112 protein-coding genes, 1 other RNA gene and 1 pseudogene (2 of these 114 running past the window's edge) are annotated in these 115343 nt (G+C 41.6%); 43 read left to right on the top strand and 71 right to left on the bottom strand.

Annotated features, from left to right (window positions below; genetic code table 11):
• Positions 1-91: the 3' portion of a TlpA family protein disulfide reductase gene (locus POV27_RS08675; protein WP_272862358.1), read on the top strand. Its footprint begins 914 nt before the window's first position; the window shows 91 of its 1005 coding nt (coding positions 915-1005); its start codon lies beyond the left edge, outside the window; the stop codon is at positions 89-91.
• A gap of 80 nt (positions 92-171) precedes the next feature.
• Here the strand turns inward: POV27_RS08675 and POV27_RS08670 are convergent, their stop codons facing one another.
• On the bottom strand, positions 172-1716 hold the full coding sequence (locus tag POV27_RS08670; protein WP_272862357.1) for an NAD(P)H-hydrate dehydratase: 1545 nt from the start codon (positions 1714-1716) through the stop codon (positions 172-174).
• 108 nt (positions 1717-1824) lie between these two features.
• Between POV27_RS08670 and gcvT the strand changes: the two genes are divergently transcribed.
• Genes gcvT through POV27_RS08650 form a run of 4 tightly spaced genes read left to right on the top strand, consistent with a single transcriptional unit; the run spans position 1825 to position 4979 of the window.
• On the top strand, positions 1825-2907 hold the full coding sequence (gene gcvT, locus POV27_RS08665; RefSeq protein ID WP_272862356.1) for a glycine cleavage system aminomethyltransferase GcvT: 1083 nt from the start codon (positions 1825-1827) through the stop codon (positions 2905-2907).
• 1 nt (position 2908) lies between these two features.
• Positions 2909-3823, top strand: coding sequence for a glutaminase (locus tag POV27_RS08660; RefSeq protein WP_272862355.1), 915 nt, complete (start codon positions 2909-2911; stop codon positions 3821-3823).
• Positions 3824-3831: 8 nt separating this feature from the next.
• Complete coding sequence (locus POV27_RS08655; RefSeq protein ID WP_272862354.1) at positions 3832-4701, top strand: sugar nucleotide-binding protein; 870 nt, start codon at positions 3832-3834, stop codon at positions 4699-4701.
• Positions 4698-4979 carry a 4a-hydroxytetrahydrobiopterin dehydratase gene (locus POV27_RS08650; RefSeq protein ID WP_272862353.1) on the top strand — a complete coding sequence of 94 codons (282 nt, stop codon included), beginning with the start codon at positions 4698-4700 and terminating at the stop codon, positions 4977-4979. The genes POV27_RS08655 and POV27_RS08650 overlap by 4 nt, the downstream gene beginning before the upstream one ends.
• 2 nt (positions 4980-4981) lie before the next feature.
• Here POV27_RS08650 and POV27_RS08645 read toward each other — a convergent pair whose 3' ends face one another.
• On the bottom strand, positions 4982-8815 hold the full coding sequence (locus tag POV27_RS08645) for a M48 family metallopeptidase (RefSeq protein WP_272862352.1): 3834 nt from the start codon (positions 8813-8815) through the stop codon (positions 4982-4984).
• A gap of 205 nt (positions 8816-9020) precedes the next feature.
• Between POV27_RS08645 and POV27_RS08640 the strand changes: the two genes are divergently transcribed.
• Positions 9021-9746, top strand: a complete 726-nt coding sequence (locus POV27_RS08640) for a YebC/PmpR family DNA-binding transcriptional regulator (RefSeq protein ID WP_272862351.1) — start codon at positions 9021-9023, stop codon at positions 9744-9746.
• Positions 9747-9820: 74 nt separating this feature from the next.
• Here the strand turns inward: POV27_RS08640 and POV27_RS08635 are convergent, their stop codons facing one another.
• The 5 genes and pseudogenes from POV27_RS08635 to POV27_RS08615 form a co-directional block, all read right to left on the bottom strand.
• Complete coding sequence (locus POV27_RS08635; RefSeq protein WP_272862350.1) at positions 9821-11239, bottom strand: choice-of-anchor B family protein; 1419 nt, start codon at positions 11237-11239, stop codon at positions 9821-9823.
• 39 nt (positions 11240-11278) lie between these two features.
• Complete coding sequence (locus tag POV27_RS08630; protein ID WP_272862349.1) at positions 11279-11815, bottom strand: 1-acyl-sn-glycerol-3-phosphate acyltransferase; 537 nt, start codon at positions 11813-11815, stop codon at positions 11279-11281.
• Positions 11816-11832: 17 nt separating this feature from the next.
• Positions 11833-12891, bottom strand: coding sequence for an iron-containing alcohol dehydrogenase family protein (locus POV27_RS08625; RefSeq protein WP_272862657.1), 1059 nt, complete (start codon positions 12889-12891; stop codon positions 11833-11835).
• A gap of 45 nt (positions 12892-12936) precedes the next feature.
• A pseudogene (gene kdsB / locus POV27_RS08620) lies at positions 12937-13647 on the bottom strand (3-deoxy-manno-octulosonate cytidylyltransferase); the annotation flags it as partial.
• A gap of 113 nt (positions 13648-13760) precedes the next feature.
• Positions 13761-15191 (bottom strand): ATP-dependent DNA helicase, encoded by a 1431-nt coding sequence (locus POV27_RS08615; protein ID WP_272862348.1) that lies wholly within the window; start codon positions 15189-15191, stop codon positions 13761-13763.
• 121 nt (positions 15192-15312) lie between these two features.
• Here POV27_RS08615 and POV27_RS08610 point away from each other — a divergent pair, with 121 nt between their 5' ends.
• Genes POV27_RS08610 through POV27_RS08590 form a run of 5 tightly spaced genes read left to right on the top strand, consistent with a single transcriptional unit; the run spans position 15313 to position 18192 of the window.
• Positions 15313-16059 carry a hypothetical protein gene (locus POV27_RS08610; protein WP_272862347.1) on the top strand — a complete coding sequence of 249 codons (747 nt, stop codon included), beginning with the start codon at positions 15313-15315 and terminating at the stop codon, positions 16057-16059.
• A complete protein-coding gene (locus tag POV27_RS08605; protein WP_272862346.1) occupies positions 16034-16870 on the top strand; it encodes a DUF3822 family protein in 837 nt (278 codons plus the stop codon). The genes POV27_RS08610 and POV27_RS08605 overlap by 26 nt, the downstream gene beginning before the upstream one ends.
• Positions 16845-17387 (top strand): RsmD family RNA methyltransferase, encoded by a 543-nt coding sequence (locus POV27_RS08600; RefSeq protein ID WP_272862345.1) that lies wholly within the window; start codon positions 16845-16847, stop codon positions 17385-17387. The genes POV27_RS08605 and POV27_RS08600 overlap by 26 nt, the downstream gene beginning before the upstream one ends.
• 4 nt (positions 17388-17391) lie before the next feature.
• On the top strand, positions 17392-17793 hold the full coding sequence (locus POV27_RS08595; protein WP_272862344.1) for a hypothetical protein: 402 nt from the start codon (positions 17392-17394) through the stop codon (positions 17791-17793).
• A gap of 9 nt (positions 17794-17802) precedes the next feature.
• The gene (locus tag POV27_RS08590; RefSeq protein WP_272862343.1) at positions 17803-18192 is read left to right on the top strand and encodes a hypothetical protein; all 390 of its coding nucleotides are present in this window, start codon (positions 17803-17805) and stop codon (positions 18190-18192) included.
• A gap of 449 nt (positions 18193-18641) precedes the next feature.
• On the opposite strand, the gene rnpB is transcribed toward POV27_RS08590, so the two are convergent.
• Positions 18642-18978, bottom strand: an RNA gene (rnpB, locus tag POV27_RS08585) — RNase P RNA component class A.
• Between the two features lie 93 nt (positions 18979-19071).
• Here rnpB and POV27_RS08580 point away from each other — a divergent pair.
• From POV27_RS08580 to POV27_RS08565, 4 genes are all read left to right on the top strand, one after another.
• A complete protein-coding gene (locus POV27_RS08580) occupies positions 19072-20874 on the top strand; it encodes a DNA polymerase III subunit gamma/tau (RefSeq protein ID WP_272862342.1) in 1803 nt (600 codons plus the stop codon).
• Positions 20875-20913: 39 nt separating this feature from the next.
• On the top strand, positions 20914-21495 hold the full coding sequence (locus POV27_RS08575) for a MiaE family protein (protein WP_272862656.1): 582 nt from the start codon (positions 20914-20916) through the stop codon (positions 21493-21495).
• Between the two features lie 16 nt (positions 21496-21511).
• Positions 21512-21847 (top strand): hypothetical protein, encoded by a 336-nt coding sequence (locus POV27_RS08570; protein WP_272862341.1) that lies wholly within the window; start codon positions 21512-21514, stop codon positions 21845-21847.
• A gap of 62 nt (positions 21848-21909) precedes the next feature.
• The gene (locus tag POV27_RS08565; RefSeq protein WP_272862340.1) at positions 21910-22425 is read left to right on the top strand and encodes a 5' nucleotidase, NT5C type; all 516 of its coding nucleotides are present in this window, start codon (positions 21910-21912) and stop codon (positions 22423-22425) included.
• Here POV27_RS08565 and POV27_RS08560 read toward each other — a convergent pair.
• The 27 genes from POV27_RS08560 to POV27_RS08430 form a co-directional block, all read right to left on the bottom strand.
• The gene (locus POV27_RS08560; protein WP_272862339.1) at positions 22422-23336 is read right to left on the bottom strand and encodes a Ppx/GppA phosphatase family protein; all 915 of its coding nucleotides are present in this window, start codon (positions 23334-23336) and stop codon (positions 22422-22424) included. The two genes, POV27_RS08565 and POV27_RS08560, sit on opposite strands and share 4 nt — an antisense overlap.
• Positions 23323-25434, bottom strand: coding sequence for a polyphosphate kinase 1 (ppk1, locus tag POV27_RS08555; RefSeq protein ID WP_272862338.1), 2112 nt, complete (start codon positions 25432-25434; stop codon positions 23323-23325). Before ppk1 ends, POV27_RS08560 begins: the two co-directional genes overlap by 14 nt.
• Positions 25431-25919, bottom strand: coding sequence for a SixA phosphatase family protein (locus POV27_RS08550; RefSeq protein WP_272862337.1), 489 nt, complete (start codon positions 25917-25919; stop codon positions 25431-25433). Before POV27_RS08550 ends, ppk1 begins: the two co-directional genes overlap by 4 nt.
• 235 nt (positions 25920-26154) lie before the next feature.
• A complete protein-coding gene (gene pdxH, locus POV27_RS08545) occupies positions 26155-26799 on the bottom strand; it encodes a pyridoxamine 5'-phosphate oxidase (protein WP_272862336.1) in 645 nt (214 codons plus the stop codon).
• A 170-nt stretch (positions 26800-26969) separates the two neighbouring features.
• Positions 26970-27452, bottom strand: coding sequence for a hypothetical protein (locus tag POV27_RS08540; protein ID WP_272862335.1), 483 nt, complete (start codon positions 27450-27452; stop codon positions 26970-26972).
• A 97-nt stretch (positions 27453-27549) separates the two neighbouring features.
• Positions 27550-28779 (bottom strand): hypothetical protein, encoded by a 1230-nt coding sequence (locus POV27_RS08535; RefSeq protein ID WP_272862334.1) that lies wholly within the window; start codon positions 28777-28779, stop codon positions 27550-27552.
• Between the two features lie 52 nt (positions 28780-28831).
• Complete coding sequence (locus POV27_RS08530; protein WP_272862333.1) at positions 28832-29365, bottom strand: hypothetical protein; 534 nt, start codon at positions 29363-29365, stop codon at positions 28832-28834.
• Between the two features lie 113 nt (positions 29366-29478).
• Complete coding sequence (locus POV27_RS08525; protein ID WP_272862332.1) at positions 29479-30342, bottom strand: hypothetical protein; 864 nt, start codon at positions 30340-30342, stop codon at positions 29479-29481.
• A 43-nt stretch (positions 30343-30385) separates the two neighbouring features.
• On the bottom strand, positions 30386-30904 hold the full coding sequence (locus POV27_RS08520) for a hypothetical protein (protein ID WP_272862331.1): 519 nt from the start codon (positions 30902-30904) through the stop codon (positions 30386-30388).
• 53 nt (positions 30905-30957) lie between these two features.
• Complete coding sequence (locus POV27_RS08515) at positions 30958-31725, bottom strand: YwqG family protein (protein ID WP_272862330.1); 768 nt, start codon at positions 31723-31725, stop codon at positions 30958-30960.
• Positions 31725-32036 carry a hypothetical protein gene (locus POV27_RS08510; RefSeq protein WP_272862329.1) on the bottom strand — a complete coding sequence of 104 codons (312 nt, stop codon included), beginning with the start codon at positions 32034-32036 and terminating at the stop codon, positions 31725-31727. The genes POV27_RS08515 and POV27_RS08510 overlap by 1 nt, the downstream gene beginning before the upstream one ends.
• 3 nt (positions 32037-32039) lie before the next feature.
• The gene (locus tag POV27_RS08505; protein WP_272862328.1) at positions 32040-32861 is read right to left on the bottom strand and encodes a hypothetical protein; all 822 of its coding nucleotides are present in this window, start codon (positions 32859-32861) and stop codon (positions 32040-32042) included.
• 48 nt (positions 32862-32909) lie between these two features.
• Complete coding sequence (locus POV27_RS08500; protein ID WP_272862327.1) at positions 32910-33722, bottom strand: hypothetical protein; 813 nt, start codon at positions 33720-33722, stop codon at positions 32910-32912.
• Positions 33723-33866: 144 nt separating this feature from the next.
• Positions 33867-34466, bottom strand: a complete 600-nt coding sequence (locus POV27_RS08495) for a hypothetical protein (RefSeq protein WP_272862326.1) — start codon at positions 34464-34466, stop codon at positions 33867-33869.
• 49 nt (positions 34467-34515) lie between these two features.
• Positions 34516-35061, bottom strand: coding sequence for a hypothetical protein (locus POV27_RS08490; RefSeq protein ID WP_272862325.1), 546 nt, complete (start codon positions 35059-35061; stop codon positions 34516-34518).
• A gap of 96 nt (positions 35062-35157) precedes the next feature.
• Positions 35158-35640 (bottom strand): hypothetical protein, encoded by a 483-nt coding sequence (locus tag POV27_RS08485; RefSeq protein ID WP_272862324.1) that lies wholly within the window; start codon positions 35638-35640, stop codon positions 35158-35160.
• An 84-nt stretch (positions 35641-35724) separates the two neighbouring features.
• On the bottom strand, positions 35725-36606 hold the full coding sequence (locus POV27_RS08480; protein ID WP_272862323.1) for a hypothetical protein: 882 nt from the start codon (positions 36604-36606) through the stop codon (positions 35725-35727).
• A 42-nt stretch (positions 36607-36648) separates the two neighbouring features.
• Positions 36649-37818 carry a ferritin-like domain-containing protein gene (locus POV27_RS08475; RefSeq protein ID WP_272862322.1) on the bottom strand — a complete coding sequence of 390 codons (1170 nt, stop codon included), beginning with the start codon at positions 37816-37818 and terminating at the stop codon, positions 36649-36651.
• Positions 37819-37831: 13 nt separating this feature from the next.
• Positions 37832-39691, bottom strand: coding sequence for a GMC family oxidoreductase (locus tag POV27_RS08470; protein ID WP_272862321.1), 1860 nt, complete (start codon positions 39689-39691; stop codon positions 37832-37834).
• A 9-nt stretch (positions 39692-39700) separates the two neighbouring features.
• The gene (locus POV27_RS08465) at positions 39701-40165 is read right to left on the bottom strand and encodes a hypothetical protein (RefSeq protein WP_272862320.1); all 465 of its coding nucleotides are present in this window, start codon (positions 40163-40165) and stop codon (positions 39701-39703) included.
• A 328-nt stretch (positions 40166-40493) separates the two neighbouring features.
• The gene (locus POV27_RS08460; RefSeq protein WP_272862319.1) at positions 40494-42716 is read right to left on the bottom strand and encodes an ATP-binding protein; all 2223 of its coding nucleotides are present in this window, start codon (positions 42714-42716) and stop codon (positions 40494-40496) included.
• 278 nt (positions 42717-42994) lie between these two features.
• The gene (locus tag POV27_RS08455; RefSeq protein WP_272862318.1) at positions 42995-44200 is read right to left on the bottom strand and encodes an alpha/beta hydrolase-fold protein; all 1206 of its coding nucleotides are present in this window, start codon (positions 44198-44200) and stop codon (positions 42995-42997) included.
• 170 nt (positions 44201-44370) lie between these two features.
• A complete protein-coding gene (locus POV27_RS08450) occupies positions 44371-45513 on the bottom strand; it encodes an acyltransferase family protein (protein WP_272862317.1) in 1143 nt (380 codons plus the stop codon).
• A 99-nt stretch (positions 45514-45612) separates the two neighbouring features.
• Complete coding sequence (locus POV27_RS08445) at positions 45613-46290, bottom strand: DUF2490 domain-containing protein (RefSeq protein ID WP_272862316.1); 678 nt, start codon at positions 46288-46290, stop codon at positions 45613-45615.
• A 1-nt stretch (position 46291) separates the two neighbouring features.
• Positions 46292-46864: a hypothetical protein gene (locus POV27_RS08440; protein ID WP_272862315.1), complete on the bottom strand. Its 573-nt coding sequence runs from the start codon at positions 46862-46864 to the stop codon at positions 46292-46294.
• A 74-nt stretch (positions 46865-46938) separates the two neighbouring features.
• A complete protein-coding gene (locus POV27_RS08435; protein WP_272862314.1) occupies positions 46939-48063 on the bottom strand; it encodes a serine hydrolase domain-containing protein in 1125 nt (374 codons plus the stop codon).
• A 10-nt stretch (positions 48064-48073) separates the two neighbouring features.
• Positions 48074-49039, bottom strand: a complete 966-nt coding sequence (locus POV27_RS08430; protein WP_272862313.1) for an ankyrin repeat domain-containing protein — start codon at positions 49037-49039, stop codon at positions 48074-48076.
• A 233-nt stretch (positions 49040-49272) separates the two neighbouring features.
• On the opposite strand from POV27_RS08430, the gene POV27_RS08425 reads away from it, so the two are divergent.
• Complete coding sequence (locus POV27_RS08425; protein WP_272862312.1) at positions 49273-50337, top strand: sensor histidine kinase; 1065 nt, start codon at positions 49273-49275, stop codon at positions 50335-50337.
• A 1-nt stretch (position 50338) separates the two neighbouring features.
• A complete protein-coding gene (locus POV27_RS08420) occupies positions 50339-51046 on the top strand; it encodes a LytR/AlgR family response regulator transcription factor (RefSeq protein WP_272862311.1) in 708 nt (235 codons plus the stop codon).
• Between the two features lie 83 nt (positions 51047-51129).
• Here the strand turns inward: POV27_RS08420 and POV27_RS08415 are convergent, their stop codons facing one another.
• The 7 genes from POV27_RS08415 to rpsA form a co-directional block, all read right to left on the bottom strand.
• On the bottom strand, positions 51130-52035 hold the full coding sequence (locus POV27_RS08415) for a ribonuclease Z (protein ID WP_272862310.1): 906 nt from the start codon (positions 52033-52035) through the stop codon (positions 51130-51132).
• 156 nt (positions 52036-52191) lie between these two features.
• Positions 52192-52527 carry a ribonuclease Z gene (locus POV27_RS08410; RefSeq protein ID WP_272862309.1) on the bottom strand — a complete coding sequence of 112 codons (336 nt, stop codon included), beginning with the start codon at positions 52525-52527 and terminating at the stop codon, positions 52192-52194.
• On the bottom strand, positions 52517-53455 hold the full coding sequence (locus POV27_RS08405) for an aspartate carbamoyltransferase catalytic subunit (RefSeq protein WP_272862308.1): 939 nt from the start codon (positions 53453-53455) through the stop codon (positions 52517-52519). The genes POV27_RS08410 and POV27_RS08405 overlap by 11 nt, the downstream gene beginning before the upstream one ends.
• An 8-nt stretch (positions 53456-53463) precedes the next feature.
• Complete coding sequence (pyrR, locus tag POV27_RS08400) at positions 53464-54003, bottom strand: bifunctional pyr operon transcriptional regulator/uracil phosphoribosyltransferase PyrR (protein WP_272862307.1); 540 nt, start codon at positions 54001-54003, stop codon at positions 53464-53466.
• 223 nt (positions 54004-54226) lie between these two features.
• Positions 54227-55843, bottom strand: a complete 1617-nt coding sequence (locus POV27_RS08395; RefSeq protein WP_272862306.1) for a S8 family peptidase — start codon at positions 55841-55843, stop codon at positions 54227-54229.
• A gap of 4 nt (positions 55844-55847) precedes the next feature.
• Positions 55848-56171 (bottom strand): hypothetical protein, encoded by a 324-nt coding sequence (locus tag POV27_RS08390; RefSeq protein WP_272862305.1) that lies wholly within the window; start codon positions 56169-56171, stop codon positions 55848-55850.
• A 118-nt stretch (positions 56172-56289) separates the two neighbouring features.
• Positions 56290-58128 (bottom strand): 30S ribosomal protein S1, encoded by a 1839-nt coding sequence (gene rpsA / locus POV27_RS08385; RefSeq protein WP_272862304.1) that lies wholly within the window; start codon positions 58126-58128, stop codon positions 56290-56292.
• 891 nt (positions 58129-59019) lie between these two features.
• Between rpsA and POV27_RS08380 the strand changes: the two genes are divergently transcribed.
• On the top strand, positions 59020-59154 hold the full coding sequence (locus POV27_RS08380) for a hypothetical protein (protein ID WP_272862303.1): 135 nt from the start codon (positions 59020-59022) through the stop codon (positions 59152-59154).
• Positions 59155-59213: 59 nt separating this feature from the next.
• Here the strand turns inward: POV27_RS08380 and POV27_RS08375 are convergent, their stop codons facing one another.
• Together POV27_RS08375 and POV27_RS08370 are read right to left on the bottom strand one after the other, a co-directional pair.
• Positions 59214-59828, bottom strand: coding sequence for an NADPH-dependent F420 reductase (locus POV27_RS08375; protein WP_272862302.1), 615 nt, complete (start codon positions 59826-59828; stop codon positions 59214-59216).
• Positions 59829-59831: 3 nt separating this feature from the next.
• Positions 59832-60539: a type 1 glutamine amidotransferase domain-containing protein gene (locus tag POV27_RS08370; RefSeq protein ID WP_272862301.1), complete on the bottom strand. Its 708-nt coding sequence runs from the start codon at positions 60537-60539 to the stop codon at positions 59832-59834.
• 125 nt (positions 60540-60664) lie between these two features.
• Between POV27_RS08370 and POV27_RS08365 the strand changes: the two genes are divergently transcribed.
• Entirely contained in the window at positions 60665-61036 is a 372-nt protein-coding gene (locus tag POV27_RS08365; RefSeq protein ID WP_272862300.1) for a winged helix-turn-helix transcriptional regulator, read from the top strand.
• Here the strand turns inward: POV27_RS08365 and cmk are convergent.
• The 3 genes from cmk to lon all read right to left on the bottom strand — a co-directional run bounded on the left by cmk (position 61033) and on the right by lon (position 65333).
• Positions 61033-61728 (bottom strand): (d)CMP kinase, encoded by a 696-nt coding sequence (cmk, locus tag POV27_RS08360; protein ID WP_272862299.1) that lies wholly within the window; start codon positions 61726-61728, stop codon positions 61033-61035. The genes POV27_RS08365 and cmk overlap by 4 nt on opposite strands.
• On the bottom strand, positions 61728-62747 hold the full coding sequence (gene porQ, locus POV27_RS08355; protein ID WP_272862298.1) for a type IX secretion system protein PorQ: 1020 nt from the start codon (positions 62745-62747) through the stop codon (positions 61728-61730). Before porQ ends, cmk begins: the two co-directional genes overlap by 1 nt.
• A gap of 135 nt (positions 62748-62882) precedes the next feature.
• Complete coding sequence (lon, locus tag POV27_RS08350) at positions 62883-65333, bottom strand: endopeptidase La (RefSeq protein ID WP_272862297.1); 2451 nt, start codon at positions 65331-65333, stop codon at positions 62883-62885.
• A 249-nt stretch (positions 65334-65582) separates the two neighbouring features.
• On the opposite strand from lon, the gene POV27_RS08345 reads away from it, so the two are divergent.
• From POV27_RS08345 to POV27_RS08330, 4 genes are read left to right on the top strand one after another with little or no spacing between them, the layout of a single operon-like run.
• Positions 65583-66131, top strand: a complete 549-nt coding sequence (locus POV27_RS08345) for an RNA polymerase sigma factor (protein ID WP_272862296.1) — start codon at positions 65583-65585, stop codon at positions 66129-66131.
• Positions 66128-66706 carry a hypothetical protein gene (locus POV27_RS08340; RefSeq protein ID WP_272862295.1) on the top strand — a complete coding sequence of 193 codons (579 nt, stop codon included), beginning with the start codon at positions 66128-66130 and terminating at the stop codon, positions 66704-66706. Before POV27_RS08345 ends, POV27_RS08340 begins: the two co-directional genes overlap by 4 nt.
• Entirely contained in the window at positions 66690-67778 is a 1089-nt protein-coding gene (locus tag POV27_RS08335) for a DUF4097 family beta strand repeat-containing protein (RefSeq protein WP_272862294.1), read from the top strand. The genes POV27_RS08340 and POV27_RS08335 overlap by 17 nt, the downstream gene beginning before the upstream one ends.
• An 11-nt stretch (positions 67779-67789) precedes the next feature.
• Positions 67790-68518, top strand: coding sequence for a head GIN domain-containing protein (locus tag POV27_RS08330; RefSeq protein WP_272862293.1), 729 nt, complete (start codon positions 67790-67792; stop codon positions 68516-68518).
• 124 nt (positions 68519-68642) lie between these two features.
• On the opposite strand, the gene POV27_RS08325 is transcribed toward POV27_RS08330, so the two are convergent.
• The 3 genes from POV27_RS08325 to POV27_RS08315 are packed head-to-tail and all read right to left on the bottom strand — an operon-like array spanning position 68643 to position 72324.
• Positions 68643-70094, bottom strand: a complete 1452-nt coding sequence (locus tag POV27_RS08325) for a DUF6252 domain-containing protein (RefSeq protein ID WP_272862292.1) — start codon at positions 70092-70094, stop codon at positions 68643-68645.
• A gap of 49 nt (positions 70095-70143) precedes the next feature.
• Positions 70144-71448, bottom strand: coding sequence for an MFS transporter (locus POV27_RS08320; RefSeq protein WP_272862291.1), 1305 nt, complete (start codon positions 71446-71448; stop codon positions 70144-70146).
• A gap of 51 nt (positions 71449-71499) precedes the next feature.
• Positions 71500-72324 (bottom strand): M48 family metallopeptidase, encoded by an 825-nt coding sequence (locus tag POV27_RS08315; protein WP_272862290.1) that lies wholly within the window; start codon positions 72322-72324, stop codon positions 71500-71502.
• Between the two features lie 135 nt (positions 72325-72459).
• Between POV27_RS08315 and POV27_RS08310 the strand changes: the two genes are divergently transcribed.
• From POV27_RS08310 to lpdA, 5 genes are all read left to right on the top strand, one after another.
• On the top strand, positions 72460-72972 hold the full coding sequence (locus POV27_RS08310; protein ID WP_272862289.1) for a hypothetical protein: 513 nt from the start codon (positions 72460-72462) through the stop codon (positions 72970-72972).
• 5 nt (positions 72973-72977) lie between these two features.
• Entirely contained in the window at positions 72978-73460 is a 483-nt protein-coding gene (msrB, locus tag POV27_RS08305) for a peptide-methionine (R)-S-oxide reductase MsrB (RefSeq protein WP_272862288.1), read from the top strand.
• Between the two features lies 1 nt (position 73461).
• Positions 73462-73857 carry a peptide-methionine (R)-S-oxide reductase MsrB gene (gene msrB / locus POV27_RS08300; protein ID WP_272862287.1) on the top strand — a complete coding sequence of 132 codons (396 nt, stop codon included), beginning with the start codon at positions 73462-73464 and terminating at the stop codon, positions 73855-73857.
• A 57-nt stretch (positions 73858-73914) separates the two neighbouring features.
• On the top strand, positions 73915-74130 hold the full coding sequence (locus POV27_RS08295) for a hypothetical protein (RefSeq protein WP_272862286.1): 216 nt from the start codon (positions 73915-73917) through the stop codon (positions 74128-74130).
• 148 nt (positions 74131-74278) lie between these two features.
• On the top strand, positions 74279-75655 hold the full coding sequence (lpdA, locus tag POV27_RS08290) for a dihydrolipoyl dehydrogenase (protein ID WP_272862285.1): 1377 nt from the start codon (positions 74279-74281) through the stop codon (positions 75653-75655).
• Positions 75656-75705: 50 nt separating this feature from the next.
• Here lpdA and POV27_RS08285 read toward each other — a convergent pair whose 3' ends face one another.
• From POV27_RS08285 to POV27_RS08220, 14 genes are all read right to left on the bottom strand, one after another.
• Positions 75706-77883, bottom strand: coding sequence for a T9SS type A sorting domain-containing protein (locus tag POV27_RS08285; protein WP_272862284.1), 2178 nt, complete (start codon positions 77881-77883; stop codon positions 75706-75708).
• Positions 77884-78066: 183 nt separating this feature from the next.
• Entirely contained in the window at positions 78067-78543 is a 477-nt protein-coding gene (locus POV27_RS08280) for a porin family protein (RefSeq protein ID WP_272862283.1), read from the bottom strand.
• Positions 78544-78557: 14 nt separating this feature from the next.
• The gene (gene aroQ, locus POV27_RS08275) at positions 78558-78977 is read right to left on the bottom strand and encodes a type II 3-dehydroquinate dehydratase (RefSeq protein WP_272862282.1); all 420 of its coding nucleotides are present in this window, start codon (positions 78975-78977) and stop codon (positions 78558-78560) included.
• Between the two features lie 64 nt (positions 78978-79041).
• Entirely contained in the window at positions 79042-79857 is an 816-nt protein-coding gene (locus POV27_RS08270) for a prohibitin family protein (protein WP_272862281.1), read from the bottom strand.
• 21 nt (positions 79858-79878) lie between these two features.
• Positions 79879-81912: a vWA domain-containing protein gene (locus POV27_RS08265; protein ID WP_272862280.1), complete on the bottom strand. Its 2034-nt coding sequence runs from the start codon at positions 81910-81912 to the stop codon at positions 79879-79881.
• A gap of 43 nt (positions 81913-81955) precedes the next feature.
• Complete coding sequence (gene fabG, locus POV27_RS08260; RefSeq protein WP_272862279.1) at positions 81956-82702, bottom strand: 3-oxoacyl-[acyl-carrier-protein] reductase; 747 nt, start codon at positions 82700-82702, stop codon at positions 81956-81958.
• 102 nt (positions 82703-82804) lie between these two features.
• Positions 82805-83677 carry a succinate--CoA ligase subunit alpha gene (gene sucD, locus POV27_RS08255; protein ID WP_272862278.1) on the bottom strand — a complete coding sequence of 291 codons (873 nt, stop codon included), beginning with the start codon at positions 83675-83677 and terminating at the stop codon, positions 82805-82807.
• 69 nt (positions 83678-83746) lie between these two features.
• Positions 83747-84160: a nuclear transport factor 2 family protein gene (locus tag POV27_RS08250; RefSeq protein ID WP_272862277.1), complete on the bottom strand. Its 414-nt coding sequence runs from the start codon at positions 84158-84160 to the stop codon at positions 83747-83749.
• The gene (locus tag POV27_RS08245; RefSeq protein WP_272862276.1) at positions 84157-85095 is read right to left on the bottom strand and encodes a UDP-3-O-(3-hydroxymyristoyl)glucosamine N-acyltransferase; all 939 of its coding nucleotides are present in this window, start codon (positions 85093-85095) and stop codon (positions 84157-84159) included. Before POV27_RS08245 ends, POV27_RS08250 begins: the two co-directional genes overlap by 4 nt.
• Positions 85096-85166: 71 nt before the next feature.
• On the bottom strand, positions 85167-85733 hold the full coding sequence (gene efp, locus POV27_RS08240) for an elongation factor P (protein WP_272862275.1): 567 nt from the start codon (positions 85731-85733) through the stop codon (positions 85167-85169).
• 32 nt (positions 85734-85765) lie between these two features.
• Positions 85766-86548 carry an acyl-ACP--UDP-N-acetylglucosamine O-acyltransferase gene (gene lpxA, locus POV27_RS08235; RefSeq protein WP_272862274.1) on the bottom strand — a complete coding sequence of 261 codons (783 nt, stop codon included), beginning with the start codon at positions 86546-86548 and terminating at the stop codon, positions 85766-85768.
• A complete protein-coding gene (locus POV27_RS08230; protein ID WP_419179936.1) occupies positions 86549-87955 on the bottom strand; it encodes a bifunctional UDP-3-O-[3-hydroxymyristoyl] N-acetylglucosamine deacetylase/3-hydroxyacyl-ACP dehydratase in 1407 nt (468 codons plus the stop codon). It abuts the gene before it with no gap.
• Positions 87948-88973, bottom strand: a complete 1026-nt coding sequence (gene lpxD, locus POV27_RS08225) for a UDP-3-O-(3-hydroxymyristoyl)glucosamine N-acyltransferase (protein ID WP_272862272.1) — start codon at positions 88971-88973, stop codon at positions 87948-87950. The genes POV27_RS08230 and lpxD overlap by 8 nt, the downstream gene beginning before the upstream one ends.
• 38 nt (positions 88974-89011) lie before the next feature.
• Positions 89012-90238, bottom strand: a complete 1227-nt coding sequence (locus POV27_RS08220) for an HD domain-containing protein (protein ID WP_272862271.1) — start codon at positions 90236-90238, stop codon at positions 89012-89014.
• A gap of 122 nt (positions 90239-90360) precedes the next feature.
• Between POV27_RS08220 and porX the strand changes: the two genes are divergently transcribed.
• The 10 genes from porX (at position 90361) to POV27_RS08170 (ending at position 103214) form a co-directional block, all read left to right on the top strand.
• Complete coding sequence (gene porX, locus POV27_RS08215; RefSeq protein ID WP_272862270.1) at positions 90361-91908, top strand: T9SS response regulator signal transducer PorX; 1548 nt, start codon at positions 90361-90363, stop codon at positions 91906-91908.
• Positions 91909-92002: 94 nt separating this feature from the next.
• Positions 92003-92416 carry a tRNA (adenosine(37)-N6)-threonylcarbamoyltransferase complex ATPase subunit type 1 TsaE gene (tsaE, locus tag POV27_RS08210; RefSeq protein ID WP_272862269.1) on the top strand — a complete coding sequence of 138 codons (414 nt, stop codon included), beginning with the start codon at positions 92003-92005 and terminating at the stop codon, positions 92414-92416.
• Positions 92417-92595: 179 nt separating this feature from the next.
• Positions 92596-92727, top strand: coding sequence for a hypothetical protein (locus POV27_RS08205; RefSeq protein ID WP_272862268.1), 132 nt, complete (start codon positions 92596-92598; stop codon positions 92725-92727).
• Between the two features lie 28 nt (positions 92728-92755).
• Positions 92756-93202 (top strand): hypothetical protein, encoded by a 447-nt coding sequence (locus tag POV27_RS08200; RefSeq protein WP_272862267.1) that lies wholly within the window; start codon positions 92756-92758, stop codon positions 93200-93202.
• 481 nt (positions 93203-93683) lie between these two features.
• Positions 93684-94883, top strand: coding sequence for an alanine dehydrogenase (locus POV27_RS08195; RefSeq protein WP_272862266.1), 1200 nt, complete (start codon positions 93684-93686; stop codon positions 94881-94883).
• 27 nt (positions 94884-94910) lie between these two features.
• Positions 94911-95297: a hypothetical protein gene (locus tag POV27_RS08190; protein WP_272862265.1), complete on the top strand. Its 387-nt coding sequence runs from the start codon at positions 94911-94913 to the stop codon at positions 95295-95297.
• Positions 95298-95371: 74 nt separating this feature from the next.
• On the top strand, positions 95372-97492 hold the full coding sequence (locus POV27_RS08185) for a TonB-dependent receptor plug domain-containing protein (protein ID WP_272862264.1): 2121 nt from the start codon (positions 95372-95374) through the stop codon (positions 97490-97492).
• Positions 97493-97667: 175 nt separating this feature from the next.
• Positions 97668-99833: a TonB-dependent receptor plug domain-containing protein gene (locus POV27_RS08180; protein WP_272862263.1), complete on the top strand. Its 2166-nt coding sequence runs from the start codon at positions 97668-97670 to the stop codon at positions 99831-99833.
• Positions 99834-99932: 99 nt separating this feature from the next.
• Positions 99933-100946, top strand: a complete 1014-nt coding sequence (locus tag POV27_RS08175; protein ID WP_272862262.1) for a carboxypeptidase-like regulatory domain-containing protein — start codon at positions 99933-99935, stop codon at positions 100944-100946.
• Positions 100947-101048: 102 nt separating this feature from the next.
• On the top strand, positions 101049-103214 hold the full coding sequence (locus POV27_RS08170; RefSeq protein WP_272862261.1) for a TonB-dependent receptor plug domain-containing protein: 2166 nt from the start codon (positions 101049-101051) through the stop codon (positions 103212-103214).
• Positions 103215-103218: 4 nt separating this feature from the next.
• Here the strand turns inward: POV27_RS08170 and POV27_RS08165 are convergent, their stop codons facing one another.
• Positions 103219-104391 (bottom strand): proline dehydrogenase family protein, encoded by a 1173-nt coding sequence (locus POV27_RS08165; protein ID WP_272862260.1) that lies wholly within the window; start codon positions 104389-104391, stop codon positions 103219-103221.
• A 64-nt stretch (positions 104392-104455) separates the two neighbouring features.
• Between POV27_RS08165 and aroB the strand changes: the two genes are divergently transcribed.
• Positions 104456-105538, top strand: a complete 1083-nt coding sequence (gene aroB / locus POV27_RS08160) for a 3-dehydroquinate synthase (protein WP_272862259.1) — start codon at positions 104456-104458, stop codon at positions 105536-105538.
• Positions 105539-105585: 47 nt separating this feature from the next.
• On the top strand, positions 105586-105879 hold the full coding sequence (locus POV27_RS08155) for a hypothetical protein (protein ID WP_272862258.1): 294 nt from the start codon (positions 105586-105588) through the stop codon (positions 105877-105879).
• A gap of 4 nt (positions 105880-105883) precedes the next feature.
• Here the strand turns inward: POV27_RS08155 and POV27_RS08150 are convergent, their stop codons facing one another.
• From POV27_RS08150 to POV27_RS08140, 3 genes are all read right to left on the bottom strand, one after another.
• On the bottom strand, positions 105884-106387 hold the full coding sequence (locus tag POV27_RS08150; protein WP_272862257.1) for a DinB family protein: 504 nt from the start codon (positions 106385-106387) through the stop codon (positions 105884-105886).
• A gap of 79 nt (positions 106388-106466) precedes the next feature.
• Positions 106467-106949 carry an Lrp/AsnC family transcriptional regulator gene (locus POV27_RS08145; RefSeq protein WP_272862256.1) on the bottom strand — a complete coding sequence of 161 codons (483 nt, stop codon included), beginning with the start codon at positions 106947-106949 and terminating at the stop codon, positions 106467-106469.
• 38 nt (positions 106950-106987) lie between these two features.
• On the bottom strand, positions 106988-108145 hold the full coding sequence (locus POV27_RS08140) for a M14 family metallopeptidase (RefSeq protein ID WP_272862255.1): 1158 nt from the start codon (positions 108143-108145) through the stop codon (positions 106988-106990).
• A 293-nt stretch (positions 108146-108438) separates the two neighbouring features.
• Between POV27_RS08140 and POV27_RS08135 the strand changes: the two genes are divergently transcribed.
• Genes POV27_RS08135 through POV27_RS08125 form a run of 3 tightly spaced genes read left to right on the top strand, consistent with a single transcriptional unit; the run spans position 108439 to position 110690 of the window.
• Positions 108439-108879, top strand: coding sequence for a helix-turn-helix domain-containing protein (locus tag POV27_RS08135; protein WP_272862254.1), 441 nt, complete (start codon positions 108439-108441; stop codon positions 108877-108879).
• A gap of 34 nt (positions 108880-108913) precedes the next feature.
• Positions 108914-109288, top strand: a complete 375-nt coding sequence (locus tag POV27_RS08130; protein WP_272862253.1) for a DNA topoisomerase IV — start codon at positions 108914-108916, stop codon at positions 109286-109288.
• A 13-nt stretch (positions 109289-109301) separates the two neighbouring features.
• Entirely contained in the window at positions 109302-110690 is a 1389-nt protein-coding gene (locus POV27_RS08125; protein WP_272862252.1) for a pyridoxal phosphate-dependent decarboxylase family protein, read from the top strand.
• A 3-nt stretch (positions 110691-110693) separates the two neighbouring features.
• Here POV27_RS08125 and mscL read toward each other — a convergent pair whose 3' ends face one another.
• From mscL to POV27_RS08110, 3 genes are all read right to left on the bottom strand, one after another.
• Positions 110694-111122, bottom strand: coding sequence for a large-conductance mechanosensitive channel protein MscL (gene mscL, locus POV27_RS08120; protein ID WP_272862251.1), 429 nt, complete (start codon positions 111120-111122; stop codon positions 110694-110696).
• Positions 111123-111165: 43 nt separating this feature from the next.
• Complete coding sequence (locus POV27_RS08115; protein ID WP_419179944.1) at positions 111166-113805, bottom strand: DNA gyrase/topoisomerase IV subunit A; 2640 nt, start codon at positions 113803-113805, stop codon at positions 111166-111168.
• Positions 113806-113925: 120 nt separating this feature from the next.
• Positions 113926-115343, bottom strand: partial view of a DNA topoisomerase IV subunit B gene (locus tag POV27_RS08110; RefSeq protein ID WP_272862249.1) — the 3' portion only. The gene runs 433 nt beyond the window's last position; only the last 1418 of its 1851 coding nucleotides appear in the window; its start codon lies beyond the right edge, outside the window; it ends in the stop codon at positions 113926-113928.

Below are 115343 nucleotides of genomic sequence, written 5' to 3'. Positions count from 1 at the left end.
TCTTATCGATCCTGATGGAAATATCATTAGCCCTAATGCTCCTAGACCTTCTAATCCAGAGCTTAGAACAATGCTTGATGAGATGATCTAAAAGCAACAATATAGCATAGAAAAACCGCCAGTCATCCTGAACTTGTCGAAGGAAATATGGCGGTTTTTTTATGCTTTTTATTACGCCTCTTCGGGTGGGGCTTCCGGTGCTGGTTCCTGACGGAACAACTCTAGGAAAGCCGCTCCAATGGTGTCAACAATATCACCTGCCAAAAGGGCTTCAAAACCTAGTTCTTGCGTAGCCAAATTTCCAGCACTACCATGCAAATACACCCCAAACATAGCGGCAACCAAAGGCTCATATCCTTGGGCCAATAGCCCTGTAATGATCCCTGTTAATACATCTCCACTACCTGCGGTAGCCATTCCAGGGTTTCCAGTACTATTTATGTAGAGGTCATCTCCAAATACCGTTACGGTATTAGCTCCTTTTACCACAATGATAACTTCGTGGGCTTTTGAAAACTCTTTGGCCTTTTCCAGCTTCCCGATATCGTGATCCCATTCACCAACAAGACGCTTCAATTCTCCAGGATGTGGTGTAAAAATGGAGCCCTTGGGCACTTCCTCAATCAATTTGGGATTTGCGGCCAATAAGTTAATGGCGTCTGCATCGATCACCATAGGTGTTTCTGCATTAGAAAGTAACGCCTCAAAAGCTTTGAGTGTCTCTTTTTCTTGGCCCATTCCAGGTCCGACTCCTATCGTATAATTAGATGTATCCCATTCGGTTTGGGTGATGGTAGTTTCATTCTCATCGCATACAACCATGGCTTCAGGAACAAGGCCAATTAAAATATCATGTCCGCAGGCAGGCACAAAAGTCGTGGCCAAACCACTCCCCGATCGCAAAGAAGCCTTTGTCGCCAATGCCATTGCTCCTATTTTTCCACGTGAACCTCCTACCAAAAAAGAATGTCCAAAGTCACCCTTATGGGCATACTTAGGACGTTGTTTGTAAAAGGTCTGTGCTATGGGTTTTACCACGACACGGGCCAATGGCCGGGTCATCATCTGGTATTCTTGATCCAAACCAATATCCAAAGCTTCAAAATAAGGCACATACTTCCCGGTATCCGGTAAAAAGAAAGCCAACTTAGGGGTTTGAAAAGTAAGGGTATGATTGGCGTTAAGGACAGCATCAGGATCCAATACAGGTCCATTGGCACTTAATCCGCTTGGGATATCTATGGCCAGTTTAAACGCTTTTTCAGCATTTAGATATTGTATGAGGGATTTCACCCAACCTTCGGGAGCACGGTTCAATCCGATTCCGAAAAGGGCATCTACGATGATATCATCGGGATGTATTTCCGGGAAATCTTCTTCTCCTTTCATAAGTATGGGCCATTTCTTAGTTACATCTTTAATCCTTCCGTAGTTGATTAAAAAGCACTTGGATCGCTTATCGGTAAAATTGGCGATGTATACGTTGACATTGTATCCGCTTTGAATAAGCAATCGTCCCAAGGCAAGTCCATCCCCTCCATTGTTTCCAATTCCACAAAATATATGAATGGGTACCTGAGCCCCTTGCATACGGGTGTGTAGCCAATTAAAAATCTGTGTAGCAGCACGTTCCATTAAGTCGGTAGAAGTAATACCTTGTCGTTCGGTAGTGACTTTATCGGCTTCGTACAATTGCTCTGCGGAAAAAACGTTCATGAAAAAGGATTTTGCGCAAGTTACCAACTTGTTGAAAACAATCAAACAAATCCTACGGTAGCTTTGTGAGAATCTCTAAATTTGCAATCCAATTACAACTACAGACCTATGAAAAATACTGCTTTATCTGCCGTTCATGAGGCTTTGGGTGCCAAGATGGTCCCTTTTGCCGGTTATAACATGCCCGTTTCTTATGAAGGGGTAAACGTAGAACACGAAACCGTTCGTAAAGGCGTGGGTGTCTTCGATGTATCCCATATGGGTGAATTCCTAATTACGGGACCTAATGCCTTGGCTCTTATTCAGAAAGTGACTAGCAATGATGCTTCGAAGTTGGTTGACGGGCAAGCACAGTACAGTTGCCTTCCCAATGAAAACAACGGAATTGTAGACGATCTTATCGTGTATCGTTTGGAGGAAGAAAAGTGGTTATTGGTTGTAAATGCTTCCAATATTGATAAAGATTGGAATTGGATTAGTTCCCATAACACTATGGGTGCAGAAATGCGTAACCTATCCGAAGATTATTCGCTTTTGGCCATCCAAGGTCCGAAGGCAGCTGAAGCCATGCAATCCCTTACCAGTGTGGATTTGAGCGCCATTAAGTTTTACACTTTCAAGGTAGCCGATTTCGCTGGAATTGAACATGTTATCATCAGTGCTACGGGATATACTGGAAGCGGTGGTTTCGAAATCTACTGTAAGAACAGTGAAGTAGAGCAGATCTGGAATAAAGTGTTGGAAGCAGGAGCCGATTGGGGTATTAAGCCTATTGGATTGGCAGCGAGGGACACATTGCGATTGGAAATGGGGTACTGCCTCTACGGAAATGACATAGACGACACCACTTCTCCAATTGAAGCTGGATTGGGATGGATTACCAAATTCACTAAGGAATTTGTCAATTCAGAAAACCTTCAAAAAGAAAAAGAACGCGGCCCCGAAAGACGATTGATCGCCTTTGAACTGAACGATCGCGGAATCCCTAGACAAGGGTATGATATTGTGGACGGACAAGGAAAAGTAATTGGTAACGTAACCAGTGGAACCATGGCACCTTCTTTAGGAAAAGGTATTGGTTTGGGTTATGTGCCAACGATTATGAAGGATGTAGGAACGCAAATCCACATTCAGATTCGTAAAAATGCCGTCCCTGCAACGATTGTAAAACTCCCATTTTATAAGGGATAGCATGCCCGATTTCAACTCCATCATAAGTACAATCCATTCTCAATTGGATGCAAGCGCCGACCGAGGAAGCGTTGCGACTTACATACCAGAACTGGCAGGAGTTGATGAAAAGAATTTTGGGATTTACTTGAATTGCATTTCCGGTGAATCGCACAAGATTGGAGCTTGGAATAAACCTTTTTCCATACAGAGTATTTCTAAAGTACTATCACTTGCGCAAGCCTTTTCCCTTGTGGGTGATTCTATATGGAAACGTGTTGATGTGGAGCCTTCTGGCAATCCTTTCAATCATTTATCCCTGTTGGAACTAGAAAACGGAATTCCAAGAAATCCATTGATCAATGCAGGGGCGTTGGTCATAGCAGATATCTTGGTTTCACAATTAGATAACCCCAAGGAAGACTTTTTAGACTACGTGAGAAATCTCACTAACGATTTCTCTATTCAGTTCAACACGAAAGTAGCACTGTCTGAAAAGAGTACGGGTTTTAGAAATTATGCAGCCGCCAATTTGCTGAAATCCTTTGGCAATCTCAACAATGATGTAGAAACGGTTTTAGACTTTTATTTTCATCAGTGTTCTTTGGAAATGAATTGTGAACAGCTTTCTAATGCCTTTTACTTTTTGGCGAATCGCGGGAAGTGTATGCGTGATCATGCTTTTTTAAACGAAAGTCAGGTAAAGCGTATAAATGCACTCATGTTAACCTGTGGCTTTTATGATGAAGCTGGTGAGTTTGCTTTCGAGGTGGGTCTACCCGGAAAAAGTGGTGTTGGCGGTGGAATCATTGCTTTGCTACCTAATCAATTTACCATTGCTACCTGGTCTCCCGGACTGAATGAAAAAGGCAATTCCCACTTGGGCATGCAGGCATTGGAAAAGTTTACAACAGCAACCCAATTATCTATTTTTTAAACCTACCTATGAGCATAAACCCTACACAAAAAAGCAATAGAATATTACTGTTGGGAGCAAGCGGTTTTATTGGGAACGTCCTTTACAAAGAACTCCTCTCCTACTATGACGTTTATGGTACGTATGCCAGTCAGGAGGGTAATTTTAAGGACAATCAGGTATTCTATCACTATTCGGTAGAAGATGGCGGATTGGACGCCATTCTCGCTACCCTGCAGCCCAATATCATTATTTCTGCACTACGTGGGGATTTTGAAGCACAATTGGAGGCTCATCGTCTATTGGTCTCCTATTGCTTTGGGACACATGCCAAATTATTGTTGCTCTCTTCGGTAAATGTGTTCGATGGTTTGGGGAAATTCCCTTCCTACGAAAATGACAAGCCAAGAGCCGAAAGTAAGTACGGGCTCTTTAAAATTGCTTTAGAAAAAATTGTGCAAGAATTACCCGAAGAACAATACAGCATCTTGCGACTGCCCATTGTACTGGGTGTAAATGCACCGAGGATTTTTCAATTGAAGCAAGCCATAAAGCATTCGGCCAGTTTTGAAGTATACCCCAACCTCATTGTAAGCGCAATCACAGCGGACAAGGTAGCCCAACAGGTGCATTATATCATCAATAAAGGTTTATACGGAATTTTTCATTTAACCAGCAACGATGTTATTCACCATGATGACCTCTTCCAAGAGATTGCTGAAAAGATAAGCGATAAAAAACCTATCTTTAAGAGTGTTTTTCAGAGCAATGACGAACGCTACCTGGCTTTACTTCCGAAGAAAAATAAGCTTCCGAAGAACTATCAGATTCAGATAAGTGAAGTCATTGAAGATAGCACACTACGTGACGAAATAGACACCTTTAAAGCTAGCTTATGAAACTTTTGACAGAATTACAGATCCGTTCCAAGCTTCAGGAAATAGAGGGATGGTTATACGAAGACAATGCCCTACATACTACTTTCGAATTCGATAATTTTAAAGAGGCATTCTCTGCCATGACCCGCATCGCTTTTGAAGCTGAGCGATTGAATCATCATCCCGATTGGTCGAATGTGTACAACAAACTTCAAATATCCTTATCTACCCATGATGCTGGAGGTGTTACGGATAATGATTTTGAATTGGCCCAGATCATCAACGATTTAGTGGGGTAACCCTATTCAGCAAAATAAGGGGACTCACCTCCTAGCAACATTGTATTTGCCATAGTTCTCCAAGAGCCCGGTGCCTTATCCTTCAACACGATACATGCTGCCGCATACATATAGCCTTTGAAATAGATTTCTTGGGCTCTGATCAAATTTTCGATTCCAACGACATTCTTCTCTTTCAACACCCTTTCAAAAGCCGAAATAGCATCTTCCTCTAATCCCATCAATCCAAAGGTAGTAAGCAAATCCTCATTGGTTCTATTCTCCTGAATGTTTAAGGCCAAGGTATACCAAATGGTTGCGGTATCAATTCCCGCCATAGGATCCAAGGCCAGAGCTGCTTCTCTCATTTCATTCGTAGCTCCGTCGGAAACGGCCAAAACGCGATATATATAGGGTTTATAATTTTCATATTGCTCTACAAAACTATATGCTTCTTCCAGTTTCCCTTGCTTTAAAAGGATATAGGTATTATCTGGATTGTACGAAGGGCTATCTATATTTCCCCTATCAATACTTAGCTTGTATTGCAGATCATCGCTTACAATGTTTCTAAATGTAGCTTTTTCCGCGTCGTCGGTAGTTTTTTCTAGCATTCTTCTCACTCGTTCGGCATCAACCGCAAAAACTTCCATAAGTCCCTCATTTCCGTTGGCAGCATTGGTAAATGCATCATACGACTTTTCCCATTCTTCATCCTGTGCATAAATATATCCTGAGGCATACGCCAACCAAGGGTGGTCCTCCCACTTCTCATAACCGGAAACAAATAATGTGTTTTTCTCTGGATCCGATTCCAAACATCGTGCACTCAAGTAATAATAATTCGGATTGTTGGGTGCTGCTTCGGATTTTTGTTTCATGTCTTTACAGAAGTCAATCCGCTGAATGGAATCCGATTCGTTCATGATGGCCCGTAACGTAGCCACATCCTGATCGTAATGCTCCAATCGCTTGGACAGGGATTCTAAAGGTGCTTCAGATCGGGAAACAATATTAAGCCAGTTCATGATATTCTCGCTAGAAGGATCGTCCCATTCTACATGGGTTTTAATGATATTGGAGATATCGCCATCATCATCTAAAATAGTGACTAGGTCGTACGGATCTATACCGCTATAGGCGGCGACCACCTTCTTACTCGTACCACTACTACTCGAAGATAATCGTATGGTCGTTGGAGGCTCCTCCAAAATATAGTCTGCCTTTACCTCTAACCAGCTTTTGGTTCCTAACTTTCGGTCATTGGACGTTCCGTCATATCCATAAAAAACCTTATACTCCAAAAATGCACCTGCTTGTGCTACATTGTAAATGTATTTGTATTTGGGATTGGAAACGTCTCCCTCGAACTCCTCAATGACCGTCCCATCTTCTGTGGTAGCCACAAATCGGTAGGTTTCACCATTGTCGACTGCTATTTTCGTATGATCATTGGGTGGTAATTCCAGTTCCTTATCACCATCGATAGTTACTATCACGGGAATGGAAAGTCCGTTGTAGAGATACATCTCCGTCCCGGTGGTAAAACTTCCCAGTCCTAAAGCACCGAATACAAGCAAGGCCGAAACGCCGAACTTCGCGGCCGATCCAAACAATCCTTCTCCAATAATAAACCGATCCCATAATTTTAATTTCCGCTGTATCTTCCGCTCGGTTCCAGGGGTTCTTAAATTATATTCAGGAACAATAGATATGCTACCTGGGGCAGATGTTGCCATGGACTTATTGGTAAGATAACTTTCTTTTACCTGTGCTTCTATTTCTAAAAGCTTTTCTAATGCGATATTTCGTACCGCCATTAAGGAACTACGTGCAACCCCTGCCCAACCATCTATAACATTTACCCAACGATCTATGTTGTCTTTCTCGGGCCATCCCAAGGTAAACTCTTCAAACGTATCCGCGTATGTGGGCTTTCCAAGCTTTTTCAGTAATTCGGCATCCAAATGAATCTTCTTACTTTGCACATAAGGCGCCTTCACTGTTTTGTAGTAATCATTGCTTACCATGAGGATTTCGTTCATCTCTGAAGAAGACACATTACCATCTGCCAAGGCAACAGCCAGCACATTATGGAATTTTCTTCCACAATCCGCTATATCGGCAATGGCGTGTTCCGCATAATGGATAAGATGGTTAAGGCTCTTTAGATAATTACCCCATCCGGGATTCATGATACTGGCGGCTTTCCAATGAAGCGTACGCGCCCTACTGTCATGGTTTTTTAGACGATCTCGAATTTCCTTTTCTTCTATTTGCAATCCCTTCACCAGTTCGGGAATATCCTTTCTTTTAATTCTGTCACCACGATGCCAAATAGTCCTCTTCTCCATAGTAACCACTTCGTTTCTGGCTACCTCCAAGGCTTCGATTTCTTCTTTTATCTCTTTCATTTCCTCCAGCTTTTGAGCCATGAGTTCCCCATACAATCGGTCAAACTCTGGAGCAAAGTCCGAAGTATTGGCTATTTCATGATTCAATACTTCTTCGACTGTATCGAAGTTCGTATAGGCAAAGCGATTCAAGAAGGCCGAGTTGTATTTAGGATCCAAGAACGACCAATTAAAGTATTCCTTATTCTGATATGTAATGGCTTCCTCTGTCGGCATTATCTCCGTTTCTACTTTGGCCGTTTTAATTAATGCGGCCGTCATGGATTCTTCGAAAGCTTCTGGATCGGATAATAGAGAATCTGCCGGGCGTTCATCAATCTCGGCAGCAATGTATTGCCGTTTGGCATTCTCCTCACGATCCTTGTCGGCAGGGTGTGTAGCCCACATTTGCGGTGGATTGTAGGCTCGGGATGAGAATATTCGGTGGGATTCTGGGTTTTCTTCATGAATCTTAGGAGATTGCCCGAAATCGGGTTGATTCAACACCCAAGCCATTTTCTCAATGTAATTGGATTGTAGTTTATATAAATTTTTCACTGCCTTCTTATCTCCCAACTTCATATTTACAACATCTACCGCATTGGCATAGGCTTCGTCTGCTACTTGTAATCTGTGCAAGGCATGGATAAGGGCATCGCTCCCTGTAAGTGAAACGGCCACAAGATCTGCCTGAAACTCCATTTCCCTAGACAAGGCCCTTTCGGCCACACGCACCACACTAAAACAGGTTTCAATAAGTGCTCGTACCGCCCAAACCAAAATGGATAATATCCAGCCAATCCAGGAAATACGGATATCGATACTGGAGATAAGGTTTAGAAAGCTATCGAAGATATCCCGTTTTCCTATGATTCGTGCCGCGATTTGTTGCGCAACGTATACGTACCTTCCCAATAACATGGAACGTTGAGCGAAGTGCCCAAATTCATGAGCCAATACTGCTTTAAACTCTCCAAGACTGAGCACATTGACAAGACCGAGCCCAATCTCCAAGTTCTTTTTTGAAGGGAAAATGAGGTTTAACAGCGAAAGGTCATAAGAAACACTGGCATTTACCCGATCGGTTAGAAATACCTTATGAGGTCTGGGTGCTCCGGCCTCATCTGCCAGTTTATACAAAAAATCGAAAAGTACAGGTTCTTCCTTTTGGGTCACATAATGGCGCATAGGGTTTTCTTCCCTTTTGGAAAGAAAGAACAGCGACTTTAGCATAAAAAGACACAAAAAGGAATACCCTCCTGCGAGTATATAATTCCATAAACTCCCGCCGGACATCCAAGTATAATAGGCAAGGCGCCCGAACCATACCATGAGTACGATGTAGAGTACGGCAAATAAAAGAAGTCCCGTAACAGATAGCCATACATGTTTTGTAAAAGAAGCGGTAGGCTTGGTAAGTTGCGGTGGCACATTGGTTGGGCCACTGGAATAAAGGCTTTGCATGATCGTTGGTTGTAGTTTAGAATTAAATATAGAACTATTTTCTATAGGCAAAACTGAGTGCTATATATCTAACTGTTTATCAGTTATTTGTATAAGTCTTAATTCATGAATTTCGTGTGGAGGTATTATTTGAGTTCCCTATAGCCTCCAATTCCCTTTGAAAAGGGCTGCATTTTTTTAAATTTGTACGAAATATAAAATCTTTATGGGAAGAGCGTTCGAATTTAGAAAAGCGAGAAAAATGAAACGTTGGGCGGCCATGTCCAAAGCCTTTACACGTATTGGAAAGGATATCGTTATGGCTGTAAAGGAAGGTGGCCCCGATCCCGATTCCAATGCCCGATTGCGTGCGGTGATTCAAAACGCAAAGGCGGTAAATATGCCGAAGGACAATATTGAACGCGCTATAAAGAGAGCTTCCGATAAGAATCAGGGTGATTTTAAAGAAGTATTATTTGAAGGGTATGCACCTCATGGAGTCGCTATTCTTGTAGAAACTGCCACCGATAACAATACACGTACCGTTGCCAATGTTCGATCTTACTTCAACAAGTGCAATGGAAACTTAGGAACTTCCGGATCTGTATCCTTTATGTTCGATCACGTTTGTAATTTCCGCGTGAATGTGGGTGATATGGATATGGAGGAACTGGAGCTAGAATTGATCGATTTTGGTGTAGAAGAGATTTTTGAAGATGAAGATGGGGTATTGATCTACGCTCCTTTTGAAAGTTATGGAGCCATTCAATCGTATCTGGAAGAAAACAATATTGAAATCCTATCGTCCGGTTTTGAGCGCATCCCACAAGTGACCAAGAAATTGGATGCTGAACAAGCCGCTGACGTAGAAAAACTATTGGAAAAGATTGAAGAAGATGATGACGTACAGAACGTTTATCACACCATGGATGAAAGCTCCTCTGAAGAGTAAACCAACACACATAAATTAAGAAACCCTCCTTCGCCAAGGCCTCGGAGGGTTTTTTATGTGCAATTGTTATTTCTCTATTGCTTAATAATCTTCTTCGTCACTTGATCATTCAATGTAATGAAATAGATACCTGCACTTAGCCTTGAAAGATCAAGCGTATGCGTTCCTTGCGCAATTTCACCACTTACGTAGACTTGTTTTCCAGAAAGGTCGGTCACTTTGATACTTTCTATAGCAAATTGAGGGGAAGCGACGGCAACCTCATTAATTACTGGGTTTGGATAAATGGCAATGGATGCTTCTAGTTCAGCATCTTCGGTTCCCAATACATCAGAAGGACGTACCAAAAGGAATCCTTGTGCGCGGTCGCTAATCACGATATGGCCACTTTCAAAAAACGGATATACATTCCAAGAACCATTAAACCCAGAGTTGTCGTTGGTAGGATAGCTATCAAAATATCCTTCCTGCGTGGCATTCGCATTAGCAATATCGCTAATGTCTACCACACGCAACCCTGCTGCATTGTTGGCCAGATAGAATTTATCTCCTTTCACATATCCATTATGATCGGTCGCTCCTGTCGGGCCTTCGTATTCGAAATGGAACTGAGGATTATCTAAATCTTCAAAGTCGAAGAAAATGGTTCTGGAGTTGATTCCGGTATTCAGTTCATCGGTTTCGTCTCCCAAAATGAAGTATCTGTGATCTTCAGTAAGCCAACCTTGATGGGTATAATTCACATTGTTATAGGCAATGGTGCCAATGGTAACTGGGTTGGCTTTGTCGGTTACATCTACAATATCTACCTCTGTTTCATTGCTGGCAATCATGATTTCCTGCCCCGTATAGTCGCTATCGGGACCATTATAGGTAACTATATGCGCATCATGTGTGTATCCATCTGCATTGTGGCCGCCATCAGCTACAGGATTCGCTGGATCGGAAAGATCTATAAAATGGGCTCCTCCGCTAAAAGTAGAGGTGCCTAGCGCGTAGGCATACCCCGTGTCTTCATTAATGGCAATATTATGTGCGCTACCAAAATCAGTGTATACATTATCTGGCGTAAAAATTTCTGGTGGACTTGCCACATTGCGCAAACGTGTTAAATCGAACACCTGCATACCATGTCCGGAGTCTTCACTCACCACATACACGTGATTTTCGTAGGTTTTGGCATCCCTCCATGTCGTATGCTGGGTACTTTCTCCAGGCATCTGGCCTAAATAAATAGGATTTAAAGGATCTGAAATATCAATAAAGGCAGTGGCCTCGTTCAAACAAATAATAGCGTATTCTTTTCCATCCATAGGATCGGTCCATCCCCAGGAATCATTCGCCTTTACCGAGTTCATGGTCGATAATGGAATTTGGGAAACCAGATCATAATTTTCACAAGGGAAGATATCGGCCATTCCGCTTTCGCAAGGGGTTTGGGCACATAAAGAAATTGAAATAAATAAAGCTGAGGTATAAAGGAGGGATTTCATAGTTTTTTATTTGTTCTAAAGCTACAAATAAAAACGGAACTATGTGTATTCAGGACGCTTACCCACTACGCCATCGTAGTATGCCCTAAGAAGTGGGGTGTCTTTTTCAATATCGCCACTGGGTTGAAAAGGCTCATTTATGGTAACAGTTTTGGTTTTATAATCGAAAGAAACAGGAATAATGGGCACTTCAGATTCTAAAGCAATGTAGTAATATCCCGTCTTCCAAGTATCCACCTTCTTCCGAGTGCCTTCCGGAGCTAAGGTGAGTCTAAATTCGTCCTTTTCCTTAAAAAGTTGGGCAATAGCCTGTACTTTGTTCTGTCCAGAAGTCCTATCTAATGGAGAACCACCCATCCATCGAAAATAGGCACCCATGGGCCATTTAAAAAGCTCCTTCTTTCCTACCCAATGGATTTCGGTTTTAGATATTCTCCGTGTCAGTGCACCAACATAGAAGTCATGCCAGCTCGTATGGGGAACCACGATGATGACCGCTTTTTTCACTTCAGGAAGAAAGGATCCTTTGATCTTCCATCCTAAAAGTTTGTGAAATATAAATTTGGTGAAACCCATAGCGCGAAAATACGCCTTTACATCTTAAGGTATAATTCCTTCAGCTTGTCACGAGTCATTTTCTGCTCCCAATCTTCGCCAAGCGCATTTTCCCAAAGGGGAACAAGACTCAGTGCAATATCGATCATCGTTTCCATCTGATAATCGGTAAGATTGCCACAAATACCTTGTGGAATATCAATATTGTGATATTCCTTCATTTCCTTGAAAAGACGTACTCCTTCTGGATAGTATTCCTCCAAATGATCGAATACAATACAGTTTCCGACTCCATGTTTAGTTCCCAATACGTAGGAAAGTCCATAACTCATAGCGTGAGCAACTCCTACCTGGGAATAAGCAATGCTCATTCCGCCATGCCAAGAAGCCATCATTAATTTGCCTCGGGATTCTACCTCGGTAAGATTTCCGTTCATGAAGATCTCCTTACAAAGATCATAAGCCTTCTCTCCATAACTCTTACTGAATTCATTTAGGAACGTACCATTTAAAGACTCCACACAGTGAATAAAACAGTCCATTCCCGTATAAAACCACTGATTCTTCGGAACTCCAACGGTAAGGTCCGGATCCAGCACCACTTGATCAAAAGGTGTAAAGTCACTATTAATCCCCAACTTCTTCTCAGGCCCTGTAAGCACAGTGGTTCTGGAAACTTCGGCTCCGGTTCCAGATATGGTAGGTACACCAACATGATAAACCGCTTTGTTCTTCACCAAATCCCAACCTTGATAGTCGGAAGCACTTCCTTTATTGGTAAGCATAATGGACACCGCTTTGGAAAGGTCTAGAATACTTCCACCTCCTACTCCAATAATTCCGGAAGGACGGTAGGTAAATTCAGATTTTATGTTCTTTACTATGGTATCTACCTGTTCGGTCTTCGGTTCTTCTTCAGCTGAAACAAAGATGAGTTTATCATTAAACCGAAGATTCATTCGGTTTATCAATTCTTCATTCTCTTTAAATACGTCGTCTACCAAATAAATGAAAGGAGCCTTGTCCTTTCGTTGAGGCGCTAAGATGGAGGGTAACTGATCGAAACATCCCCTTCCGAATACCACCTTGGGCACCATGGGGAAGTTGCGGTACTTGTTGTTTACACGAATCCCTTTGTCTTCCTTCAGCACTTTATTGGCTCGCACGAGGTCTTCGGGGGTATCGATCTCGATCCCTTGTGTATTGGATATAGCCATTTTTATATTCTTTCCGTATTCCAAAAAACGAATACATTCTATTTTTTCTGCCGCTTCTAAGGTTCGCATGGGCAAACGATAGAAATCTAACAATGCTTCTTTTCGAAATGCATATATCCCTTTATGCTTGTAATATTGTACGGCTGCGTTCTTGTCCCTTGGGTATGGAATGGGTGAACGTGAAAAGTAAAGCGCAAAATTGTCCCTGTCTACAATAACTTTCACCGCATTGGGGTCACTGATTTCCTTCCAGTCATAAATTTCGGTCATGAGGGAAGCCAGATCGATCTTATCGGCATCGGGACCATTAAATACTCCCAACACTTGTTGAAGGCCCGATTTACTGGTAAAAGGTTCGTCCCCTTGTACATTTACTACAATATCCACATCCATGTCCTCGACGGCTTCTGCAATTCGATCAGTACCACAGTCATGTTCCTTCTTGCTCATAATAGCCTTACCACCGTGCAGTTCGATCTCTTTAAAGATCACCTCACTGTCGGTTACAACATATACTTCATCGAATAGCTCTGTTTCTTGGGTAGCTTCATAAGTACGGACGATTACAGGTTTCCCCCCAAGGTCCTGCATTAATTTTCCGGGAAAACGCGACGCACCATAGCGTGCGGGGATCATAGCAATTATCTTCAAATGATAGGGTTTTTATCAATTTTCAAAAATAGCATCTTTGTTAATTCTGAAAAGAAATTAACCAGATTATTTTATAGATGTTCAAAAATGGAAAAGGTTTACTGAGAATCTTCGAAAAATTCCCTCTTGAACCCCAGTAGATACAATCGTTCTTTTGCTCGGGTCATGGCAGTGTACAACCAACGTAAATAATCTTTGTCCACTCCGTTGGGCAAATAAGGCTGCTCAATAAAAACCGTATTCCATTGACCCCCTTGGGACTTATGGCAGGTTATGGCATAGGAAAACTTTACTTGCAGGGAATTAAAGTACTTGTTGTTTTTAATGGAAAGGAAGCGTTTGTAATTCGATTTTACATCGGCGTAATCTTTTTTTACCTCTTCGTATAATTTATTGGAATCTTCATAAGAAAGTGACGGGGTTTCCGAAGTTAGGGTTTCTAATAAGAGCACGGTTTCCAAAGGTTTCATATTGGGGTAATCGACCATGCGTACTTTCACTTCGGCAAAACGAAATCCGTACAATTCCTTAATGCCGAATATCTCTAATACTTCGATAATGTCTCCATTGGCCACAAAACCAGCTTCCGAATGGGGTTTTACCCAGAAGTAATTATTCTTTACCACCATGAGGTAGTCCCCTGCCGAAAGTTCTTCTTCCCGAAACAGGATGCGTTGCCTTATATTCTGATTGTATAGGTTCGCCCTTTTATTGGATCTTACAATAATTACTGTGTCCTCATTGCCATGCTGATCGTAGCTATCCTGTATGGCATCCATAACCTCTTGCCCATCCTGAGGGCGCACCACTTCGGGAAAGGGAGCTTCGGTTATTTTAAAACTCTCGTAGAAGCCCGAGTCTAATGCATCCCTAATTTGGGTGGCATTATATAGTATCCCACTTTCTTGTTGCTGGCGTACTACTTCATTCAACTCTAATGAAACGACTTCCTTATTGTAATAGTTCTCTAAGGTTTTCTCCTCCAAAGCAGGGCTCATATCCAGTTTTACGGGAGGTAACTGCGCCGTATCCCCAATGAGCAATAGCTTACAACCATGCCCACTATATACGTATTGCATGAGGTCGTCTAGCAAAGAGCCGTTTTCGAAAAGACGGGAATCTTGATTGATGTCTGGAATCATGGAGGCTTCGTCCACAATGAAGATCACATTCCGTGCTTTATTCTTCTGAAGACTAAACACTACTTTACCAACACCCTCGCTTTTAGGCATATAGATCTTCTTGTGAATGGTAAGGGCTTGTTTTCCACTATAATTGGAAATGACTTTAGCGGCGCGGCCCGTGGGTGCTAGCAGCACGAATGACTTTTGGGCTTTCCAAAGATTTTTTACCAAGGTCCCTATAAGCGTCGTTTTTCCCGTACCAGCGTATCCTTTTAACAAAAAAGTTTCATTCTTGGTTTCCGATAAGATGAATTGGGCCAATAACTTAAGGGCAATATCTTGCTTATTTGTGACCCTATGTGGGAAATCACTCTTAAGTAAACCATAGAAATGCGAAACATCCATAAAGCCAGAAAAACTAAGGGCTAAAGATAGGTAGGTTTTTTTCGTAATATCCTTTTACGAATAAAAAAAAATTGTAGATTTGCGATAGACCTTAAAATAAAATAATCTTCAAATATTCATTATGATTCTATACATTGTACTTGGAATAGTGGCAATCATTATAATAGCCAGAGTTGTCACAAAATATGTACCTGTTAAATTCGCGCCGATCATTTCCATTGTATTGTTACTGATCTCAGTTTATCTAGGTTGGCAATTGTACAATTCGATTACAAGTACAACTCGATTCAATAAGTTGAAGGAACAAAAATATGAGATGGTGATTGCCAAGTTGAAAGACATTCAGGCATCACAGTTGGCGCACCAGGAAATTACCGGAAACTTTACGGGAAGCTTTGATAGCTTGGTTCGATTTATCGATACAGCACAATACGCTATTACGCAGAGACGTGACAGTAGTAAGGCAGATACAGAAAAGAATATCGCTTATGGTCTAGATCCTGAAGAAGGAGGTTACTTTATCGACCTTATTATTATAGACACCCTTGGATTTAAGCCTGTAAGAGATTCTTTATTCCAAGGTACAGACCGCTACAAGACTATGATGGATGTTCCTGAATCGGATTCAAAATTTGAAATGAAGGCTGGAAAGCTTGAGAAAGGCGGAACTATGTATTCTGTATTCGAAGCCAAGGTTGCTAAGGAAGTAGTGTTAGCGGGTCAAGACAGGAACCTAATTGCTCAGGAAAAGCAAACCAATGCGGTAGACGGAGTAAATGGGGAATTTATCAAGGTAGGATCTATGGACGATGTCGACACCAGTGGAAACTGGCCAAAATTATATGACAAAGCCACTGATAGACAATAATAAAACCAACCAAACTTGTAGATTGTCCGTTCAAATTTCTTTGACCGGACTTTCTTTTTTGGTGTCATCCCAACAAGGGGATATCGTCTTTTATCACGAAAAAGAACTGGAAAGGTCGTACACTCCAGAAGAGTTGCTTTTAGAAATGGATACCACGCTAAGAGGTACACCCGAATTGGCCGGAGCATTTGAGGTTGTTCAGCTTATTTATAGCACACCCACCTACTGTACCGTTCCCCAGACGCTTTTCGATGAAAATAAGGCCAGTGAGTACTTAAAATTCAATACCAAGATATTGAGCAACGATTACATTGCCCATGATACCCTTAAAAGCCAGGGCATTGTCGTTGTATATGTTCCCTTTATGAACATTAACAACTACATTTTTGAACGTTACGGAGGTTTTGAATACTACCACTCCATATCAGTGCTTCTTAGCGACTTTTTAAATACAGAGAAGCACAATAGCGAAGAAAAGGTATATCTGCACGTAAAAAGCAATGAATTCGATTGCATCGTCATCCGACAGGGAGAGTTACAACTTTGCAATACCTATTCATACCAAACTCCCGAAGATTTCATCTACTATGTACTGTTCTGTTTGGAGCAATTAAAGCTAAATCCAGACAATGTAAACACCTCATTGTGTGGCAGTATCGTTAAATCGGATGAAAAATTTGAGTTCTTATATACTTATATTAGAAATATTTCGTTTGTTACGCGTGAATTTCCTCCATTCGGGGAGGAGGAAGGTCATGAGAAGTATGTTTTAAAAACCAACTCAAATGCGTATAATTTCAGGGACGCATAAAGGAAAAAAAATTGTGGCCCCCAAGAATCTTCCCGTTCGCCCTACAACGGATTTTGCGAAGGAAGGTCTCTTTAATATTCTAAGGAACCGTTTGGATTTTAACGAAATCCGAGTACTCGACCTGTTTTCAGGAACGGGGAACATGAGCTATGAATTTGCTTCTCGAGGAGTGTCGCAAATTACGGCAGTAGATAGCCATTATGCTTGTGTAAAATTCATTGATAAAACGGCTACCGAACTTTCCCTTCCCATATCCCCTTTTAAATCCGATGTATTTAAGTTTCTGGAAAAGTCACAACAGTCCTTCGACCTGATCTTTGCAGACCCACCTTATGCCATTGAAATAGAGAAAATCGATGATATGGTAAGAAAAATCTTTCAGAATAATTTGTTGGAACCAGAGGGAATTTTTATCATTGAGCACCCAAAACAGACCGACTTAACAGAGCTTTCTGGTTTTCAAGAGTTTAGAAAATACGGTGGATCCGTATTTAGTTTTTTTAATAAAGAAATCTAGTACTTTGAAGTTCCCCAAGACCATATCGCTCGATTTTGCTAAGGTTACATTGTATCCAAATTTAATGATTGCCTCTGTCAATGAAGGGGTAGTTTTTGATCAAGCAGAATTGAAAGAGTTCTACAACATATTCAACACCTATTACCCCAATAAACTATTTGGATATATTTCAGATAGAAGGAACGATTATACCGTAAACCCCACCTCCTATCTAACATCTTCATCCCATCCTAATCTTGCTGCAATCGCTATTGTTTGTCAATCGGAAGAGTCATACCAAATGGCCCAGTTCGAAAAGCAATTCTATAAGCGGCCTTTCAAGGTGTTTTACGATATGCAAGAGGGTGAAGAATGGATTGAAAAAGAACTAAAAAAAATAACCAAACAACAAGAAAAACAAATCTAACAAGACTACATGACTCCTCTCCCCCCTACTACCATCGACCTGGACTTTGTTCAGGTAGAAATATATGATCAATACGCATTGCTCACCATACAAGAAGGAATTGTTTTCGACCTTCCGAAACTCGGATCACTCTTCGAAGTATTTGAACAATATTATCCAGATAAGCCTTTTGGATATATTTCGGACCGAAAATTTGATTTTTCCGTAAATCCCACATGCTATTTGGAAGTCTCCAATCACCCGAGATTAATGAGCATTGCTGTCCTTTGCCATACCGAATCTTCCTATAATACGGCACAGTTTGAAAAGGCCTTTTACAAACGTCCTTTTGGTGTTTTTTATTCCATGGAAGAATGCGAGGCTTGGACCCTTAAAAATATTCAAGAATCTGGACAATAACTTTGTCTATTACATCTAAAATTCAGTACTTTGCAGCTTCAATTTTCAGAATCACGTACCATGCCGTCCCCAAATGAGAAGAAAGTAATTGAGCTGGATTTTGCCACTTTTGAATTGCACAGGGAATATGTCATTTCTACCATACACGAAGGCGTAGCTTTCGATTATCCCCACCTTGAAAAAATGACTCAGATTTTCCATGAGCATTACCCCGATACACCTTTCATATCTATTGCCAATAGGAAATACGACTATACCATAAATCCGACCTGTTTAATGCGATCGGACCTATTCTCTAACCTTTTGGGAATTGGAGTGGTTTGCTATACCGAGTCTGCCATGCAGACAGCAAGCTTCGAAAAGAACTTTTATAAAGGGACGTTAGAGCTCTTCTCTTCTATGGATGATTGTAAAGCATGGGCGCAACATCTATTGGAAGTGCACAAAAGTAAAAATGCAGGCCTATAAGCCGGATTCTGTACCCTGCAGCAAAACTACAAGGCCCTTATCATTTATCTAGATATTTTGTTGCCAAAATACTCAATCTGCCTACCCTCCTAGATCGGGCGGGTACCCTCAAGCCTAGGTTTACATGGCATTTCACCGCATAGAGTTTACCTGATTTCACTACAGCATTACCTGTACATCCTTTCTGCTGCACTTGTCCTACCCCGTAGCGGGTGCTACAGGGCGACGGCTGTTAGCCGCTATGCTTCCCTATGGTGTCCGGACTTTCCTCCGTGAAGGGAGCTTGCACTCCTTCACAGCGATAAGGCGGCCTGCGGGTGCAAAAGTACACTAAAATGTTAATAACTCATACAAAATACAAAGGCCTTAAGTTTCATTACTTCCACTACCTTACTATATTTGTTTTAGTCTATGGAACACTTCATTGTATCGGCCCGAAAGTATCGCCCCACTACCTTTAAGGATGTTGTAGGGCAACAGGCCATTACCAATACGCTGGAGAATGCCATAGAGAACAATCACTTAGCACAAGCCCTTCTATTTACAGGGCCCAGAGGAGTAGGAAAAACAACTTGTGCGCGTATTCTAGCTAAGAAAATAAATGACGATGGTAGCCATCATGAAGATGAAGATTTTGCTTTCAACATCTTTGAATTGGATGCCGCCTCCAATAACTCTGTGGATGATATCCGAAACCTCATCGATCAGGTCAGGATCCCTCCGCAAGTTGGAAAATACAAAGTGTATATCATAGACGAGGTGCACATGCTGTCTTCTGCCGCATTCAATGCTTTTTTGAAAACGTTGGAAGAACCTCCCAAACACGCCATTTTCATTTTGGCTACGACGGAGAAGCACAAAATCATCCCTACCATCCTTTCCCGCTGTCAGATATTCGATTTTAGGAGAATTACCGTTCAGGATATAAAAATGCAATTGGCCGAAGTTGCCAAAGCCGAACAGATTGATGCGGAAGACGACGCTTTGCATATCATTGCCCAGAAGGCAGATGGCGCCATGCGCGATGCCTTATCCATTTTTGATCGGGTGGTAAGTTTTTCGGGTAAGAATTTAACGCGTCAGGCCGTTACCGAGAACCTGAACGTATTGGATTATACCTACTATTTCGAACTCACCGATTTGTTACTGGAAAATAAAATCCCAGAGGCACTTATTAAATACAACGAGATCCTTTCCAAAGGATTCGATGGTCATCACTTTATAGCTGGATTGGCATCGCATTTTAGGGATTTACTGGTGTGTAAAAACCCATCCACCATTGCCTTGTTGGAAGTAGGAGAACAAGTAAAGCAAATGTACTTGGAACAATCTGGAAAAACATCCCAAGGATTCCTGCTTGACGCCATCGACTTGGCAAATACCTGCGACCTCAAGTACAAAAGCAGCCGTAACCAACGGTTATTGGTAGAGCTTTGCTTATTGCAATTGGCCTCTCTCACTTTCGAGGGAGAAAAAAAAAATACTAATGGGAAGCATTTCGTAATCCCTCCCTCCTACTTTAAAACACAAAGAAACCCTGTTACTGAAAAACAACCTGCTAAGGAAGAGGTGGTTACAGAATCAATGCCTACAGAGGTAATTGAAACGACCGTTCAAGAGCCTTCGGCTGTCGAACCCGTAGTTAAGGAACCCGTACCCGTACAAGAAACCGTGGCCGCTGAAGAAAAGACCGAGGTTGCTCCCAAGCAAGAACGCGTCATCGACCGACCACAAATCTTGGCAGAACGGAATGCCAAAAAGGTGTCGGCCCTTTCATTGAAAAGCATTCGGAAGAAGCAGGAACTTCAGAAAGAATTAGTGGCCAATCAGCCAGACGAAAAGAATCTTCCCAAGGAATCCTTTACCGAAGAGGAAATGCAATCCGTTTGGACTTCCTACACCAAAAAGGTAGAGAAGGATGGAAAATTTAACCTGCTCTCCCACTTAACCATGGGCACTCCTAAATTGGAGGGTAACCTAATTCATTTGGTTTTTCCCAATAGCACCATTAAGGTGGAGGTAGAACGCGCTAAATACGAATTACTGGGCTATTTACGGGAACAACTGAGAAACTACGACATAGACCTTTCTATAGAGGTAAATGAAGAAGAAGTAAAGCGATATGCGTATACGCCACGGGAGAAGTTCGAAAAATTAAAGGAAAAGAATCCGCTGATCGATACCCTCCGAAAGGAATTCGATCTCGATATATAATGCACGAAGATGAGCGAGTTAGAAAACGATGAGATAAAAATGCTGGGGCTTAAGCTGCCCACCGATCCCCGATGGGTGAATATTGTTGAGAAGAACATCGAAGAAATCCTTATAGATCATGCCTATTGCGAGCAAAAAGCCGCATCAACGGCTATTTCCCTTATCATTGGCTATCCCGAATACTCCGATTTAGTGGATGAAATGACGCTTTTAGCGCAGGAAGAAATGAGTCATTTTAAAATGGTGCACGACCTCATTTTAGAACGAGGATTGACCTTAGGTCGTGAACGCAAGGATGAGTACGTAAACATCATCATGAAATTCTTCCCCAAAGGAGGTGATCGCAATACCCAGCTCATCCATAGATTGCTGTACGCAGCGCTTATCGAAGCCCGCAGTTGTGAGCGCTTCCGATTGTTAAGTGAGCAATTGGAGGATAAGAAATTGGCTCAATTTTACCGTAAACTCATGATTAGTGAAGCTGGGCATTACACTATGTTCCTTGGATTTGCCCGTAAGTTTGGAAATCGTGAAGAAGTGGATAAAAAATGGCAGGATCTGCTGGATTTTGAAGCGGGTGTTATGAAGGATTTAAGTACTTCTGAACGGATTCATGGATAGCCACATAATAGAATACATGATTATTTGGAAGGGCATCGAAATTGGTGTTTTTCATAATTCTTCCATGGACATGGGATATCTAGACGGAACTTTCCTTCCTAACAACACCACAGAGGCCCAAAGATTTATTACAGTTGCTTCTTCGCTCAATCCAAAAGAAACAATGATAGACCCTAGAAAGAGTTTCTATGCATTTTGCAAAGAGAAAGACAAAGAGAACGAAGCATTTAAAGTTATTGTTATTGGCCTAATCAACAATCTTGAGTTATGTGTAAAATGGGTAGTCGGTAAGCAAGAGGTTCATGATTGGGTTGAGCAAAACGTTCCAGAGGACTTATACCCCGAAAATTAATACTCACCACGCAACCCAATCCCAAAAGGCAATCTAATTAGAAATCCAAAAAAGGAAAATCTATGAAACAACGGTTGCTCATCGATATGGATGGTGTCATGGCAGACATCTATCAACAAGCCATTAATTTTGAATTTGCAGAAAGCGGACGCCTTATTCAACTGGAGGAGGTCAACGGGAAGGATGAAATCGTCGCTTTTCCCAATGCCAAGCGGCATGTTCGAGAGAAAGGCTTTTTTAGGGAAGCACCCGTCATACCCGATGCGCAGGAAGTTGTAAAAGCACTCTACGATTCATACGATATTTTCATTGTCTCTGCCGCTATGGAGTTCCCGAATAGTTTGGAAGAAAAATACTATTGGTTGGAAGAGCATTTTCCTTTCATTTCCTGGCGTAATATTATCCTTTGTGGTTCGAAGGTTCCTGTCCAGGGAGATATTTTAATCGATGATCATTATAAAAACTTGGATCCTTTTAAAAATAGAAGTTTACTATTTACCCAACCACATAACATAAATGATGATCGCGGTCATGAACGGGTAAACAATTGGAAGGAAATTGCCGAGCTACTGCTCTAAATCTCTACCTCCATTTCCTTGGCGCGTTTCTCGTTGTAAAGACTTTTAATGATTCCGTCCGAAAGTCCAATCTTAGGCACATAGATATTCTTGGCCTTGCTCCATTTCATGGCAGAAAGGTAAATACGCGTAGCGGGGACAATTACGTCCGCTCGATCCGGATTCATTTGCAATTCGAAAATACGGTCGTGATAGGTATAGGATTTTAAGCGCTCGTAATAGTTGGCCAGGTAAAAGTAACTCAAGGGTTTGCCCAGTTTCCGGCCGCTGGATTTGTAGATGCTGTTTATATTCCCCCCCGAACCGATCAAGCTTATTTTGTCGTATTTCTTGGTGCTTTTCTTAATCCATTTTTTCACCTCTTCCCAAACAGATTCGCGGACCATATCATTTAAGACACGAACCGTTCCTAATTTAAAGGATTTTGAAGCTACGGTTCTTCCGTTAGCAAATACAGTGAACTCGGTACTTCCCCCTCCTACGTCAACATAGAGGAAGGTCTTATCGGTATCTATAAGGTCTTGTAAATCGGTAGAAGCGATGATGGCAGCTTCGTCCTGTCCATCGATGATCTGGATATTGATCCCTGTTTCTTCCCGAATCTTATCGGCTATTTCATTTCCATTGGCAGCTTCCCGCATTGCCGAAGTGGCACACGCACGGTACTTAACGACACCATGAGTTTTCATAAGCAGACTATAGGCATTCATGGCATCTACCATGCGCTTATAGTTTTCATCAGAAACTTTGCCTTCTAAAAATACATCGGCTCCCAAACGAATAGGCACACGAACTAGCGAGGTTTTTTTGAATTGGGGCTGTTGGTTGTCCTTTTCAATAATTGTGGCTATAAGTAGGCGTATGGCATTGGAACCAATATCTATGGCTCCGTATTTCTCAATGTTCAACAAAATTTTTCAACTTTTCTTTGTAATACTCGTACAATTTAAACTGCGAACGTGTGGATTCCAAATCATTTCTCCTATAGACATTGTCCTGCTTTTCTGAAATGACTCGGGCCTTCACATTATCGTTCCAGCTAATCGCAAAGGTATCTAATAATTCTTGTTGTATCTCTTCATTGTAAATAGGACAGGAAATTTCTACCCGGTTATCCAAATTCCTTCCCATAAGATCGGCAGAAGAGATATAGTATTTTGGAGTGCCTGCATTTTCAAAAATGTACAAACGTGGATGCTCCAAAAATTTATCAACCACACTGATCACCTCAATATTTTCGCTCATGCCTTCCACGCCAGGAATAAGGCAGCAGATTCCGCGCACGATTAATTGCACCTTCACACCTGCTCTACTAGCATCGTACAATTTATCTATCATTTTAAAGTCGGATAGACTATTCATTTTGAATTTGATACCACTAGGAAGTCCTTGTTTGTGGTTTTCTATTTCGGCATCAATAAGTTGATAGAGCGCATTTCGAGTATAATGCGGAGACACCAAAAGATGGTTGTATTTTTTTATGCGGTAGTTTACTTCGAAAAAATCGAACACTTTAGTGATTTCTTTTCCAATCTTATTATTGGAGGTAAATAATGTATAGTCCGTGTATATTCGAGCAGTAGATTCGTTGAAGTTCCCTGTGCTCACAAAGGAGTAGCGACGAATTTTTTGCCCTTCCAATCGTTCCACTACACAGGCCTTACAATGCACCTTAAGACCGGTGACACCAAAGATAAGCTTCACTCCTTCCTCCTGCATAAGTTCAGCATAGCGTATGTTGGCAGCTTCATCGAAACGGGCTTGTAACTCAATCTGCACGGTTACTTCTTTACCATTTTTCGCTGCATTGATCAGAGAACTCGCTATGTGGGATACTTCGGCAAGACGGTAAATAGTAATCTTAATGGATTGCACCTTTGGATCTAAAGCAACTTCCCTTAAGAACTTCACTACATAGGCGAAGGTTTGGTAAGGAGCATACAACAAATAGTCACGCTGGGCAATTTTCCTAAGCAAACGTCCTTGCAACGACAATCCGGGTACAGGGAGTGGTTCAACGGAACTGTACATAAGGTCTTTACGGCCAAGACTAGGGAATTTCATATAATCCCTACGGTTGTGGTAACGACCGCCAGGAATAACACTATCTGTGGTTTCGATCCCCATCTTATCCATGATAAACTGTAAGGTCTCTTGATCTATGCTTTTATCGTATACAAAACGAACGGGGTCCCCATGACTTCGCATGGCCACACTTTTCGAGATTTTTTCGAGAAAACTTCGGGAAAGATCACTATCGATATCCAATTCGGCATCTCGGGTAATCTTGATCATATGGGCCGAAATGGACTCATAATCAAAAATATTGAAGATGTTCCCCATCTGCGAACGGATAAGGTCATCCAGTAGAATGATGTACTGTTTTCCATCTTCCTCGGGCAATACCACGAAACGTTCAATAATTCGAGGAATTTCGATCAGGGCATAGTTTACCCCATTTCCATTGCCGTTTCCATTATCGCCATTTTCCCTCATTTTCATCCGAACGGCCAAATAGGCAGCACTGTCCTTTAATTCGGGGAATTCTTCCAGTTCGGAAATCATAATGGTCATAAGCGCTGGACTTACCTTACGAATGAAATAGTCCGAAATAAACGTGCATTGTGTATCTGAAATCTGGGTCTCATCGATGATGAAAATATTCTCTTTTTCCAATTCTTTCTGAATATCGCCCAGAATGCGCAGACTATGCGCCTGTTGTTTAATTACAGTTTGTGTAATTTCTTCTAATAATTCCGTAGCAGAAATCCCTCCAAGCTCACTTCTACCGCCTTTTCCGGCCTCGACAATGCGCTTAATAGTGGCATAACGTACTTTGAAGAATTCGTCCAAGTTATTGGAGAAAATCCCAAGGAACCGAAGACGTTCAATGAGAGGAACGGTGGGGTCTTCGCCTTCCTGTAATACCCGTGCGTTGAACTGCAGCCAACTGAGTTCACGATTTAGGTACCTATTCTCTACTTTCTTTGCTACGGTGCTTACTGTCATTCTTTTAAGTCTCTTGGGAATACGGTTTGTACTGTTTTTCCAGTGGTGATTTCACTCCATTTGTTAGTGTCGAACTGTAATTCTACGAACCCACAGGTTGGAACATTATCAATATAGCTGTTTCCAAGCATATTCGCAATGGACGTAAAGGCATGGTTATGGCCCACAATCATAATACGATCATAGGAATTGTCCAGTCCTTTGATAATATCCATCACCTTGTGGCCACTGAAATCATAGAGGTCGTTGTTTACTTCAAAATCCGAATCAGGGGTTTGGAATGCCTCTTTCATGTATTGAGCAGTAGACAATGCTCTCGTCGCGCCACTGGAGATAATACGCTGGGGCGGAGTTATTTTCTCGCTCAGATATTCTGAAACCAATACGCCGTCTCTTCTTCCCCTACCCTTTAGGGGTCGCTTATGATCGATAACGTCGTGTTTCCAGGACGATTTTGCGTGACGGACCATGTAAAGTGTTTTCATTTTGTTGTTTAACTGTTTAGCTGTCTTATTCGTTGATGTGTTTATTTAGTCTATGGTCTATGGTCTTTAGTCTATGGTCTTTAGTCTATAGTCGATAGTATATAATCTCTCTACTCTCTTTTCCAAACCGACTCCTCGATACAACCCTTCTTTCAGTCGGCCCACTCGGAGTCCCTCTTCTTTTTCACTTCTCACTTCTCACCTTTCACATTTCACTTTTCACCTCTCACTTCTATTACGGCGCTAGCCGCTCAATCACCCAATCGAGTTGGTCCAATCGATATCGTATTCGGTCGTGCAAACGGTTCGGGCGTCCTTGCCAAAATTCAAATTCTACCGGCTGAACTACAAATCCTCCCCAATCATCGGGTTTGGGTACTTCCTTTCCGTCGTAGGTTTCTTCCAAGGCTTTCAATTCTTCTTCCAAAGCTTCCCTACTCTCTACAACACTGCTCTGATTAGATACCATGGCTCCCAACTGACTTCCTTTCGGCCGGGAGGCAAAATAATTGGAGGAATCTACTTCACTGGTTTTTTGAGCTATTCCCTTAATAAGTACTTGTCGCTCTAAATTGGGCCAGAAAAAGGACAAGGAAACATTGGGATTGGCTAAAATGGCTTCCCCCTTTTCACTCGTATAGTTGGTATAAAAATAGAACCCGTTTTCATCGTATTTCTTCAACAACACCACACGTCCTTTAGGAAATCCGTCCAATCCAATCGTGGTAAGGGTCATGGCATTGGCCTCATCTACCCCACCGGCATCTTGTACCTGATAGAACCAAGTACGAAATTGCTGCAACGGATTGCTATCTACCGTGGAGGTGTCCAATACTCCCTTTTCGTAGCTTTTTCGGTAATCGTGCAGGTTATCGCGCATGCCAATGGTTTAATGAGTTAATGACATAATGAATTAATGATTGAATGAGTAAATGATTGAATGAACTAATGAATGTTCCTATAAACCCATACTTTAACAATCAATCTTCCTACGAAGATACGCCATTACCCGTATTTACGGAAAAACGCTGGTTTTAAATTTGGGTTAAATTACTTTTCTATAGCACGGAATCCCAATTGGCGCATTACAAAACGATATAATAGTACCACAACTGTAAACAGGGCAATCTTAAATAGAATCCCGCCGATGATCTCAAATACACCCAATCCGACATTCCAACTAGGGCTCTTCCAACTAAGGTCACCCAAACTACTAGGCAAATAGTCCCTATGCAGGGAAGTTACGATGATCACGAATCGTTCGAAGGTGATTATAAACGATATGAAAATTAGGAATCGGAAAATGAAATACTTTCGGATGACTTCAAACCGGAGTAATTGGGTTACAATGAGCCATAGGATAGGCTGTAAAAAGACGCCAAACCAATAAGGTCCAACCGCACGATCCCATTGATATACCAAAATAAGTCCCAAAGAAATGATAAAGAAAATCACTCCTAAGTACACGGTAAGCTTACAGGCATCGTAATCGAATGCTACGATTTTTTCATAGCGCTTGAATATGCGAACCACAAAATAAAGGATGGAATAAAGCCCGAACCCTATAAAAAGGTCCAGATGAATAAACTTTGTTATAACATCTAGTATTTCTCCCACCTTAATGTATCAGCTAATATCGAGCTCGAAAAGAATAATAAAAATCTTTTAGACGTTTTTTAGACAGCGCTTCCTTGGTTGTTTCAGTTCCTCCATACAAACAGCCTAAGCAGATTCGTAACTTTACCTCTGAATCTTTCAATTGTTTCATTCGTTCCAATTCCTTGGTTTGTATGGTGTTACCTTCTTTCTTCATAATATACAGGCCAATATATCCATAGGCAGCTAATTCGGGATTTATGGAATGTAGCCATTTCGCCAACTCAGTATAATTTCCTTCATTCGCCCAATTGTACATTCTGCTGCACCCAGCTGGAGCTGTTCCCGCAAATCCACAAGCACTACCAAAGATGAATACACTATACTCCTTATACCTACCTTTCAGCTCCTCGAAATTTGCAGTCCTATCCCTTTCAAAGATCACTTCTGCATCTCTTCCTCGACGCTCCAATCTAAGATAGATCAGGGAACTTCCTTTCTTCAGAATGTTTAGACCATAGGTTTTGGACCAAGGGTCGAGTTCAAATTTCTGTTGGGTTATGCCACTTTCCAATTGTCGTTCGAAAACTAAACGGGACTCCAAGGAATAAAGCTTACTGTTCTTTCCCTTTTCCTCATTTTCCTTTTTCAAAAAGGTATCCAGCTCATTAAAGTTGATAGTGTCTTTTTCCAGTATGGAAATCAATTCATCCATTTTGCGATCGAACGGGTCATCATCAAATTCATAATTCACCCTTGATGGTATGCCAAATTCCCCTTTGTTATGGATTTCGAACTTGAATATTTTGTTCTTAGCGTTGTACCCACGTTGTTTGGGCTTTTTATGTATGTAAAAAGTGATCCCTTCTTCGGGACGCCGAGCTTCTTTGGCACTTGTAAAACATCCTTTATTGTTATACGCTAACCAAACATCTTCCATGGTACTCTCATTAAGTCGAATGCCATTTTCAAGTTCCGCTTCAAAGGGAGATTCTAAATAGATGGAACGGACGATCTGATTCTTGTCATAGGTTTCAAATTGAAAAGTAATGCCCAGGTCCTTGTAGAAGTAGCGTGTATACGTTGGATTTTCATTAATCCTGAAATCTTCCCCATATATCCCTATAACCTCACTAATGCTAGTAGTATCAATTTTCACAGGCATTCCTTCTATACCTTTTTGGGGAAGTACCTTATTGATCTGACCTTGGGCCAATGCTACCCAAAATACCGCAAACAGTACGATTAAAAGTTTTCGATTCATACCTCTATGATTGTATTATGCTAATTTTGTTGCAATCAAGCGATTCTATTCTCTAATCTCTGACACCTTTTAATAAAAGTTCCTCTTCCTTATCATCAGTTACATCCAACACCTCAACTTCTTTTTCGCTTTCCGTTCGGATATCCTGGCAATTCATAAAAAGTGTTCTTTTTTGAAACTCAGAAATGATTTTACTTTTCCAAACTGCAAAATCCAACGTGTCGATGGTAGCATATGTGAAAGAAGCTTTATTCAGTTCAATTTCGCCATTGATGCGACTTCGTAAGATCACTTGGTTTTTGGAATAACTATATACCCATAAGGTATCGGGATTACCGATCAAAGCCACCTCAGTCAATTTTGTATGATCCGAAATGATCATTCCCTTCTCTATATCTTGTTTTTTGAAGAAACCAATATTGTCCGATTTACTGAGCAACATGACGAAATATTCGTTCGTAATAATATATTCAACATAACTTCCATCCCGATTGCATCTATTCCAGGTGCCTTCCAAACTCTTTTTCTGGCAGGAACTGACACCCGTTAGAAGAAATAATGACAACAAGGTGGTAAAAAAGTTCATGCGTTGTGAAGCTTAGTTAGTGAAAAGACAACAATTCCCTTAGGAAGTTACATTAAAATCCTTATTCCAGTAGTAAAACGATGAGAATGAGGGATAGCAAACCATAGAATACTTCAATTGATAACGAAGTATCCTTTTTCATCATCCCAAGTAAGTGCGTTCTTGTTTTTGTTCCAAAACTCCTTCCAATATTCACTGTCCTTGGTTTTGTCCAAGGGTTCGTCTCCTACCAACATTGCTAAATAGGCAAAACTGTAACTATCCGGGTTACAATATGCTTCAGATCCTGGATTGTCAGGCATCTCATCTAATCCGTAAATGTTTTTCAAACACTGGGCTGTTATCCTGTCCTTTTCATCTCTCGGCTGAACGGAAATTATTATGGCCTCGAAGGCTTCCAAGCTACTTATCTCCTCAATTTTAGAATTTTTGTGTTCAGTTTTTTTGTATTCTGTTATTTCTTTTCCTGTTAGATAATCTAACCATTTTTTCTTAAGGCTTTCAAGTTCTGAAGAAGTAGAGTTAATATTTACATTGCCAAAATTTTTGCCTGTCAAATTTTGAAGAAGTTGATTTGCTCTTCCACAAACCTTGTATAAATCATTATCAATCACTATCCCTTTTCCCTCGAAAATAATATCTCCACTGATGATTCTATCCCAGATAATTAGTCTACTTGTTCCTTCTAATTTTGTTTCTTTCTGATTAGTTATTTGTTTCGCAAGTTGTTTTTGATACTCGGTATTATTTGCATAGTTATTGACTGAAGCATTTAGCGTAAGAAAAACTTCACTCCAGTATATATCATTTAGATTTTTTTCCAATAATTCATCTGTGGTTAGCTTTTGAGCCTTATCATACATTTCTTTTGTATAATTCTCAATATTTGATTGACTCCAAGAAACAAGTCTGCTTTGAGAAATCGCCGAATTACTTAAAAAGACTAGTGCGATTATTATGTGCTTTATATATTTCATATTCAATAATGAATTTAAAAAAGTTTAATTCGTTCAAATTGAGTTATTCATGTAAGAGTCTAGCCAGTTTTCCATAGTCCCCAGACTGTCCAAAATACGATGTATTGACTTCTGTTCCGTGAATTTGACTTTGATTGCAATCGAAACATACTTTCGAAGTTCCGATTATCTTGCCCTGTTTCCTAAAAATTAAAATATCCCGGTACACGGCAATACACGCTGCCGCCAGTACATCTTCATGCGGTTTTTCTCTAAAGATTTCTCGTAGAGTATTTATTTTTTGGGAATCATTGATGGTCGTCTTTGTAAATCCGACAGTCTCTAACTTCGCTATGAACGTTGTATCCGTTACTGAATTGGGGATATCATTAATCAACAAATCTAACTTTAGCCTCTCATTCTCCAATGTGTTAAGCTGATCCTCCAAAGCAAAGACATCCCCTTCGTCTATATCAATTGTATACCAATCTACTGTATCGAACTCAAAATAGTAATTGCCTAATTCTTCTTCGCAACTGCCCAGAAGAAATACAATTCCAAAAAGACATAATACTTTTTTCATAATGATTCCGACCTGCTTCATTGGTGCTTTTTCAATGATTCGTCTAAAAATAGCTAACAGCAATCCCAGTAAAAATAGGCTTTGGAGAAGTCTTTATTCATAAGGTCTTCCTTGCTTATAAATATATGCCCTAATCCACTATCTCCAAACATGATATGCTCGTCCACATCTATTTGTAACACCTGAATATCATCCATTTGTTCCTTACTGTTGCCTCTAGGATCCGATTGTGTGAATTCGGCATAACCTCCGATCTTATGTCCCATGGCACGGAAATAAGCATTAAACTCCTTTTCCTGCTCTTCTGTCAATCGTTCTGTGTATTCCCAATAATCGATGCCATCAAAAAGAAAGTCGAATTGTGAATCCTCTGAACCTCCTCTATCGATAGCTTTTTCAAAACTCAATTGATGGATTTTATATACGGGCATTTCTTCATAGGCAGCTTCGGTTAGGAATGAAAAATCATTCATGGGTTCCTTCTCTAATTGCTCTTTGGAGTGATACACGATCGCGGAATCTTTCATATACCAGTCGGTTGGAGATAAAAAGAGTTGAAGAATCCCATCCATCGGAAAGAATTCAAGTTCTGGAATTTGTTCAAAATTTAATTGAGCCACCATCACCATTGGGTTGCCCTTTTCATCCTTAGGATACTCCTTATCTTTTGGAAAGAAGGGCTTTCCCAAAAACTTGTTGTCTATTATATCCAGATTATCCTCTAGAGGGCTTTCCTTTCTAGGTTTTGCGTTGATACGAATAAAGGCTCTTTCGTATTTCTTTAACTCCGATTCAAATTTCTTTAAAAAGTCTGGAATCATTAATGCTTTTCTTTTAGTTCATTATAACAGGCCACGCACATGACCTTTCTATTTACCTGATCATATTTTCCATGAACAAAGTCACCAATACGATCAGCCTCTTCATCATCCAACTCAAGAAGGTCTTCTATTGTTATATCTGGTACTGCCTGAAAACGAAATTGATCATAACAACTCGTACAAACTCTTAAATTAAGAATTGGAATTTTAAGTAAATCTAACTTTTGTCTGGAATGAAGCGCTTCGTATGCATGTTCGCAAACTTCTATAATCAATTGTCTACCATGTTTTTTGCAGTTAATTGCCCCCATTTCTCAATTTCTGTTCTTCATTTTTTCAAGGATTACATCCATATCCTTAAAGACATATGTATTCGATACTCCTATTTCATCTAAGTGCCTTAATAGCAGTTCATTCTCCGAAACCAGCCAATACACCGCTTCCATTCTACCCATCAGTTCTTGAAAGCATTCATGGAAAGTGGTCCCCATTCCATCCAAATTACGCAGGTCTAGAATAAGCACTTTGTTCGATTCTAAAGAGTTGAACAATTCTATGATCCCTTCCTTTTCATATATGCTTAAACTCCCAAACAATCGCATGGTTAGCGGATCTTCATTTGTGATTCTCCATTGTTGGCCCATACCAAAATAGCCTTGAACCAATTCCAAATAATTCACCACGGGTTCCGATGTAAAACTCTGATTCAGCATCACAAACAAGCTTTTAATGATCTCAATTTCCCTTGTCCCATCTTCTGGGGAGTGAAACTCGATTAATTGAGGAGGCATCTCGGGTTCATGTAATACACATTCTACCTGAATACCATCGAGAATAATTCTGTCGTCCTTAATGGGCTTGTCGATGATGTTTTTGATCAATTCATTGATTCTAGCCTTCTGTTCGGAAACCTCTTTGGGAATTTCGCTCTTCTCTAACCAATGTTCTTTTTTAGCTTTTTGATTGAACTCCTTCAGCTCCTTCAATTTCAAATCTTGAGAAGCCGTAAGAACCTCTTTTTTCTCAAACTCAGTTAGGTCTTGAAACCTTTGGCGAATTTCACATACGATCTCGTTATCACGTAGTACTATCGTTGAGAACTTATGAAATGAAGGTTTAAGGTGAATCGTTATCATTAAGGAATTTCGAGTTTAGGAAAAGTAAGGTAGGCGAAAAATTCTTTTTTAATCCCAACTTGCATGTCTTTTGTTTTTCCAGCTATCGAGACGCATGGTTACCCCAATTTCCCCTTCAAGATATTGTGATGCAAAATCGTCAAGCACTTCTCCCAGTTCATCGAAAATCGATTCGTCGGTATATTGAAAAAACACGGAAGGATGATCTACCCCATGCCCCGAAGAACTCTCGGGATAAGGAATCCTCCCCTCACCATTAAAGGTGATTTCTGTCAATGCGGCATTGCTGAGTAAAATATTCTTGAAATCATCATACAATTGGGTATTATCTATATTAGTACCACACACGTAGGCGAATGAATTCTCGGGAAGGCGAAAGGTGTTTTCAAAAAGCAGGTTGGTAAAATTCCTTTCTATGAGGCGTATCTCAACCTTATCCATATTTGTTTCTATGGTATACTTATCTATGCTTTCCCCATTTATGAGCGTAATGCGCTCTATATCTTCGGGTAGATCGAGATAGACGCCTGCGGGACCTATTGCCGTTAAACAAAAAACGGGCTCTATCACCTCATCGAACCGAACAATCAACTCGGTGTCCCTAACAAAAGTGGTTGTGGCTAGCGTATAATTCACACAGGGGTAAATTTCTGTAGTAACCAGTTTCAATTTTAGGGACGGAACTTGTGGAGTCCCATCAAACACCTCGTATGTTTCCTCGGGCATGAAATCGATATCGGTTTCTATGGAGGTGTCAGATAAAAAAGAAGCGTAGTTGTCTTCAGAATCGTTAGCCCCGTCATCGGATGTACAACTTAATATCGTAACAGATAGAAGTAAACCATAAACAATTTTTCTCATAGCGTATATTTTGCTTCTTAAGATAGCAATTAATCCCTCTTTTAGTAAGATGAAGCGAATCAAGTTTATTAAAAGAAGTCTTGTTTCATGAATTAAATGATATAATGAACGTCACCCATTGGGAATATAGCAGAGCGAATCATTTTAATTGATACGATACATCATTTCATAGTCGTGTGCTGTGACAAACATAGGAATAGAGCTCCATTTCAATCCCTTCCTTTCGGCCTTTTTATAAGTTTTCCGAAATAATTCCTGAAGCCTCAAAATGATAATCAATTCGGCAATGTCGTAAGCTTGCTCAATTTCTGGGATATCGAACTTCTGGTATTTATGAACGTCTTCATAGACTTTTTGAAAGCTCTCAAACCCTTTAATAGTCATATCCCGTTTCGACAAGAAGTCATAATCTGCCAGCCAATCATAGTCGTTCTCATCTATATCACTATATGCGAAGATATCTACAAACCATCTGTCATAGTTTATTGTGAATCCATTCATTTCACAGTACAATGCTTTTAGTTTTTTTGAAAACTTAATTGCATATCTAAGTTTAACCGCGGAGTAAAAGTTTGAAATGAACGTGCTTAATTCGGGCGCTAGATGGAGTAAATCCTTGCCAATTAGTGCATGAAAGTCTGTCTTTGAAACTTTTTTTAATTCAGATTCTGCTATTTCAATGGCGGTATCCAAGTCGCCTTTCTTTACATATTCTGATAGTTTGTCTTCTAAATCAAAGTTCACCTTATTTCACTATTTCATTGATAATACCATTCAATACTAGGCCCTTGCCTTATGATTCTCTTTTGCTAGTAATGGTCTTCTTAAATTGCTGAATAAAACTATCGGTTTTCAATCTATCAAAATCGTCTTTCAGTTTTTTCCATACTTGAAAATCTTCGTTCACCTCTTCGTATTTTTTCCCGTGGGTTTCTGAATGATTTGTAACATGGTTTAATAGTTCCAAATGCGCAAGTCTCTTGGTAAGATCACGGTCAATACTCTTATGATTTTTGAAGAGCTCCTGAAGTTTATCCTTAAGCTCTTTGGGATATCCATTGAGTAGTTCGGCCGCTCCCAGTACATTCTCCTTTATCTTAGACTTAGTCAATAACGTCCATAGCTGTTCGAAATTAGGCTCGGGTAATTTTATAAATCCATATTCATTTCCCCATCCAGAATCCCATAGATATTCGTTCTGCCATAAATTCCCTTCCGTGTCGATATAATGTTCTTTCCCCTTCACTTTTGTTAATCCAAAATCTTCGGGTTGACTTTTATTATACCTAACGGAAGCGATGAAATGCTTTGCATTTATGTCGATGTCTTCGGACTCCATTTACATTACCCATAGTTTTGTTTATATAAAAGTAGTGAAAAGGAGGTCACCCGACGGAGTCCTGCCTTAGCGGGGGAATGGAAGACGTCACGTTTTTCAATTGGATATTAATTTATCCGTCCGATTATTGAATATCTTAATAAAATCTTCCATATCGCTATTAACGATACAACCGCCTTGGCACAAGCTTATAATCGTAACGTTCACTTCGTTCCTGATTTCAGTATGTAATAGTTCTTCCGGACAACCTGAATACCCTCCAACACTCTGGAGAATGATAGGTTTTCCTTCCAAAAAAAACGAAACGGCCATTTGATTAATTTCCTTTTCCAGCCAATTAATTTCATGATCGTTTAATCTATCTTTCAATTCATAAGCTGTCTTCAATTTCCATATGGAATTAAGATCAGCCTCAAGAAGTTGGCTTAAAGGTTTATTCTCTCGATCTATTTTAAAGCTCTTTGGAGTATGGCTTAGTAGCTCCAAATAGACGTTTTTTGCTCTAGATTCAGAATCACTCTCTTGGGCCATACTAACCAAGCCCATAAACAGAATTCCAATGACTATGACTTTTTTCAAGCTCTGATTGAAAGATTTTGTTTATAAAAGTAGAAAAAAGAGAGTTACGATATAAAGTTAGTCTCTGGTAGCCAATTGGATATTCTAAATAATATTTACACCGAACTTTTTCAGTTTTCGAGGCAACACGTCGTCAATCGCCTCAATGTCCTTGTCATTCATTTCGATCAAATTGAAGTTATTATCAGCGTAGATTTCAAGCTTCCTCTTTTTTCGTTCTTTATACTTTTCATTGTCTTCCATTCCCCAGAACTCAATAAAAACTTTACCCGCTGGAATATAAAAATCTGATATTACTTCTTCATCTATTCCCGGAAGTCGTCTTTCATAAGCATGAGCCACACCATTGCTATACAAGTAGTCATCAATCATTGCTTCAGCACGACTTCTAACTCTATGGCCATCCTGTGTTCTATATTTTGCCTCATGCTTTTTCCTAAATTCATCGGTTTCATAGACAGGTTTTGCACTATTCATTGCTGAATCATCATAACTTTTCCCTGTTGCGGCGTCAATAGAATTTAACACGCTTTTATTCTGCAAAATTCGTTTATCCCAAATTACGTAAGGGGACCCGTTTTGAGCTTCCATCTCAAATCCACCATTTCTCTTTCCATATTTTGTCAGTTCCCAACCTCCAATGTTTGACTTTTCAATCCAGCCAAGTTCAGCCAATATTACGTTTGTTCTTTGGGCGGATATTCCAAATTCCTGTCCAATTTTTGTAGAGCTGAGTGTTTCGTTGGAACGAATTTCTTTATTTAAGTCCATGTTGTTGGGCCATACCACATATTCACCATATTTAGGATTGTACTTCATTTCTCCTCCAGCCATTTTTCCTTCTTTAGTCAAATTCCACTGATCATCTTTTTTGTATATCCATCCGCGAGATTTTAAATCCTGAAACAATTGCTTAGAATCAATTCCTCTTTCTTTCGCTAATGCTGATGTCGATATTAATTTCATTTATTTTTTTATTTAAATTGACTTCTAACCAGCCTATGAACTTCATTTTTCAACAAACTCAAACGTAGGCCCCGCATTTATTCGTTTTCCAGGGATGGGATTACGCATAAGGGCAACGGCTTTATAGCGAAGCTTGTACATAACACCTACGGCTTCTAGAAAATCTTCCTGTTGGCCCTGAAAGGCACTCTGCAATAGATCCAACAGCTTACGGTACTCGAGATTGAACTCATGCGATAAGGCCTTTAGCTCGTCCGTAACGAAGTCTTCGGTTTTAGGATCGATCCCCATATTGTAGACCTTGTCATACCGAATGTCCATCTTGGTGCCTTCTGGTGGATCCTTGGGATCGGTCTGACAATGCGCATAGCGCTGTGCTTCATAAATCTCATTAAACTTAAAATAATGCGCCAATTCACGGATCTGCCCAAACTCATCGTCATTGTCGTAAATCGTGGTTTCCGAACCTTCTCCCTGCTCCAAAATCTCTTCAATGGCATCTAAAGCGGTGGTTAGGTTTCGCACTTCCAATATCTTACCACCACCGCCGTAGTAATAGGTATCATCGATCTGTAACTTACGGTCACCTGTAAAAATGGTCTTCTTTTTCTTCTTGGCTTCCTTTTCCAACTTCTTCATCAACTCCTCTATCGCATGATAAAACTGTCCAATGGTGGTATAGCCTTCTAATTTGGGCTTCGTTTCGGGAGGGGTGGGCTGTTCAATCCGTAAAAATGTACGAATGGCCGCTTTATCGAACTTACTAAGGTGTACTTGAAACTTCCCAGCACTATCGGGCAGTACCGTAGGATACTCGGGTACGTACTCCTTGTGATTGATCTTCATCTCTCCTCCTACGGCATTTAAAATATTGCCCGCCAAAGTGAAATGTAGCATCTCTTCCATCATGACGGAACGGATTAAGGCAGCGGCTTCCGCATTGTCGCCGTATTCTTCTTTGTAGTTAGGATCGGTCATGTCACCCTTCATAATGGAATACAAAGCACATAGATAGGGAGGAATGGTGGAAAGCTCCAACATCATCGCTACCCGAAGGTGTTCGTGTAAATCGGCCAGGGTATCCTGTTGCAAGGAAACCGACATAAGGGAGCGAAGCATTTTGTTCTTCTCCAAAGTGGCCTCTACTTTTTGTTCCTTGGCCGTGGGCTGAACAAAACGTTCGTGGTATGGAAGGTTTTTTTGATCTAACATAATTGGGTGTGATTTAAGAGGTAAATTCCTTTACAATTTCATCGGCCGTGCGATACGCCAAGGCCGCCATGGTCAAGGTTGGATTCGAAGTCGCTAAGGTCGGAAAGCTTCCACAACCCGCGACAAATAAGTTCTTGTGATCGTGCGCCCTTTGGTTGCTATCCACCACAGAAGTGTTGGGATCATCGCCCATTCGGTGGCAACCTACCACATGACCTGCTCCATTTACGACCGATTTAAAGGTCTTTTTCTTTCCGTCTTCTTCGTATTCGTATTCAAAATAACCGGGAGCCGTGTCCTGCCAATCGGTGGCCGGGGTTACCTTCAGCTTTTCGAATACTTTTTCAGATAACTTGGAAGCTACTAAAGCACCACGTTTTTCATAATCGTTCATGGTATAATGAATCACGGGACGGTAGTTCCCCAACTCATCCTTGTATTTTTCATCAATGGTGACGTAATTTTTATCGGAAGGTACCTGCTCCATTTCCCAACCGATTCGGAACTGTCGGCTGGTTTCTTTTTTAATTCTATCGATCAGGTCCTTTCCGTAAAGTCCATCGGCCACAGCATCCTGCAAGGTACTTTCAGGCGTATTGGCAGGCCAGTTCCAGCCCCAATTTCCAATTTCGACCCGGAAGGCAGATCTGTTCTTTCTAAAGCTTCCATCGCGCATCAATGGCATTCCGGAAGTAGAACCAGGTCCGCGATAGGCCCCTATATCATCCGGCATATACCCCCAAGTCAACATCACTAAATGGTCCATGAGGTTCTTCCCTACTTGATTACTTCGTGTGCACGCATCAGAAGCCAGTAATATCTTGGCATTTTCAACCGCATTGGCGGCCAATACCACGATCTTTCCGCGAACGGTATGGTTATTAATCACGGTACGAACGCCGTTCTTGGACGTTTTAAAGGTCTTATAATGCAACTTGCTTACCTTCTTGGTCTTTGGGTCTATTTCTATGGTAGACACAGGCGACTGATTGATCAAGGTCACCTTGGACTTGGTGTTTTGCAAGGCATCGTGCAAGGTCTTCAAGGCATTGTACTTAGCTTGTACCGGACAGATAGGCACGCAGTTGGAGTTTCCTTCACAGCGTTGTCCTAAATCGGGATTGCCTACGGCTCCAACGGGCATAAAGCCCTTCTCTCTAGTATCAAAGTTTTTGTATTTGGGATTGGGCATACCGTTTCTTCCCTGGGGTGTACTAATCACCTTTACGGGATAGGTAACGCCATCATCCTTAAAAGTGAGTCCTTTCATGTTTTTAGTCATGTACATATCCAAATAACTCTGCGGGATTTTATGCATGGGGAATACATATCCTTTATCGAAGGTAATCCCCAAAATTTCCTGCTCATTTACCTCCGCGGAAACGCCAATTTCATATTCGGCCCGGCGGTAATAGGGCTTTAGGTCATCATAACCAATGGGCCAATCAACCCCATGCCCGTAAAGGGTTTTCATTTTAAAGTCATTCGGGCACATACGTAAAGTGGTTCCCAACCAGTGCAAAGTCGTTCCCCCTACATTCCGATTATAATTACTTAAAAACGGAAAGGGACCGTATTGCACAAAGTATCCGTTGGTATCGGGCTCATTGTCCTTTATTTGGGTGATGTCTAATACACTGGGGGAGGGTGCGTAGGGTGAATCTGTATAGGGTGAGTTAGGCGTTTTGGCCAGTGCATTGTAATATTGATCGTTGTATTTTTCGTAATCATCGAAATCGGAACTTTTTCCCGTTCCTGCTTCCAGAATGAGGATATCCAGACCTTTACACCGGGCACTCAATTCCTTGGCGATGATGGCACCTGTAATACCGGCACCTACGATGACTACATCGAATTCTTTTCCTTCTTTCATGATTGTAATTTAATTGGGTGGAACGGCCCAGGTATGGTAACCGGGTTGTTTTGCAGATTTTGGATGTTGGCCCATGGCCTTCCATACCAATCCTTCTATATAGCTACTGGCGGAAACCACATGGGTGGTGTCTTCGGTGCTGCTTACATAATTCTCCTGCCATTCGGTGGGCATTTCGTACCAATTGCCCATATACCACAACTGAATGATATTTCGGCATACAGGGCCCCATTTGGCGTCCTTCAACATTTCCTTTTTAAGAAGGGTATGAAGTTTCTTGGAATTTCCTTTGGACTGTTCTAGGATCACCTGAAACTCAGAAAGCAATTGGGTCATAAGTTGTTTGCCCAATATGCGGCGTACGGTTTTAAAATAGGTCTCCCCTTGCCCACTAGCGTAAAGGACGACTTCATCATAACCAGTAAGGAGTACAGATAACCCGTAGAAATAGTCAATTTCTTGGGAGTCGTTCATGAAATCTAAAGTATTAGTTAGTTTCTACTAATTTACCTATTACGGTTTAACTTGAGTTACGGTTTTCCCGCAATTTGGAGTGTTTGACTTTTGGATAGTTGGACTATTGTAGATTGATGATTGTAGATTGATGATTGTAGATTGATGATTGTAGATTGATGATTGTAGATTGATGATTGTAGATTGATGATTGTAGATTGATGATAGGCTATCGACCATCGACTAACGACTAACGACTAACGACTAAAGTCCATAGACTAATACAATGACAAAAATATTACCAAATGGAGGGTTTTGTAAAAATAATTGACATGGAAAGAAGGAGCGACTATGAAAGCACCTCTGGTTTTATGCGTTGTGCATAGACCAAAGCTTCGAATAGGCGATCTATTTCAATGGGTTTCAGTAAAACACCACTAAAATAACCCGAACCGGTTTCTTCATTCAAAACGGTGCTGTCTGCAGTAAGAGCGAAAATGGGCGTGGTCCGATTGGGATTGTCTGTGTTTCTAATCATTTGGGTGGCGTCATAGCCATTCATCACGGGCATGTGGATATCCATCAGGATAAAGTCCACCTTTTCTTCCTTGGCCATATCAACGGCTTGTTTACCGTTATTAACGCGTTTTAGGGTTACGCCCCACTTCTTCAGTAATTCGCGCATTACCATGGCATTGATCTCATTGTCTTCAGCCACAATAGCTACACGGCCTTTTAATTGCTTAAACAGGGTTTTGTCAGTCTGTAATGGCGGCTTACTACGTTTTAAATTGAGGGAGAAATTGAAACGGGAACCTATACCAGGGGTACTTTCACAGCCAATACAGCTGTCATGCAATTGTACTAACTTTTTAACGATGGCCAAACCTAATCCGGTTCCACCTTCCTTACGCGTAGTGACGGATGGAGGCATATAAAAGCTTTCGAACAGTCGTTCTTTTTCCTTAGAAGGAATACCTATACCGGTATCGGTTACCGAAAAGTGAATTACATCGGTTTTTCCTTGGGCTTCTACCAAATCTATGGACATTTCGACACTGCCCTTCTCAGTATACTTAATGGCATTGCTCACTAAATTACCTAAGATCTGAAACATTTTGGTTTCGTCGATCTCATAGTACTTGGAAACTTCCGGGGCTATATTTACCCGAAAAAGCAGTCCTTTCTCCATGGCCAATCCATGATAGGTACTGTGAATGTTGTGTATGAAGTCTTTAAATCGAACAGAGCGGGTTTCCAACTTCATCTTGTTGGAATCCAATTTGGAAAAATCCAGTATGTCATTGATGATTCGCAGCAAGTTTTTGGACGAAAACCGAAGGGACGTAAGTAGCTTCTTGTCTTTTTCACCAGAGCGTTCCTCGAGCAATGAAATAATACTGGTCACGGCATTAAGCGGGGTCCTAATTTCATGACTAATACTGGAAAGGAACTCTTGTTTCATCTTCGTGGCCTCTTCCATCTGTTCTTGCTTTCGTTTAAACAGTGCTTTTTCACGGGCCAGACTGGCTTCTTTTTCCAAAGAACGCATGCGGGAAATACGTTCGTAATTGTGGATTACTTTCAGAATTTGAGAATTCACCGTCGCGTCCTTCTCATCCAAATACTTCTCCAAGTACTTTAGGGCTTTTCTTTTCTTTCCTTCGCCCTTGTAAATTTCGTACAAGAAGTGATTGCTCTTGTATTTAAGCAAGGACTGATTTCGCTCTTCGCTCTGTTTTACTACTATTTTAAGATACTTCTTGGCCTTCTTTATTTTGCCAGTGGCAACATACAAATGGCCCATTTTGGTATAGGCCATGCCTATACCAAAACTATCCCCAACTGATTTATGAATTCCTACTGCTTCGAGAAAATCGCGTTCGGCTTCTTCGTAACGCTGCATTTTCAGATATACCTTCCCCCTTCCGTATACCGCAAAGGCATAACCACGGGTATCTCCGGTTTCTTGCTTCATCGCCACAGAACGCTGAATGAGATCCATCGCTTCCTGGGTTTTACCATACCGCAGCAAGATACCTGATAAGGGGTTATAGGCGTTCGATTCCAAATTCTTATCCCCCACGGCCTGAGCAGCTTCTATCGCACCTTCATACACCGATTTTGCGCTGGCGTAATCCCCTAAGACCTCGTATACCGTACCCAACGATTTAAGGGTTCTGGATTCGTTATGATGATCTCCGTGTTTTCTATAAATGGATAGACAATCAATGAGGTGAAACATGCCCAAATGATAGTTGTTGGACTTGTAATACACCCCGGCAATACTGTAGTTGGCGTCTGCTGCGCCCAACTCATCATCTACCGACTTAAAACAATTGATTGCTTCTGTGGAAAGTTTAATCGATTTCTCATGCTCCCCCTTTACCATGGCATACAACGCCAGCTTCGTTAAACTCTTACCAATGAGGCTAGAATCCTGAAGCTTTCTGCTAGCTTCTAGTGCCTTTTTAGTGAGTTTAATACTGGTATTCAATTCCTCTCCGCGCTTCTTGTAAGCGTCATTGAGTAATTGAAGTATTTCCGCTTTCGACATAGTGTCCTGAACCATAGAAAAATTGCTTTGACTATTCTTGAGGGAAAAAACTTACATGGGGATGTTTAAATATACATTTTTTTAACTAAAAAAAGGAAAAATATAAATTTATAATTAACTGACTATCAGTCATTTAATTTTTCAAAGGATTCAAAACTAGCTATTTAGCGTTAAAACACTATGGTTTTACCGTAGCGATTTGATTATCTGTTGGTTGGGTGTTTAGATATTTGGATGGTTGGACCATTAGAATATTAGATTCTTGGATTGTTGGATTATTAGATGGCTGGAGATCATTGTTTTAAGGCGTCCATTCTTTGGGAATACATTTCCAGATCACCACTATGGTACATGCCTGCCATCTCCATGGCCTTCTCCCCAGTTTTCAGGGCCAAATCGATGTTTCCATTGGCTTTATAGGCTTCTGCCAAGGTCATTCTAAGCTGGGCCGAATTAGGATAATACGTCAGTGCCAATTCCGCAAGGTCGATCACCTGCTGGTTCGTACCCCATTGCTTTGCGTTCTGTATGCGCCCAGTAAGATGGTAGGCGTAAGCATGTCCATCTTCTACCGGAAAGATATCGAAACCATAGCGTTCGGATAGATCTTCATAATAGCCCTTATAGTATTCTTCTGCATAATTCGTACTCTTATCCCATCCTTTCCAACTGGGGCTTTTCCATAAATAATTGGGGTAAATGGTGGCCAAACCGTTTTTCACTCCCTGCAAACACATTAAATAGTGTTCATCGTTCTGAAGCACGTCAATCTTACAAGTGACATTTCTTCGTTTACCAAGCGCCAGCTTTTGCGAGGCCGCATCGAACGCACGAGCCGCATCGATATCACCTTTCATATCCCCATCGGCCCGGCCTAAGTAAAGGGTGGTTTTCGGGAAGGTTAGATCCTCATATTTTTCCATGAGCTCTCCCATGAGGTCTACTCCCTCTACCCGCTCCCATTCCAATTGGGCTGCCAAGGCAATGTAACCATTGAATACTTCGGGCTGATTCAAAAATGTATGGTATAGCAATCCATTAGTCGGAGATAAACCGATGATCGTGCGGTGCGAATTAGCCCTGTAGTTCTCTTCAACAAAGGGAATTAATTCCTTACTGAAAAACTCTAAGTACAGATCCGGTTTGCCTCCCCAGCGTTCATAGTTCATTTCATAACGCTTTTGGTAGTCCACGTTTGCTAGTCCTACAACTATGGATTGAGGCATTTTACTACGAGCCGCCATAACCTTGGCCACAGTGTGCACGGGCTCGAACAGGAATTCGGCCTCCAAAGCATAAATCACAGGATAGCTATGAACGCGCTCTTCATATTTATGCGGAAGGGATATATAGAGTTCTTTCTCCTCTCCAAGGATGGAGGAATAGAACTTGATCTTTTTCCCAATGGTAATAGCTTCGTCGCCTTCCTTTGTTTGGGCATGAGAACCGGGGATATACAATAAAGTCGTGATTGCAAGCAGCAGGTGGATGGTCTTCATAATTAAAAATGTAGGTTTGTTCTTACATCTAAAAATACGTTTTCTGAAGGTTGCCTACTGTTAGGGATTCGCTAAATAAAATATAAAACTGAAAATGGGGTGTTTTCACGCATGTATAGATGAGGAAAATACGTATGCAAAACCCTGTAAATGATTCAGAAAACAGACTTTTAGGTCTTGCTGGATGATCTCTCTACCAAATCTCCACTTAAGATGGAGGAGAATTTTATCTTCTTTCTTAGAATGGGTTTCTCAAAGTAAAAGTAGGAAAGATGACTAATGGCTACGGTAATGATCAATACAGAACCAATAACGATTGGGTATTCGGCAACACTACTCAACTTCTTTAATCCTAATGCAGGGGCTATAAATTTTACGACTAGGGTAACCGCAAACAAATGATAGACATATAAGCCGTATGATATCTTGCCAAGATAATTGAACACCGCGTTTTCCAATTTCAATACAGTTTTTTTGTTGGTGGCTATATTCACAATAAGTAAACATACTACCAAAGAAAAAACCTCATTTCCCACTAGATCGAAATACTCATTTCGGATCATTCTTCCCATAAGAATCACAAAAGCACCTATTGTGATGAGTTGAAAACTCCAATGGTACACCCAGCGCAATACCGAACTCTTACGAAACACCATATATGCTCCTATGGCTCCAATAATCATTGAAGAAAATCTTGTCCGAAAAATTACAGCGTTTAACTTATGATTTGAATCCCAAAAGTATACGCTCAATTTTATAACCAGATACACCAAGATTAGGATTAAAAAAACATGCAAAAGTTGTTTTGTTCGCTTTATTACATGAGGCCAAAAGAGGTAAAATTGTTCTTCTACTGCTACTGACCATAGAATGTTAGCAAAGGCTACAACAGGATAATACACAAAGGCCACATTAGCCAATAGGGCCGAAAACAAAAATAAACGTTCTCCAAATTGATCGGTTCCGGTGACATACCCAGGAACCTCAAAAAAACCCAAATGCGGAACTACAAAAAAACATAGCGCAACGATAAAATAATATAGTGGCCAAATCCTTAATATCCTGCGTATATAGAAATGTTTGATATTAATGGGCTGTGCCTCTTTCTCAGTCAAAAGTAAATATGTGATAAGAAAGCCACTAAGCACAAAAAAGATGGTCACCCCAGATGCTCCTAGAAAAGAACTATACGAATTGGCCCAAAGCGTGGTATGTCCGAATCTATACTTAAAAAGCTCTGTATGATCTACCATTACCAAAAAAGCCGCAATAAAGCGGACACCGTTTAAACCGGGAAAATAGATTTTCTTCATAGAAGCAATGGAATCTCAATAGATGAGAAGGCCGGGTAAATGTACACATTAGATTCCATACCTATAGCGAAAAACAAAACGAATGAATTATCGACATCCTTAGATAGACATGTACCAATTAATGGCTGTCCAAAACCGATGTCTAGGGCTCGAGTCTATAAAAGAATCCAATCGGTAATCTAATCCCAACTCCAATTTACTCGATTCTGAAATGTTATAACCAATGTGGGGAACCAAACGAACTTCCAAATCATGATCCTTCCCTTCCCAAGCATTCAGGTATTCATGATTTACCTTCACATAAAATTCCTTGGGGTCTACCGATTGTCCGCTCAACGGAATTAAAGAGGAAAGCCGATAACGCAATCGGACTTCAGTATCCCCGTCTTTCTGAAAGGTCTCATCGGTCGCAAATCTATGTGCCAATCGTAGACCGTGATACCCCTTTACGATAATAAATTGTTGAATGAACCTGTGCAACACCTCCTTTTCACGAAGTCGGATAAGATACCCTCCTGCTAACGATTTATCTACCGCTATTTTCTTAGCCGCGATACCTGAAATATCTGTCTGTAAATACTCATATTGAAAGTCATTGGATTCACCAAAGAACCCACTTTTCAATTCTTGCCGAGATTCTACCTTGGCATTCAGTTTCCAGTCGTTCGGAAGTTTTTTATTGATGTTTACCGAAGGCAATAGGCCAAATTGATAACGGCTCTGCGCCACAACGTAGCTAGTAATGAGAATTGATATGCAAACGAGGAATGCTTTCATATCAATATTCAATGTTATCGGTATTCTTCAGGACAATCTCCGCAGATTTTAAGTAGTCCCCCTTCTCTGAAAATAAAAACTCAAATTTCTTGTAGGCCCTATTAACCCTAGCACTTACAACAATTTCATAATTGGTGTTAATCTCTGTAGAAACCTTCTCCCTTTTTAAAAATGGCAATAGTACCGTTGGATCGCCACTGTATTGTATTTGAATCTTATTGATTCGATATTTCCCAAACTTTGAAGTGAAATACTCTGTAATACGAAGTCGAGCATTCTCTGGAATTTCCTCTTTCTTAATCTGTATTTCTACATCTTCCAAAGTCCCATCCATACTGAATTCAACGCTATACCGTTTTCCCAAATGTTTGGTCTTGGCTTCGACAGAAGAAGTATTGATCCCGATTTCCTTGTACCATTTAATCTTTTTTGAAAAAGAAAGCGACTGCACAAAATCCAGTGCTACTTGGGGAACTAGGGTTTCCTTCAATCGGATTTCCTTTTCATACTTGGCCTGGGCTAAGGAGGTAAAGGATACGAGCATGATACAAAGCGCGATCAATTTTTTAGCCATAGCGAACATTTATAAATGAAATTCCTTTTAGCTAAAATACGGGATTCTTTCGGGCATAGGAGACCGCTATGTCCCTAATCGTCTATTTTTCCTAGATAGTGGTCTACAATTTCCTTGCTAATGGTTTCGAATGCCTGTCCTATGCTTTGTCCTTCGCCCCAATTGGTAAGAATAACAAAACCCAACCCATATTCGGGATATAGGGATAAAGAAGACGCATAACCATCTATATCGCCTCCATGATAGATGACCGGCGTGTTTCGTTTCTTGGAATCGACAATAAAACAGCCCAAACCATAACTCCAGGAATCATTTATCTGTAAATACGGAGTCTGTTGTATCTTATTTATGGCACCCTCCTTTAATAGGGCCAACATGAACTGAGTAAGGTCTGTCACGGAACTGAACAAATTACCAGCACCAGCTAGAGCTTCCATATTCCATGGTTCGGTTTGGGTTAAGGGAGAAACTTCTAGATAAGGGGTCGCTAGTTTTTGCTGTATCCCTTCATTTAGCATCAAAGACGAATTATTCATTCCATATTTTGAAAAAATCTCGTCATGCATAAGGCCTGAAAGCTCCTTCCCCATTCGGTTTTCCATGGCTATTCCCAATACTCCATAGCCAAAATTGGAATATTTATATTTTTTGCCGATTTCTTTACGCAACTTCACTCTAGAAATTCCCTTCAATAGTTCTTCTTTGGAGTATCCATCTATAGGATAAGGATCGGTTCGTTTTAAATTAACAGGATATCTGGGAAACTCCGAAGAATGCGTTGCAATATCCCGAATCGTCACCACCTGTCCCTTGCGGCCAACTGGAAATTCAAGGGAAGTCGGAAAATAGTTCGACAAAGTATCTGAAAGCTGCATTTTATCCTGAAGTATCAGAGAAGCTAGCAAATGACCTGTGAACATTTTGGTTACTGAACCCAATTGATATACCGTATGCCCGTCGGCCTTGATTTTTTCTTCCACATTGGCATAACCGTAGCCCTTTGCTAAAACCACTTTACCATCTTTTACAATGCCTACAGCAAGACTGGGAATGTTCCTTTCGGCCTGTTGCTTTTTCACCAAACTGTCCAAATGCAATACAATCCCCTTTTTGGTTGGTAAAGTCTGTGCATAACAGGAAGACATTATACAAAGCGCCGTTACCAAAAAGAGGATTTTTGATATATTAACCGGATTCATAAAGGGTGGATTAGTCTTTTGCTCCTTTACTTAAAAGGTACCTCACCACCTCATCATGATTGCCACGACGTGCCATTTTTAATGGATTCCGACGTTCAGAATTCAATGAAAAACTATCCCGTACCGTTTTGTTTACATCGGCTCCTTGGGAAACTAGATATTTAACCACTTCTAAATGTCCCGACCAAGCAGCACCTATCAATGGAGTTTCATCTCCGCGAACATGGGCGTCAACTTCAGCACCAGCATCGACCAAGAACTTAACGATCTCCAGATGTCCTCCTCGAGAAGCAGCTATTAAAGGGTTGCCATCCCCATCACTGGCTTTGTTTACATCGGCCCCCATTTCTACCAGGGCTTTTACCACTGTTAGTTTACCCCCGCCAGCAGCACGAATTAAAGCAGTTCCGTCGCCTTTGGTTTCCTTATCGATATCGCCGGAATACTTCATGAGTAGTTTCAAAATAGCTGGATCGTCACAACCACCCGCCCAGATCATGGCATTTCCGTCGCCATCTACCTCTACATTGGGGTTAGCACCGCGCTCAAGAAATAAGCGGACGATATCGATATTTCCACCACGTACCGCCGAAATCAAAGGTGTTCCATCACCGCTAATCTTCTTCTTTACGTTCGCTCCTTGATCTACCAAATACTTGGCAAATTCAAAATGCCCGCCTTGGGCGGCGATCATGAGGGCACTGGCATCGTTGGAATGGCGATAAGAAACCTTAGCTCCCGAAGCTACCAATAGTTTAGCAATGCGTACGTTTCCATTCGTTGCTGCCATTCCCAGGGGCGTACGAGGCTGAAGTCTACTATTAAATTTACAATTTGGGTTCTGGGTATTTAAAAGGGTTTTTACTTTTTCAACATTGTTGTCCTGAACTGCCAACAATAAATCCTCGCAGCTTTGGGCGTAGTTCATGCTTATACCAGCTATGAGAAGGGTAATGATTGTGATTATGGTTTTCATAAAGTTCGATTTATATTGATGAATGTTTTTATTGTCACTCGAATGCATGTCAAAAGTATATCGCGGTTTAATACATTTTAAAAAAAGAAGACCAACAACCTTTTTCTACCCATAGAAACCCGATTTTAACAAAAAACGCTGTTTATCATTCAAAAACCGCTTTCTATGGGTCGTTATCCCACGTGCACAGAAATATGGAATAAGAAATCCGTCTAATGGTTACCTTAGCCCTCATGAAATCCCAACCTCGGCTCATAGATCGTATTCTCCAGTATCGTGTCCCTTCCCATATCCTGTTTTGGGTGTTTCTTTTGGGGACATTCTCTTTATCGGCCTTCCTGAGTACTGGAACTTTGAACCACTTTTACAACAATATAGCCATGCTTCCGGCACAGCTAGCTGCAGCTTACTTCCTCAATTACTATCAAGTACCTAAGTTGCTATTCAAAAAGAGATATGGGGCTTTTGCTCTTTCCCTTTTTCTGTCCATTTACCTTTTAGCCGTCATAGCACGATGTACGGTTGTATACATTGCAGAGCCCTTGTTTAGGGAAGATTTTACCCAAGAATCCCTTTGGGAGATCCTTTGGGATGTTCCTTACCTCTTTGCCGTATACTTTCCAGCGGTGTATATGTATGCTTTGATCATGCTCATTATTAAAACGATAAAAAAGCGGTTTGAAGAAAAGCACGAAATTGAAGTGCTATATAAGGAGAAGGCAAAAAACGAATTGAAATTCCTGAAAGCACAGATTCAGCCGCACTTTCTGTTCAATACCCTGAATAATCTTTACGCCCTGACCCTTTCAAAATCCGATTTAGCACCTCAGGTAGTATTAAAACTATCGGAACTGTTGGATTTTATCTTGTATCAAAGCGATGAGCCCACCATCCCTGTTGAAAAAGAAATTGAACTCATACAGGGGTTCTTAGATTTGGAAAGCCTGCGTTATGGGGATGATCTGGATTTGATTTTCGAACATTCGGTAGATGAACCCTCTACTCCCATTGCTCCACTCCTACTGCTTCCTTTGGTTGAAAATGCATTTAAGCATGGATCTAGCGGGAGTCCGGAAAATGCTAAGATTCACATTCATTTGTTGGTACAAAGTCAAAAGCTTTCCTTTTCCGTTTTCAACAGTAAACCGGAAGGAATTGAAATGAACAATGGTAATTCGGGTATTGGGATCGCCAATTTGAGGCGACAATTGGAACTTAATTATCCCAATCAATACGAATTGGAAGCCAAAGATGCCCAGGATAGTTATTGGGTGAAATTATCCATAGATTTACAATAAGATGACGAAGCTAAGATGTATAGCAATAGACGATGAGCCGCTGGCGCTGCAAGTGATACAATCGCATGTGGATCAGATTCCCGATTTGGAACTTATCACAACTTTTCCAAACCCTGTGGAAGCTACTACTGTGCTGCAAACAGATGCTATCGACCTCATCTTTTTGGATATTGAAATGCCTTTGGTTTCGGGGATCGATTTTCTGAAATCCTTACACAATCCTCCCAAGGTGATCTTTACCACGGCCTACCGAAACTATGCCCTGGAAAGCTACGAATTGGATGTGGTAGATTATCTTTTAAAACCTATTTCCTTTACCCGATTCTTCAAGGCGGTGAACAAGTGCAAGCACCTCATGGGATCGAGTGCTAGCAACCATTCGCAGGAACCGCAGGCTGTTAATGATCATATCTATGTAAATGCGAACAAGAAATTCGTAAAGATTCGTTTCCATGATATTTTATATGTAGAAAGCGTGAAGGATTATGTGCGCATACATACGGACGACCAGAGAATCATGACCAAGGAATCCCTTTCCCAGTTTGAAAGTAAACTACCCAACGGGTTCTTGCGAATTCACCGATCCTTTATCGTGAATTCGGCCAAAGTAACCGCTTTTACCAAGGTTGACGTGGAAATTAACGAAACTGAATTGCCTATAGGGGCGAGTTATAAGGAAGGGGTTATTGAGGTTCTGAAGGGGAATTAAAAACTTTTAAGAATATAGAAATGTGTGTATCGGTTCTAAATTCGTACAAATCCTATTCCAAATGTATAGGAATTTCCGAAAATCTAAAACTCAAACACCTTTCCATCTTCGGCCAATTCCACCGATTCGAAGATTTCCTGAGCCTCGGTCCGGAAAGGTTCTAATTCTCCATAACGTCCGCTATAGTGGCCCAAAATCAAGGTGCCAACCTCAGCACTTTTAGCGATGGTGGCGGCTTCCTTAGCCGTACTGTGCTCGGTCTTTTCGGCTAAATGCTGTTCCTTATCCAAGAAGGTAGATTCATGGTATAGGGCCGTAACGCCTTTTATTTGTGGAGCAATACTTGGAAAATAAGAAGTGTCGCTACAATAGGCGTAGGCTTTTGTAGGTGGCGGATCGTACGTAATTTCAGCATTAGGAATGATGGTACCGTCTTCGGTAATACCATCGGCTCCCTGTTTTATTTTTCGGAAATAGCTCATCTCTACCTTCAGTTCCTTTGCTTTTTCTACGTTCAGCCCTCGTTCTGCAGGCTTTTCCTGAAACAGAAAACCATTGGCATATACCCTATGTTTTAATGGAATGGTAGTAACCGAAAGTTTTTCATCTTCAAAAATGAGCTCAGGAGCATCACTTTCCAGTTCATGAAACAACAATGGGAAGTTCGTCCAGCTCTTTCCCAATTTTAATTGAAGCGTTACTGCCTCTTTAATGCCTTTAGGGCCATATACGTGCAATTCGGCTTCACGTCCCAACAGACGAAATGTCGAGATAAGTCCTACCAATCCGAAAAAATGATCTCCATGCAGATGGGATATGAAAATGTGTTTGATCCGAGCAAACTTAACCTTAAACCTCCTCAGCTGAACTTGGGTTCCCTCGCCACAATCTATCAGGAATAAATGTCCTCGCATTTCCAATACTTGTGCAGTAGCGTTTGCATCCCATCGGGGTGTTGCAGAATGGCAGCCAAGGATTGTTAACTTCATTAATTACTAGTGTTAAGTGTTAAATTTTAGGTGTTAGGTTTTAAATTTTAAGTGTTGAGTTTTAAATTTTAAGTGTGAATTTCGCGAGTAAAACCATTAGTTTATAGTCGATAGAGAATCATAAATCAACAATTGTCAATCGTAAATCATCAATTGCTAAAAGCCTAGATCTCGCTCTATTTCTTCCATTTCAATGATATCGGCGGCTTCCTGAAGGGTAGGAACTACAACCAATTCATCGGGAATTTCATCAATATCCACTCCTTGATTCACAATAACGAAAGAATGCTTGGTAGATCTATGGTAGGTGGAAAGCTTAATAAACGCCAACAGTTGGGATAGTTCTAAAGTTTCATTCGAGGAAAGGTCGATCACCAAATGATCTTCTGCAAATTTTTTAGGTACTACACTTTCCAAATGCTTCACAAACCCATCAAAATCATTTCTATCATCTGCCAAGAGGGTATATTTCTCAGTCTTTTCAGTCTTCATCACGTTTTATTTTGGAAGCCAGCAAATATAATACCGACATTCGTACCGCTACTCCATTCTGGACTTGGTCTAGAATAATCGCCTGGCCACTATCCGCCACTTCGGTAGTGATTTCTACCCCTCTATTAATAGGTCCAGGGTGCATTACCACGATCTCTTTGTCCAAAGATTCCAAGATTTCCATGTTCAATCCGAACTGCTGTGTGTATTCCCGGGTACTTGGGAAATAGCTAATGTCCATACGCTCATTCTGAACCCGAAGCATATTCGCTACATCACACCAATTCAACGCCTTGCGAAGATTGGTCTCTACTCCCACTCCCAATTTATCTATATATTTTGGAATCAGCGTTTTAGGGCCACAAACCTTCACCTCTGCCCCTAGTTTCTGAAGGGCAAAAATATTACTCAATGCCACTCTCGAGTGTAGAATATCTCCCACGATCACCACTTTCTTTCCTGCTACATCGCCCAATCGTTCACGAATGGAATAACAATCCAATAAGGCTTGTGTGGGATGCTCATGGGCTCCATCTCCCGCATTTACAATGCTCGCGTCTATATGTTTTGATAGAAATACCCCTGCTCCAGGATTGGGATGGCGCATCACTACCATATCTACCTTCATAGAAAGGATATTATTTACCGTATCGATGAGGGTCTCTCCTTTCTTTACGGAAGAAGAGGCGGCGGAAAAGTTGACTACATCTGCCGAAAGTCTTTTTTCTGCCAATTCGAAGGATAGTCGCGTACGGGTACTGTTTTCGAAAAACAGATTGGCAATGGTAATGTCTCGAAGGGAAGGTACTTTTTTGATGGGACGGTTGATTACTTCTTTGAAATGATCTGCCGTTTCGAAAATGAGCTGAATGTCATCTTCGGTGATGTATTTAATGCCCAGTAAGTGATTTACACTTAGTTCCTTCATTCGCAATGCTATTTATTTATAAGGTATACGGCGTCTTCCCCTTCGTTCTCTACCCAGCATACCTTTACTTTTTCTTCGTTAATAGCATCTACCTGTCGCCCTCTGTAATCGGGCTGTATGGGCAAATGCCTGCTAAACCTTCTATCGATGAGCGTAAGCAATTCAATCTCTAAGGGTCTACCAAAGGATTGAATGGCCGTTAGTGCAGCTCTAATGCTCCTTCCCGTGTACAATACATCATCTACAAACACCACCTTTTTATCCTCTACAATGAAATCGATCTTCGTCGTATTGGCTTCTAAAGTCTTTTCTCCCCTTCTGAAATCATCCCTGTAGAAAGTGATATCCAAATACCCCATTTGAATATTCTTGATCTTGTATTCGGTCTCCAAGAGACTTTTTAGGCGCTCTGCCAAGAATATTCCGCGTGGCTGAATGCCCACAAGAACGGTATTTTCGAACGTATCGTGATTTTCTATTAATTGACAAGCCAAGCGGTGAAGTGCGATGTTTACTTCGGTTGCGTTGAGTAACACTTTTTGGCTCATAGAAGGTGTCTGAATAATGATTCAGAATGCAAATTTAGGGTATCAATTATTAAAATTGGTAATTTTTTAATAGAATATGCGAAAAATGGCAATTCGGCCTTCCAATAAAGTGATGAATCGAGTGCTATAAAAGCCTCATTAAATCTATATTTTTTCAAAAAAAAGAGGCTACCGAAAGTTTCGGCAACCCCTACAACGCATAAGTAGAATTAGGCCTTTCTACTTACTCTTTGATGAGCACTTTATTGTATACCGTGGACTCACCTTCAAACACGATATTCAAGATATACATCCCTGCAGAAAGCGAGGTGACATCTAGGGTTTCATTCGGTAAGTCTTGATATTCGGTAATTAACTTACCATCCATACTATGAAGCTTCACCTTAGTTATAGCCGCATTTCTAGGATGGGAAATAGAGACCAATCCGTGCGATGGATTGGGATATAGTTTTATAAGACTAGCATCTGCTTCAAAATCATTTACTGCCAAGGCATCGCAGTTATCCATTAACAACTGGACGGCATTGTTTACGTTCAATCTTCCGCCGGTAGTGGTAATACCTTCCAAGGATTCGTTGGGATCTACTCCCTGAAGAATAAAATCGCGTACAAACCTCGCAGCGGCGGCGGGATCGGCATCTACAAGGTTGGCAAAATTCTGACAAGGCGCCGAATACAACAAGGCAATGGTTCCTGTTACGTGCGGCGTAGCTCCGGAAGTACCCCCAAAACCACCATAGGTATTCCCTAGGGCTGTATTGTACGCTCCTGCACCAGGAGCACCAAGATCGATGGTTTCAGCGCCGTAACCGGCAAAAAGCACCTTGTTATCTGTAATATCAGTATTGGTCACACTAATAAGGTATTCACTAGGACAGGCGGTTGGCAAATCTCCAATGATATCGACATTCTGATTGTCATTAATAGTAGCCCCGCAGCTTAAAATTCCATTTTCCCCAAGGGTATCATACAGCGCACACCACAATGGGGCATCATCCGGATTTCCAAAATCCACTCCCCAAGAAGCATTAGTAGATACCACAAAAGCCCCTTCGGCTCCAGAAGTGGAGTTGTATAGCATTCTGGCTTCCAATGCATAGCTATAAGCTTCAATAACTGCCGCTTCGTTGGTATTGAAGTCGTTCTTTATCACCATGACCTTTACATCCCAGTTTACACCTGTCACGCCGATCCCATTATTTCCTTTGGCACCTACGATACCTGCTACGGGTGTTCCATGACCTCCACCAGCTATATTGTCATCATTGGTAACGATACTCCAACCTTGGTAGTCATCTACGTAGTTGTTATTGTCATCGTCTATATCATTGTCTGGAATTTCGGCTTCGTTGGTCCAAAGGTTATCTTCGAAGTCCTCGTGGTTTAAATCGATTCCATCGTCCAATACGGCTGCAACAATTACATTTCCATTCATGGTCGTTCCTCCTGTGGTTATGTCCCAAGCTTCATCGGCATCAATGTCCTTATCATCATCTTGAAAATATTGCCATTGATTTCCAAAAAGAGGGTCATCAGGAGTGGCACGGCTTCTCACAATATGATTTTTCTGGGCAATCAATACGTTCGAATTACTGTATAAGGTTCTTACAGCTTCCCCTTCATCCATAGAGGAAGGATTCAATTGCAGTCGCCAAATGTTCATGGGTCGTGATACTAATGTAGCATTCGTAATTTGCATCGAAGACATTTCGCTGGAGAGCATGTCTGCCGTTACATCTTTGCTTAACTTCACCAATACTTCATGGCGTAGGTAGTTGGGTTCTTGTGCGTGCAAGCTGAAAGCGGCACAAAACAGGATAAGGAATAAAAACTTTTTCATAGCATTAGTTTCTTAGGGTTACATTTCTATTTAGCTGTGCTTCTTTTACCAAATCGGATTTTTTCAACAATTCGACAAGCTCAGTATTTTGGATTTTTTCTGAATTGAATCTGAAAAGGAAAATGTGCATGGGTCTACTCAATACCTTTTCCTTCTTAAGGCTATATTCGGTATGGCTTTCTTCCAATTGCACTACCGACTCGCTATCGTGCAATTGCACAATGACCGTATTCTTCTCGCTGTCCTGCGCGGCATCCTTGCTTTTGCAAGAAATCGCAACGGTAATGAGTAGCAGTACCGTCCATGTAAATAAGGTTTCCTTTTTCATAACAAGGATGAAAGTAGCAACAATCCCTAAGAAAAGGTACTTACTATTAGTAAATAATGAGAAAAAAGAAGCCCCTCCATAATGGAAGGGCTACTGTATTTTAAAATGTAGGGCTTACTTATTTCTTCCCGTCCATTTTGTCTTTCAATTCTTGAAGCTTAGCGTTGGCATCACCAAGAGTTGGTTTTGCTTCGTCCGCTTGTTGTTTCGCACGCTTGGCAGCTTGCTTCACAATCTTCGCTTCTTCTTCCTTGTGAATGGTCATGTGAGACGCTACCACTTTCTTGAATTCTTTGTTGAATTCAATGATCTGGAATTCTGCCTCTTCACCTTTCTTAAGGTCGCTTCCGTCTTCTTTCTCCAAGTGACGCTTAGGTACAAATGCACTAATGTCCTCGTTGAAGTTGATCACTGCACCTTTGTCTACGATCTCATCGATAGTAGTTGTGTGCTTAGATCCTACTGCGAACTCTTCAGAGTACTTATCCCAAGGGTTCTCGGTAGTTTGTTTGTGACCAAGGCTTAGTTTACGTCCTTCTACATCCAACTCCAATACGATCACCTCTAGCGTATCGCTAATGTTAGTGAACTCACTTGGGTGCTTCACTTTCTTAGTCCAAGAAAGATCGCTGATATAGATAAGACCGTCGATTCCTTCTTCCAACTCTACGAATACACCGAAGTTGGTGAAGTTACGAACGATACCTTCGTGCTTAGAACCTACAGGGTATTTCTTAGTGATATCGGTCCATGGGTCTGGCGTCAATTGTTTGATACCAAGGCTCATCTTACGCTCTTCACGATCTAAAGTAAGGATTTGAGCTTCTACCTCGTCACCAACGTTTACAAAGTCTTGAGCACTTCTAAGGTGTGTAGACCAAGACATTTCACTTACGTGGATTAGTCCTTCTACTCCTTCTGCTACTTCGATAAAGGCACCATAATCAGCAATTACAACAACTTTACCTTTTACTTTGTCACCTACTTTAAGTTCATCTCCAAGAGCTTCCCATGGGTGAGGGTTCAATTGCTTAAGACCTAATTGGATTCTTGTCTTGTCCTCATCGAAATCAAGGATTACAACGTTCAACTTCTGATCCAACTCAACGATTTCATTCGGGTGGTTGATACGAGACCAAGAAAGGTCTGTAATGTGGATCAATCCGTCTACACCTCCAAGGTCTACGAATACACCGTAAGAAGTAATGTTCTTCACGACACCTTCCAATACTTGACCTTTTTCCAATTGTCCGATAATCTCTTTCTTCTGCTCTTCGATATCTGCTTCGATCAACGCTTTGTGAGATACTACAACATTCTTGAATTCGTGGTTAATCTTCACCACTTTGAATTCCATTGTTTTACCTACATATATATCGTAATCACGGATAGGCTTCACATCAATTTGAGATCCTGGCAAGAACGCTTCGATTCCGAATACGTCTACAATCATACCTCCTTTGGTACGACACTTTACAAATCCATTTACCACAGTACCTTCGTCGTGAGCTGCATTTACGCGGTCCCAAGCTTTGATGGTACGTGCCTTACGGTGAGAAAGGATCAATTGACCGGTAGCGTCCTCACGAACGTCGATCAATACTTCTACCTTGTCCCCTACTTTAAGGTCTGGGTTGTAACGGAATTCGTTCAAGGAGATTACCCCTTCACTCTTGGCGTTGATGTCGATAATAGCATCGCGATCGGTAATGTGGATTACCTCTCCTTCTACCACTTCGTCATCTAAAGTGTCTACGAAATTCTCGGCTACCAATTTTTCGAACTCTTCCAATTGCTCGCCAGCTACAGGGTCGATCCCTTCTTCGTAGTTGTGCCAGTTAAACTCTTCTAGGAATTTTTCAGGATTGCTTTCTTTTAAAGATACTTCCTGGGTGGGTTGCTCCACTACTGCTTTTTCTTCTACAGCAGCTTCTGCTTTTTTTGTTTCTTCAGCCATAATGCTTCTGAATGCTTTTTGGTTGATTATTAGTTAATAAGATGCAACCAAAAAGGTTTTTTGTATTCTGTGTTAATAAGGAAAGTGATTACGATGATCCCACAGAAGGGTTTCTTGTTTTTTATATGTTTCCTTTCCGCTCTCCTATTATATCGTCAAAAAGGGCTGCAAAATTAGTGTTTCTATTTTGATTTTCAAAGCAATAATGGTTTTTGTTGCGGGTTTGCGGGTTCTGGGTTTGATTTTTTGAATTTTACATTTTTCGGTTTGCAGTTTCAGTTTACAGTTTCAGTTTGCAGTAGCAGTTCGCAGTTACAGTATTCAGTAGCAGTTACAGTATGCAGTTTACAGTAGCAGTTTACAGTAGCAGTTTGCAGTGACGGCGTACTTTGATTTGGACTAAAAGCAATTCAACACAACCAATTCCCTATTGCACTCTACAACCAAAGCAACTACACGATTCAACAACTCAACGACTCAACGAATAAACTCTAATGACACCTCGATATAATCCTACGGTTTGAAAGCTACCCTTCGGATTACTAGGCGTTACTCCCCGAAACAACACAACAATTCAACACCTAAACGGCTCAACATTTCACCAAAACTGTTAAACTTTGTTAAAAAGGTACTTTGTAATGCATAGTACTGTAACATTTTATTTTTCCTGTCGTCTATCTAGTAAATCAATCAAAACAAAAAGTCATTCATCAATCACTTAACGAACAGATCATGAGAACATTAGACAGCAACACATTGACAGAGAAACCTAAAGAATCACTAGGTTTTGTGTGGAACAGCAAAAGACGTTATAGATAATATAAACGTAGAAATTAATCAATCACCCCTCCTTCGCACTAGGTGCATCGGAGGGCCTAAAAAACGAACAACATGAACCTTACACAGAACATTCACAGAGTAATGAAACGACAGGCACAGCGCAGGGACCTCTTCTTATTTAAGACGAATGACTGTGGGTACCGAACAGAGGAGTGGCACGAAATAAACAACCCTTTTATCATATAGTTTTCACAGTGTTTATTTAGAGTTAGCCAGAAGAGCCGTCCGAAAGGGCGGCTTTTTCTTTATCGTTTCAATAGTTTAAACGCAATCTCTCTCCCCTGCCCTTGGAACATCGCCAAATTGATCCAGAAATTGGCAAACTGTTCCATTAAAAAGAACTTGTCATTGCCGCCTACATCATAACAATGGGCAAACCCAACGGCATCGGATAGCTTTTTAGCGATTTCCTTTGCCTTGGTACTATCTCCAGCCATGAAGTTATCGATCAACACCCCATTATAAACAGGCAATTCCATATTATTAAAGCCCGTGGTATTAAAACACTTCACCACCTCATTGGTCGCTGTATTTGCCAAAATCGCATCTGCCGTATTGGTATAGCCCTCCGGTCCCCTGCCCATAACCACGTTCATCGTATCAATGATTACTTTCCCGGTAGTATCGCCCAATGATTTTGCAACTTCTATAGCAGCCGTGGCTGGTGTAGCAAGAATCACAACCTCGGAGGCTTTAACAGCATCCTTTATAGATGTCGCAGCGATATTTTCATGTTCCGTAAGTTCTTTTCCTTTGAAGGTAGCTAAGTCACGAACCCCAAGAATAATCTTATTTCCTTGCACCAGTCGCTTGGCCAAGGCACCTCCCACATTACCAGTTCCTATCACAGCAATATTCATACACTAAGCATTTAAAAGTTCAACGATTTTTTGAGCGGTTACCTCTCCACTCATATTCTGCTGGCCCGTAACCAAGTTTCCATCTGCCACAGCAAAGGGATGCCAAGCTTCCGCTTTCTTAAAATTAGCATTTTTCGCCAACAAGGCATCCTCAATGCGCCAAGGCATTACCTCAGTACCCACAGCCGCATTGGCAGCATCTTCCTCTTCATTGGTGAATCCCGTCACGGTTTTTCCTGTCGCTAGATCATTCCCCTCACTGTCCTTCACATAATTAAGTACACTTACCCCATGACAAAGGGCTGAAGCCACTTTTCCTTGGTTATAAAAAGTCTCGAAAGTTTTATGCAGTTGCGTTGCATCTTCAAAAGTAAACATGGGCGATTGCCCACCTGCCACCATAATGGCATCGTAGTCCGCTTCATTAATGTCCGAAATGGACGTAGTACTTTCGAGTGTAGTCATGAAACCTTCATCTATAAACTGTTTGCTCACCTGGTCCCAGGCCGAATAACCACTCTCGTCATTGGGATCACTCATCGGATCTAGTATGACTTTGCCTCCCTCAGGGCTTACAATATCATAGGAGATCCCCTCTTTCTGAAATACAGTAATGGGATGAAACAATTCGGAAGCCCAAAAACCTACGGGATAGTTTAGTGTGGGATGTATAGACGGATTGGCTACGACAATCAATACTTTCTTTTTCATTGTATTAGAGTTTAAAAATTGAACATTTCAAAGTTCCGAAATACACCTGTTAAAATTTCCTTATATCCCTTTTTGTGCGGTACTAACTTTTTGGAAAGTATTAGTGTTTACAGTACTTTAGCGCTATGCCTGATTTTATTTACGACGGAAAGAACTATTACAATCCTGTAGAATTTGCCATGGACCGCATTGGCGGAACCTGGAAAATCCCAATCCTTTGGCGATTGAAAGACAAGATTCTCCGCTACAGTGAACTGAGAAGAAACATTCCTCATATTTCCGACAAAATGCTCACTACCCAACTCCGGGAATTAGAGAAATACGGCCTTATTCATAGAAAAGTATACGCTGTAGTTCCTCCCAAGACAGAATATAGCATTACCGAAAAAGGAATGGAATCCATTGAGGTGATTACGGTAATTCGTAACTACGGACTAAAATTGATGGAAGAAGCAGGAATTACAGAAGAATCCTTGAAGAAAAAGAAAAAGGGTTAAATCCTTCCCGCAATACGATCCTTGGCCAATTGCAATAGAATATGAAATTGATCCTCCAAATTCATTTCACTATTGTCGATTACAATAGCATCCCCGGCTTTTACCAGGGGAGAATCTTCGCGGGTGGAATCGATATGGTCACGTTCGGTCACGTTTTCCAATACCTCTTCAAAAGTGATATCGGTATGTCCCCTACCCATTAATTCCTCATAGCGTCGTTGTGCACGAACTTCGGCAGAAGCAGTCATAAACACCTTGAATTCTGCATTCGGGAATACGACAGTCCCTATATCGCGGCCATCCATTACGATGCCTTGGCCGTCCCGCATGGCACGCTGCTGCTCCACGAGTTTACGACGAACTTCAGAAATAGTGGCTACAGGACTTACGTATTCGGATACTTCCAAGGTGCGAATCTGTTTTTCTACATTCTTGCCATTTAGAAAAACTTCTGCTTTGCCATCCTCGTTCTTTTCAAAATGAAGGGTGATTTCGGGCAATAGAGCCACCAACTTGGCTTCATTCACCTGCTCTTCAGCTATGCAATCGTGCTGCAATGCGAACAGGGTCACTGCTCGATACATGGCTCCCGTATCCACATAGATATACCCAATATAATCGGCGAGTTGCTTGGCTACAGTACTTTTTCCGGTAGAAGAATGGCCATCGATGGCAATGGTAATGTTTCGCATTATTGAAGGTCGATATTGAGTCCAAAGAAGCTAGACGCAGCTGCACTACTGTACTTAGAATAGGCATAACTAAGCCGTAACTTATTCAGTTTTATTCCAAAACCAGCACTTAAACCAGCAAAGGAACGCTGTTCCAAGATACGAAGTTCTTCACTTCTACGAACATTATATCCCAGACGTATATTGAACCCACTTTCCGGGAACAATTCGATCCCAAAAATCATATGGCGAAAGGCATTATCGATAAAATTGATCTTCTCTTCGGTAATATTCCCTTCCAAATCCCCTTGCTCTCGGTTCGGATTGGCAAAGGCGACATTCCAACGCTGCATGTTTTCCAACGTAAAATGCCAACGAATAGGAATGTTCTCCAAGGTTTGCGAAGCTCCAAAAACCAATTCAAAAGGTAATTTTTCGATCGTTACATCGTATGGAGTTAACTGTGTTCCCACGTTTCGGGCTACCAAGGCAAAATGCAGATCCCAATCTTCATAGACATACATTACGGCAATATCTGCTGCTACTCCAAAGGAAGTATACTGCTCTAATTTCGAAGAGATAAACTTCACATTGGCACCAATATGAAAGTTGGTAAAGGCTACATTTCGAGCATGACCAAAAGATACGGCCACTTCCCCACCACTAAAACTACTGGTGGCATTCCCTTGTTCATCGTATCCATCGAATTGTCCGTAATTCACGTAAGTAATACCAGCATGCAGTACCTGTGTACGACGGTCCCAGAGATAGGCATAGGCTGCTGAGCCATAATTTACATCTCCAATATAATTGTTGTAATTAAGGGACAGCTGATTGTCCATCTCAGGGTTAATACTCGCTGGATTAAATAGCCCTTGGGTAGGGTCGTAATCGTAATTGGTCACCGTTTTACCTCCCAAAGCGGCTTGTCGGGGAGAATTGAGAAGATTTAAAAACTGATACGTAGAGCGCCCTCCTACTTGAGCATACGTAGAGGTGGCAAGACAAAGGGCAAATAAGAGAATCAGGTTTTTATTCATTAATCTGAAAAACGCTTCCTTGATTTCTAAACGAGTACAATGATAATTTATTTTTATCAGCTATAAAATGATTAAGGCCTAATGTTTTGGGATAAATTCCAGACATCAGGCCTCGGTTCTGTCGTGTTAATGCGACTATAATTTCTTGGCGTTTTTCACTTTTTGATTCGTAATGGCCAAATCCAGCACATCGCTCATTTCCTTAACATAGTGAAAGGTAAGCCCTTTGAGGTATTCTGGCTTAATCTCTTCCACATCCCTTCTGTTGTCTTCACAAAGTAAAATGTCCTTAATTCTGGCGCGTTTCGCCGCCAATATCTTCTCTTTTATCCCACCTACAGGTAGTACTTTTCCACGTAGCGTAATTTCTCCTGTCATTGCCAAGCTCTTCTTTACCTTTCGCTGGGTAAAGAGCGATACCAAAGAGGTCAGCATTGTAATTCCAGCACTAGGTCCATCTTTAGGGGTGGCTCCTTCGGGTACGTGAATGTGTACATTGTATTTATCGAATACTTCCGGGTCGATCCCTAGTTTTTTGGCATTCGATTTAATGTATTCCAGCGCAATGGTAGCACTCTCTTTCATTACTTTCCCGAGGTTTCCGGTCATGGTTAACTGCCCTTTTCCTTTGGACAAAGCAGATTCTATAAAGAGAATATCGCCTCCTACACGGGTCCAAGCCAATCCGGTAACTACACCAGCCACATCATTGTTTTCATACTTATCTCGTTCCATTTTGGGAGCACCCAACACTTCTACAATCACTTCGTTAGTGATCGTCTTTTCGTATTCCTCTTCCATTGCAATCTTCATGGCCGCATAGCGTACCATCTTTGCAATTTGCTTCTCTAGGGTTCTTACACCACTTTCACGTGTATAACCTTCTACAATTTTTTCAAGCTGACGCTTTCCAATTTTCAAGTCCTTATCGGTAAGACCGTGTTCTTTCAATTGCTTCGGAAGTAAATGCTGCTTGGCGATTTCAACCTTTTCTTCAATCGTATATCCTGAAACATTGATAATCTCCATACGGTCTCTCAAAGCAGGCTGAATGGTGCTCAAGCTATTGGAAGTAGCAATGAACATGACTTTGGAAAGGTCATACCCCAATTCCAAAAAGTTGTCGTAAAAATCATTATTCTGCTCAGGATCCAATACTTCTAGCATGGCCGAAGAAGGATCTCCTTGGCTCCCTACCGAAAGCTTGTCGATCTCATCCAACACGAATACTGGATTACTCGTCCCGGCCTTTTTAATACTCTGAACAATACGTCCAGGCATTGCTCCTATATAGGTTTTGCGGTGTCCACGAATTTCTGCTTCGTCGCGTAACCCACCTAGGGACATGCGAACATATTTTCTGCCCAAGGCTTCGGCTACCGATTTCCCCAACGAGGTCTTACCTACTCCAGGAGGGCCAAAAAGACACAAGATGGGCGATTTCATATCATTCCTTAGCTTCAATACTGCCAAATACTCTATGATTCGCTTCTTTACATCTTCCAATCCGTAGTGGTCCCTATCTAATATCTTGCGAGCGCGTTTTAAATCGAATTGATCGTCGCTATACTCATTCCAAGGTAACTCCAAAAGCAAATCCAAATAGTTCCTTTGGATGCTGAATTCTGCCACCTGCGGATTCATGCGCTGCATTTTAGAAATCTCCTTATTGAAGTGCTCTGCTACCTCCTTGCTCCATTTCTTGGTCTTTGCCCTGGCACGCATTTCCTCAATCTCAGCTTCATGAGAAGTACCGCCCAATTCCTCTTGAATGGTCTTCATCTGTTGCTGTAAGAAATACTCACGCTGCTGTTTATTGATATCGGTCTCCACTTTGGACTGGATATCCATTTTCAGCGAAAGTTTCTGTAGCTCCAAATTCATATAACGAAGTGTCTCCAAAGCACGGTCTTTCAGATCATTGATCTCCAAAAGCTTCTGCTTCTCCTCTACTGTAATATTAAGGTTGGAAGACACAAAGTTGATTAGGAACGAATTACTTTCAATGTTTTTAATAGCAAAGGCCGCATCCGAAGGAATCGTTGGGCTTTCGTTAATAATCTGCAACGCCAATTCCTTGATGGAATCGATAATGACACTAAACTCTTTGTTATCTGGTGCAGGGCGTGCTTCCGATACTTCAGTAATAGTGGCGGTAAGGAAAGGATCTTCGGTAACCATTTGCGATACCTCGAATCGTTTTTTTCCTTGAATGATTACAGTGGTATTTCCATCGGGCATTTTCAACACCCGCAAGATGCGGGCTACAGTACCAATATGATTGATATCCTCAATGCCTGGATTTTCTTTTTCTTCTTCTTTTTGGGACACGACTCCAATTACCTTCCCTTTTCTGTTGGTGTCATTAATAAGTTTAATGGACTTATCCCTTCCGGCGGTAATAGGGATCACCACACCAGGGAACAACACGGTGTTCTTAAGGGGCAGAATGGGCAAGGTTTCGGGGAGCTCTTCCCTAGCCATTGCATCCTCATCTTCCGGAGTCATTAAAGGAATCAACTCTGCATCTTCGTTCAATTCCTGAAATGACAAACTGTCTAGGGTTGTTAATTTTGATTTTGCCATATGATATCTTAAGACATTCTGTCATGCAATATATGATCTAGAATGCTTTGTTTCTTAACTTGAATTAGTATTTTTAAAACAAACCCTTAAAAACCATACGATTTCAAAGGTTTTCTATCCTATATGGGCAATTGTTGTGCCATGTATAGTGCTTGACGGGATAAAGGAAATTCAATTTTATTCAAAAAAATGAAACCTAAGTGTAACAATTCAAAAAAAGGCATATCTATCCAATAAACCATACACTTTTTGACGCTAACCAAAAAAAATATAGAATCGTTACTCGTTCTTTGTCAAGATGGAAATAGGATGGCACAATTGGAAGTGTACAACCGTTATCAAAAGGCCATGTACAATACGGCATTACGTATTGTAAAGAATACGGCAGAAGCCGAAGATGTAATGCAGGAATCCTTCATTACGGCATTCAGTAAACTGGATACCTTTAAAGGAACTGCCTCTTTCGGCTCGTGGTTAAAGCGAATTGTTATTAACAACAGTATCGTACAGTACCGTAAATCCCAGCGATTTGTAGAAGTCCCAGAAGAAAACATTAAGGAGGAATCCGAAATGCATCTGGATGGTGTTAATGAAGATTACACCGCGCTACGATCGCAAGAGGTCATGAAGTGTATGGACGGTTTGCATGAAAATTACAAGAACATCCTCTCCCTTCATTTTATTGAAGGATATGATTATGAGGAAATCTGTGAAATCTTGCAGATTAGTTATGCCAATTGTAGAACCCTTATTTCCAGAGCCAAAGAAAGTTTACGAAAAAAATTAGTTGTAGCATGAAACAAAAAGACGATTTAGACTTACTCTTCGAACGTTTGGAAGGAACCTTTGACCTTCAGGAAACCCCTGAGGGACACCAGAAGCGCTTCTTACAAAGACTTGAAGGTGAGGATCAGGACACCATCGTTCCTTTGAGCACCAAAGGAAAAAGAAGATCCCTATGGAAACCATTATCCATAGCAGCTTCTATCCTATTGCTTATCTCTGCAGGGCTTTTCTTCCAAAAGGACCAACCGGAAGACCCCCAAGTAGAAGGATTGGCAAGCGTCTCTCCCGAAATGGAAGAAACACAATCGTTCTTTGTTTCTGTAATCAATGAGGAATTGGAAACACTCAAAAGCTTTGAAAGTGAGGATACCAAAAAACTCGTAGACGACGCCTTGGCCCGCATGGAGGTTCTTGAGACAGAATACGATTCCTTAAAAATAGATTTGGTAGAAAGTGGAAACGACAAGCGAGTGATCGCCGCTATGATCGCGAACTTCCAAAACCGAATCGAACTATTACAACAGGTTATTGAAACCATAGAGGAAATTGAAACACTTAAAGCAAATCGAAATGAAATCACTATTTAAATTATTATTAATTGCTTTCTTGCTCCCCACGATCTCGGTGGCAAATAATGATCCGGGATTTAAAGGGAAATACACCAAAACCAAAACCCTAAATAAAGAATATACCGTTAACGCCGATGCAGGACTTCGAGTGGATAACAGCTACGGAAACATTGATATCGTAAGCTGGAGCGAAAACAGAACGGTGATTGAAGTGGTTATTACCACCAATGGAAACAACGAGGAAAAAGTTCAGGATAAACTGGAAAGAATAGATGTGGACTTTAGTGGTAGTGCGTCCTTGGTAACAGCAAAAACCATTTTTAAAGGCCGCAAAAACAATTCTTGGAGCTTCTGGAAAAAGAACAACAATGTTCGCATGGAGATTAATTACACCATAAAAGTTCCAGCCACCAATTATGTAGACCTAAGCAATGACTACGGTGCCATAAGCATCAACAAATTACAAGGAAACTGCAAAATAAGCTGTGACTACGGTCAGGTGAATATCGGACAACTCATGGCAGACAATAACTACCTTAGCTTCGATTACACCAACAATTCTTCCATAGAGTATATGAAGAGCGGAAAGATAAATGCAGACTACTCTGGATTTACATTGGAAAAAGTAGAGGAATTGGAACTTAACGCAGATTATACCAAATCCGAAATCCTGAATGCGAGAAGCATAGACTACAGTAATGACTACGGAAAAATTAGTGTAGGTGGTGTAGACAATATCACAGGACGTGGAGACTATATCCCATTGAAGGTTGAAGAGCTTCGCGGTGACATGAACGTAAACTCCGACTACGGTTCTGTAACGGTTAAAAATATCACAGCTTCCGCTGGCGATATCACCATACAATCCGATTATGCAGGAATCAAACTAGGATTCGATAGTGGTTACAACTTCGATTTCTTTATCGATCTCTCTTACGCCAGCCTATCTGGCAAGGAAGACTTGGAAGTAATGAAGTCTGCCAAGGATCACAGCAGTAAATCATACAGTGGCTATCACGGTAGCCAGAACTCTGGAAATACTATTAACATCAACTCCGACTATGGCGGGGTATCACTCACCAAAAACTAACAATAAGAAAAATGAAAAGACTAGTAAAACTCAGTTTCGTTGCAGCACTCCTTATTGCAGGTGTGCAGGAAGCTAACGCCCAATGGGGAAAGAAAGTAGTAGGAAACGGTAACGTTACCACAAAAACTATAAACACCGGTAATTACGATGCCGTAAAAGGTGTAGGATCTATGGATATTCATTTAGAAAAAGGATCTGAAGGAACCATTACGGTGAAGACCGACGAGAACATTCAGGAATATATCATTGTTGAAGTGAAGAACAATGCCTTGGTAATACGCACCAAAAAGAATACAAACATTAGAACCAGAAAAGGAATCCACGTATATGTGCCATTTCAGGACATTTCAAAAGTAAGTCTTACCGGTTCAGGAGATATTGACACCAAAGACCGCATCGATTCAGATAGCTTCGAAGTAAACGTTACAGGATCAGGGGACGTTGTATTGGACGTAAGCAGTAAAATGCTGGAAGCTTCCGTAACAGGCTCCGGTGATATCGAATTAAGTGGTAGTACAGACGATTTGGAAGTTCGCATTAGCGGAAGTGGCGACTTTAATGGTTTCGATCTTGATGCCAAGAATACAGATGCTTCTGTATCAGGTTCTGGAGATGCCAACGTAGTTGCTAAAAACAGCATTAAAGCCCGTGTACATGGTTCTGGAGATATTGTGTATAAAGGAAACCCTGATAGAAGTGATACCAAAACTTCGGGATCTGGAGATATTTCATCTTATTAGTACTTCTCGATACAATTTTTCTTCGAAAAACCACTCGAAGTACGAACTATAAACAATTCATCGATCAAATAAAAAAGCCGCGGTTCTCAAGGGAATCGCGGCTTTCTCTTTGCAATTAAGTTATCTACTGAACGGTAACTACGAAGGTTCCGTTGGTAATTTCATAAATGGTAGGATCAATTCCCGTTGCATCTTGAGCGGTAAAGCTGAAGGTTCCTTCAATAATACCACTGCTCAATTCATAAGAGGAAATCGTCAGCGTTCCTGGATTCGAACTAAACAATCCCGTATTTCCAATATCTGGGTTGTAGCGCCCTACTTTCTCATCCCCAACTTCAAAAGTAGGTGACATATCGTAAGTTCCTACGGCAATGTCATTCGGGAACGATATGGTAAGACTTCTGTTCTCGTCTTCATTAATGGTAGTGATTGTAATCAAAGTAACGGAATCACCAAAGGGCTCTTCGGTCACTTCTACAGAAGTAGGCGTATAGGCTACATCGTCAATGTCTGCCATGAAAACAGTATCTACCCCTCCACTATCGGGAACGAAATCAACATTGAATTCTCCATTGGTTACATCTACAATCAAAGGAGCTGGGTCTTGTAAAGGATCCGATCCTTGGAAATTAAAGGTAGCCGCCAATTTACCTGTAATGGCACTGAACTCGGTAATGGTAATGGATCCTGTAAAGGAGGTCATACTCTCACCGCCATCGCCATCAGTATAGATAGCAATAAGGTCGGTACCATCAGAAATAGGGGTATTGAACTCGTAAGTCCCTACACCCAAATCCCTTGGTATATCGATACGAATAGTTCCGTTATTAGCTCTTGTAGCAATGACATTCAACATATCGATTCCTCCAACAGTAGTCTCATTCACCACTAATTCAATATCTACGAATTCGTCACCGTCTACATTGGCAAAGAAGCTATCGGCTGGATCGGTAGGATCATCTCCACCGTCGCCATCACCGTCACCATCACCATCGCCGTCACCGTCACCTGTGGTGTTGACTTCGTAAGGAATGGTATTGAAAGCTCCATCGGAAATGGTTCTCGATTCGTATAGAGGATTTCCGGAACCATCCAACACAGGATCACCATTGGCATCCAACTGCTGGCGCACCCCTAAAAAGGCAAAAGTTCCCGAAACTGTTTGTGCATCTTGATCTAAGGAAGTAATGTCCAGTTGCCCTGTTCCTCCATTTAAGCCATCTGTATAATAGAAGGCTCCTTCGGTAGGGAAATACGTTCCACTATTGGGAGAAGTACTGGTTGCTGTTAAGCTAAAAGTTCCTACATCCGGTGTTCCTATGCTTAAGGTAATTACCTCACCATTGGATTTTACACCGTTAATAACCATAATGTTTGGAGTCGTAAAATAGGTAGCGTTTACAATCTCAGCTATAAAATCACCACCTCCAACGGAAGCAACAAATTGCCCATCTTCGGCTCCGTTTCCTTGTTCTTCTTGTACAAATTGCCCTTCTAAGGGTTCACTGTCACAAGCGTTAAAACCGAACGCTAATAGGGCAACTAGCATCCAGTTGAGTAGATGTTTCCTTTTCATAAGTAAGTAGTTTGCATAGGTAATTAACGCAAACATAAAGAAAAATTGTCTAATCCGATTTATTTCTTGGTACTCTTCGTAGCAAAATAACACCCGTTACAAAGAAAATAATGAGAAAAAGAATGGAATATCGCATGCTTCCGGTCAACTCTCCCACCAATCCGTACAAAAACATCCCGATAATGATCCCTATTTTTTCCGCTACATCATAAAAACTGAAATAGGATGCGGTATCTTCTGTCTTGGGAAGGAACTTAGAATAGGTAGACCGGGAAAGTGCCTGTACACCTCCCATTACTAACCCAACCAATGCGGCCGCAATATAGAATTGAAAGGGAGTATATATGAAGTACGCATATACACATAAGAATATCCAAAACACATTAATGTAAATCAAAGCCTTCACGTTCCCCACTTTTGCCGATAACCTAGATGTTAATATGGCCCCTACAACAGCAATTAGCTGAATCAATAGAATGCTTACAATGAGTCCGGTGACTTTTTCATCCTCGCTCCCCCATTCCAATTCCCGTTCGCCAAAATAAGCAGCGGCTAACATAACGGTTTGTACGGCCATACTATATACGAAAAATGCGATGAGGTATCTTTTCAGCTTCAATTGTCCTCCCAACTCTCGCCATATTTTCTTTAACTCTTCAAATCCATTAAACAGGACCTTACTAGAAAAAGATCCTCCAGCAGTATTCCCTTTGGGTAAATACATATAGGTATACTGGCTAAATAAAATCCACCAAACACCTGTAAGCACAAAAGACCAGCGCATCATTTGCACCTTACCTTCGCCCGTTTCCTGACTCATAATCATACCGAGACATAATACCAATAACAGTACACTCCCTATATATCCCAATGAATACCCCTTGGCACTAATACTATCATGTTGTTCTTTATGTGCTATATCTGGAAGGTAGGAATTGTAAAACACCAAGCTCGCCCAGAAACCAACCAAGGCCAAGGTGTAAAACATCAATCCCAAATAGATATTTTCCAGACTAAACCAATACAATGCTATGGTACTAAAAGCTCCGAGGTAGCAGAAAAACTTTAGAAATATTTTCTTATTACCGGTATAATCCGCAACTCCCGATAGTATAGGAGATATTAGGGAAACAATAAGAAACGCAAAAGCTGTGGTAAAGAAAATGACGTTACTACTCTCTATAGACAGGGTAAAGAGCTCAATTTCCTCAATCTCTGCAATATCGAATAGCGCACCGTAAAAAAGAGGAAAAACGGCTGAGGCAATAACCAAACTGTACACCGAGTTTGCCCAATCGTAAAAGGCCCAAGCGTTTAAGAGTTTCTTGTTTCCTTTGGGGAGTTGTGTAGCCATAATGAAATAAAAAAAGCTGCTGAGGAGCAGCTTTATGTTGAAGGGTTAATTTTATTTTTTGAATGTAGTCACTCCAAATTTTCTAGCTTCCGCCTTGGCTTCTGGAGCCCATGCAGTGATATTATTGATACGCGTATCACTCGAAGGATGCGTACTTAAAAATTCTGGTGGTGCTTGTCCTCCCGCATTAGCTTTCATGCGCTTCCAAAGCTCTGCAGCTTCCAGAGGCTCATATCCCGCAATAGCCATTAAAGTCAACCCAATTCTATCGGCCTCACTCTCATGGTTTCTGCTAAAAGGCAACATTACTCCAACCGTAGATCCAATTCCATATGCCTGATTAAATATCTGTTGATTTTTGGGATCCTTACTCAAAGCAACATTTCCCGCTACGGCACCTAAGGCTTGAAGCTGTCCAGCACTCATACGCTGTTGCCCGTGATTGGCCAAAGCATGTGCCACTTCATGTCCCATAATAGCGGCTATACCTGCTTCACCATCTGCAATGGGAAGTATTCCTGTATAAAAAACGATCTTACCTCCAGGCATACACCAAGCATTCACGGTTGGGTCATCTACCAAATTGTATTCCCATTGATAATCCTTAAGGTATCCTGCATATCCATTTGCGGTTAGCCATCGTTCTGAAGCCACGGAGATTTTCTGACCAATATTGGTAATCATCTGTGCATCTGCGGTACCTTTTACCACGTTGTTTTCAGACAAGAACTGATCGTATTGCTGAAAAGCCATAGGAAATAACTGAGAATTCGGCACCAAAGCCAATGTTTTCTTTCCTGTAAAAGGATTTGTGCTACAGGCGATCATAAAAATACCCACTGCCAATAGCGAAACAAACTGTTTAAAGTTAATCATAGTACGTTGATTTTACATTCAAATATAGCCATATAATTTTACTTTTATGGCTAAAAAAATCTTTGCAAATAGTAGGCCATTTTCTAAATTGGAACGAATTTTGATCTTGATTTGCCATCTCAAAAAATCACATTTATGAAAAAAATAGTTTTCCTCCTCGCAATTGTTAGCTCATTTGTTTTTACCGCCTGTGAAGGTGACCCAGGCCCTCCAGGCCCTCCAGGAGATCCAGGTATTAATATCCTAGGTCAAGTATTTGAAGCCACCGTTGATTTTACGGCCGGTAATGATTTCAGACAACTGGTTTCCTATCCCGCTGGTGTGGAAGTGTTTGAAAGCGATGCCGTATTGGTATACTGGCTAGAGGATGTAGTATCCGATGGAAATGGCGGTACCCTAGATGTATGGACGCCGCTACCGCAGACCATTTACTTGGATACTGGTGGATCGTTTCAGTACACCTTTAACCATACATTCGTGGATGTTTTGCTCTTTCTTCAGGGCGATGTAGATTTAACAACGTTAGGAAATGGTTTTACCAACGACCAAACCTTCCGTATAGCAGTAGTTCCTTCGGAATTCGGAGATGCTGGTCTTACTATGGATCAGTTAGAGCGCGCTGCCAATGTTGAATTTATAGGAAATTAAACACCATGAAACAAATTGGCCTTCTTGTCGCCTGCATGTTGCTGCTAAGCTGCAACTCTAAAGCGCAAACCGAGAAAAAAGAAAAAGTCTTTCCCGTTACCAAAACGGAAGCCGAATGGAAAGCCCAACTTACCGATATGCAATTCTACATACTTCGGGAAGCGGGAACCGAACGTCCTTTTACCAGTAATTTTAATTACTTTAAGGGCGAAGGTGTTTTTCATTGCGCTGCATGTAACACTCCCCTATTCGAAACCAAGCACAAATTCGATAGTGGGACGGGTTGGCCAAGTTTTGATCGCGCCATAGAAGGCAATGTAGAATACGACGTAGACTACAAACTGGGCTATGCCCGTACCGAAGAACACTGCGCCACCTGTGGCGGACACTTAGGTCATGTATTTAATGACGGCCCTAGGGAAACCACTGGAAAAAGGCACTGTATCAACGGAGCTGCCTTGGTCTTTGTGGGCGAAGTAAACGAATAATATGAGTAAGTATCCTATACATAAATCCGAAGAAGAGTGGCTCGCCGAATTGGGGCCGGATCGTTACCGTATCCTGCGCCAAAAAGGAACAGAGCGACCTTTCACCGGAACCTATAACTTACATTTCGAAAAGGGAACCTACGCGTGTGGTGCTTGCCACACGCCTCTTTTTGAAAGTAATAGCAAATTCGAAAGTGGATGCGGATGGCCTTCTTTCGACGAATCCATAGAAGGTTCCATAGAATACATTCGGGATACCTCCCATGGGATGATCCGCACCGAAATCCTTTGTGCCACCTGTGGCAGTCATTTGGGCCATGTCTTTAACGACGGCCCAACCCAAACCGGACAACGCTATTGCGTTAATTCGCTCTCGGTAGACTTCAACAAGGAATAAATTAAACCTTTCCTAGCTTCCTTAGTCATAGGAGTGTAACCATAAACAAACACTCTTATGAAAAAGTTACTGTTTCTTCTCGCTATAGTACTCTTTGGAACCACTTCCTGTGCTACGCGGGTCGTACATACCACTCCACAACGCAATGTAGTCGTTGTAAGCAAAGCTCCTAGAAATCACACCGTAGTGGTAGTGAAAGGAAAGCGCTACTATAAATGGAACGGAAATCATTACCGAAAAACCCGAAGGGGATATGTTTTAATTGGAATGTAAAACAGGAAGATTTCCCAAATCACGAGTGCTGATAGCTTTTGAATCCCTTAGGTTTTATCGGTGCTCGTTTTTTTGTGCTAACTTTTTCAGGTGCCTATTTATTTCGTAAATTCGCTACTTCAAAAAACAAGTCAATACAAGTACTCTTATGAGCAAATATGATATCATCGTTTTAGGAAGTGGCCCCGGTGGATATGTAGCCGCCATTCGCGCCTCTCAATTGGGTTTTAAGACCGCTATTGTTGAAAAAGAAAGCCTAGGAGGCGTTTGCCTTAACTGGGGATGTATCCCTACCAAAGCATTATTGAAAAGTGCTCAGGTTTTCGAATATTTAAAGCATGCCGAAGACTATGGTCTTACGGTAAAGGAGTACGACAAGGACTTTGGTAAAGTGGTGGAACGTAGCCGTGGTGTTGCTGAAGGAATGAGTAAAGGAGTACAGTTCCTTATGAAAAAGAACAAAATCGATGTGATTGAAGGTTTCGGAAAATTGAAGCCAGGCAAAAAGATCGATGTAGATGGCAAAGAATACAGCGCCGACCATATTATCATTGCTACAGGAGCTCGTTCCCGTCAATTACCTAGTCTTCCGCAGGACGGAAAGAAAGTAATTGGCTATCGTGAAGCCATGAGCCTAGCCAAGCAACCTAAAAGTATGATCGTTGTAGGTAGCGGAGCCATTGGAGTAGAATTCTCCAATTTCTATAACTCCATGGGAACCGAAGTAACTATCGTAGAATACCTTCCCAACCTAGTACCGTTAGAGGACGAGGAAGTATCCAAGCAATTTGAGCGTATCTTCAAGAAGTCTGGTATTAAGGTGATGACCAATTCTGAGGTATTAAGTGTAGACACTTCTGGTAAAGGCGTGAAAGCTACCGTGAAGACCAAGAAAGGTGAAGAAGTATTGGAAGCCGATGTTGTACTATCTGCAGTAGGAATTCAAACAAACATTGAAGGGATTGGATTGGAAGATGTAGGTATTGTTCAAGACAGAGGAAAGGTTATGGTGAACGACTGGTACCAGACCAATATCCCTGGATATTACGCCATTGGCGATGTAACCCCGGGCCCTGCCCTAGCGCACGTTGCTTCTGCCGAAGGTATTACCTGTGTTGAAAAAATCGCGGGAATGCATGTAGAGGCCATCGACTATGGAAACATCCCTGGATGTACTTATACCTCGCCAGAGATTGCGAGCGTTGGTTTGACCGAAAAGCAAGCGAAAGAGCAAGGATACGATCTTAAAGTGGGTAAATTCCCATTCTCCGCCAGCGGTAAAGCCAGTGCAGCTGGAACGAAGGACGGTTTTGTAAAAGTAATCTTCGATGCCAAATATGGAGAGTGGTTAGGATGCCACATGATCGGTGCCGGAGTTACCGATATGATTGCCGAAGCCGTAGTGGCCCGTAAATTGGAAACCACGGGGCACGAAGTACTAAAAGCCATTCACCCGCACCCTACCATGAGCGAAGCCGTGATGGAAGCTGTGGCAGATGCATACGACGAAGTAATTCACTTGTAAAGTGCATAACACATAGAAACAAAAAAGAGGGCCAAGGCCCTCTTTTCTTTTTATTCCTTTATCAATTTCAAGGTCTCAATATGATTGTCCGGATCGGTAAGTTGGATGAAATAAATTCCCGCTTGTAATGCACTCACCGACAATTTGATCTTATTATCATTCAAGTGAGTATCAAGAGAGACTTCCATAAGCTTGCCATCTATACTCAATACCTGAATATGTTGTGGTTTGTGCTCCAACCCTTCAATAAAGACTTCATCGGAGGATGGATTTGGGTACATGGAATATCTTTTCATCTCTATTTCTTCCACATTCAGTACTCCATCAAAATAGTCCAATGCCTTGTCGAAGACATCTTCGCCTATCCCCTCTCCCAAAATCCTGCCGGGAATGTCGTCTATTGGCGGATGAATTCCTCCCCAAATACGGGATAAACTTGTTTGATCCGATGCATCTTTGTAAGTCGCCCATTGTAAGGTAAAATCTACCGATGGGCCATCTTCGAACACCAAAAATTCGTTTTGAGCTACATCGAAGGTCCCCATTCCTCCCGGAAAGAATGGATCTCCCGTAGCCATTTCCAAAATCTTAGCTGCAGCACTGGAAAAAGTGGAGTGTCCCGAAATATATCCAGCAAAAGGTGGAGTAACAAAGGTAGGCCGTTGATAGGGCCACCATCTTTCGGCCAGAATCCAATCTACCCCTGCCACATCTGTATCGGGATCATCGATATAATCAGGGCCTTTCCAAGCATACACCTTACATTTTCCTACATGCTCATTATTGTCACCAGCTAGCGGATCCCCTACTTCAATAATTTCTGTAAGACCCGTAAGTAATGGTAATCCATCAGGATCATAGCCTTGCAGGGTTGGGTCCGAACTCTGCCCTTTACTTGCCATGTATCGCAAAGCAGAAATGGGACGTATATAATCATAGTATCCCTTAAGGCCCCATGTATTCACGGCACTGTCATGCATAGCAGCACCCAATAGAATGTACAATTTCACATCCCACTCTAGGTCCTCCAAAACCGGCCCTGCTCCTTGTAGTTGTTTCACCAATAAAGGATGATCGCTTACGTAATTCAAAATTGTATACCAATGACCCGGCGGGGTTTCGGAGTCAGGACCATCGGCCCAAAATTCGGCCAATACACGAGCATAGTCCCCTCTCGGCACCATTTGTGGTTCATACGGCAATCCTGTGGCTGGATTTACAGCGTGACCAATTCCATTGTCACCTCCATTTTCAAAATCATAAAACTGCTGGTATTCGGCGAAATTGGTGGGATAGCTCTGTATGTTTCCGATACTCGCAGGGGAAATGTCGATGGTGACACCGTCTGCAGGATCTAAATGCTTGGACCAAGAAGCCACCAATGCGAAACCCCATTTATAAGGATCGTCCAAAGGATCGCTCATTTCGGTAATATATGACGGCGGTCCCGGATTATTGAACACATAATAATCGAAGCCATCTACATTGAATATCTCAAGCGCATTATTATCCAACGCAAAATTTGTAACCTGCCCCCACTCCGGACTTAGGAAGTCTGGAACATCGGTAGGAAAGGTATTCCCCGATTGATCGATAAAAACTTCAAAGGCCAAGGGTTGCCATCTATTCGGATCTATTTCGCTATTGTCCTCATATAGATCCAAGACCAAGGGTTCGTTTACAGGTTCGTAAAACTGATTCTCGTATTCGTTTTGCTCGTTCGCATTGTCCTGAAGCCCAAAGGCGATCATTTGTTGGGCCAAATAATTACCCAAAGCGGCGTAGGAGCCGTCGGAATAATCGGTGCTTTCGAAAGAGGGATCGTACGAATAGGAAAGAAACCTACTTTCTAATGCGATTAGTGTTTCTTCCGCATTGGGCGAATTGGCAAATCGATGGGACAGCAATCGAAACATCGCATAACTAATAGCTTCATGTACAGCTGCCTCTGGATCAGTAGGCTCCTGAATGCCATTAAAAGGAACATTAAATCCTCCGAAGTTCCTTCCCAAAAACATAGTGGTGGCCGTGGGATCTAAAAGGGCCCATGCATCGTACATAAGCATAGAACTATGAAAAAGGTTTCGCGCATGTACCGTAGGCCTAGCAAAATCGTTCCGTATGGCCGCTAACAATTCTTCATTCCATTCACGAGCCACAGAATGATCCTGGCCGATTATAGATCCAAAAGAAAAACAGAATATGAGTAGTATGTAAATATGCTTCATAGGCGGTTGTTTAGTCCTATAAAGCTACAATTTTAAATGAAGTTTTCTAAAGCCAGTTTGTAACTCCGTAACTTAAGACCTAGAATAACGCCGTTGGTACGGGCCTATGACGAGGTGATTCATCTATCGGATAACCCATAAGAATTAAAAAAAGCGACACTCGTTCGGGTCGCATTTATCAATTTATAATTTAATTCCCACTCCCAGAAATAGTACATTGGGAGATAGTTCTTCAAACCCAAGGGTGTATTTTAAATTTGTTTCGACGGATTCCGAAAAGTGATAGGCCGCGCTAATATCGGCTCTCACTTTGAGCTTATTGATGAAGAAATCGAAAAAATAATTTAGGCTGGGGCCCACAGCCAGGCTAACACTATCAGCTACATAATATTTTGCATAAATCGGCGCATTTATAAACTCGAATTCACCCACTCCGGCGTACAAGGCCTCCGGTTGAATGTGAAATTGTTCCGATATCGTAACATCGACAAAAATCCCCCCAAAATAACCAACTTCAGCGTCGGCATTTAGTCCAAACTGTTCTTGGTTTTCGTTAAAAAAGGTGAGGTTAACACCGCCTCTTACACCAACCTTTGCTTGCCCATATAGGGACGAGGAAATCACAAGGCAAAAAGTAAGAAGTAAAGCAAATCGTTTCATAGCATTCCAAGCAATTATTCTGAAATGAAGCTTTCTAAGGCAAGTTCATAACTCTGTAATCCGAAACCTAGAATAACCCCTTTCGCACCTGCCGAAATGTAGGATTGGTGTCGGTATTCTTCCCTAGCGAAGGTATTGGATATGTGTACTTCTACCACAGGAGTTTCTATCGCTTTTACGGCATCCCCGATGCCCACCGAAGTATGTGTATAGGCCGCAGCATTTAGAATAATACCGTCATAGGAAAAGCCTACTTCCTGTAATTTATCGATCAACTCTCCTTCCACATTCGATTGGAAATACGATACATCTACTTGGGAATATTTTTCTTTCAACGTATTGAAAAAATCTTCAAAAGAAAGATTGCCATAGATATCGGTTTCCCGCTTACCCAGTAGATTTAGATTAGGACCGTTGATGATGATGATTTTCATATTTCAAATATAGAATTAAAAAAGCGGAAGTTTCCTTCCGCTTTTCATTCGAAATGATATTCGATTAATTATTTCCTAGGATAAGTGGCAACCCGCTTTCGCCAGAACCTACCACCACTACTTTGCTGTTAGGAGATTCGGAAAGCTTAAGCGTTGCTTCAATTCCTTTATCTTGAAGAATCTTATCGGTTAATGAAGCACTTAAAATCTTGTTGGCATCCGCCTTACCCTGTGCCTCAATTCTCTGACGCTCGGCTTCTTTTTCTGCCGTTACCAGACGGAATTCATACTCCAATGACTCCTGCTCTTGTTTCAGTTTACGCTCGATCGCGTCTTTAATGGTCGCTGGTAGTGTTACATCTCGAACCAGTACTTCGTTCAATTGCACATACTGATTGTCCAAAATCTTCTTTGTCTCTTCAAAAATCTCCTCCTGAATGGCATCCCGCTTACTGGAATACAGCTGTTCGGGTGTATAACGCCCTACCACACTACGCGCGGCACTTCGAATGGCAGGTTGAATAACACGCTGTAAGTAGTTCTCGCCCTTCTCTTGGTGTAATTTTCCAAGGTCATTCCATACCGGTTGATACCATGCAGAAGCATCAATGGTAATTTCCAAACCATTGGAAGAAAGTACTTTCATGGTTTCGAAAAGCTCTTGCTGACGCACCTCATATACGATGACATCGTTCCAAGGTGCTATGATATGAAATCCTTCCCCTAATGGCGGTTTGTCGGTTACAACACCACCTCCAAAGGTTTTATAGAGCACTCCCGACTGCCCAGAGCCAATTGTTACGGCCGACTTGGCCAATGTGATTATCGCAATCACTAAAATAATAATGATAGGAATCCCCAACTTAGGTAATTTGTCCATAATTCTATGCTTTTTGGTTATTTATATAAGTCCGTTGTATTTTCTGATAAACCACTCTAAGGAAAGCGTCAAAACCATAATCCCCAACAGATATTTCCAATCTATTAAAGGTACTACTTTTTGTTCGGTTTTCTGAATGGAGCGAAAGCTATCGTCTTCCATTAACTGATTTACCATTCCTTCTCCTTGGTTCAAGAAAAATACGTTTCCGCCTGTATGGGTCGCTAATCGGGTAAGTTTTGTTACGTCGGCATTCAAGAATTGTTGTTCTACGTTGAAATCCAAAAGGGTAAAACTGCCACTGCGCGCTACCCCTTCATCCCGTACCGATACCGTAAAACTGTAGTCCCCAGCGGGAAGGCTATTCAAATCTACTTCGTAATAATTGTTTTTCAACAACATAGGAAACCGTGTTATCTCTTCGGTTTCTTTATTGGTAACAGAGATAAGCAATTGCGCCCTATTGTCGAACACGAAGTTCTTGTCGAAATACTGAGCGGAAATTAAGAGTGGATTGTTATTATAGTAAAAGGTTTCTGAAGTAACCTCCAAACGACTTCTCCTTTTATTGGAGGCCAAATACTGCACCATTCGGCCAATGAAATCATCGAAATCCTCAAAACTAGAGTCTCCTAGGTACGACTGCGCCCTCCATTTCCAAAGCCCTTGTGCATCCCAAATGGCGTCACGGACACCATTGTTATCCACCGAGGCGAATAAAGGTGATCCCGTAGAAAAACCATTAATGGATTGTTGAAGGATCACTTCATGAGGTACCAAAATGGAAAGATCTCCAAATTCGGCCAATAGCGGTGGGAAATCCTCAAAACCTAAATCATCCAAGGCAAAGGCCCCGTAGTTGGGATTCAATTGTCCTGATATGTTCTCCGTTTCACCCGTAGCGTCCTTTCGGAAGTTATCCTGAACATTATTCAGGAAATTCCAATCGGTTTCCGCGCCTGTAAAGGTCCAAGTGTTCTTTCTTAGCTTTTCTATTTCAATGTAAACAGGAGCGAACTTTCGGTTGGGTTGAAAGAGGATGATTAATTGATAATCGTTCAGTAGGGTTGCAGCTTCGGCCGGTTTGGCAAAAGCAACCTTACGCTGCTCATTGCTTTCTATGGATTTCTTCAAGGCTCCCAAATCGGGGTGAATAATATCACTTATGATAAGCACATTGGTAGATTGATCGATCACCTCTACCGCAAAGGCTTTGCCATTGTTTACCTTGTTCTTCTCTTCGTCCAATGGTTGAATCTGAGCATAATAACGTTGCAATCCCACACGGGTGGCGGGAAGGGTGAGGTTCACCGTTTGGGTATTGTTTTCTTTTGAAAAAGATAGATTCTGAGAATAGGCCGATGCTCCCGATTTAGAAATGGTGAAACGAGCATTAATCGGGCTTTCCCCACTATACACTACTACAGCTTCAACAGGAAACTCATTCTTCAAAAAGGAATAGCGATTGGTATTCAGCTGCTCAATCTTAAGATCTACATAGGCAGTGGAATCGCCCACAACAACAGGAAAAATCTTATTTCCATACGAATCTCCCAAGAATTCATAATCCTGACCCAAGGTCTGATTCCCATCAGTGATTAACACTGTGGGAGCCAATTCATTCTTAAAGATTTCATTGCTGGTTTTCAGCGCTTTGGAAATATGGGTCTTCTTTTCTGCAAAGGAAAGGGAATCCATTTCATCCAAATCGTCTCCAAATGCATAGAACCCTAGATCGAATTTATCGTTAAGATCTGAGTGATTTTGCAAGGCCGCTACAAATCCAGATACTTCTTGCGCCTTGCCCAATTCTATCACGGAAGAAGAATTGTCTACCAACACCGTTAATTTTGGCTTTTGTATGGTATAGCTATTATTTCTGAATTTCGGATTTATCAGCAAAAGGAACAAACTCAATAGTGTACAAAAACGCAAAACACCAAAAAGCAAACGAAGCCTTCTGGTGTATTTGGTTTTATATCCATACATGAAGAGCACTAAAGCCAGTGCCACTACGACCGAAATCACTATGTATAGTATGGTTTCTGCTATCAAGATGTTACTTCATTGGCGATGCACAGCGTGCATCCTAGCATTGTTACGTTAACATTCCTCCATCTACATTCAACACCTGCCCTGTAATATAACCGGAAAGGTCACTTCCCAAGAAAACACAGGCATTGGCAATATCTTCTGGTGTTCCACCTCGCTTTAACGGAATGGCTTCTCTCCAACTTTGCACTACGGTTTCATCCAATTTCCCTGTCATTTCGGTTTCAATAAATCCAGGTGCAATGGCATTACAACGGATATCACGAGATCCCAACTCCAGGGCTACGGACTTGGTAAAACCAAGAATACCCGCTTTAGAAGCTGCGTAATTGGTCTGTCCTGCATTTCCCTTCACTCCTACTACGGAACTCATATTGATGATAGACCCTTTTCGTTGTTTCAACATGGTACGTTGTACCGCTTTGGTCATATTAAATACAGACTTCAGGTTCACTTCGATCACCTTATCGAAATCCTCTTCAGAAATACGCATTAAAAGGTTGTCCTTGGTAATTCCGGCATTGTTAATTAGAATATCAATACTTCCGAACTCCTTAAGTACCTCGGTAGCCAATTCCTGTGCTTCATCAAAGCTGGCAGCATTACTTTTATACGCCTTTACCTTTACGCCTTCTTTACTAGCTTCCGTGGCAATTGCCTCAGCAGCCTCTTGCGAAGAGTTATAGGTGAACGCCACATTAGCTCCCTGCTTGGCAAAGGTCTCTACAATCCCTTTTCCAATTCCTCTACTCCCTCCGGTAATGATGGCCGTTTTTCCTTCTAATAGTTTCATAGTGTTGGTTGGTGTTAGTTTTTAAATCGTATGCTTATCGTCCAAAGATAAAAAAGCCCTGTGAGTATAAACAGGGCCTTTGTGTTATTATTTACCTAAAGTTTACGCTAAAACTTCGGCTACTTTCTTTCCAATTTCAGCAGGCGAATCTACCACGTGGATTCCGCATTCTCTCATGATTTTCTTCTTGGCTTGTGCGGTATCATCACTTCCTCCTACAATTGCTCCGGCATGTCCCATGGTTCTTCCTGCAGGTGCAGTTTCTCCTGCTATAAATCCTACAACAGGCTTGTTACTTCCGCTGGCTTGGTACCATTTGGCAGCATCGGCTTCCAATTGTCCTCCAATCTCACCAATCATTACCACAGCTTCAGTTTCTGGGTCGTTGATCAATAATTCAACAGCTTCTTTAGTGGTAGTCCCAATAATAGGGTCTCCTCCAATTCCGATAGCGGTTGTAATTCCTAATCCTTGTTTTACTACTTGATCTGCAGCTTCGTAGGTCAATGTTCCAGACTTGGAAACAATTCCTACTTTTCCTTTTTTGAAAACGAAACCGGGCATGATTCCCACCTTGGCTTCTTCAGGAGTAATTACACCAGGACAGTTAGGCCCTACCAAACGGCAGTCTCTGTCTTTAATATAGTCGGCCGCCTTGATCATATCGGCTACTGGGATTCCTTCTGTAATCGTAATAATCACCTTAATTCCCGCATCGGCAGCTTCCATAATAGCATCTGCTGCAAAGGCAGGTGGTACGAAGATAATGGTAGTATCTGCACCTACTTTTTCTACCGCTTCCTGCACGGTATTGAAAACAGGCTTGTCTAAGTGGGTCTGCCCTCCTTTTCCTGGAGTTACTCCACCTACCACATTGGTTCCATACTCAATCATTTGTCCGGCGTGAAAGGTTCCTTCACTACCTGTGAAACCTTGTACAATGATCTTCGAATCTTTATTTACTAATACACTCATTGGTGATTTTTTTAAAGTTGAATTTTACGATGTGCAAAGGTAATTTTTTATCCTCTTTTTCAAAAGAATTTAGACCTTAACCTTATGATAAGATTCGGTAGTGTCGTCGTTAATGCTTACCGGCTGACTTACCGTGTGTCCACGGTACAATTTACCGTCTTTAACTTCCCATATAGAGATGAAATGGGCAATTCCCAATTCTTCATCAGGGTTCTCGATGGTTCTTATGTAGTACTTGTATCGAACGGTGACATGGGCTCCATCTGCCAAAAGATGACTCACTTCTACCCTAAGATCTTGATAGGTACGGCCAATTTCCATGAAAAACCCAGCCAAATCGTCGTAATGCAAAATGGAAAGTCCATCGGAACTATTCCAAATTAATACAACTTCAGGATGAAAATAGGTTTCTAGTACGTTTTTATCGGTAAGGACTTTGGAGAGATAGAAGTTTCTTACGACTTCCTTGGCTGACTTGCTCATTCTAAATTATCTAATTTTTCAATTATATCTGGGATCAGGCGTATGGACGCGATCTCTTTGTATTTTTTTCTGAATTCATCCGCAGGGGTTCCAAAGTACGACTTTCCTCCTTCAAGGGACTTACTTACGCCACTCTGGGCAGATATAACCGCTCGGGCCCCAATGGTGACATCGCTGGTAATCCCAACCTGCCCCCAAATGGTCACTTGGTCCTCAATCACTACACAACCAGCAATTCCTACTTGGGAAGCAATAAGACAGCGCTTTCCTATACGGGTATCGTGTCCTACATGCACCTGATTATCCAGCTTAGAACCCTTGCCAATAATAGTAGAACCTGTCACTCCTCTATCAATCGTGCACAAAGCACCCAAATCTACGTTATCTTCAATAATGACGTTTCCGCCGCTCTTCAGTTTATCGAAATACTCTGGACGGTTCTTGTAATAAAAGGCATCGGCACCCAATACGGTTCCCGAATGGATGGTTACATTGTTCCCAATTATAGTATTGTCATAAATAACCACATTGGGATGAATAAGGCAATCATTCCCAATCTTAACATTGTTTCCAATGAAAACGTTGGGTTGAATGATGGTGTGTAATCCTATTTGTGAATTCTCCGCAATAACCGCTCTTGCAGGTTCAAACGGATTAAAATGATCGGTGAGCTTATTGAAATCGCGGAAAGGATCGTCGGAAATCAGTAGCGCTTTTCCCTTCGGGCAATCTACTTCTTTGTTGATGAGTACAATCGTGGCTGCCGATTGCAACGCTTTGTCGTAATACTTAGGGTGATCTACAAAAACGATATCCCCTGGCTCCACTACGTGTATCTCATTCATTCCCAGCACCGGAAAGTTAGCATCACCCACATAAGTGCTGCCAATGATGTCGGCGATGGCCGAAAGGGTCTGCGGTGTTGAAAACTTCATTTTTGACGATTAGGAACCAAATATAAAAAATCCCATCTCATTTACTCTGGGATGGGACTTTTAATTTTGTCTTATTCTTTAATCCGTTCCTGATAGGTACCCTTTTCGGTTTCTATCTTTATCTTATCTCCTTCGTTAATAAAGAGCGGAACGTTAACCCGTGCCCCGGTTTCTACCGTGGCAGGTTTAGTGGCGTTTGTTGCAGTATTTCCTTTTACTCCAGGCTCCGTAGCAGTAACTTCCAAAATTACGGAAGCAGGCATCTCTACAGATAAAGGCATACTGTCTTCCGTGTTAATGATCACAGTTACAACCTCTCCTTCTTTCATAAGGTCGGGACGGTCCAAAGTATCTACCTGCAATTGAATCTGGGAGTAATCCTCCGTGTTCATGAAGTGATACGTATCCCCTTCATTATATAGGTATTGGAACTTGTGGGTTTCCACGCGGACGTCCTCAATCTTATGACCAGCAGAAAACGTATTGTCGATTACTTTTCCAGAAGTAACACTTTTCAATTTGGTTCTCACGAACGCAGGTCCTTTTCCGGGCTTAACGTGCAGGAACTCCACGATTTTATATATGTCGTTATTGTATTTAATACAAAGTCCTTTTCTAATATCTGATGTATTCGCCATGCTTAATTGGTATTTCTGAAATTATAATGGTTTTAGTTCTGGAAGTATCCCTTCATGATTCCTCGCTTGGAGTTCTTGATAAATTGAAGGATCTCGTCCCTTTCTGAAGTAGCTTCCATTTCGGCCTCAATGATCTGTGCAGCCTGCGTATTGTTATAGCTTTTTTGGTACAGGATACGGTAAATGTTCTGTATCTCCTGAATCTTAGCGGTTTCGTAACCTCTTCTACGCAATCCTATGGAGTTGATCCCAACATAAGAAAGAGGCTCACGAGCTGCCTTTACATACGGAGGAACATCTTTACGCACCAAGGAACCTCCCGTTACGAAAGCGTGATTACCAATCATACAAAATTGGTGTACGGCAGTCATTCCCGCCAATACTACGTAATCACCCACAGTAATATGTCCTGCCAAAGTACTGCTGTTGGAGAAAATACAATTATCCCCTACGATGCAGTCATGGGCAATGTGGCAATACGCCATGATTAGACAGTTATTACCAATTACAGTCTTCCCCCTGTCTATGGTTCCTCTGTTTACCGTTACATATTCACGAATGGTCGTATTATCGCCTATTTCGGCAGTGGTTTCTTCGTCTTGGAATTTTAGATCCTGCGGAATGGCAGAAATTACGGCTCCAGGAAAGATATTACAGTTCTTTCCGATTCGGGCGCCTTCCATAATGGTTACGTTAGAACCAATCCATGTACCCTCCCCAATGACCACATTGTTATGAATGGTGGTAAAAGGTTCGATTACTACATTTTTGGCAATCTTGGCTCCTGGGTGTACGTAGGCTAATGGTTGATTCATTTAGTCGTTTTTGGTTTTAACAATTTGTGCCATAAGCTCGGCTTCCGTAACCAGTTTATCATTGGCGTAAGCATTTCCCTGCATATGTACAATTCCTCTTCGTATTGGCGTAATAAGCTCTAGGTTAAAGACCAAAGTATCCCCTGGATTTACCTGCTGCTTAAACTTCACATTGTTAATCTTCATAAAGAAGGTAAGATAGTTTTCTGGATCTGGAACCGTGCTAAGCGCTAGGATCCCTCCGGTTTGCGCCATGGCTTCTACGATAAGAACCCCTGGCATTACAGGTGCTCCCGGAAAGTGCCCAACAAAGTAAGGCTCATTCATGGTCACATTCTTCAATCCTACCACATGCTTATCACTCAATTCCAAAATCTTGTCCACCAATAAAAATGGCGGGCGATGAGGAAGCATAGCCATGATAGCATTAACATCCTTCACCGGTTCCTTGGACAGATCGAATTTGGGTACTTTATTCCGCTTCTCGATCTTTATAATTTTTGAAAGTTTCTTGGCAAATTGAGTGTTAATGGAATGCCCAGGCTTGTTTGCAATCACTTTTCCGCGAATGCGGGTTCCTACCAAGGCCAAATCCCCAATTACATCCAATAACTTATGTCTAGCAGCCTCGTTGGGATGGTGCAACGTAAGATTGTCCAATATCCCATTGGGCTTTACAGAAATTTTATCTTTTTTGAAGGCGTGACGCAGACGCTTCATAGTTTCGTCGCTCAATTCCTTGTCCACATAAACAATGGCGTTGTTCAAGTCCCCTCCTTTAATGAGACCATGTTCCAACAGCATTTCCAATTCATGTAAGAAACTGAAGGTACGGGAATCGGCGATTTCCTCTTTAAAGTCGGAAAGGTGCTTTAGTGACGCATTTTGTGTTCCCAAGACCTTGGTTCCAAAATCGACCATGGTAGTTACCTGGTACTCATCGGCTGGGATGATGGTAATTTCACTTCCAGTTTCTTCGTCCGTATACGAAATCACCTCATTTACCACATATTCTTCGCGTTGGGCTTCCTGCTCTACGATTCCGGCTTTTTCAATAGCCTCGACAAAGAACTTGGAAGAACCATCCATAATAGGAGGCTCGGAGGCATTCAACTCAATCATACAGTTGTCTACTTCCATTCCCACAAGAGCCGCAAGTACGTGCTCCGAGGTTTGTATTTTAACTCCGCGCTTCTCCAAATTGGTTCCGCGCTGTGTATTTACAACGTAATTGGCGTCCGCCTCGATTACTGGATTTCCCTCCAGATCGACACGAACAAAGGCGTACCCATAGTTTTCGGGTGCCGGTTTAAAGGTAATGGTCACCTCTTTTCCTGTGTGAAGCCCCACTCCGGTAAGCGAAACTTCCTTCTCGATCGTGCGCTGCTTAGCCTCGCAGTTAGTCATCTCCATTATTTTTTTCTAGGTTGTTTAGTCGGTTTACTATTTTAGGTAAGTTCTTAAAGTAAACATAGCTTTTGTTGTAGTCTCCATAGTTCAATGCAGGAGATCCTTGCAACACTTCATTGTCCTTTACATTTCTTCCTATACCACTCTGTGCTTGTATCCTTACATTGTTACCAATGGTGATATGCCCAACAATTCCTACTTGACCACCAATAAGACAATTTTCACCAATCTTGGTAGAACCTGCAATTCCAGTTTGGGCAGCGATGGCAGTGTTCCTACCGATCTCTACATTGTGGGCAATCTGTATTTGATTATCCAGTTTTACACCCGTACGAATTACCGTCGAGCCTAATGTGGCCCTATCTATCGTAGTTCCCGCACCTACATCTACATAATCCTCAATGATTACGTTTCCGGTTTGTGGTACTTTCTGGAACTCTCCTTTTTCGTTCGGGGCAAATCCGAAACCATCGGCGCCAATAATAGCTCCACTATGAATGACACAATGATCTCCTATGACTGTTTCAGAATAAATCTTGGACCCTGCAAATACCACAACGTCATCTCCAATGGTCACATTGTCTCCAATATATACATTGGGATAAATCTTGGCATTTTTACCTATAGAAACATTTTCCCCTAGGTAACTGAAAGCTCCTATGTAGATATTCTCGCCATATTGTGCAGAATCTGCAATGAACGAAGGTTGTTCTATACCTACCTTATTCATTTTTACCTGATTGTAATATTCCAGCAATTGCGAAAATGCCTTGTAAGCATCATCCACACGAATTAGGGTAGTTTTTATAGGACTTTCCGCCACAAAATCCTTATCCACTATAGTAATGGACGCGTCTGTGGTATAGATATACGGCTTATATTTTGGGTTTGCCAAAAAGGTAAGACTCCCTTGGGTTCCCTCTTCAATTTTAGCCAATTTTGACACCTCTACGGTTTCATTTCCTTCTACTTCACCTTCAAGAATTCCTGCTATTTGGTTGGCTGTAAACTTCATTTTTGATTTTGAGTGTTGCAAATATAAAAAAAGCAATACTAATCCTTTTTAGGATAGCAGATATAATATTTTACCACCCGTTTGGATAAGGCCTCGATGTTGAGTTGGTCACTGGCCTTGGCCACATCGACCACCCTACCGTTCTTCCGGATGAGATTTATGGTGTCCTTATCCATTCGGTAGGCCTGATTGCTTATGCTCCCTTGGAACACAAAATAAGATGCTTCATGGGCCGAAAGGTTGTGTTGTTTCATCACAGCTTCTATCTTCTCTTCCACCTTTGCTTTGGAAATAGGTCGTTTCTTCAGTTTTATGCGCAACAGTTTCCGGTACAATAGCATGTCCGAAAGTTCCGAAAGCACAAAGTCTTCAGAATCCTTCCAACTTTTCATGGCAGAGATGATGTCGTAGTCATCCAACTGGGAAAAGGTGCCTAGAATTTCAGTAGAGAAATCTTCCAAAGAAACACTTTCCTTCATGAAAAAGGAAAGGGCCTTGCTCGCTGGCAAATCGTGTCCTGACTGCACCAATTCCTTGGCGCGTTTCAGTAAATGCAATAATAATTGCTCTGCTACCAAGCTGGTTTTATGAAGGTATACCTGCCAATACATTAAACGGCGAGCAATGATGAATTTTTCAACCGAGTAAATTCCCTTCTCCTCTACCACTAAGGAATCGTCCTTTACATTCAACATGGTGATAAGACGTTGGGAGTTGACATTTCCTTCACTAACACCCGTATAGAAACTATCCCGACGAAGATAGTCGAGACGGTCCATGTCCAACTGACTCGAAATGAGCTGATGTAAAAATTTACGGGGATATTCATTCTTAAAAATAGTAATCGCAAGATCCAATTTCCCGCTGAACTGTCGGTTCAATTCGTTCATGAACAGCAGCGAAATCTCTTCATGACTCACATTACTTACGATACTATGTTCCATGGCATGCGAAAAGGGCCCGTGACCAATATCGTGCAGCAAAATAGCAACATACAGCGCTTCTTCTTCGGCATCATTAATTTCCACTTTTTTAGAGCGCAATACCTGTACGGCACGCTGCATAAGGAACATAGCGCCCAAGGCATGATGAAATCGGGTGTGCTGCGCTCCGGGATATACCAGGTATGACATCCCCATTTGGGTAATGCGTCGCAGGCGTTGAAAATAAGGGTGCTCTATGAGTTCAAAAACGAGCGGGCTGGGAATGGTAATAAAACCGTAAATAGGGTCGTTAACAATCTTGAGTTTATTCTTGGATTTCAAACTTTAACTTTTAATTAATAATGTGTAACGACACTATAAAATACTATGGAAGTATTTTTGATGTTATAGTATCACTGCCACTTGCAGCTTACCAATCTTAATTTCAAAACAAATATACATATATGAGCGAGATAAAAGTACTTTGGGTAGACGACGAAATAGACCTATTGAAACCCCATATCCTGTTTCTCGAAGGCCGTAATTATAATGTGACCACAGCGCAAAGTGGTACGGAGGCACTTCAGGAAATAGAAAAGGATACTTTCGATATCGTTTTCCTGGACGAAAACATGCCCGGACTTACCGGCTTGGAAACGCTTGCCGAAATAAAGGAACAACAGGCCACGCTTCCCGTAGTTATGATTACCAAGAGTGAAGAGGAGTACATTATGGAGGAAGCCATTGGTTCCAAAATTGCCGATTACTTAATTAAGCCTGTAAATCCGAACCAGATTCTTTTGAGTTTGAAAAAGAACCTGGACCATTCCCGTTTGGTGTCGGAAAAAACCACTTCCAACTACCAGCAGGAATTCCGGAAGATTGCCATGGATATGTCCATGATCAATTCGCATGAAGAATGGGCCGAGTTGTACCAGAAATTGGTCTATTGGGAATTGGAGTTGGAGAACATTGAGGACACAGGAATGTTCGAAATTTTGGAATCCCAGAAAGTAGAAGCGAATACGCAGTTCTGCAAGTTCATTGACAAAAACTATAGCGACTGGTTTGGCAACAACGATGATGCTCCGGTGATGTCACATACCCTATTTAAGGATAAAGTAGTACCACAATTGGCCAACAAACGCACTTTGATGGTCGTGGTAGACAATTTGCGTTACGACCAATGGAAGGCTTTTGAACCTTATTTGAACAACGCTTACAAGAAACAAGAGGAAGACCTCTTCTATAGCATATTACCTACGGCCACGCAATATGCGAGAAATGCCATCTTTTCGGGTCTTATGCCCAGTGATATGCAAAAATTGCACCCTAACTGGTGGTTGAATGACACCGATGAGGGAGGAAAGAATATGTACGAAAAGGAGTTTTTGGGAGCTCAGCTTAAGCGATTGGGGCTTAATCTAAACTGGAGCTACCATAAAATCTCAAGTTTGAAACAAGGGAGGCGACTGTCCGAAAACTTTAAGAGCCACAAGAACGAGGACCTTACAGTGATCGTCTACAACTTTGTAGATATGCTGTCGCATGCCAAAACCGAAATGGAAGTAATAAAGGAATTGGCTTCTACCGATAAGTCCTACCGTTCCTTAACAGAAAGCTGGTTTAAGAATTCTCCTTTGATGGAAATCATACAACAGGCGGCGCAATTGGGCTTCCAGTTGATCATTACCACGGATCACGGAACAATTAACGTGAAGAATCCGTCGAAAGTGATTGGAGACAAGAACACCAGTTTAAATTTACGGTACAAGACTGGAAAGAGCTTAACGTACGAAGATCGGGATGTGCTGGCAGCCAAGAACCCTAGTAATATCCACTTGCCCAGCATTAATATGAGCAGTTCGTTCATCTTTGCCAAAGGGGATCTGTTCTTTGCTTATCCAAATAATTACAACCATTATGTAAGTTATTACAGAAATACCTACCAACACGGTGGGGTTTCGTTGGAAGAGATGATCATTCCATTCGCAGTATTGTCCCCAAAATAGAATTTTTGTAAGAAAACACTGATTTTCATACATTTAATCGGTGTTTTCAGTGGATAGTCGGAAATATTTTTATATTTGTTATGGCCCTACGATCATGAAAAGAACTTATACATTACAAGAATTACCAGAAGTTGCTGGTATGGTGTTAAGCAATGCTCCCACTAAAACCCTGTTGTTCTATGGGGAAATGGGAGTAGGTAAAACAACACTCATTAAAGAGCTTGCCAAGAAGTTGGGCGTCCAGGATACGATTAGTAGCCCAACCTTTTCTATCGTAAACGAATACCTCCTGGAAGCAGACAAATTATATCATTTCGACTTTTATCGGCTAGAAGCAGAGGAAGAGGCTTTGGACATTGGAATAGAAGACTATTTCGATTCTGGGCATTGGAATTTCGTGGAATGGCCTGAAAAGATAGCGTCGTTGTTACCCGATGGCTCAACGACCATAGAACTAACCAAAAACAAAAACGGAAGTAGAACAGTAAACATTTTGCCGGTGAACTAGAACTGCAGCGAACACATACAAAACCGCCTACTTTATAATGTTTGTCCCCAATCCCCACATTACTAAAGAGGGATACTTTTGTCTAAGGCCAAACTTAACAAATTACGGCGAACGTTTTTGATATACTTGTTTTTTTTCGTGATAGGTTTGTAATATAAACCTCACAAAAAACTAGTATTATGAAACTCAAAAACTACCTTTTTCTCGTTGCATTTTTAGGAGCCTTCTTATTTGTATCCTGTACTCCTGAGAACATCGAAGATGAACAACAAGTCGAAACGGAAAACCTCAAACCTCCAAAGCAAGGATAAGAAAAGCTTATTCATTGGCGGACTAATAGTGCTTTTTATAGCTGCTACGCCATTTATTTTTTACACTTACAAGAATTTCCCAAGCGATACCAAAGTTTGGGAAACTTCTTTTTTTACTATTGAAACAGCGTACCACTCGGTAAACACCTACGCTTGGTTTGTGGTGAGTAAAGTTGTTCCATTAAGTCTTCTTTTGCTGTGGTTCTTTACCTGCAAACATTGGTGGCACTGGATCATCTTAGTGCCTATCGCGATGTATACTTTTCAACTTTGGGGTATTTTCAATGAAAGCCAAGGACTAGATGAAGTTGAACTATATTATTTACTACCATTAATGATGATAATCGTACCAGGTGTTTATTTGGTCAGGGCAAAGCTTTTTGCTAAAGCCCGAGGGGCAGATTTGAAGTCATTTGAGGAAGAGTTGGGCACCAATAGATCTCTATGGGGTCAAATCAAAGACCTATTTAACTAAGCTTCGTTTTTCTTTTCTAAGGCTTTGATGTAAAATTCCTTTTTGAGTATTTCCATTAAATAAGTAGAAAAACATCGTTAATCTACTTACTATATATACTATTACCACTAAAATTAGGCATTTCCCGCACCGCCTGTACGGCAAAAACGCAGGTATTTTTAAAATCACACGTAACAACCTGTATTTCAGAAATATAAATTCATTTTCATTTCATGCAATTCAAGAATTGTCATCATTCAATTCATGAATTCTCATACTATCCCCTTGCAAAAAACGCCAATCCTAACGAATTTTATAAAGTTCTTTCGAGGAGGGCTCGAGAGACAGGATTGAAAAATGCCATTCCGAATCCATGCATTCGCATATTGACTTTAGGAGGGAGAAGTCAAGTTCGGAATGGCATTCAGTATTTTCCACCCCGCAGGATGTTCCCATTTTTCAATTTTATTGTGTAACTTGGTACAACCAACACCAGCCGCGTATGTCGCAACCTAAATCTCCCTTTACCAAAGCGCAACTCCTCCCTCAGGAAGAAACCCTTGAAATCGCCCATGAAAAGCGGGATCTCGTCATCGGTATTCCCAAGGAAACCCATTTTCAGGAACAACGGATCTGCCTAACCCCAGATGCCGTAGCTGCTTTGGCCGCCAATGGCCATCAAGTGCTTATTGAAAGAGGCGCAGGATTGGAAGCGGGTTATTCGGACAAGGAGTATAGCGAAGCAGGTGCACAAATCTCAGAAGATTCCAAGAAGGTATTGGGTTGCCCTATTCTTTTAAAAGTAGAACCCCCTACCCTTTCGGAACTGGAACACATCAACCCGAAAACGGTGCTCATTTCTGCCCTACAACTTAAGGGACAAAAAAAGGAATATTTCGAGGCTCTTGCCAAAAAGAAGATCACGGCTTTGGCATTCGAATTCATCAAAGACGAAGACGGAAGCTATCCCGCCGTGAAAGCCCTGAGTGAAATTGCCGGAACGGCCTCAGTACTTATCGCCTCAGAACTCATGGTGAATTCAAACACCGGGAATGGCCTCCTGTTCGGAAATATAAGCGGGGTACCACCTGTGGAAGTAGTAGTAATTGGTGCAGGAACCGTCGGTCAATATGCGGTTCGGTCGGCTTTGGGATTGGGCGCCAATGTAAAAGTCTTCGACAATTCCATTACCAAACTGCGCAGAATCCAATCTAAAGTTGGACAAGCACTGTATACCTCAACAATACAACCAAAAAACTTGCTGAAGGCGCTTCGACGCTGCGATGTGGCCATTGGCGCAGTGCGCGGCAAACATCGATCGCCCGTTATTGTTACCGAAGCCATGGTAGAATGCATGAAAAAAGGTGCAGTGATCATCGATGTAAGTGTGGATATGGGTGGCTGTTTCGAAACGACCGAAATGACCTCCCACGACAATCCCACCATCACCAAGCATGGTGTGCTACATTATGGGGTGCCTAATATCCCGGCGCGCTACCCCAAATCGGCCTCCGTTTCATTGAGTAATATCTTCACGCCTTATCTTTTGGAAATCGCCGAATGCGGTGGTTTGGAAGAAGCCATAAGAATCGATGCCGGATTGAAAAATGGTTTGTATTTTTACCACGGAATTTTAACGAACAAAGCGGTCGCCGATTGGTTCGATATGCCATACAGCGATCCAAATTTGCTCATTTTTTAGAACACATCTTTTTCATACCCTTTTTTAATGCCTTTACTCAAGCGTTTTGTCTATTATTTTGGAGGACTCGTCCTCGGTCTTTGTTTTTTGTATTTCTTTATCGGTGGAAGTGGTGCCTCCTGTGAAATGGACTACCTTCCCAATGCCCGGGTATTGAAAAACATTCGGTTGAAAGAACGCGTATTCTCGGACAAGGTATTGCAGGAATTGGCGAGTAAACAACTGGACACTTCGGCCATTTCTACACTGCTGGAAGATGGCGATGTGCTCTTTTCTGAAAGCAATACCGATGGCGATCCTTGTAATGTATATGTAATCCGTGGTAAGGCTTCAGAGCAGTGGTTGAAGATCACGGTCGAAAACTGTGAGAACCAAGCCAAGGTGAATGATATCTTCATCAGTAATTCCAAATAACCCGCGCTCTTAGCAGCTTCTTAACATCTACGCATTAAAATCTTAGCTATCTTTAGGTGGTAAACCTTCTGCGCATGCTAAAAAAAATTGCTTGTCTGGTGTTCCTGTGCATTGCTAGCACACTTTGGAGTCAAGAAAAAATTACCATCGCTTGGGATGTTTCCCTTTCCATGGAACATAGAAATACCGAAAAGGAATTCCAATTCCTGAACAACTACTTCACCAAATATCCCAATGTGAAGGCACGGGTAATCCTCTTCAACGGGATTCAATCCAATCAAGAAGATTTTTCAATAGAAAACGGCAACTGGCAGGCGATTAGAACCAAATTGTCTCAGGTAATCTACGATGGAGGTACAGGCTACCAAAAGCTGATTACGGTTTGGTTGGATGGAACGACCTTCTTGTTTACGGACGGTATGGAAAACATAGAAGAAGACCTCCCTCCTATGGGAAAGCAGCTGTACGTAATTAACAGCGCATCGAAGAAGAATTTGAAAAACCTTCAGTTTTTAGCGTTATCAAACAAAGGAAGATTCGTTGACCTAAGCCCACCGCCACAATGGGGCGATTCTCAAAAAGAGAAAGTGCAAGGATACATTTATGGTTTGGATGTCCCCATGGATGCCATTACGATTCGGGTGAAAGATACCAAGGTGCGTACCAGTCCAGATGATGCGGGTAATTTTGAAATCCAAGCCGTACCGGGTGATGTGGTCGTTTTTGAAGCCGTAGGCGTACAACCTATAGAACGTATCGTGACCCCAAGCAGAACATTGAATGTTTGGATGGAGTATGACGGGATTGAATTGGGGGAAGTGTTCCTTAAAAAGAAGAAGAAAAAGAAGGAAGGATCCGAAAAGGTTATCACCAGTAATAAAAAACAACAAAAGAGAGCTGTAGGATACGGAATGACGACGGTAAACAGTGAAGACTTTAACCAGGCTGCCGTTACGATAAGCGAAGCCGTTTTGGGTCGACTCTCAGGACTTCGGGGAACGCAGTTGGAAACCTCGGTTATCCGTGGCCGCAACAGTTTGGTTGAAAATAATTATCCATTAATTATTTTGGATGATGTCCCCTTGCCTATTGGCGAATCTACCGATTTTATAAACCCTGTAACCATTGCCTCAGTTACGGTACTAAAGGGATTTGCAGCGACTACTATTTACGGTTCGGAGGCTTCCGGTGGCGCTATTGTACTTAAAACCAAAATGAGTGTAGAGCGGGAAAAAGCCGAGGCAAGGGAACGGGAAGCCAAAGAATTTTTAAGTCGATATGATAATGTCGATCTCTTAGCGCCTGCCTATTCGACAAATTATCTATCGGATTTAGAGAACACTGCCAGCCTAGACGGTGCCTACTCATTGTATTTGAAACAACGTAAAGCGCACTTAGAGAAGGAACCTGCCTTTGCCATAGACCTTTTCGACTTCTTTGCGACGAGAAATACCCGCATGGCCAAAACCATAGGATATAACATCTTGGAAATGCACGGTAATGACCTTAGTGCCATGCGAACGATGTTGTTTAAGGCACGGGAAAAGCACTTTTTCGATATGGAGTTGCACTTTGCGAAGGCCTTAATCGTTTCATTCCCCGATAGGATTCAGTCCTACTTGGACTTGGCTATGGCACAGAAGAGCAACGGAAACTATCAAGCAGCCCTTGACATACTGCTGGGTGTGACTACAGGAGACATTCGGCCGAACCTAGATTTCAACCCTTTACGTAAAATGGCCGATCAGGAAATACGTAATCTCATTTCCCAGCACAAAGAATCCTTGGAAACGAGTAAAATTGAAGCCACTCACCTTTCCAAAGAACCATTGGAAGCACGTCTGGTGTTCGATTGGAGTGCTTGGGAATCGGACTTTGAATTCGTCTTTATAAGTCCCGACGGCCATTACACGCAATGGAATCATACCATGGCCGAACCGGAACGCTTAAAGGAAGAACTCGATTTAGGATACTCTCAAGAAGAGTTTGAAATAGCTGGAGGTGACAAAGGAAAGTGGAAGGTCATTGTAAAATACTTAGGAAGTAGAAGTCAAAAGAACATTCCTGAGTACATTCGTTGTACCATTCAGTATAACTTCGGAAAGGAAAATGAACGCACCGAAGAGCATATGATTCATTTCTTTGAAGAGGGCAGCGAATACTTAGCCTTCAGTTTAGAGACCCATTCTGGATAAATAGGGTTCTAAAAGCACTTTGTAAGGAATTCACTGGAAATATGGGTTTTGAATGTTAAAAAAGGGGACTACGATGACACAAAGGACCCATTTTTTTGTGTTTCATCGGAACCTTAACACTTTATCAACAGGCTTTCTTCCAAGTCTTTAGTATTTTTAGTAAAAATACGCTGCCATGTTACAAAAACTCCTAACGGGCCTATTATTGGTAGGCACACTTTCGATTTTCGCACAAGAAAAGGTGACGATAGCATGGGATGTATCCTATTCCATGCAGGACAGATCTACAGATAAAGAATTTGAATTCTTAGACAAATACTTCAACAAATACCCTGAAGTTACGGCTCGGGTCATCCTATTCAATGGAATTAGTGCTACCACAAGGGACTTTCAGATAGCTGAAGGAAATTGGGGAGCCGCCAAGCAAATACTCGAAAAAGCAACTTACGACGGCGCTTCTGGTTACCATACGCTCACCGATGCTTTTGAGGATGGTACGACTTTCTTATTTACGGATGGTATTGAGAATATTGAAAAAGACACGCCTACCCTAGGGAAAATGCTGTATGTCGTGAACAGTAAGTACGAACACGACATTAAAAACCTTAAGTTTTTGGCATTATCCAATAAGGGGCGTTTTATTAATATGGCTCCTTCGGAATGGGCCATAAATAAGTCGATTCCCGCTATGCTCTATACGGGTAATGTATATGGAGACGATGTCGTTCCCGAAACAGTTTCCATTGCCATTAAGGGAACGAAGAACAAAATTGTCCCTTCTAGTGATGGTTCCTTCAAGCTAAAGGCCAAGCCTGGAGATATTCTAGTGGTAGAAGCTCCCGGACTTCCTCCTGTAGAAGAAGCCATGACCGAAAACAGTAATCTAAATGTTTGGATTCGGAATGAAGGGGTAGAATTGGAACAGGTCTTCATCCAAAACGACCAAAGGGAAGAAGGCTCGCAAATGGAAGCCTTTGGATTTGACCGTTTGGAAAAACGAAAAATAGGATTTGCGGTGACTTCCCTGAAGCGGGAAGAGCTAAACCAAGCGGTGACCAACATATCCGATGCTGTCGAAGGCCGATTTACAGGAGTTCAGAAACGTAGAAATCAGGACTTGAGTGAAGCTGTAATTCGTGGACAGAACACTATCTCAAACAACAACTTTGCAATGATCCTTATCGATGGTGTTCCCATTGCACGATCTAATTCGAGCAGAAACCCTATGAGCCAACGCAGGGAGCTTTCCGATTTTATCGATCCCAACAATGTGGCCGATGTAACTATCTTAAAGGGATATGCTGCGACCAATCAATACGGCTCTGAAGGGTCTAATGGTGTCATTCTTATTAAGACCAAGGCCATGGCCGCTATGGAAGAAGCCAGGGACAGACGGGAAGAAGAAAAAGAACAGAAGAGGACCAATCAATACCAAAGCACCATAAAACCGCCTCCCACCTATTCGCAATCGTATCTCGCTTCCCTGAAGCGACAACCCAATACCAATGCGGCAAGGGAGACCTATTTTAATCAGCGCGAGAAACAAATCACCAACCCCAATTATTTCATCGACTTATTCGACTTTTTTGCCACCCAAAATCAGGGACTGGCCAAAACCATAGGCTCTAATATATTAGAGATACATGCCAACGATTTTGCTGCGTTGCGTTCCCTCTTATTCAAGGCCAAGGAGAAAAAGTACTATGATATGGAGTTGGATGTAGCCAAAGCGATGCTCAATTCTCATCCTAACAGGATACAAGCTTATATGGACTTGGCCAAAGCGCAGGAAAACAATGGAAACTATCAAGCGGCCCTGGACCTTTTATTGGCCATTACCAAAGGAACCGCAAATCCCAATGTAGATTTTACTCCGCTTCACAAGACAGCCCATCAGGAAATCAGAAATTTGGTGGCCAGTCATAAGGACAAACTGGAACTGAGTAAAATACAGGTTAAACACCTTAAAAAGGAACCATTGGATGCCCGTATTGTTTTCGATTGGAGCGATTGGGATGCCGATTTTGAACTTACGTTCGTAAATCCGCAACGCGATTTTGTGACTTGGAAACATACTGCCGAGAATCAGGATCGTCTTTTGGACGAACAGATTAAAGGATATCTGCTGGAGGAATTCGAAATAGCCGGTGGAGAAAAAGGGCTTTGGCAAGTGAACGTAAAATACTTGGGTAATCGGACCGAAGGAAATGACAAACCTGTATTCCTTCGTTGCTTGGTACAATACGGTTTCGGTACCTCCAACGAACGTACTGAGGAATATGTCCTTAGATTATTCGAAAAAGGAAGTGAACAATTGGCCGTGCGTTTGGATGTACCTTAAGGATAGAATGCTGTCTTCATTCTTAAACCTCTGGCACTTCCCGAAGTATCATTGTGTTTGAATGGGTTTTCGTCTGTACATTTAACAAAAGCCTTTTAGATGTCCTATAAATACTTATGCTTTCTACTATTCCTGTGTGTTTCAAAAATTTCGGCACAGCGAATACAAGGATACGTTTACGATACGAATACCGATACCCCACTCATGGGGGCGAGTGTTTATCTCAATGGAACCACCGTTGGTACCCTGAGTGATGAAAATGGCAAATTTGTTATCGATACGGATCAGATTATAAATGCGTCCTTGGCTATTAGCTATGTGGGATATACTACAGAGACCATCCGTAATCCTTATCGAACAGAACCCCATGTGGTCGTCCTACAACAGAAAACGGATGACCTCAATGAAATTGTCATTCGTTCCGACTCTTGGACTTGGGATAAAAAGTTCCATGAATTCAAAAAACAATTTTTGGGATCCAATCGCGCAGGGGGTTTTTGTGTGATACTCAATGAAGATGATCTCGACTTGTGGTTTCATGAAGAAAGCAAAACCCTTAAGGCTTCAGCGGACGTTCCGCTACGTATACGCAACAATTTATTAGGGTATGAGATCGAATATCATCTCGATGATTTTCAGGCCGTTTACGAAGGCGCCTCACGCAGTACTCCGTATTGCTCCCAAGTGTATTATAAGGGGTCTAGTTTTTATAAAGACCTTACCTCCAATCCTGTGGCATTGGCCCGTTTCAAAAAGAATCGGCAAGAGGAGTTTAAAGGATCTATGGCTCATTTCTTTAGGTCATTACTTCGAAATAATCTGAAAAAAGAAGGCTTTTACTTGTACTACAATTCAACCCCGATAAATGGATACAAGGTATTTGACATAGAACCTAAAAAAGACCGATATATCGTTACGTTTAAGCGTAATTTCTTGTTGGAATACAAGCGCAAGAATGAGCAAACGATGATCACCAAACTTAATCCGAACATGCCTTTGGCCGTATTTCCGGATGGGAATTACCTGCCGCCGGATAGCCTTTTTCTGGACGGACATCTTTTCTCTGAACGCATTGGCAATAGCCTACCTATAGATTACAAGCCTAATATGTAACGCTTGCGAAAACTCTTCATTTTTAAACCATCGGAACCGTCGTGAAACTTGCACTTACTTTCTTATTGTTCTTTACTACTTTTAATGAAATTCCATATCACTATGATTAAGAAACTTCTATTCAGCCTATTGTTATGTCTTACAGCATCCCTGTATGCTCAAGAAAAAGTAACCATCGCTTGGGATGTCTCGCTTTCAATGCAGGATCGTTCCACAGATAAAGAAATTGGATTTCTGGACAAATACTTCGCAAAGTATCCTCAAGTTACTACCAGGGTCATTCTGTTTAATGGAGTAAGCGCATCCTCCAATGATTTCACGATTTCCGAAGGTAATTGGGATGAGGCAAAAGCGGTATTGAAAAACGCTAAGTATGATGGGCCTACAGGGTACCACACCTTAAAAAAGGCATTTGCCGATGGAACCACATTCCTGTTTACCGATGGTATGGAAAATATTGAAAAGGACACCCCTCCCCTTGGCAAAATGCTATACGTCGTGAACAGTAAATTTGAACACAATCTAAAAGGCCTTCAGTTTTTGGCATTGTCCAACAAAGGACGGCTTATTAACATGGCTCCAGCAGAGAAGCCAGCCCAAAGTGAGGCCGTAACCAAAATGTATACCGGTAATATCTATGGAGAAGATGTTGTTCCCGAAACTGTCTCTATTTCAATAAAAAATTCGGAAACCCGTACCGTGCCCAATAGCGATGGTACCTTTCAATTGGAAGCCAAGCCGGGTGATATCATGGTGGTAGAAGTTCCCGGGATATCTACGGTAGAAGAAGTCATTACGGAGAATACAAAACTCAATGTTTGGATTCGGCATGAAGGAATTCAATTGTCCCAAGTGTTCTTGAAGAACGAGAAAGCTGAGGAAGAAGAGGAACAGGTAAATATTGGATACAGCAAAGTGGACAAAAAATCATTGGGGTATGCTGTGCAAAATGTTTCTTCAGAAGAAATGAATACAGGTTTAGGAACCATGTCGAGTGCTCTCAGCGGAAAGATATCTGGTGTGGGAGATGGATATGCCACTGAGATTAGCGTAGCCAAGATTAGACAGGCAAATTCGGTACTTTGGGCGCAGCACCCATTGATTATGATTGATGGTGCCCCATTACCAAAATCCATTACAAGACCTTCTTCTGGTACCCGAGCCGAACTCACCAATTTTATCGATGTAAATAACATCGCCGATATTACCGTATTGAAGGGGTTTGCCGCTACCAACCAATACGGGTCCGAAGGTGCAGGAGGTGTAATCCTCATTACAACGAAAGGGCGCGCTGCTATGGAGGCAGCTGAAAAAAGGCGAAAAGAAGGGAAAAGCACCCAGAAAAAAACGAACCAATACCAAGGGACAGTGAAAGCACCCCCTAAGTATACACAAACCTATCTAACTGCTTTGCAACAGCAACCCGACACAGAGAGTGCGTATGCTCTGTACGGAAAGCAGAGAACGTCCGAAACCGGCAATACGAATTATTATATAGACGCTTTCGATTTCTTCGCTACCCGAAATCAAAACCTCGCTAAGGCCATTGGGCTCAATATACTTGAAATGCACACGGACGATTTCGCTGCGATGCGTGCCTTATTATTCAAGGCCAAGGAGAAGAAGTTCTACGAAATGGAATTGGACATTGCCAAAGCCATGCTGAGCGAACACCCCAATAGAACCCAAGCGTATTTAGACCTTGCCAAGGCCCAGAAAAATAATGGAAATAACCAAGCGGCATTGGATCTGTTATTGGCGATTACCAAAGGAACGGCGAATCCGAATCTTGACTTCACACCTCTCAATAAAACGGCACATCAGGAAATCCGAAATCTTGTGGCAAGCCATAAGGACAAACTGGAACTGAGCAAAATAGAAGTGTCCCATCTTAAAAAAGAACCGTTGGATGCCCGTATTGTATTCGACTGGAGTGATTGGGGTGCCGATTTCGAACTTACGTTCGTAAACCCTAAAAGGGACTTTGTTACTTGGAAACACACTGCCGAAAATCAGAACCGACTTATGGACGAGCAGATCAAGGGGTATATGCAGGAAGAATTTGAAATTTCTGGTGGCGACAAAGGTGTCTGGTTAGTCAATGTGAAATACCTTGGCAATCGAACCCCGGGAAGTGACAAACCCGTATTTCTGCGATGCAATGTTCAATATGGATTTGGCACGGCAAACGAACGTACCGAAGAATATGTATTGCGACTATTCGAAAAAGGAAGCGAGCAATTAGCGGTCCGAGTAGCTACGCAATAACCGCTTATAGGCCTCTACGCTGTTTTTCACGTTTCAGTAAATCCAATTCCCGACTGGTCTGTCCGGCAACGGAGGTGTTTTCCTCTGCCCTTCTAATAAGATAAGGCATCACGTCCTTAACGGGGCCAAATGGAATGTATTTGGCTACATTGTATCCAGCAGCGGCCAGATTATAACTAATGTGGTCGCTCATGCCATATAACTGTCCGAACCAAACCCTAGCGTCATTTCGCAGTAGGCCTTTGGCATTCATTACCTCCATAGCCAAATACGTACTCTGCTCATTATGGGAACCTAAGAAAAGTGATACATCTGTAAGGTGATCCAGGATGTAGTTTACAACGCTATTAAAATGATCGTCCGTAGCCCGCTTGTCATGGCAGATGGGTGTAGGATACCCTTTTTCCTCTGCCCGGTCATTTTCTTTCTCCATGTACGCCCCACGCACCACCTTAAAACCTAGCTTATATCCTTTCTTCTGAGCGCGTTTGTGAATTTCCTTAAGATAATCCAACCGATCCCAACGATAACATTGTAAGGTATTGAAAACAATGGGCTTTTCTTTGTTGTACTTCTCCATCATTTGTTCGCAAAGATCGTCTGCAGCATCCTGCATCCAAGTCTCTTCTCCATCGATCAACAAAGCGATATTGCATTCGTGCGCTACCTGGCAAATCCTATCATATCGAGCCACAACCCGCTCCCATTCTTGGGTTTCACTTTCGGTTAAAGGTTCCTTCTCTGTAATTTTTCTCCATATTTCAAATCTTCCCAATCCCGTAGGTTTAAATACCGAAAACGGCATAGCATCTTTTTCCTTGGCGAAGTAGGTTAATTCGATCACCTTTTCCATCGTGGCATCAAATTGTGCCTCTTCTTCCTTTCCTTCTACCGAATAATCCAACACCGAATGCACATCGGCCTCCATCAAATTATCCACTACAGGCAGGCAATCGTCTTCACTTACTCCCCCACAAAAATGGTCGAAGACCGTGGAGCGAATCAATCCTTCAACAGGCAAATTGATATTGAGTGCAAATTTGGTGGCCGCCGTCCCTATTTTCACCAAGGGTTCTTTGGAAATCATTTTGAAGAGAAAGTAGGCGCGTTCCAGTTGAGAATCGTTCTTTAGCTTAAAAGCTATTTCAGTATTATCGAAAAGTCGTTTTGTTGTCATCAGAATACAAATATCCTCACAAATATACTTAGATTTGATATCTCAAACAGGCCAAATTTAAAGGATGCAGAAAAAAATCGTAAAGAACAGAGGATCTGTATATTTAGGACAATATGCATGGGAAATGACCCGCCAAACCATCGAAGCTATGAACCCTTCGAAGGTATTTGTGCTTACCGATTCCAACACCGAAAAAGCCTGTTTGCCGCATTTCTTGAATGAAATGGGAGAAATCACCTCCTTTGTGCACCTTTCCATTCCGGCAGGAGAAAAACACAAAAACATTTCCACCTGCACTCAATTATGGGAACAGTTATCGCAATTGGGAGCCGACCGAAAAAGCCTGCTCATTAATGTGGGCGGCGGCGTGGTGACCGACTTAGGTGGTTTCGTAGCCTGTACTTATCAGCGCGGGATAGAATTCATCAATATACCCACTTCCCTATTATCTATGGTAGATGCGGCCGTAGGTGGAAAAAATGGGGTGGATTTGGGAAGCCTCAAAAATCAGGTGGGCATCATTAAAAACCCACACAGTGTTATTATTGATATCGACTTTCTCAGTACCCTTCCGGAAGATGAATTTAGAAGTGGAACGGCAGAGATGATTAAACACGGATTGATCCATTCTGAAGCATACCTAGATCGGGTCATGCAAATGGACAAGAATAACACCGGCCAATTGGAGGATGTTATTTGGGACTCCATCATCATTAAAAACGAAGTCATTACCGAAGATCCTTACGAGCAAGGATTGCGCAAAACACTGAACTATGGCCACACCCTAGGGCATGCCATAGAATCCCATTGCCTTATGTCATCCAACAGACGTACCCTTTTACATGGTGAAGCCATTGCGATTGGGATGATTTTGGAGACTTATATCTCGCACAAACAATTCAATTTTCCGGAAGACCAACTACAAAAGACCGCTCGGTACATTAGCGAATACTACCCTAAAGAGTCATTTTCAAGGGAAGAGATCGACGGGATTATTAAATTGTTAATCTTCGATAAGAAGAACTCGCACGGAAGCATTCAATTTGTACTTTTGAAAGAGATAGGGAATCATAAATTGAATTGCACCGTAGCGAATGACCTTATTCACGAGGCTTTTAATTTTTACGCTGGTTGTTATTCGTATTGATTTCCGTAGTATCTTTAAAGTAAGATTTCAACCATCACACCCCAAAAATGAAACGAGTAATTGTTGATTATAAGAAGTTGACACCCGAAATTCTCTCCTTACTTGTGGAAAAGTATCCGGATGGATACGACGATAAGCATATTATCGTTTTCAAAAATGCCAAAAACGAAACTATCGAAGCTGTAGAGGTAAATACCGAGGACACCATCTACCTCGTGAAAGTAAGCTCCAGCTTGGTAAATTCGATGGCAAATTTTGATCTAGAAGATTATTCTGAATCCAATTACAACGAGCCCATTAGCGAGCTCCCGGAAAAGAATTTGGAAGAAGACGAAGCTTGAACTTCTATAAATACCGTTCCTTTATGATCTTGGCATGATGCTTTTCATGGCCACAGATAATCCTTAGTGCCGCCATTACCGATAATGGTGAGTTACTGGCCTCTCCCCTTCTTGCCAATGTGTTTTCCGAAAAGCTCTTTGCCATGGCAATGGTAGACTGCCTTACCGCTGTATATTCTTCCAACAACTCCTGCATAGATCGTGTTACCGGTCGTGCATTATTGGCAAATTCATCCTGATCGAACCCCTTAATCACCACATTCTCCGCACGGGCAAACTGCAGTGCTCGATAAGCGAAAACCCGTTCGGTGTCAATAATATGAAGTAATACTTCCTTGGGACTCCATTTTCCTTCCTCGTACTGGTATTCATGTTTATCGAAAGGAATGCCTTCAAAAAAGGATGTAGTGGCCGAAAGCCCTTCCTGTAATTGATTGGCTACAGGATTATCTCCCGTTAAGGAGATGTACATTTCATAATAGGTATTGTAGTCGATTCCAGGTGTCATAGGTTAGGATTTTGAAAGACACCAAATATAAAAAACCCCTCGTTGGAGTGCGAGGGGTTTACTATATATTTAACAGTGTTTATTTTATCTCGTGAAAGATAGAATGCATTAAACGTTTTTTGTCATTAATGCTTTCTTCCAAAGAAATCATGGTTTCTGTTCTCGTAACTCCTTCAATGTCATCTACCTGATAAATAATCTCCTTGGCATGACTGGTATCCTTTGCGCGAATTTTACAGAAAATGTTGAATTTCCCAGTGGTCACATGTGCAACGGTTACAAAAGGAATTTCATTGATACGCTCCAGAACAAACTGGGTTTGAGAGGTTTTCTGTAAAAATACTCCCACATATGCAATGAAGGAATATCCTAGCTTCTTGTAGTCTACCGTTAGGGAAGAACCGATGATAATACCAGCCTCTTCCATTTTCTTTACCCGTACATGCACCGTTCCTGCCGATATTTGAAGTTTCTTAGCAATATCCGTAAACGGTGTCCTCGTATTTTCGATCAACATATCTAGAATATGGTGATCGGTTTCATCTAGTTTAAATTTTGCCATAAGTGTCTACGTTGTCTAGGCAAAAATACTTTTTTTAGCTAAAAAACGTCGAAGGAATCTTTGAAAAAAACCTGATTATTTGCGTTTTTATTAACAATCGTTGAAACTTTCTCACCTTCGAAAACGTTTTCGTGAAAATTCAGCAATATTTCGGCTCCTTCCAAATCTAGTTCCTTATGACCCAAATAATTGGATAATTTGCCTACAGAATCGACTACAGGAACCATTGCAATTTTATCCCCTTCCAAATATTCCTCATACTGCAATGCAATATCCTCTTCCCCGTCCGATCCTTCAAAACGAACATTGCGCAGTATAATATCCCTGAAGTTTTTTTCATTTTCGGGTATGGAAGTATATGGAATACGATCTACCTCTCCTTCGGGATACAGTCCAAACAACACCAAATAAGCATAGAAAACATACTTACGTGTTATTTCACGCGCATAATCGCCAGGATAATGACCTGCCTCGAATAAAATAGTTGGCACTGACTTGGATTGAAAGGTGTCTCCTACGCAATTCTCATTAAAAGTATCGTCATAGCGTCCTATATGCCCTGGTAACATATCCGAAAGTACTGTCGCCATACGGGAGATAAGCTCCATAGCCACCCTACGGGACTTAGTAACCGTTCTGTTTTCATTGGCAGCAGGCGATAAGAATGAAACTGTAGCGGTTTTTCCCGAAGATAGACCATATAAGGTACGCTGATCGTGCAAATTAAGGCACAAATCCGGCTGAAAAGCTTCAAAAACATCCCGTAAGACCTTACTTTCTGGTTGAGAAAGCTTCTTGGCATCCCTATTTAAGTCTATTCCATTGGCATTTTCACGTGTATAAGCGGCGGATCCATCTGGATTTAGGATAGGAATCACACAAAAAGTATAGTTGTTTAAGAAGTCTGTAATGGTATTTTGATGATCTTCTTCTTGTGAAATAAAAGCAAAGAAATCGAAAAGTGCCTTCGTAGTGGTCGATTCATTTCCGTGCATTTGTGACCAAGCCAGTACTTTTTCGGGTCCGTTACCAATGGTTATGGAAACAATTTTTTGTCCTTTAACGGAATGTCCAACGGTTTCGATTTTGAATTTTTTGGCATAAAAATCCAAGAGTGGTTCGAGGTGTTTTAACTGAATATAACGCCCCTGTAATAGTGATTCAAAATGTCGTTGATACCAAGTTTCAATTTCCATAGCAAGTATTGTCGTTTACAAAAGTAAACATCTATAAGTTTACAATTGTAATCAAGATTTGGATTCATTTATGTTAATCGTTGTAAACAAAAGGATGTGGAAGTTTACAACAGTACCGTGAAATTTAACAATTTGATTTGATTTTAAAATTAAGTAATTTTATTTCAGGTACTTATGTTATATTATTTAAACTAAATATTCAATAATATGCACTCATGTTTACAAATGTAACTTGTTCTTTCCAACTGCCTTGATTACATTTGTAACAAAGTTTTTCTTTTGCTGAAGTTACAATGGTAAACACCTTAGAATTTTCGAAAAGACTGCAGAAAATCCTTGAGTTTTATGGATTATCTGCCACTGCTTTTTCCGAAAAAATCTCCTTCAACCGCTCCACAATTTCTCATCTCCTATCGGGTAGAAACAAGCCCAGTTTGGAATTTGTCATGAAGGTCTTGGAAGAATTTCCAGAGGTAGAATTGTATTGGTTGTTGAACGGCAAGGGAACCTTCCCTTCCACTTCGAAAGAGGCAATTCCTGAAAAACAAATTCCGAAAGCCGAAGATCTTTTTCATCAACCTCCTCAAGAAAATCCTGAGCAGGAAAATCAAAAACCAGAAATTACTCCGGTGACGTCTTTCGAAGAAAAGAAACCCCCACTCCCGAAAAATGATTCAGAAATTGACCAAATCATAATTTTTTACAAAGACGGAAGTTTTAAGGCATATAGATAGGGACGTTCTTCGTAAATTTGTATAAAATCCCAATATGCGCCCATTTTTTGCGATTTTCTTCCTTTTTTTACTTTCAAGCTGTTTTTCCCCACCCGAACGCAATTGTTCCGATTTTAAAACTGGAACATTTACTTTCGAAGCTTTGATAGGAACGGAAATTGAAACGACTACCTTTGTACGAAACGATTCTATAGAAATTGATTATTTTCGAGGAAAGGCAGATACCTCCTCCATTCGATGGATCAATGACTGTGAGTATATCGTAAAAAAAATAAACCCCAAAAACATGGCAGAAAAGAAAGCCGTCCATATAAGGATACTATCCACCGACAACCAAAGCTATACCTTCGAATATGGCATTGTTGGTGGGACGGGCAAGGAAAAGGGAACTGCCGTTAAAGTTAAATAGTTAGAGAATTGCTATGAAAAAATCCTTGGAACTCTTCCAACAAATCGTTCATAATCTATTAGAAGATGAAACCAAAAATCCCGTAGCCGAATTTGTTCCCTCTGGCGAGCTGTTTGAGCGCATGGATTTGGATTTGGAAGAACACCCAATTTCGGAAGAAGATCTTGCCACCATCCTTCAAGATTTGGTTTTTAAAGCGCCACGCACGGCCACCAATGCTTTTTTCAACCAACTATTTGGTGGGCGCAATGATAAAGCCATTTTGGGAGACCTTCTTTCGGTCATGCTCAACAATAGTATGTATACGTACAAGGCCGCCGGCCCTATGATAGGGGTAGAAAAGGCTGTATTGCGCAAGGTGTGCGATATTATTGGATGGGACGAAAATGCAGGCGGTACCTTCGCTTCCGGTGGATCCATGACCAATTTTATGGGAATGCTCATGGCTAGGGACTCCAAACAAAACGAGGCACGATATGAAGGCGTAAAAAACAATCTTACCGTGTATACCTCTGCCGAATCACACTACAGCACTCCTAAAAATGCAGCTTTTAGTGGTATTGGACGCAATCAGGTACGAAGTATAGCCGTAGATGAAGTAGGGCGCATGGATGTAGACGCATTAGAAGCAGCAATTGTGCAAGATATCAACGAGGGGTATGTTCCCACTTTAGTGAACGCAACAGCCGGAACTACTGTGCTCGGGGCCTTCGATAACGTAGATGCCATTGCAGGTATTTGTCATACATACAATATTTGGTTTCATGTAGACGGAGCCTACTGTGGTTCTGTCATCTTCAGTAAAAAATATACCCATTTGCTGAAAGGCTTGGAAAAAGTGGATTCTTTCAGCCTAAATGCTCACAAAATGATGGGGACACCACTCACCTGCTCTTTGTTAATGGTGAAGGACAAAAAGTATCTATACGACAGTTTCTCAAACGACGCTAGTTATCTATATCAAACAGATCACGACGATTTCAACCTAGGAAAAACCTCTTTACAATGCGGTCGTCGTAATGATGCCCTAAAATTCTGGACACTTTGGAAAAGTGTAGGAACCCAAGGATTGGAAGGAATGGTGAATAAACAGTTCGAATTGGCCGATGTAGCTAGGGATTACGTGAGAAATCATGAAGATTATGAGGATTTTAGTATCGACGATTCCATCTCGGTATGCTTTAACTACAAAGGCATTCCGGCTCGAGATCTGTGTACATTGCTCTATGAACACTCACAATTATTGGTAGGATATGGTTCTTTTGGGGATCGCGAATTCGTGCGATTGGTCACCATTAACGTGAATAACGACAAAGATGTAATCTTGAATTTCTTTGCAACCCTAGAAAGGTTTGTAGAGGAAAATGAGGCATTATTCCTGAAAAATAGAGTGTCGGTATAAACCCTATTCCCCTTTCTTTAACAGGGTGTTTTGCTCTTCCAACAAGCGCTCAATATTGGCGAGCAACTCAATGTTTTTGGGCGTTTCCACGGCTTCATCCTTAGGATCTTCTGCTTTGGATTTAAAGCGGTTCATCACTTTTATCACTACGAAAATCGTAAAGGCAATAATGACAAAATCGATAAAGACTTCGATCAATTCCCCATAGGCTATGGCGACTTCTTCCACGCCTTCGGAAGCTTCGCGAAGCACATATTTTTTATTTCTGAAATTGACCCCATCGGTAAGTAAAGAAAGCGGCGGAAGTGCCACTTTTTTTACGATGACATTTACCACATTATTGAAGGCCGTACCGATAATAATACCGATGGCCATATCGATCATATTGCCCTTTACGGCAAAATTCTTGAACTCGGTAAAGAAATTTTTCATCTATGTAAAGATTTACAGCATCGGCAGGTTACGATGCACCCGTCTAAAACAAGGTAGTCTGTCCTTCGTCATCGTCCAAGTCCGAAGGTGTATTATCTCCTGAAGAAGTCTCGGTTTTGGAATCGGAATTATCAGCTCCATTACCTGTAACAGCCTCTTCTTCCACCACTTCTATTTCCTCTGGTGCTATTGGCTCGGGCTCTTCATAAGGCAAAGGATCCAATTCATTGATTTCCAAAACCTTACTTTTAGTTAACTGATTCCCCATAGCGGTAATTCCCTTCACGGAAATGAACTCCTCTAGGTTCACTTCTAAGTTTTCCTTACGATCCTTTCCTCGCTCCTTAACGAAAACTACCTCAGCCATAGGTCTATGGACTGTAAAAATGCGTTCTAGGTAGGATTTAGGGTGATCGGTAATTACACTTTCATCGCGATCTGGATTGTCAATCAAGAAGCGTTTCACATAGAAAAGCTCTTTTTCTCCTTCCCAATAAATAGCAGAAAGCGGTTTGTTTGGAATCCATTTTTCCAACACGACCATATCGTCATCGAAGTGCATGGTAACTTCTGGAATGGCCGTTTTTATAACTCCATTCTGCTTCACGATAAGCAGTCTGTCCTCACTTTTAAACTCTCCCAACAATTCCCCTCTTCCATCAAGGTTCAATCGTTGTACGGTATCATCGAACCAAATTTTACGGGGTTTTAGCGTGGAAAGACCCTTTTCCTTGAGTTCTATACGCTTCACTGGGTACTTGGTTACGATATTCCCTTTGGAGCCACGTCCTTTCACCATAAGATCGGCAAAATCGAGATCCCATTTCAACTTTTTAATGCTTCCACTCTGGCGAAGTAAAATGGTCACTATTTCTGCCTCTCCATTCGGATTGGCAGTAAAGTACAATACCTTACTTCCCTTGTTTCCTTGGGTAAGATGGTATTCCTTATCACGCGTAACGGCCGTCACATTGAAGCGCTTCACATAGGTCGCACCTCGTGTCCCGTCTTTATAAATCATATTATAGGTGGTGCGCTTGTCCTTTTTCTTAAAGACAGCCACGTGTATGATTCCTTTCCCTACGAAGGTTTTGGAATCTACCTTGGTTACCACCATCCTTCCATCTTGTGTAAAGACAATAATGTCATCGATATCGCTACAATCGGTCACATATTCTTCCCGACGCATACTGGTTCCCACAAAACCTTCTTCCCTATTCACATAGAGTTTGGTATTTCGGATCACCACCTTGGTCTTCTGAATATCGTCGAATACGCGAATTTCACTTTTGCGCTCTTTCCCCTCGGCATAATCCTTCTTCAGTCGTTTGAAGTAATCTATGGAATATTCAATAAGGTGCTCCAAATGATGCTTTACCTGGGCAATGCTGTCCTCTAAGGCATCAATCTTTTGTTGGGCTTTATCGATATCGAATTTAGAGATACGCTTAATTCGAATCTCCGTTAATCGAACGATATCCTCTTCGGTTACCTTGCGCTTTAAATGTTTTACATGGGGTTTCAAGCCTTTGTCGATGGCCGAAATAACGCCTTCCCAGGTCTCTTCTTCCTCAATATCACGATAGATTCTGTTTTCAATGAAAATACGCTCCAAGGAAGCAAAATGCCATTGCTCTTCCAGTTCATTCAGCTGAATTTCCAACTCACTTTTCAGCAATTCTACCGTACGATCGGTAGAACGGCGAAGCATCTCGGAAACACCAATGAACAGAGGTCTGTTGTCTTCAATAACGCACCCTAATGGAGAAATCGATGTCTCACAATTGGTAAAGGCGTATAAGGCATCTATAGTTTTGTCAGGCGAAATCCCACTCGGCAAATGGACGAGGATCTCCACATCTGCAGCGGTGTTATCCTCTATTTTCTTCACCTTGATTTTACCCTTATCGTTTGCTTTTAAGATAGAATCGATCAAGCTGGTCGTAGTAGTTCCAAACGGAATTTCGGTAATGACCAAAGTGGACTTATCCAACTGATTCATACGGGCCCTACTGCGAATCTTTCCACCGCGTATCCCATCATTATAGTTGGTTACATCTACAATACCACCCGTTGGAAAATCGGGCACCAACGTAAAGCGCTTGCCTTGCAAATGCTTTATAGAAGCATCGATCAATTCAATAAAGTTGTGCGGTAATACCTTGGTAGAAAGCCCTACGGCAATACCTTCTGCTCCCTGTGCCAATAGCAATGGAAACATTACAGGCAGGTTAATAGGCTCTTTCTTACGCCCATCATAGGAAGCCTGCCAGTCGGTAATTTTCGGATTGTAGACCACGTCCAGAGCAAACTTGGACAGCCGTGCTTCGATATAACGTGAAGCTGCTGCACGGTCTCCAGTAAGGATATTTCCCCAGTTCCCTTGCGTATCGATGAGCAAGTCCTTTTGCCCAATCTGCACCATAGCATCCGCAATACTAGCGTCTCCGTGCGGATGGTACTGCATGGTATGCCCTACGATGTTTGCTACTTTGTTATAGCGTCCATCGTCCAAGTCCTTCATAGAATGCATAATACGACGCTGTACGGGCTTAAAACCGTCTTCTATGGCAGGAACAGCACGTTCCAGGATTACATAACTGGCGTAGTCTAAAAACCAGTCACGGTACATTCCAGTGACCCGGGTAATGGTTTCTCCAGAATCCCCTTCGTCCATATCCATATCCTCTCCGTTTTGCTCGTGCAAATCTTCAGGGTTTAGTTCTTCTTCGTTATGTTCGTTTTCGTCGTTCATAAAAAGACCGCCTCTGGGGCAGACTAGGTTTTATTATGATGTAGTGTTTTACTCTTCTACTTTGTCCAATTCTACTTTTAGGTTATTGATGATGAATTCCTGTCTATCGGGAGTGTTCTTACCCATGTAGAATTTCAGTAATTCTTCAATACTCATCGCTTTGTCCAGCATTACTGGATCCAAGCGCATATCTTCCCCTATGAAATGCTTGAATTCGTCTGGGGAAATCTCACCCAATCCCTTAAATCGCGTAATTTCTGGCTTGGGCTTCAACTTTTCGATCGCATTTACACGCTCTTCTTCTGTATAGCAGTAAATAGTTTCCTTTTTGTTCCGAACCCTAAACAATGGGGTTTGTAGAATGTACAAATGCCCTTCTTTAATGAGTTCTGGGAAAAACTGAAGGAAGAATGTAATAAGCAACAAACGAATGTGCATTCCATCCACATCGGCATCCGTTGCGATTACAATATTGTTGTATCTAAGGTCTTCTAAAGAATCTTCGATGTTTAGCGCCGCCTGCAACAAGTTGAATTCCTCGTTTTCATATACGATCTTTTTACTAAGACCGTAACTATTTAAAGGTTTCCCTTTTAAGCTGAAAACGGCCTGGGTGTTCACATCCCTACTCTTAGTGATACTTCCACTCGCCGAATCACCCTCCGTAATGAACAGGGTGGTTTCCAAGCTTCTTTCGTTTTTCGTATCGCCCAAGTGAACACGGCAATCCCTCAACTTTTTGTTGTGTAGACTGGCTTTTTTAGCACGTTCGCGTGCCAGTTTACGAATTCCGCTCAATTCCTTACGCTCCTTCTCTGCTTGAATGATCTTCTTCTGAATCTTCTCGGCAATCTCAGGATTCTTATGCAGGTAGTTATCGAGCTGCGTCTTAATGAAATCGTTAATGTAGGTACGAACGGTTGGCAATCCGCCTCCCATTTCGGTAGAACCCAATTTTGTTTTGGTCTGACTCTCAAAAACGGGCTCCATTACTTTAATGCTGATGGCAGCTATAATGGACTTGCGTACGTCGCTAGCGTCGTAATTACGACCATAGAAGTCACGTATGGTCTTTACGATACTTTCACGGAAAGCAGCTTGGTGCGTCCCTCCTTGAGTCGTATTCTGTCCGTTTACGAAACTATGGTACTCTTCGCTGTACTGCGTACGGCTATGGGTAAGTCCTATTTCAATATCGTTTCCACGTAAGTGAATAACAGGGTATAGCATGTCTTCTTGGGACATGTTGTCTTCAAGAAGATCTTTTAAACCATTCTGACTATGAAATTTCTCCCCGTTAAAATCTATGGTGAGTCCTGGATTGAGGTACACATAGTTTTTCAGCATCTTCCCTACATATTCCGTACGGAACTTGTAGTTTTTAAAAATGCCTTCATCAGGGATGAAGGTTACTTTGGTTCCTTTTCGTTTGGAGGTATCTTCTAAATCGGCATCGTTCTTAAGTT

The organism is Aureisphaera galaxeae (genome assembly GCF_028561275.1).
GTDB lineage: Bacteria > Bacteroidota > Bacteroidia > Flavobacteriales > Flavobacteriaceae > Aureisphaera > Aureisphaera galaxeae.
This window is presented reverse-complemented; position numbering and strand designations above follow the sequence as displayed.

What these genes read in the sequence shown, in the direction of transcription:
- POV27_RS08475 (WP_272862322.1), bottom strand. Translation starts at nt 37,818, where the DNA reads ATGTTAGATCAAAAAAACCTTCCATACCACGAACGTTTTGTTCAGCCC.
- POV27_RS08670 (WP_272862357.1), bottom strand. Translation starts at nt 1,716, where the DNA reads ATGAACGTTTTTTCCGCAGAGCAATTGTACGAAGCCGATAAAGTCACT.
- POV27_RS08150 (WP_272862257.1), bottom strand. Translation starts at nt 106,387, where the DNA reads ATGACACCTGGAATCGACTACAATACCTATTATGAAATGTACATCTCC.
- POV27_RS08655 (WP_272862354.1), top strand. Translation starts at nt 3,832, where the DNA reads ATGAGCATAAACCCTACACAAAAAAGCAATAGAATATTACTGTTGGGA.
- POV27_RS08570 (WP_272862341.1), top strand. Translation starts at nt 21,512, where the DNA reads ATGATTATTTGGAAGGGCATCGAAATTGGTGTTTTTCATAATTCTTCC.
- POV27_RS08600 (WP_272862345.1), top strand. Translation starts at nt 16,845, where the DNA reads ATGCGTATAATTTCAGGGACGCATAAAGGAAAAAAAATTGTGGCCCCC.
- msrB (WP_272862288.1), top strand. Translation starts at nt 72,978, where the DNA reads ATGAAACAAATTGGCCTTCTTGTCGCCTGCATGTTGCTGCTAAGCTGC.
- lon (WP_272862297.1), bottom strand. Translation starts at nt 65,333, where the DNA reads ATGGCAAAATCAAAATTAACAACCCTAGACAGTTTGTCATTTCAGGAA.
- POV27_RS08510 (WP_272862329.1), bottom strand. Translation starts at nt 32,036, where the DNA reads ATGGGGGCAATTAACTGCAAAAAACATGGTAGACAATTGATTATAGAA.
- POV27_RS08165 (WP_272862260.1), bottom strand. Translation starts at nt 104,391, where the DNA reads ATGACAACAAAACGACTTTTCGATAATACTGAAATAGCTTTTAAGCTA.
- POV27_RS08320 (WP_272862291.1), bottom strand. Translation starts at nt 71,448, where the DNA reads ATGGCTACACAACTCCCCAAAGGAAACAAGAAACTCTTAAACGCTTGG.
- POV27_RS08125 (WP_272862252.1), top strand. Translation starts at nt 109,302, where the DNA reads ATGAAAAAATCCTTGGAACTCTTCCAACAAATCGTTCATAATCTATTA.
- POV27_RS08505 (WP_272862328.1), bottom strand. Translation starts at nt 32,861, where the DNA reads ATGATAACGATTCACCTTAAACCTTCATTTCATAAGTTCTCAACGATA.
- ppk1 (WP_272862338.1), bottom strand. Translation starts at nt 25,434, where the DNA reads ATGACAGTAAGCACCGTAGCAAAGAAAGTAGAGAATAGGTACCTAAAT.
- POV27_RS08410 (WP_272862309.1), bottom strand. Translation starts at nt 52,527, where the DNA reads ATGAAGACTGAAAAGACTGAGAAATATACCCTCTTGGCAGATGATAGA.
- POV27_RS08565 (WP_272862340.1), top strand. Translation starts at nt 21,910, where the DNA reads ATGAAACAACGGTTGCTCATCGATATGGATGGTGTCATGGCAGACATC.
- POV27_RS08180 (WP_272862263.1), top strand. Translation starts at nt 97,668, where the DNA reads ATGTTACAAAAACTCCTAACGGGCCTATTATTGGTAGGCACACTTTCG.
- POV27_RS08140 (WP_272862255.1), bottom strand. Translation starts at nt 108,145, where the DNA reads ATGGAAATTGAAACTTGGTATCAACGACATTTTGAATCACTATTACAG.
- POV27_RS08520 (WP_272862331.1), bottom strand. Translation starts at nt 30,904, where the DNA reads ATGAAAAAAGTATTATGTCTTTTTGGAATTGTATTTCTTCTGGGCAGT.
- POV27_RS08525 (WP_272862332.1), bottom strand. Translation starts at nt 30,342, where the DNA reads ATGAAATATATAAAGCACATAATAATCGCACTAGTCTTTTTAAGTAAT.
- POV27_RS08640 (WP_272862351.1), top strand. Translation starts at nt 9,021, where the DNA reads ATGGGAAGAGCGTTCGAATTTAGAAAAGCGAGAAAAATGAAACGTTGG.
- POV27_RS08250 (WP_272862277.1), bottom strand. Translation starts at nt 84,160, where the DNA reads ATGAGCAAGTCAGCCAAGGAAGTCGTAAGAAACTTCTATCTCTCCAAA.
- POV27_RS08130 (WP_272862253.1), top strand. Translation starts at nt 108,914, where the DNA reads ATGCGCCCATTTTTTGCGATTTTCTTCCTTTTTTTACTTTCAAGCTGT.
- POV27_RS08190 (WP_272862265.1), top strand. Translation starts at nt 94,911, where the DNA reads ATGCCTTTACTCAAGCGTTTTGTCTATTATTTTGGAGGACTCGTCCTC.
- POV27_RS08490 (WP_272862325.1), bottom strand. Translation starts at nt 35,061, where the DNA reads ATGGAGTCCGAAGACATCGACATAAATGCAAAGCATTTCATCGCTTCC.
- POV27_RS08325 (WP_272862292.1), bottom strand. Translation starts at nt 70,094, where the DNA reads ATGAAAAGGAAACATCTACTCAACTGGATGCTAGTTGCCCTATTAGCG.
- POV27_RS08380 (WP_272862303.1), top strand. Translation starts at nt 59,020, where the DNA reads ATGAACCTTACACAGAACATTCACAGAGTAATGAAACGACAGGCACAG.
- POV27_RS08375 (WP_272862302.1), bottom strand. Translation starts at nt 59,828, where the DNA reads ATGAATATTGCTGTGATAGGAACTGGTAATGTGGGAGGTGCCTTGGCC.
- POV27_RS08465 (WP_272862320.1), bottom strand. Translation starts at nt 40,165, where the DNA reads ATGAACGACTCCCAAGAAATTGACTATTTCTACGGGTTATCTGTACTC.
- POV27_RS08455 (WP_272862318.1), bottom strand. Translation starts at nt 44,200, where the DNA reads ATGAAGACCATCCACCTGCTGCTTGCAATCACGACTTTATTGTATATC.
- tsaE (WP_272862269.1), top strand. Translation starts at nt 92,003, where the DNA reads ATGAAAAGAACTTATACATTACAAGAATTACCAGAAGTTGCTGGTATG.
- POV27_RS08625 (WP_272862657.1), bottom strand. Translation starts at nt 12,891, where the DNA reads ATGGTGCCCAAGGTGGTATTCGGAAGGGGATGTTTCGATCAGTTACCC.
- aroB (WP_272862259.1), top strand. Translation starts at nt 104,456, where the DNA reads ATGCAGAAAAAAATCGTAAAGAACAGAGGATCTGTATATTTAGGACAA.
- POV27_RS08145 (WP_272862256.1), bottom strand. Translation starts at nt 106,949, where the DNA reads ATGGCAAAATTTAAACTAGATGAAACCGATCACCATATTCTAGATATG.
- POV27_RS08310 (WP_272862289.1), top strand. Translation starts at nt 72,460, where the DNA reads ATGAAAAAAATAGTTTTCCTCCTCGCAATTGTTAGCTCATTTGTTTTT.
- POV27_RS08610 (WP_272862347.1), top strand. Translation starts at nt 15,313, where the DNA reads ATGATTCTATACATTGTACTTGGAATAGTGGCAATCATTATAATAGCC.
- pdxH (WP_272862336.1), bottom strand. Translation starts at nt 26,799, where the DNA reads ATGCGCGATAACCTGCACGATTACCGAAAAAGCTACGAAAAGGGAGTA.
- POV27_RS08195 (WP_272862266.1), top strand. Translation starts at nt 93,684, where the DNA reads ATGTCGCAACCTAAATCTCCCTTTACCAAAGCGCAACTCCTCCCTCAG.
- lpxD (WP_272862272.1), bottom strand. Translation starts at nt 88,973, where the DNA reads ATGAAGTTTACAGCCAACCAAATAGCAGGAATTCTTGAAGGTGAAGTA.
- POV27_RS08115 (WP_419179944.1), bottom strand. Translation starts at nt 113,805, where the DNA reads ATGGATATGGACGAAGGGGATTCTGGAGAAACCATTACCCGGGTCACT.
- POV27_RS08530 (WP_272862333.1), bottom strand. Translation starts at nt 29,365, where the DNA reads ATGAACTTTTTTACCACCTTGTTGTCATTATTTCTTCTAACGGGTGTC.
- POV27_RS08270 (WP_272862281.1), bottom strand. Translation starts at nt 79,857, where the DNA reads ATGGACAAATTACCTAAGTTGGGGATTCCTATCATTATTATTTTAGTG.
- gcvT (WP_272862356.1), top strand. Translation starts at nt 1,825, where the DNA reads ATGAAAAATACTGCTTTATCTGCCGTTCATGAGGCTTTGGGTGCCAAG.
- POV27_RS08205 (WP_272862268.1), top strand. Translation starts at nt 92,596, where the DNA reads ATGAAACTCAAAAACTACCTTTTTCTCGTTGCATTTTTAGGAGCCTTC.
- POV27_RS08245 (WP_272862276.1), bottom strand. Translation starts at nt 85,095, where the DNA reads ATGAAGTTTTCAACACCGCAGACCCTTTCGGCCATCGCCGACATCATT.
- cmk (WP_272862299.1), bottom strand. Translation starts at nt 61,728, where the DNA reads ATGCGAAACATTACCATTGCCATCGATGGCCATTCTTCTACCGGAAAA.
- fabG (WP_272862279.1), bottom strand. Translation starts at nt 82,702, where the DNA reads ATGAAACTATTAGAAGGAAAAACGGCCATCATTACCGGAGGGAGTAGA.
- POV27_RS08645 (WP_272862352.1), bottom strand. Translation starts at nt 8,815, where the DNA reads ATGCAAAGCCTTTATTCCAGTGGCCCAACCAATGTGCCACCGCAACTT.
- aroQ (WP_272862282.1), bottom strand. Translation starts at nt 78,977, where the DNA reads ATGAAAATCATCATCATCAACGGTCCTAATCTAAATCTACTGGGTAAG.
- POV27_RS08580 (WP_272862342.1), top strand. Translation starts at nt 19,072, where the DNA reads ATGGAACACTTCATTGTATCGGCCCGAAAGTATCGCCCCACTACCTTT.
- POV27_RS08425 (WP_272862312.1), top strand. Translation starts at nt 49,273, where the DNA reads ATGAAATCCCAACCTCGGCTCATAGATCGTATTCTCCAGTATCGTGTC.
- efp (WP_272862275.1), bottom strand. Translation starts at nt 85,733, where the DNA reads ATGGCGAATACATCAGATATTAGAAAAGGACTTTGTATTAAATACAAT.
- POV27_RS08435 (WP_272862314.1), bottom strand. Translation starts at nt 48,063, where the DNA reads ATGAATCCGGTTAATATATCAAAAATCCTCTTTTTGGTAACGGCGCTT.
- POV27_RS08480 (WP_272862323.1), bottom strand. Translation starts at nt 36,606, where the DNA reads ATGAAATTAATATCGACATCAGCATTAGCGAAAGAAAGAGGAATTGAT.
- rpsA (WP_272862304.1), bottom strand. Translation starts at nt 58,128, where the DNA reads ATGGCTGAAGAAACAAAAAAAGCAGAAGCTGCTGTAGAAGAAAAAGCA.
- POV27_RS08535 (WP_272862334.1), bottom strand. Translation starts at nt 28,779, where the DNA reads ATGAATCGAAAACTTTTAATCGTACTGTTTGCGGTATTTTGGGTAGCA.
- lpdA (WP_272862285.1), top strand. Translation starts at nt 74,279, where the DNA reads ATGAGCAAATATGATATCATCGTTTTAGGAAGTGGCCCCGGTGGATAT.
- POV27_RS08630 (WP_272862349.1), bottom strand. Translation starts at nt 11,815, where the DNA reads ATGGGTTTCACCAAATTTATATTTCACAAACTTTTAGGATGGAAGATC.
- POV27_RS08170 (WP_272862261.1), top strand. Translation starts at nt 101,049, where the DNA reads ATGATTAAGAAACTTCTATTCAGCCTATTGTTATGTCTTACAGCATCC.
- POV27_RS08575 (WP_272862656.1), top strand. Translation starts at nt 20,914, where the DNA reads ATGCTGGGGCTTAAGCTGCCCACCGATCCCCGATGGGTGAATATTGTT.
- porQ (WP_272862298.1), bottom strand. Translation starts at nt 62,747, where the DNA reads ATGAATAAAAACCTGATTCTCTTATTTGCCCTTTGTCTTGCCACCTCT.
- POV27_RS08420 (WP_272862311.1), top strand. Translation starts at nt 50,339, where the DNA reads ATGACGAAGCTAAGATGTATAGCAATAGACGATGAGCCGCTGGCGCTG.
- msrB (WP_272862287.1), top strand. Translation starts at nt 73,462, where the DNA reads ATGAGTAAGTATCCTATACATAAATCCGAAGAAGAGTGGCTCGCCGAA.
- POV27_RS08405 (WP_272862308.1), bottom strand. Translation starts at nt 53,455, where the DNA reads ATGAAGGAACTAAGTGTAAATCACTTACTGGGCATTAAATACATCACC.
- POV27_RS08155 (WP_272862258.1), top strand. Translation starts at nt 105,586, where the DNA reads ATGAAACGAGTAATTGTTGATTATAAGAAGTTGACACCCGAAATTCTC.
- POV27_RS08460 (WP_272862319.1), bottom strand. Translation starts at nt 42,716, where the DNA reads ATGGTTCAGGACACTATGTCGAAAGCGGAAATACTTCAATTACTCAAT.
- POV27_RS08500 (WP_272862327.1), bottom strand. Translation starts at nt 33,722, where the DNA reads ATGAGAAAAATTGTTTATGGTTTACTTCTATCTGTTACGATATTAAGT.
- POV27_RS08450 (WP_272862317.1), bottom strand. Translation starts at nt 45,513, where the DNA reads ATGAAGAAAATCTATTTTCCCGGTTTAAACGGTGTCCGCTTTATTGCG.
- POV27_RS08440 (WP_272862315.1), bottom strand. Translation starts at nt 46,864, where the DNA reads ATGGCTAAAAAATTGATCGCGCTTTGTATCATGCTCGTATCCTTTACC.
- POV27_RS08285 (WP_272862284.1), bottom strand. Translation starts at nt 77,883, where the DNA reads ATGAAGCATATTTACATACTACTCATATTCTGTTTTTCTTTTGGATCT.
- POV27_RS08415 (WP_272862310.1), bottom strand. Translation starts at nt 52,035, where the DNA reads ATGAAGTTAACAATCCTTGGCTGCCATTCTGCAACACCCCGATGGGAT.
- POV27_RS08135 (WP_272862254.1), top strand. Translation starts at nt 108,439, where the DNA reads ATGGTAAACACCTTAGAATTTTCGAAAAGACTGCAGAAAATCCTTGAG.
- POV27_RS08330 (WP_272862293.1), top strand. Translation starts at nt 67,790, where the DNA reads ATGAAAAGACTAGTAAAACTCAGTTTCGTTGCAGCACTCCTTATTGCA.
- POV27_RS08315 (WP_272862290.1), bottom strand. Translation starts at nt 72,324, where the DNA reads ATGATTAACTTTAAACAGTTTGTTTCGCTATTGGCAGTGGGTATTTTT.
- POV27_RS08175 (WP_272862262.1), top strand. Translation starts at nt 99,933, where the DNA reads ATGTCCTATAAATACTTATGCTTTCTACTATTCCTGTGTGTTTCAAAA.
- POV27_RS08395 (WP_272862306.1), bottom strand. Translation starts at nt 55,843, where the DNA reads ATGAAAAAGTTTTTATTCCTTATCCTGTTTTGTGCCGCTTTCAGCTTG.
- POV27_RS08650 (WP_272862353.1), top strand. Translation starts at nt 4,698, where the DNA reads ATGAAACTTTTGACAGAATTACAGATCCGTTCCAAGCTTCAGGAAATA.
- POV27_RS08590 (WP_272862343.1), top strand. Translation starts at nt 17,803, where the DNA reads ATGACTCCTCTCCCCCCTACTACCATCGACCTGGACTTTGTTCAGGTA.
- POV27_RS08445 (WP_272862316.1), bottom strand. Translation starts at nt 46,290, where the DNA reads ATGAAAGCATTCCTCGTTTGCATATCAATTCTCATTACTAGCTACGTT.
- POV27_RS08470 (WP_272862321.1), bottom strand. Translation starts at nt 39,691, where the DNA reads ATGAAAGAAGGAAAAGAATTCGATGTAGTCATCGTAGGTGCCGGTATT.
- pyrR (WP_272862307.1), bottom strand. Translation starts at nt 54,003, where the DNA reads ATGAGCCAAAAAGTGTTACTCAACGCAACCGAAGTAAACATCGCACTT.
- sucD (WP_272862278.1), bottom strand. Translation starts at nt 83,677, where the DNA reads ATGAGTGTATTAGTAAATAAAGATTCGAAGATCATTGTACAAGGTTTC.
- POV27_RS08390 (WP_272862305.1), bottom strand. Translation starts at nt 56,171, where the DNA reads ATGAAAAAGGAAACCTTATTTACATGGACGGTACTGCTACTCATTACC.
- POV27_RS08340 (WP_272862295.1), top strand. Translation starts at nt 66,128, where the DNA reads ATGAAACAAAAAGACGATTTAGACTTACTCTTCGAACGTTTGGAAGGA.
- POV27_RS08550 (WP_272862337.1), bottom strand. Translation starts at nt 25,919, where the DNA reads ATGAAAACACTTTACATGGTCCGTCACGCAAAATCGTCCTGGAAACAC.
- POV27_RS08365 (WP_272862300.1), top strand. Translation starts at nt 60,665, where the DNA reads ATGCCTGATTTTATTTACGACGGAAAGAACTATTACAATCCTGTAGAA.
- POV27_RS08370 (WP_272862301.1), bottom strand. Translation starts at nt 60,539, where the DNA reads ATGAAAAAGAAAGTATTGATTGTCGTAGCCAATCCGTCTATACATCCC.
- POV27_RS08280 (WP_272862283.1), bottom strand. Translation starts at nt 78,543, where the DNA reads ATGAAACGATTTGCTTTACTTCTTACTTTTTGCCTTGTGATTTCCTCG.
- POV27_RS08295 (WP_272862286.1), top strand. Translation starts at nt 73,915, where the DNA reads ATGAAAAAGTTACTGTTTCTTCTCGCTATAGTACTCTTTGGAACCACT.
- POV27_RS08335 (WP_272862294.1), top strand. Translation starts at nt 66,690, where the DNA reads ATGAAATCACTATTTAAATTATTATTAATTGCTTTCTTGCTCCCCACG.
- POV27_RS08605 (WP_272862346.1), top strand. Translation starts at nt 16,034, where the DNA reads ATGACAAAGCCACTGATAGACAATAATAAAACCAACCAAACTTGTAGA.
- lpxA (WP_272862274.1), bottom strand. Translation starts at nt 86,548, where the DNA reads ATGAATCAACCATTAGCCTACGTACACCCAGGAGCCAAGATTGCCAAA.
- POV27_RS08515 (WP_272862330.1), bottom strand. Translation starts at nt 31,725, where the DNA reads ATGATTCCAGACTTTTTAAAGAAATTTGAATCGGAGTTAAAGAAATAC.
- POV27_RS08635 (WP_272862350.1), bottom strand. Translation starts at nt 11,239, where the DNA reads ATGAAATCCCTCCTTTATACCTCAGCTTTATTTATTTCAATTTCTTTA.
- mscL (WP_272862251.1), bottom strand. Translation starts at nt 111,122, where the DNA reads ATGAAAAATTTCTTTACCGAGTTCAAGAATTTTGCCGTAAAGGGCAAT.
- POV27_RS08230 (WP_419179936.1), bottom strand. Translation starts at nt 87,955, where the DNA reads ATGACTAACTGCGAGGCTAAGCAGCGCACGATCGAGAAGGAAGTTTCG.
- porX (WP_272862270.1), top strand. Translation starts at nt 90,361, where the DNA reads ATGAGCGAGATAAAAGTACTTTGGGTAGACGACGAAATAGACCTATTG.
- POV27_RS08660 (WP_272862355.1), top strand. Translation starts at nt 2,909, where the DNA reads ATGCCCGATTTCAACTCCATCATAAGTACAATCCATTCTCAATTGGAT.
- POV27_RS08430 (WP_272862313.1), bottom strand. Translation starts at nt 49,039, where the DNA reads ATGAAAACCATAATCACAATCATTACCCTTCTCATAGCTGGTATAAGC.
- POV27_RS08615 (WP_272862348.1), bottom strand. Translation starts at nt 15,191, where the DNA reads ATGGATGTTTCGCATTTCTATGGTTTACTTAAGAGTGATTTCCCACAT.
- POV27_RS08185 (WP_272862264.1), top strand. Translation starts at nt 95,372, where the DNA reads ATGCTAAAAAAAATTGCTTGTCTGGTGTTCCTGTGCATTGCTAGCACA.